Genomic DNA, 85,826 nt, shown 5'->3' on the forward strand with positions numbered 1-85,826 from the left:
GAGCCTCCAGGCGGCCGGGAGCAGCCCGGCCGCGATGGCGATCTTGAGGGCGTCGCCGAGCAGGAAGGGCAGCACGCCCACCGCGATGCCGGTGCCGAGGTCGGTCTGGGCGACGGCGACGAGGACCGGCAGGCCGAAGGCGTAGATGACCAGGTTGCCCACGATCATCGTGCCGACGGTGCGCGGGACGGTGCGGTCGCCGCCGCGTTCGGCGAGCCTGCCGACCACGGCCGCGGCGGCGACGAAGCCGATGACGTACCCGAAGGACGCGCCGAAGCCGGAGGTGCCGCCGGCGAACCACGGCAAGCCCGCGAGACCGGCCAGCATGTAGAGCGCCATGCTGAGCGCCGCGCGGTTCATGCCGAGGGCCGCGCCGACCAGTACGACCGCGAAGGTCTGACCGGTGACCGGGACGGGTGAGCCGGGCAGCGGGAAGCTGAGCTGCGCGGCCAGGCCCGTCAGGGCGGCGCCGCCGACCACGAGCGCGACGTCGCGGGCACGGGAGCCCGGGATGAGGTCGGACAGTACGGCGGGCCTGTTCACAGCGGAGGCGTTTGCCATGGTGGGTGTCTCCTTTGCAGGTTCTTGTCGCACATTCTTCTGAGATCTCCGGAAAAAGCCCTGCGAGATCGCCGCCAAGAACGGCAGGAGGTCTTTGTGCGGACGCCATAGCGCCGCCCGGCCGCCGGTCTGCTTTCCCGCGGGCGCTAGCGTGTGCCCATGCGTTCTCGGCGTTCATGTCTCGCGGTGCCCGGCAGCAACCCCCGATTCCTGGAGAAGGCCCAGGGACTCCCGGCGGACGAGGTCTTCCTCGATCTGGAGGACTCCGTCGCGCCCCTGGCCAAGGAGGGGGCGCGCAAGAACATCGTGGCGGCGTTGCGCGAGGGCGACTGGTCGGGCAGGACGAGGGTCGTCAGGGTCAACGACCTCGGCACCCAGTGGACCTACCGCGACGTCATCGAGATCGTGGAGGGCGCGGGGGAGTTCGTCGACTGCCTGATGCTGCCCAAGGTGGAGGACGCGGCCCAGGTGATGTGGCTCGACACGCTGCTCACCCAGATCGAGAAGGCGAACGGCCTCACCGTCGGCAGGATCGGCATCGAGGCTCAGATCGAGAGCGCCAAGGGCCTGGTGAACGTGGACGCCATCGGCGGCGCGTCCCGGCGCCTGGAGACGCTCGTCTTCGGCCCGGCCGACTTCATGGCCTCGATCAACATGCGGACCCTGGTGGTCGGTGAGCAGCCGCCCGGCTACACCGAGGGCGACGCCTACCACTACATCCTGATGCGCATCCTGATGGCCGCCCGGACGCACGGCCTGCAGGCCATCGACGGCCCCTACCTGGCGATCAAGGACCTGGACGGCTTCCGCCGGGTGGCGGGCCGGGCCGCGGCGCTGGGGCTCGACGGGAAGTGGGTGCTCCACCCGACCCAGATCGAGGCCGCGAACGAGGTGTTCTCGCCGTCGCAGGAGGACTACGACCACGCCGAGTTGATCCTCGACGCGTACGAGTACTACACGACGGTCGAGAGGCGCGGCGCGGTCATGCTCGGCGACGAGATGATCGACGAGGCGTCCAGAAAGATGGCGCTGGTGGTGGCGGCGAAGGGCAGGGCCGCCGGTCTCGCGCGAACCACGGCCTTCACCCCGCCCACGGCCTGACACCGGCGACCACCTGCCGGTGCGCCGCGGTGGCGGGCGCGGGTGAGCCGGGGGTTCCTCCATGGGGCTCAGCGGGCTGGTGTGTTTCAGGATTTTTATGGACAAATGATGATAATCCGGGTGCCGGATTGATAAATCTGACTAGAGAGGTCTCGTCATCGCGGCCGGGACGTGTTGCTCTTGACTGTGTACGGCCGAGGTCCGGCCGGTCGGCCGCGGGAGGTGATCGTTTCCGGAGAACGGGGTAGTAGTAGGGTCGCGTGCGATTTGCCGCATCCGTAGGGGTTGCGGCCTACCGTTACGGAGACGACTGGAACGGTCCGGGGTGGTGACCCCGGGCTGAAACGGGCTTCCTGCGAGGAGGTGCTGAGCGTGGCCTCGGGCCCCCACGACCCGCGCTCGCGAGAGTGGCCGGCGGATGACGGCGGCGTTCACGACGATGCCATGCGTGCAGGCAGGTCCCAGGAGCCACACGCGTCCCCACCGACGATCCAGCACTCCCCGCCAGGCCCCTCCGGCGACGATACGCGCGGGCTCTCCATGGCCTCCCCGTGGATGCTCCCGCCGTTCGCGGCGCCGACCCCGGACGACGGCGAGCCGCCCCGGGCCCGCCCGGAAGGACTCGGCGGCGAGCGGCGCCGTCCGTACGCCCAGCCCTACGCCCCCACCCCCCAGCCCGCCGGGCAGCCGTTTCCGCCGGATTCCCCCGCCGCCGACCAGCCCGCCACCGATCACCTCGCCGAGGAGCCCGTGGAGGAGCGGGGGACGGGTAAGGGCCGCCACGCCACACCGGAGCGAGGGCGCCCGCGCCTGGTGGACCGCCCCGACCTCCTGGTCGCCTCGGGGCCGCCGCCCGAGCGCAGGGGCAGGAGGAGGGCGGACCGGCCCGACCGCCTGGTCGCCTCGGGGCCGGCCCGCGAGCGCGGCGAGGACGGGCGGACAGCACCCCCGCCGCCCATGCCCGAGGACCGGATCAGGATGGGACCGAGCATTCCGGCGACGCCGGAACCTGTGCCCACCCCGGAACCCGGGCCGACCTCCGAATCGGATCCGGCGTCCGAGACCGAGGGGCCCGGCACGCCCGTCGAGGACGATTTCGAGCCGGTACGCCGGGTGGGGCGCCCGCCCGGCGGCAGGCCCGCCAGGCCCGACCTGCTCGTCGCGGAGGGCCCGCCCGGCAGGCGGGGTCCCAACGGCGGGCGGCACCACCGCTCGGCCGCCGCGCCCTCCGCGGTACGCCGGTCCAGCCCGACCAGGCGCAGGCGTGGCAGGGGCCTGGTGATCCCGTTCCTGATGGTCATGGTCCTCACCGTCGCGGTCGGCGGCGGCCTGGCCCTGTGGGGGTGGGTGAGCAGCCCGTTCGCCACAGGTCTCCGGCTGGTCGGCGACGAGGCGGGTTCGGGTGACGAGAACTTCGTGCCGCGGGCCGGTGTCGGCGGCAACGGCTCCAACCAGGTTCTCAACGCGGTGGCCTCGGTGGGCTCCGTCATGGTCGCGGTCGGCAGCGACACCACCAGTCCGGTACCCAGGCCGCTGTTCCTGGTCTCTCCCGACGACGGCACGACCTGGCAGCTGGGCAGGATGGTCGGCCCGGTGGGGTACGAGACGGGGCCGACCACGGTGGGCCGGGTGGCGGGCGGTGACGGCCGCTGGCTGGCGGCGGGCAACGACCCCCTCGGCTCGGGGCACGGCCTGTGGACCAGCTCCGACGGCTACAGCTGGACCGCCGTCGACCCCGCCGAACTGGACGCCTTCGCGCGCGGGGACAAGATCATGGACCTGGCCAGGACCGACTCGGGCTTCGTCGCGGTCGGCGCGGCCGTGCTGGACGACGGCACCACCGGGGCCGTCGCCTGGGTCTCGCCCGACGGGCGCGCCTGGAAACGGGTGGCGACCCGGGAGATCGGCATGCCGGACAAGGTGCGGGGCATCAAGGCGGTCGTCGCCAAGGGGAGCGCCGTGGTCGCACTGGCGGACCCGGCCCAGGGGCAGTCCACCTCGGTCATCCTGCGCTCGGCCGACGGAGGCGGGAGCTGGCAGCGGACCGGCACCGCGCTCAACGACGTCATACCCGAGCCGGGCGCGCTGGCCGTGGCAGGCGGGGGGTTCGTCCTCGTGCCGACCCAGCAGCGCAGCGACAGGGGCGAGGTCCGCGTCTACTGCTCGCCCGAGGGCGCCGACTGGAAGGCCTGCGGGACCATCACCGGCCTGGGGTCCGACGGTTCCGGCGTCAGGCGGCTGGCCTCCTCCTCGGCGGGGGTGGCCGCGGTCGTCGAATCCGGCTTCGAGCGCTACACGGTCCACACCAGCCCCGACGGCCGGGACTGGAGCAAGACCACAGACCTCGGCGAGGTACCCGGCTCGCTGCGGGCGCTCGCCCTGTCCGACACCGGCGCGCTCGTCGTCGGCGGCGACGAGCGCGCCGCCGACGTGGACAACAGGGTGGTTCTCATCACCGCGCCCAAGGGCGGAGAACCGAGGCCGGTCTCCCTGGGCGGGATCGAGGGCCTGGCCAGAGCCGCCCGCGAGACGGCCAGGGTGGCCGCGGGCGACGGCAGATTCGTCGCGGTGGGTGCCGTCTCGGGCGACGCCGGGATCTGGAGCAGCCCCGGCGGCCAGAGCTGGCAGGCGGGCGGCCCGGCGCAGCTCCTCGGCGGTCCGAGGCGGCAGGCGCTCGCCGACGTCGCGCACGGCAGGCGGGGCTGGCTGGCCGCGGGCAGCACGATGACCGACGCCTCCTCCACCGAACCGCTGCTGCTCACCTCCTCCGACGGCGAGAACTGGCGCAGGGTCGCGGTGCTGGGTTCCCTCGCCCCGGCCGGCGACCACGACTTCCTCGCCCCGCACGCGGTGGCGGCGGGCCCTTCCGGTTACGTCATGGCGGGTGAGGACCGCGGCCCCGCCGCCACCGTGCCCGTCCTGTGGTTCTCCGCCGACCTCAAGCGCTACTCCAGGGCGGCCAAGCTGCCCGCGGGCGGTACGGGCGTGCGGCTGCACGACGTCTCGGCGACCTCGTCCGGATACGTGGCCGTCGGCGGCGCCGGCACGGCCGAGCGCGAGACCGGCGTGGTCTGGGTTTCGGCCGACGGGGTCAACTGGAACGCGCGCAAGCCGGTCCTGCCCCCGGGGGCGACGTCGGCGGGGCTGCGGCACGTGGTCCTGTACGGCGGGGACATCGTCGCGGCCGGCACGGCCAGCACGGCGGACGGCCGGCGGGCCTTCGGCGCGGTGTCCGCGGACAACGGGACGAGCTGGGAGTTCTCCTGGCTCCCCGGAGAGACCGCGTCCGCCGTGCAGGACCTCGCCGCGACGCCGGAGGGCGTGGTGGCCGTGGGCTGGCACGGGGTTCCGGGCGAGGGCGACAGCGCGGCCTGGACCTCGGAGAACGGGCTGGACTGGCAGCTCCACACCCCCGGCCAGGGCAGGCTGGACGGTGACGGGGCCCAGTGGCTCGGCGCGGTGGCGGTCCTGGGCGGCCAGGTCGTGGCCCTGGGCCGCTCCACCACCTACAGCGCGGACCACCTCACCCTGTGGCGATCCAAGCTCACCTCGACACGGTGAGCCGGGCCTCGCGCCGCTCACTCCCGTGTGATGACCGACCACTCGACCAGCGCGTCCAGCAGGCCGGGGGTGAGCGGGAGCCGCGGTAGCTCCGCGCGGGTGACCCAGCGGACGTCCGCGGCGTCGTCCCCGGCGGAGAGCGTGCCGCCGGAGACCTCGGCCAGGTAGTCGCGGATCTTGTAGACGGCACCGCCGGGGCCGGGGCGGTCGACGGTTCCGGCCAGGCGCCCGGGGACGACGGTCAGGCCGGTCTCCTCCAGAACCTCTCTGATGACCGCCTCGGGGTCGGACTCGCCGGGCTCGACCCGGCCGCCGGGGACGGACCACAACCCCATCCCGGGTGGCCGGCCGCGGCGGACCAGCAGCATCCGCCCCGAGTCGTCGAGGATGATTGCCCCCACACAATTTACGCGCACGTGAACAACATTACGGCGTGATAACGACTGGGCCTCTTGACGGATGGGCCGTCGAAGAAGCAGCGTGGGTAGGCGTGAAAGCCGCCCCTACATGCCCACGCTGTTTCGGCCCGCTACGTCCGCCGAGTGCTTGGTCAAGCTCCTGGAGATGCGGTCCCCACGGTGATGTGCTGCCGTTCCAGCCACCCATACCTCCCTCCGCCGCCGCGGTGGAGGCCATCACCCGCATCTCCCGCGTCCCCGTCTGGGTCCCGTGGCCGCTGCCCACGGGATGGCTGGTCACCGGGTTCGCCCACGTGGGCGACGAGCGCAGCGGCGTACGGGCCACGGTGGTCGCGGTCTCCGGACCTTCGCTGACCTACGGGCCCGCCGATCTGCTGCTCATCGCGGAGGAGCCCGGGGTCGGGCTCGGCGCGGCGTTCGCCGGGCTGGAGAGCACCGATCCGGGCACCGGCTTCGACCAGGGCCCGCCGCACGCCAAGATCGAGGTCAAGGGCCATCCGGCCGCCCTGTGGTGCGTCACCGCCGCCTGTGACCGGGCCGTCTACGTGGGTGAGGCGCTGGGGAACTGGCTCTGGGCGGTCGTGTGGCCCGCCGAGGCCGGTTACCTGATGACCCTGGCCGAGCTGTCCCTGCGCGATCTGCGCGACCACGACCAGGCCCTCGACCTGCCCTTCGGGGCGTTCTCCCCGCGCCTGGAGGCCCCGGCCTCCTGACCGCCCGCTCGGTATTCGAACCCTTGACCGTTCCGTCCGGACCGGAGGGCGGATGGAGGCAGTAAAGTTCGGAAGCGTGACAGCGCGTATCGAGCGAGTGGTGACCGAGGGCGTCGTCGATGTCGACGGCGTCGAGCACAAGGTCGAGAACAACACGTGGATCCTGGGTGACGACGAGGATGTCATCGTCATCGACCCCGCGCGTGACGCGGAGGCGATCCTGGAGAAGGTCGGCGAGCGGGAGGTGCTGGCGATCATCTGCACCCACGGCCTGCCCGACCACGTGGGCGCGGCCATCGAGGTCGCGGCCAGAGACGAGGCGGTGATCGCCCTCCACCCCAAGGACAGGCCGCTGTGGCGACTGACCTGGCCGGACACCTGGCCGGACATCGACATGGAGGACGAGGGCCTGTTCGAGGTCGGCGGTGTCCAGCTGGAGGTCATGTCCACCCCGGGCATCTCCCACGGTGGCGTCTCGCTCTACTGCGAGGCTCTGGAGGCGGTCTTCACCGGCAAGACCCTGCAGGCCGACGGCCCCGGCAGGGTCGGCGGTGAGTATCCCGCCCTGGCCGACCAGCTGACCGCCATCGGGGGACGGCTGTTCACCCTGCCGCACGCCACCCGGGTGCTGCCCGCGCACGGCGAGGAGACCACGATCGGCGACCTGGAGCCTCAGTTCGACGCCTGGCTCTCCGGCTCGCTGACCCGAGGGGCGCAGGAGCAGGAGGAGGGGCCGCTGACCGATGGCACGCGCGCGGCGGGGATCCGGCTGAACCTCCGGGACGAATAGCCCCCGATGGACCAGCTTCCCCTGGACGGCATGCCGCGGCGGCTGTATGCCTGCACGCCGTCGCGGCTGAACAGCTGGCTGGACTGCCCCCGGCGCTACCGGTTCACCTACCTGGATCGGCCCGCGCCGCAGAAGGGTCCGCCGTGGGCGCACAACAGCGTGGGCGTCAGCGTGCACAACGCCCTGGCCGCCTGGTGGCGCGAGCCGTACGAGCGGCGTACGCCCGAGGTCGCCGCCGCCCTGCTCACCAGGGGATGGATCGGCGAGGGGTTCCGCGACGCGGAGCAGTCGGCCGCCTGGCGTGACCGGGCCAGGGAGATGGTCCGGGGATACGTGGCGGGTCTCGACCCCGCCGCGGAGCCGGTCGGCGTCGAGCGCACGGTCGCCACGCGCACCTCCGTCGTCGCCCTCTCCGGCCGGGTGGACCGGCTCGACCGGCGCGGTGAGGAACTGGTCGTGGTCGACTACAAGACCGGCAGGCGCCCGCTGACCACCGACGACGCCCGTTCCTCGCTCGCGCTGGCGGTCTACGCCATCGCCTCCTCGGCGATGATGCACCGCCCCTGCCACCGGGTCGAGCTCCATCACCTGCCGACCGCCTCCGTCGTGGAGTGGGAGCACACCGACGAGTCGCTGGCCCGGCACCTCGGCCGAGCCGAGGAGATCGCCGTCGAGGCCGCCGAGGCCGACGAGCGTTACCGGGCATGGTCGGCCGCCCGTCCCGGCGGGACCGGCTCGGCCGCGTCGCGGACCAGAGGCACCGGCCGGACCCCGCCACCGGTGCCGCCCGAGGTCGACGCCTCCTTCCCGCCCCGTACGGGCCCGCTGTGCTCGTGGTGCGACTTTCGCCGCCACTGCCCCGAGGGCCAGGCCGCGAGCGGCGACCGCGAGCCGTGGGACGCCCTCGCGGACTGACCGCGCGGCGCGCCGTCAGGCGGCGCGGGGCAGCAGGTCCGGCCAGCGGCGCGGGTCGGTCAGCCCCTTGAGCCCCTTGCCCAGGTCGTAACCCGCGGCGGCGAGCCGTTCGCGGGAGGCACCGAGCATCTCGCGGGTGCCGGGGGTGAACGCCCGGTCGTGGACGTGTTCGGGAAGCGAGTTCATGGTCAGCCGGAACGCCCTCAGCGCGGCGGTCACCGTGCTGGGCGGCACCTCGGGCAGCACGCCGTACATCTGCCTGGCCCAGTCGGGCAGCGAGTAGTAGCAGAGCGCGCCGAAGGGGAAGTAGGCGGGTTTGCCGGGGGTGAGGGCACGCAGCTCGGCGGGCAGTCGCGGCCAGAGCAGGAAGCGCACGGTGGAGGCGGCCTCGGGGGTGACCCGCAGCGTCGGGCGGACCGAGGTGAGGTAGTCGTCCAGCTCCGCCAGGGAGCCGGGCACGTCCTCGGCGTGCAGGCCGACGTAGGTGGCGCTGCGGCGCTGCTCGGCCAGGTAGCGGTCGGCCTGACGGTCGCTGAGCCCCAGGCCCGCCCGGCGTGCCACGGTCAGGTAGGAGGAGACCTCCGCGCAGTGCACCCAGAGCAGCAGCTCCGGGTCGTCCACCCGGTGGGTGCGGCCGGTGTCGGGGTCGTCGATGCGGAGCCGCCGATGGATTCCCCGGACGCGGCGGCCGATCTCGTCGGCCTCCGCGGGGCTGCCGAAGGTGACCCTGCCCACGAAGTCCGCCGTGCGGCGGAGCCTTCCGAACGGGTCCTGCTGGAAGTTGGAGTTCTGCCAGACGCCACGCATCGCGAGGGGATGCAGGGCCTGGAGCATGAGGCCGCGGACCCCGCCGACCCACATGGAGCGGTCGATGTGCACCAGCCAGGTCGCGGTGTGCGGAGGCTGGACGACGATGTCTTCGATGCTCGCCATAGTAAGTGAATCATTACATGGCATTCGACGCTCCGTCCAACAGGGGTCCCGGCAGCGGGAAATCCCAGGTCAGCTTCTCGGCCGACTCTCTGCGGCGTTCCAGAAACGGATGAGCGCGGCGGCCGTGGTCTCCGGGGCCTCCACCGCGGGGGAGTGGGCCGCGCCGGGGACCACCACGCAGTCGGCGTCCAGCCGGCGGGCCATCTCCGACTGCATACGCGGCGGCCAGCCGTCGTCGTGCTCGCCGTACAGGACCAGGGTGGCGACATCGACCTGGGTGAGCTCGTCGCACCGGTCAGGCGCGGAGAGCACCTCCTCGGTCATCGCGTACATGCCGGTGGGCGAGTTGGCGAACAGCCGCTTGCGCAGGAAGGCGATGATCTCGTCGGAGACCCCGGCGGACAGGGCCTCGGGCTCCATCCGGTTGTGCCACAGGTGCTCCAGCCCGAGGTCGGGCAGTTCCGAGAGCATGATGCGGCCCGCGCGCTCGCGGGGCCCGACGATCGCGGCGGGCCCGGAGCTCATGAGCGTGTAGGACCCGAACCGGGTACGGCCGTCGATGACCGCCTCCCGGGTGACCAGGCCGCCGAAGGAGTGGCCGACCAGGTGGACCGGGCCTCCGTGGCCGATCACCTGGGCCAGGACGTCGACGTCGTTGCCGAGCGCGGCGCAGCTGTAGGCGCTCCTGTCGTCAGGGCCGTTCGACTCGAACTGGCCTCGCATGTCGATCGCGATGACCTGGCGGCCGGACTGGGCGAGCGTCTGCAGCACCGCGATGAAGTCTTCCTTGCTCCCCGTCAGACCGGGGACCAGCAGGGCCGGCCAGCGCTCGGGAATGCCGCTGACGGGCAGGGCCTCCAGTGCGGCGAAGGTGCCCACCGCCGTCTCGATCTGGCGAGAGCGGACGCCAGGAGGCATGGTCAGAAAACGCGGCGTACTCACGTGGCCCCACGATACCTCTCTTGACGACATCGCTCCGTGCGTCCGGGAGCGCGAAAAGGGGCGCCACCCGGTAGGGTCGCGCCCCTTTTGATGTTGTTACCACTAGTTCGGACGGCGAGGTCCTCGTTGCTGGCCGCGGGTCTGCGGGCGGCGGCGGCTCTGCACGCGCTCGGAGGCCGCCGAGGGGGCGATCTCGTCGTCGTCCGACGCCAGGTCCGGAGACTTGAAGATCACCGCGAACGGGCTCGGCGGAATGATCTTCTCGGGCTGCGGCCGAGGCCTGGAGACCTCCGCCGCGGGCTCGTCGTCCCGATGTTCGGCCACGGCGTCGTCCTCTCCACCCGTCGCGAACTCCGCCACCGGCTCCCCGCTCCACGAGGGGACCTCGGCCACCTGCTCACGCCTGGCGCGGCGCTGCCTGCGGACCGGCTCGTCCGTCGTGGAGTCGGGGTGAGCCGGAGCCTCTGACTTCCCGACGAGGCTCACCTCGGGATTCAGCCCGGCCCGGCGAGCGCGGCCCCGGCGGGGCGCGGCCTCGGCGGTGTACTGGTCGTCACGGCTGTCCTTGCGGGGGGCCACGTCCGTCTCCACCTCAGCGATCTCGACGACAGGGGACTCGGCCGGCTGGACCTCCTCGGTGGTGACCGGCGCGGAGACCTCCTCGCTGGTACGGCCACCGCGGGTGCGACGGCGCTCGCGAGGCGTACGTGCCGGACGCTCACGACGCTCCTCACGATCGTCCTCGCGCCCCTTGCGGGGAGAGCGGGAGCGGATTCGCCCGGTCTCGCCGAGATCCTCGACCTCCTCGGCGGCCAGGCCCGCCCGGGACCGGTTGGCGCGCGGCAGCACGCCCTTGGTGCCCTCGGGAATGCCCAGATCGCTGAAGACGTGCGGGGAGGTCGAGTAGGTCTCGACCGGCTCGGGGAAGGGGAGCGAGAGCGCGTTGTTGATGACCTTCCAGCGAGTGAGGTCCTCCCACTCGACGAAGGTCACCGCGACGCCCGTCTTGCCGGCCCGGCCGGTACGGCCGATCCGGTGCACGTACGCCTTCTCGTCCTGCGGGCAGTCGTAGTTGACGACGTGGGTGACATCGTCGACGTCGATGCCGCGCGCCGCGACGTCCGTCGCGACCAGCACGTCGATCTTGCCGTTGCGGAAGGCGCGCAGCGCCTGCTCGCGCTGGCCCTGGCCGAGGTCGCCGTGGACGGCCGCGGCGGCGAAGCCGCGCTCCTTGAGCTGCTCGACGACCATGTCGCAGGCACGCTTGGTCTCGCAGAAGATCATGGTGAGTCCACGGCCCTCGCACTGCAGCAGGCGGCCGACGATCTCGATCTTGTCCATCCGGTGCGTGCGCCAGACGAACTGGGTCGTCTGCGGGGTCGCCTCGGCCTCGGCGTCGTTGTTCTCGGCCCGCACGTGGGTGGGGCGGGTGAGGTAACGCCTGGACAGGGCGACGATCTCACCCGGCAGGGTCGCGGAGAACAGCATCGTCTGCCGCTCCGCCGGGATGAGCTTGATGATGCGCTCGATGTCGGGCAGGAAGCCCAGGTCGAGCATCCGGTCGGCCTCGTCGAGGACGAGGGTCCCGATCTGGCTGAGGTCGAGGTGCTTCTGCTTGACCAGGTCGAGCAGGCGGCCCGGGGTGCCGACGATGACGTCGACGCCCTGCTTGAGCGCCTCGATCTGGGGTTCGTAGGCGCGCCCGCCGTACACGGTGAGGATCCGCGAGCCGAGCTTTCCGGCCGCCGTCACCAGGTCCTCGGTGACCTGAACGGCGAGCTCACGGGTCGGTACCACGACCAGCCCGCGGGGCTTCTTGCGGTTCTTCCTCGGCTTGCCGACACGCTGCAGCATCGCCACGCCGAAGGCGTAGGTCTTGCCGGTGCCGGTGCGCGCCTGGCCGATGATGTCCTGGCCGTTGAGGGCCAGGGGGAGTGCCATTTCCTGGATCGGGAACGGCGCGATGATGCCCTCGGTCTCAAGGGCATCGGCGATCTCTGGGGTGACTCCGAGGTCTCGGAACGTCGTCAGCTTGGCCTGCCTAAATCTCCGTTGAAGGCAGGACTGCCGGGACCACGGGCAGAAAACATGTTCCCCGTGCCGGGTCCTCGCGGAAGGTCCAGCCTTCTCATGTCATCAGCGACCGCTGCGGCGTCACGCCGACTTTTGGGGGCGTCCGGGAGTGGATATCCCGGATTAACACGGTGCGGTCGCACTTTCACAGAGCAGTGTACTCGATACCACAACGGAGAACCGATTTCTTCGTATTCCCGGTGAATCGCGAGGTCGATCAGATCGTAGGCTGCGTCCATGAGTGATTCCCCTCCCGGTGTCTCCGACCTGCTCGGCGTTCTCGCCTACGCCGAGCTGACGGCGTTCCTCAGGCTCGCCGAGGACGCCACGCGGCATGCCCCCTCACTGACCGATCGGGCGGCCCTCGGCGGCCTGGCGGCGGCCGAGTACGCGCACTTCGAGCTGCTCCGCGACCGGTTGGCCGACCTCGGGGTGGATCCCGAGGAGGCGATGGCGCCCTTCGTGGGGCCACTGGACGACTGGCATGCCCAGACCGCTCCCGGGGACTGGCTGGAGGCTCTGGTGAAGGCGTATGTGGGCACCGGGATCGCGCTCGACTTCTACCGTGAGGCGGCAGTCGGCGTGGACGACCGGACGCGGAACCTCGTCGAGGAGGTTCTCGCCGACGAGGGACGGTCGCAGTTCGCCGTCGAGAGGGTCGGCGCGGCGCTTCAGGAGGACCCCAAGCAGGCGGGGCGGCTGGCGCTGTGGGCCAGGCGGCTGGTCGGGGAGGCGCTGAGCCAGGGACAGCACGTGGCCGCGGCCAGACCGGAGCTCGCGGCACTGCTGGTGGAGGCGGCGGGGGAGGACATCGGCCGGATGTTCGCCCGGCTGACCGAGAAGCACGGCGACCGGATGGCCGCTCTGGGGCTGTGAACCGCAGGCTCCGGGCTCCGGCGTGGGGACCGGGCAGGCCCCCCCCTGTCCGGGGCCTGTCCTCCGCCCCTGGAGTAGCCGCTGGACCGGCCCGGGGCCTGTTCGCCGGGGGCGGAGCAGGGGAACCGGTCCCGCGGATCAAGACGCGTGGGGCGCCGAACAGCGTTGACGCGCTCTTCGGCATGAATGCCGAAGATTCAGCCTGTGCCGCCGATGCGGCACTTCTGTGGCTTCCTGTTTCACCGACCTGTGCCACCGAAGTGGTCTTACCGGGTCTCCACAGGCTTTCGAGCCTTCCGGCCCGCGTTCCCGCCCGCCCGGCGGTACCTGACGGCGATCACGGTACTACACGCTGTTCCGCCTTGGCGGCGAAACAGCTTCCCTGCCCGCTACGCGCGAGAGTCCGCTTCACCTCCGGCGTAAACGCCGGAGCACCACGGACGATTCCGGTAGCGTGCGAGACATGAGGGCCTCGCGCCGCTATGGCAGTTCCTTGACGAGATGTGGGCCGAACCGCTGGACCTCGCGTCCCGTGTTACGCAGAGGAGGCGCGGGGTGCCCGGCCGTCGGCCGGGGCCGGGAGCATCTCCGCCGGGTCAGACGTCCGCGCTGCTGCGGGTTCGGCGAGCGTGACGAGTGCCCGGGAACATGGGGGAACGAGCGTTTCTGAGCCTGGCGAGACGTGTGCCGGGCCGTCCGGCGCCCTCGCGCTCTCCGTGAGGGGTGGGTCGCCCGGCGCCGGTGCTCACGCCAGATCCGCGGACCGCGCCGTGCCGGCGAGGGACGACGATCTGGCGCGAGCCGCGGAATCCGTCAGAGCGTGCCGCCGAAGCCGACGGGACGCATCGCCTCCCCACCGATCTCGATGAAGCCGAGTGACGCGATCGGGACGATGACCTTCCGGCCACCGACGTCGGTAAGGGTGAAGACACCGGCGCTGGACGCGAGGGCGGCGCTGATCTCACTCTCGACCTGTTCGGCCGTGAGGTCGGTCTCCACTACGAGTTCACGGTGCACGGAACGTACGCCGATCTTGATTTCCATCCTGCTCCCTTTCGATGAGGGTTGCTCGTCCCATGGTCACCCCATCGAAGGTTCGACGCGCGGGTTGATCGCGCCAAGCGAACAGAAGTCCCGTGGCCACGGGACGTTCTCAGTGGTCGGCGACGGTGCGGGGGAAACCGGAGATGCCCCGCCACGACAGGCGCGCGATGAGCTGGGTGGCCGCGTCCTTGGGGATGGAGCCGTTGCTGCTGATCCAGTAACGCGCGCTGACCTCGGCCATCCCGACCAGCCCGACGCCCAGCAGGCGTGCCTCGTCGCTGGAGCAGCCGGTGTCCTCCTGGATGACCTGACTGATCATCTCGGCGCTCTCCCGGAGGTTGCGCTCCATGCGCTGGCGGACCGGGGCGGCGTTGCGCAGGTCCGACTCGAACACCAGCCGGAAGGCCTCACCCTGGCTGGAGACGAAGTCGAAGAACGCGCCGATCGCGGCCTGGACACGCTGTTTGTTGTCGGTGGTGGAGGCGAGGGCGTCGCGGCAGCGGGTGATCAGGTCGTCCACATGCAGGTCGAGCAGGGCCAGATAGAGTTCCTGCTTGCCTGGGAAGTGCTGGTAGAGGACCGGCTTGCTGACCCCGGCCCGTTCGGCGATCTCGTCCATCGCGGCCGCGTGGTAGCCGTTCTCCACGAAGACCTCCTGCGCCGCACTGAGCAGCTGGCGGCGGCGGGCTGTCCGGGGCAGCCGGGTGCCCCGGGGCTTGGCGTCCGGGGTAGCGGTCACGTGGTCTCCTCGGGTGAAACTCCTGGCGTCTGGGGCCATCCTACGCGCGGGTAACACGGGTCAGCGATAATCGTCCTCATCGAGCTCGATCGTGCGTCGCTGCTCGAAGGTGTCGGCGGGGTCGGCCTCCATGGGAACGGTATCGGGCCACTCCTCGTCCTCCTCACGCGCGGTCCGATTCTGCTCGGCGGCGTCCGCGGGGTCGACCTCCGCCTCCGCGGAGAGGTCGGGGGAGGAGTCGGAGCCGCCCTCACGTGCCGACCGGCGCTGCTCGGCGGCGTCGGCCTCGGGTGTCTCGATCGGGATCTCCTCGGACGGATCGTCGACCGTTCTCCCATGCTCTCTGTCGCCGTGCGGGTTCATGTCTGACATCCCCTGTCGTCATCCGGACCTTGGCACGTTTCCTGTCCTGACCCGGTTCCTGCAAACGTCGGACAACGCCCAGCGTACGACCTCGGATGCCGCGCGCCGAGAAAGACGCGGCATCGGATTGCCCATGGCGGTACCTGCCGCATTGACGATGCTTTACCCCTTATTTAGAACATGTGTACGATAAGTGGTCAAAGGGGCTGGACCAGGTGGGGCGCGTCGGTATCGAGATGGCCGGGAGGGGGACGGGGGCCGCGCGGCCGACATTCGGGGGAGAGCGGTGGAAGGTCGGGTACCACAGCGGGGCCCGCGGTTCGAAAACCGCGGGCCCCGCCTGCAATTCGTGAGAAATGAGAACTCGCACTGTGTTGGGAGACAGAAGCTTGGGGATTTCTCCTCAAGTTCCCGTATTCGCTGTTCGGCCACTGTTTCCCGGTGAGAAGCGGTGGTCGTGGCGAACGCGGGGCCCCTGTCGCTCCGTTACGGTTCCGAAGCCGCTCACAACCGCGGATCCGGCCGTGTGGTTTCGGCCGCCGGCCGGTGCCGCACCCCGATCGGGGCACGCGACCCTGGCCGGGTGACTAGGAGACCGGGGGGGCGCCAAGGTCGCCGTTGCCGTTGTTGCCGTTGTTGTCGTCACGGTCGCGCTCACGGCGGCGCTCTTCGCGAATGGGCTCGAAGCGCTCGCTGCGGTTGTCGTTGTCCAGGTGGTTACGGTTGTTGTTGTGGTTGTTGATGATCAGCCTGAAGCGCTTGTGGCTGAAACGGCGGTGGCAGCTGCTGCCACCGCAGCCGCAGCCGCGGCCCCAGCCGCCGCCGCAGGTTGGGAAGGCGGCGGCGGTGACCGTGGTGGTCATCGCGCTGGCGCTGGTGACGGTGGTCGCTGCGCCCATGCCGACGACTCCGCCGGTCAGCGCCGTGCTGATCGCGAGCCCTGCGAGGACACCCTTGAACTTGGGCATTGCGTTTCCCCCTTGAAAGGATCGGTTGCCCCGATTTTCGGCACTTACCGAAATCAGTCGGGAATTACCGGAGATAGCCAGTGATGGGCTATCCCTGGTTGTCATAGTTTCCTTGCATGTCTGCTGATAAACGGAGATCGAAGGCTTTTGCTATCTCCTTAGATATTTATCGTCGATGTTGAACTCTTATTGATTGATTTAAAGTGAAATGCGCTTAATGTCGCATTTGTGCTTTGGTGCTGGAGGGGGGCCGGGTGCGGTGGGAGTGCGGAGTGCGGTAGGAGCCTCGGCGGCCTCCCGGGTGGTCGGGGCCGAGGTTGTCTCCGGGGCGTCCCGCTGTCCGGATTCGGTGGATATGGGCGGACGCCGCGGGGCCGTTCTGATGCGCGGGCGCCGAGGCGAGGAAAGGCGGGCGGCGAGAACGGCGGGCGAGGTGATACGCCGGTGACCGGGCGCATGGGCGAGGGCCCCGCGGTTCGAAAACCGCGGGGCCCCGCTGTAATTCCTGAGAAATGAGAAATCGCACTGTGTCGGCGTCAGGGTCCTAAGGGTTTCTCCTCAACTTTCCGTTTCGCTGTCCGGCCACTGTTTCCCGGTGAGAAGCGGTGGTCGTGGCGAACGCGGGGCCCCTGTCGCTCCGTTACGGTTCCGGAGCCGCTCACAACCGCGGATCCGGCCGTGTGGTTTCGGCCGCCGGCCGTGCCGCGCCCCGATCGGGGCGTACGACTCGGGTCCGGTGCTAGTCCCTGCGTCCTTCGGTGAGAACGGGCACGAGGCGGTCGTTGCGGTTGTCGTTGTCCAGGTGGTTGTCGTTGTTGTTGTGGTTGTTGATGATCAGCCTGAAGCGGTGGCGGGTGTGACGGTGGGTCGAGCGGCAGCCGCCGCAGCAGCCGCAGCCGCGGCCCCAGCCGCCGCCGCAGGTCGGGTAGGCGGCGGCGGTGACCGTGGTGGTCATCGCGCTGGCGCTGGTGACGGTGGTCGCTGCGCCTACGCCGACGACTCCGCCGGTCAGCGCCGTGCTGATCGCGAGCCCTGTGAGGACACCCTTGAACTTGGGCATTGCGTTTCCCCCTTGAAAGGATTTGTTGCCCTAATTTTCTGAATTTCCCGAATAAATAGGAAAAGCCAGAGATGATCGATGATGAGTCATCCCTGGTTGTCATAGTTTCCTTGCATGTCTGCTGATAAACAGAGATCGAAGGCTTTTGCTATCCCCTTAGATATTTATCGTCGACGTCGAACCCTTATTGATGAATTTAAAGTGAAATGCACTTAATGTCGCATTTGTGGTGGAAGGGAGTCGGGGCCTGCCGAGGAGCGGGGCGGGATGCGCCGGGGGCCCTCGCCCGCTTCCTGGGTGGTCCGGCCGAGGTCGTCTCCGGGGCGTCCCGCTGTCGCGTGGGCGGGCGCCGTGAGGCCGCTTTCGTACGCCGGTGTCGAGGTGGGGAAGGGTGACGGTGAAGGGGGGCGGGGCGGCGGGGCGGGGAGGGGGGCGTGCCGGAGGCCGGGCGCATGGGCGAGGGCCCCGCGGTTCGAGAACCGCGGGGCCCCGCTGTGATTCCTGAGAAATGAGAACTCGCACTGCGTTGGAGTCAGGGGCCTGAGGATTTCTCTTCAGCCTCCCGTTTTCGCTTTCTGATCACGGTCTCTCGGTGAGAGAAAATGATCATGGCGAATACCGGGACCCTGTCGCTCCGTTACGGTTTCGAAGCCGCTTGAGATCGCGGATTCGACCGTGAGTGGCCTCATGTTCCGGTTGTGCCGCGCCCCCATCGGGGTGTGCGGCCCCGGTCCGTGATCGAGAGGCCTGCTACTCCCGCTCGTCGCGCTGGGTGAGAACGGGCACGAGGCGGTCGTTGCGGTTGTCGTTGTCCAGGTGGTTGTCGTTGTTGTTGTGGTTGTTGATGATCAGCCTGAAGCGGTGGTGGCTGCGGCGCCAGTGCGAGCGGTTGCAACCGCAGCCGCGACCGCAGCCGCCGCCCCAGGTCGGGAAGGCGACGGAGGTGACCGCGGTGGTCATCGCGCTGGCGCTGGTGACGGTGGTCGCTGCGCCCATGCCGACGACTCCGCCGGCCAGCGCCGTGCTGATCGCGAGCCCTGCGAGGACACTCTTGAACTTGGGCATTGCGTTTCCCCCTTGAAAGGATCGGTTGCCCCGATTTTCGGCACTTGCCGAAATCAGTCGGGAATTACCGGAGATGGTGAGTGATGGGCCATCCCTGGTTGTCATGATTTCCTCGCATGTCTGCTAATAAACGGAGATCGAATCCTTTTGCACTCTCCTTATCTATTTGTGGTCGACCTTGGATAGTTACCGGATGCTTTCAAGTTAAATGTCTTTAATGTCGCATTTGTTCTTCGGGGGAAGGGGTGCCGGAGAGGGTGTCTAACTAATAGTGATAAAGCATGCAATAAAAAGACATATGACTAAAATAGGCTTATGTGCCTTTTGTGGTAACTGGGGGCTGTCGTCTGCCGCGTCGAGCGGCGAACTATCGTGGAAGAGCGGCCGGACGACAGGAGGAGACGCGTGGTGCACAAACCGATCCCCAACTGGCAGGGCGAGATGGTCGACCTCGGCGACCAGCGGATCCATGTGCGCTCGACCCCGCCAGGCCCCGCGGAGACCGCCGTCTACGTACACGGCCTCGCGGGTTCCGCGACCAACTGGACAGACCTGATGGGCGAGCTCTTCGACGTGGTGACCGGTCACGCCGTCGACCTGCCGGGCGCCGGATACTCGCCCGAGCCGCCCGGCGGCGACTACTCCGTCGACGCCCACGTACGGACCGTCACCGCCCTGATAGAGCGGGTCTCGCGGACCCCCGTCCACCTGTTCGGCAACTCCCTGGGCGGGGCCGTCTCCGTGCGGCTCGCCGCCACCCGTCCCGACCTGGTCCGCTCGCTCACCCTGATCTCCCCGGCCCTGCCCGACCTGCTGCCCAGGTACGGCCCCGCGCGGGTGGCGCTGTCCGCCGTGCCCAGGCTCGGCGAGTGGGCGGCGAGCCGGTTGAGCCTGCTGCCCGCCGAGCGCAGGCTCGGTGCCACGCTTGCCATGTGCTACGCCGACGTGGGGAGGATTCACCCGGAGCGGCTCAAGGAGGCGATCGAGGAGGTGCGCCGCCGGGACGGCCTCCCGTACGCGGGGGCGGCACTGATCAACTCTGCGCGCGGCATCGTCGCCGAGTACTTCCGGCGCGGGGAGACGAACCTGTGGCGGCAGGCGGCCCAGGTGACCGCGCCCACGCTGGTCGTGCACGGTCGTCACGACCGGCTCGTCAACCCCCGGATGGCGGCCCGCGCGGGCCGGACGTTCCCGCAGGTGAAGCTGGTGCTGCTGCCCGACGCCGGGCACGTGGCCCAGATGGAGTTCCCCGACCGGGTGGCCCGCGAGGCCAGGATCCTGATAGGTGAGACGGTCCTCACTCCGGTTGGGGAATGACCAGGGCACCGGGTTAGGTTGTGAGTGGAGCGTGCTGCGCTAGCCGTATCGTCAAGACCCCCTGAAACGGGAGCAGAACTGTGTCGTTGCCACCGCTGGTAGAGCCGGCAGCCGAGTTGACCGTCGATGAGGTGCGCCGCTACTCGCGCCACCTGATCATCCCGGACGTGGGCATGGCCGGGCAGAAGCGCCTGAAGAACGCGAAGGTGCTCTGTGTGGGCGCGGGTGGCCTGGGTTCCCCGGGGCTGCTCTATCTCGCCGCCGCCGGAGTGGGCACGCTCGGCGTCATCGACTTCGACGTGGTCGACGAGTCCAACCTGCAGCGGCAGGTCATCCACGGCCAGTCCGACGTGGGCCGCCCCAAGGCCGAGAGCGCCGCGGACAGCGTCAGGGAGATCAACTCCCTGGTCAACGTGATCGTCCACAACGAGGTGCTCACCACGGACAACGTGATGGAGATCTTCGCCGGCTACGACCTGATCGTGGACGGCACGGACAACTTCGCCACCCGTTACATGGTCAACGACGCGGCGGTCCTCCTCGGCAAGCCGTACGTCTGGGGCTCCATCTACCGCTTCGACGGTCAGGCCAGCGTCTTCTGGGCCGAGCACGGCCCCTGCTACCGCTGCCTCTACCCCGAGCCCCCGCCGCCCGGCATGGTCCCTTCGTGCGCCGAGGGCGGCGTGCTCGGCGTGCTGTGCGCGTCGATCGGCTCCATCCAGGTCAACGAGGCCATCAAGCTCCTCACGGGCATCGGCGAGCCGCTGGTCGGCCGTCTGATGATCTACGACGCCCTGGAGATGAACTACCGCTCGGTCAAGGTCCGCAAGGACCCCGAGTGCGTGCTCTGCGGCAAGAACCCGACGGTCACCCAGCTCCTGGAGGACTACGAGGCGTTCTGTGGCGCGGTCTCGGAGGAGGCCCAGGAGGCCGCCTCCGGCTCCACGATCACCGCGGCCGATCTCAAGTCCATGCAGGACGCGGACGAGAACATCTACCTGATCGACGTCCGCGAGCCGAACGAGTACGAGATCGTGTCCATCCCCGGCGCGGTGCTCATCCCCAAGGGCGAGTTCCTCAACGGATCCGCGCTGGAGGGACTCCCGCAGGACAAGAGGATCGTCCTGCACTGCAAGTCCGGTGCCCGTTCCGCCGAGGTCCTGGCGGTCATCAAGAGCGCCGGCTTCTCCGACGCCGTCCACGTGGGCGGCGGCGTGCTCAGCTGGATCAAGACCATCGACCCGAGCCTGCCGACCTACTGACCGGCCCGGTGGGGTTCTTACCGCCCGCGCCCCGTGGAGCACGCGCTCCACGGGGCGCTCGCCGTTCCCCCGCCGTCCGGGAGGTGCTCGCCCCGCCGCCACATGTGCTTTCCGCTCCGACGGATATGGACGGAACGGCGGATGACACCCGCCTCGCCGCATTAAGGTCGAGAGCGTGAATGAAGTCCCACGTCAGCGACGGCATTCATGGCCGACGCTGGTCGTGGCATCGGCGCTGACGCTGTTCTGCGCGATCGTGGCCGGGGTGGCGACCAGCGCCGCCGGAGCGGAGCTCACCCGGGGGCCGACCCAGGCGGAGCTCGATCGGGCGGCACTCGACGAGGTGGCCCGGCGCTGGCAGGCGTGGCCCGCCGGGCGGGTCTTCCCCAAGACGGTCCGTTACGCCGCGGAACAGGGGGGCGAGGAGAAGGCCCGCAGGGTGGGCATCTCGCCGGAGACCCGCTGTGACGACGCGGTCGACGCCAAGCTGCGCAAGGCGCTCCGGGAGGCCGGCTGCCTGGGCATCCTGCGCGCCACCTACATCGACGCGCTCCAGGGGGTGGTCGTCACCATCGGAGTCGCGGCCTTCGCCGACGAGACGGGCGCCGCCGGGGCCAAGGCGGCGCTGCCCAGGAGCGACCGGCCATCGCCGGGCCTGAGGGCGCTGGCCTTCCCCGGCACCGTCACCGACCGGTTCGTCTCCGCGGGACGCCAGGCCGGCCTCGTCCGGCAGGCGGGCCCCTACATGGTGATGGCCACGGTCGGCCAGACCGACGGCCGGCCCGCCAGCGCGGTCGGCGAGCAGCGGCCCACCCTGTTCGCGTTCACCGGCGACATCGCCGACCGGATCCTCGCCGACCTGACCAGGCCCGCCCGCCCCGACTGCGCCTCCGCGGAGTGGCGATGCTGACCGTGCCGAGGCGTCTTTCCGCCGCCCGCGGGGCGCTCGCGACGACACTGCTGACACTGACGGTGTCGACGGGGGTGGCGGTGTTGACGGGAGTGGCGGGACCGGTCCCGGCCGTGCGGGCCGACGATGTCAGGGACAGCCAGCGGGAGGTGCTGCGGACCCTCGACCTGCCCGCCGCGTGGCGGGTGTCCGAGGGGGAGGACGTGGTCGTGGCCGTGCTCGACTCGGGGGTGGACAGCGACCACCGCGACCTGGCCGGGTCGGTGATCGAGGGTAAGGACTTCACCTCCGGGGCCAACCCGCCGGGTGTGCGGCCCCTCCGGCTGCACGGCACGTACATGGCGTCGCTGATCGCCGGGCACGGTCACGGGCCGGGCGGGGCGGACGGGGTGATCGGTGTCGCGCCCCGCGCGAAGGTGCTGTCGGTGCGGGTCATCCTGGAGGACGAGGAGCCAGGCTTCCGGGAGTTCAACACCGCCGAGCGTTACGAGAACGTGGTGGCCAGGGGCATCCGGTACGCGGTGGACCACGGCGCCGACGTGATCAACATGTCGATCTCCAAGGAACTGGCGACCAGGGAGGAGCGGGCGGCGATCCGCTACGCGATCTCCAAGGGGGTCGTGCTCGTCGCGGCGGCGGGCAACGACGGTGCCGAGGCGACCGACGCCGGCGGCAACGCCCCGTACTCCTACCCGGCGGCCTTCCCGGGAGTGGTCTCGGTCGCCGCGACGGACCGGGGGCTGCGCCGCGCCTCGTTCTCCAACCGGAACCCCTCGGTCCTGGTGGCCGCGCCGGGGGTGGACATCCTCGGGGCGGGTCCCGGCGACGAGTACTGGGTCGGTCGCGGCACCTCGCAGGCGACCGCCCTGGTATCGGGCGTCGCCGCCCTCATTAAGGCGAAATATCCAGAAATGTCGCCAGTGCTGGTTGTCCAGGCGATCACCGCGGGAGCCACCCGGCGGCCCACCGGCGGCTACGACACCGGCATGGGCTTCGGCGTCGTCAACGCCACCCGGGCACTCGCCGCAGCCGCCAGGATCTCCCGGCACACCCTCACCGCGGAGGGGGCCGGCGGGCACGACCCCGCCCGCCCGCTGGGCCTGGCGGTCGAGCCGGTGCGGGTCGTCCACCGTGACCGGGACAGGATCAACCTGTACGGCGGGGTGGCCGTGGCCGCCGGGCTCGGCGCGATCGCCTGCCTGGTCACGATCGCGGTGTTGGTCGGCCGTGCGCGCTCGTCGACGACCTACCAGGACCCCGGGCCCGACGCGGTCGCCGCGCCCTGGCCGTGAGCATCGGCCCGGAGCCGGATCGCGGCCGGAGCCGGGCCAAGGTCGCCGCCACGAAAATGCACGCCGCTGATGGGGCGGAGAGGGCAGGCGACGTAGCATCGGAGTATGTCGCAGCCAGGGCGGTCCCAGGAGCCGGAGCGGCGTCTGGGAGCCCCGGCCCCCCGCGCCCGCGGCGGCTGGCCACCGTCGGGTTCCCGGGTGAGCGCCACCGGGGGCGGCCGCACCAGGCGGGCGCCCGCGCAGGGCGCCACGGTCAGGCGGCACCGGGTGCGCTCCTGGCCCGCGGCGGGCCGTGACCGCGCGGCGATCCAGCGTGCCGAGCTGGCGGCCCTGGAGCAGGGCGTCCGGTTCCGTACGATCTTCCTGATCCTGGTGGGCACGATCCTCGCCATCGCCGCCACCAACGTGCTGACCGGCGCGGTCGGGCTGCTGCGCGAGACGAGCTCGCGCCCGCTGACCGCCGCCGAGCAGGCCCGCTACATCTCCGACGACATCGCCAAGCGTTGGTACACCTGGACCGCGGACCTGGTCTTCCCCGTCGAGCTGCAGTACATCGGCCTGGGCAGGGTCCAGCAGTACGCCCGCAGGGTCGGCCTCGCGCCCGAGGTGGCCTGCGCGGCCGGCACCGACGCGCAGGTGGGGTCGGTGCTCACCCGGCACGGCTGCCGCACGCTGCTGCGGGCCACCTACGTCGACCAGACGTCCACGTTCGTCTTCACCGTGGGCATCGCCGTGCTCGCCGACGAGGAGCGGCGGCTCGCCGCCTCCGCGCAGCTGGCCGTGGACGACAGGGTGGGGGTGCGGCCGGTGGCCTTCCCCGGCACGGCGACCGAGCTGTTCGGGGCGGCCCAGCGCCAGCACAATGCCTGGGTCGGCGTCGGCCCCTACATCGTCTTCTCCACCGCCGGTTACACCGACGGCCGCACCCGCCAGGCGATCGCCCCCGAGGAGATCCTGCACAGCGAGCTGTGGCCCGCGGCCCAGGCGGTCGCGGGGCGCATCGCCAGGGCACTCGGCGACGAGCCGAGCGCCGTGCCCCAGTGCACCCAGGGGAACGTGTGCTGAGGCGGCGGCTGTGGGCGACGGGAGTGCTGGTCGCGATCTCGGTGACGGTCCCGGCGGTGCCGGCCTTCGCGACCCTGCCCGCCGAGACGCCCGCCGGGTTGCTCGCCGGGATGCCCGCCGCCCCGGTGCCGGCCGCGCCGCCGGAGGGCGCCGACGTGCGCGAGGACCAGCGCTGGGTGCTGGAGATGCTGCGAGCGCAGGAGGCGTGGAAGGTCACCAGGGGCGCGGGCGTCACCGTGGCCCTGGTCGACAGCGGGGTGGACGACCAGGTGGCCGAGCTGCGCGGGCGGGTGATCTCCGGGCCCGACATGGGATCTGTCAAGTTCGACAGGAACTCCCCGGACGCCGGCCGGCACGGCACCGCCATGGCCTCGCTCATCGCCGGGGCGGGCAACGGCGAGGGAGGTCTTCTCGGGATCGCCCCCGAGGCCAGGATCCTCTCGCTGCCGCTGATCGTCGAGGAGCGGCCCGAGGACGGTTCCGTGCTGCCGGAGGAGGATCTGCGCTCGCGCAGCGACAGCCCGCTGGCCCGGGCGATCCGTTACGCCGCGGACAACGGGGCCCAGGTCATCAGCATGTCGCTGGGCGCCTACGGACCGCACCGGAGCGAGCGGGAGGCGGTCTCCTACGCGCTGTCCAGGGGCGTGGTGCTCGTCGCCGCGGTGGGCAACGACGGGGACTCCCAGTACGCCAAGGACAACTCCACCTCCTTCTGGAACTTCCCCGCCGGATATTCCGGGGTCATCGGTGTGGGCGCGGTGGACAGGCTGGGCAAGCCGGCGAGGTTCAGCAGCGACAATCTGTCGGTCCTGGTTTCGGCGCCCGGTGCCGGGGTGCCGGTGGTCGTCCCCGGCGGAAACTACGGATCCTCTGAGGGGACCAGTTCGGCGACCGCGCTGGTGGCAGGGGTCGCCGCACTAATAAAAGCGAAATACCCGAATATCGCGCCGCAGATGGTGGCGCAGGCCCTGGTCTCCACGGCTTCGGCGAGTCCCGCCGCCGGTTACGACGACCACATCGGGTTCGGCGTCGTCGACGCCGCCGCGGCGCTCGACAGGGCGGATCGGCTCGTGGCGGGTGCGACGGAGATATCGGTCCCGGATGACAAGCACTTCGGCGCGGGCGTCCCGCACGAGGAGTACAGCAGGCCGGGCCCCGATCCGCTGAGGCTCTGGCTTTACGGAACGAGCCTTGTCGGCGGCCTGGTGGCGTTCGCGGCGGCCGTGGTGATGCTCGGCCGGCACTCGGACAGGAATGGACCGGTAGTGGTCGACACCAAAACGGCCAAGCGCGGGAGATCGCGGAGATAAGCGCAGTTTGAAGTCAATTAGAACGCGTTTGGGACACTGTTCGGATGCGATAGCCCGAATGTCGGGATTTGCACTCCGGGAAACCCGGAAGGTTCGCTATTCTCCCGCGTTATGGGGTACGAGTTGCGCGTGGAGCGCCCTGCGCCTCTCGCCTTCGCGGAACTCGCGACTGTGCTGGGGCAGGCGGGGTTCGAGTTCAGAGGGTCGCAGGAGTCGGGGGAGGTCCTGGCCCGCCACAACGGCGCGGTTCATGCCATAGCGATATGGAACGGCCGCCTGTCCGGCGCCCCCGGATCGGACTGGCAGGTGGCCCAGCTGGCACGCGTGTCCGCTCTGCTGGGAGCACGGCTGGTCGGCGAGGACGGCGAGTCCTACGCGATCCGTGGCGGTCTGGTCGAGCAGTTAAACGGCTCGGTGGCCTACGAGTTCGGCAAGCTCGACGAAATCCTCTCGGCCGGACCGACGGTATGGAGCCAGTAGGCCATCCCACCCCGTACGCCGAGCGGGTGCTGGATCTGGTCGAGCGCATTCCGGCCGGCATGGTGATGTCCTACGGCGACATCGCCGAGTATCTCGGCGAGGGCGGCCCGCGCCAGGTCGGCAGGGTGATGTCCACCTGGGGTGGGGGCGTGCCCTGGTGGCGCGTCGTGCACGCCGACGGCACCCCGCCACCCGGCCACGAGCAGCGATGCCTGGTGAACTGGCGCGAGGAGCGGACCCCGCTGAGGGGCGCCCGGGCCGATATGCGGGAGGCCAGATGGGATGGAAAGCCTTAGATCACAAAAGCCTGTAAATCCCGGGAACCCTTAATTCACCGCGTAACCGGCCCTGCCGCGGCGCACTAACATGGCCTAGGACAGCGCTCTGTCCGAAAGGCGGTGCTTCCCCCATGGCCATCGGTGCCACCCCCGCACGAGCCGGCGGCGACCCCGTCGTCGACCGTCTTCGGGTTGTCCAGGATCTCTGCGACCGGGGAGAACCACTCGACTCGATCATGGCCGCGGTGCTGGCCGACGGGCTGAAACCGCATGAGCGCCGTCGTTTCGACGCCGACGCGCTGGCCGGGCCGCTGGGCTCCAGGCTGGACATCGCCGCCAAGCGCGGCGCCGCGCGGCGCCGCGAGTTCGTCACGGTCCTGAAGCCGTACGTGACCGGTGTGGACGCGAGGGCCAAGCGGGACCTGCCGGTCGCCCGCAGGATCGCCTTTCACCTGATCGAGCACCGCGAGATCGACGACCTCGCGGACGGCGACGCGCTGCAGAAGCTCGTGGCCGCCGCCGCGGAGCCGTCCAGGCGCGTCCGCAAGAAACTCCGCTGGTACGCGGACCTGCCGCTCCAGGACGAGCTGCCCGAGGCCCTGTTCCGGCTGCGGGCCGCGGATCTCATCCCGATGACCCAGATCGAGGACGTCTCCTGGTCCGGCGGGCGGCTGCACGTCAGCGGCCATGCCTATCTGGCCGGGCTGTCGGTGCGCAGCCGCCGCTTCAACAGGGCCACGGTGGTGCTGCGCGGCCCGCGCTGGCTGCCGCCGGTGCGGCTGCGCACCCGGAGGGTCTTCCATCCCGAGGCGACCTACGGCGCGGAAGAGGCCGGCTGCAACTACGACTGGTCCGGGTTCACCGCCGAGCTGAGCCCGTGGCCGCTGCGCTGGCGTTCCGCGGTGCGGGCCGTCGTGCGCGGCGGCAAGCGTCTGCTGCGCCGCCGCGCCACCGTGCAGGACACCACCACCTGGCGCGCCGAGATCGTGATCTGGAGCCGGGGTGCCCGCGCCGTCGGCCTGCTGCGCGGCCCCTCCACCGGCCGTACCGAGCGTCCCTCGGGGCTTGACCTCGGCGGGGGTTGGTGGATCCGCCCCGTCTGGACCTCCGACCGGGCACTCCAGGTGGTGCTACAGCCCACCAGGGCCGAGCTGACCGGCGTGAAGCTGGACGGCGAGCGGCTGGAGGTCCAGGTCTTCCTGCCGGGCAAGGAGGCGAGCAGGGGGCACGCCAGGCTGGACGGCCACCGGATCGCCGCGGACTTCACCCCCGTCGACGGCGGCACCGCGGTCGTCGTACCGCTCGCCGTGGCGTCCCTGCTGCAGGAACGCGACGGCGGCCGTCTCTGGATCGAGCCAAAGGGCGATCCCGCGGCCTCCGTCATGATCGGCAAGGCGGAGGAGAGCCGTACGGTCGTCGGGGATCGTGAGATCACCGTGCTGCGTGACCGGCGTGACCGGGTGAGCGTCTCCGCGCACCGGATCCGCCCGGTCATCACCGCCGCGACCTGGGACGAGCAGGGCGTGCTCGTCCTGGAGGGTTCCTACCCGGGCTCCGGCACGGCCGAGCTGACCCTCAAGCACCGCAGCGGACTGATCCACGCCATCCCCCTGGAGCGGGAGGGCTCCCGTTTCACGGTGCGGGTCGCGGCCGCCGCGATGCCCCGTTTCGGGGACACGGTCCCGCTGGGCAGCGGCACCTGGAGCATGGCGGTCCGCGACCCGGCCGGCCAGATCGTCCCGTTCCGCGTCGACCACGCCATCCTCGACGATCTGAACGAGGACACGAAGATCCGTGACGGCCGCGAGTACCGCCTGATCTCCACCCGCTTCGACATCCCGGTGCTCTCCGTCGCCGAGCACCGTCCCGACGACGAGAAGGGCGCCGGTGGCCTGTACGCGCTGCGCCGCGGTTTCTACCCCGCGGAGCGGACCCGCGAGCTGAACGACGCGATCGTCTACGTCGCCTACGACGGACGGCAGTACGAGGGCAACGTCCGCGCGATCTACGAGGAGCGCGTGCGGCGCGGCGACGCCGGAGAGCACATCTGGGTGGTCAAGGACGGCGCGTTCACCCCTCCGGGCCCCGCCGAGCTCGGTTTCGGCGAGGGCGAGGGGCCGACCGTGGTGCGCGCGGGCAGCCGTGAGCACTACGCGGTGCTGGCCCGCTCGCGGTACGTGGTGACCAACGGCTTCCTGCCGCCCTGGTTCCGGGCGCGAGAGGACCAGACGGTCGTGCAGACCTGGCACGGCACCCCGGTCAAGCGCCTGGGCAACGACCTGCCGCACATGTCCCGTGACCCCAGGCCGCCGGCCTGGCACCGGCAGGCGGTCGAGGTGCGCGGCTGGGACCTGCTGGTCTCCCAGAGCCCCTGGGCGACCCGGGTGCTGCGCAAGGCTTTCGGCTACCAGGGCGAGGTCCTGGAGAGCGGCTACCCGCGCAACGATGTGCTGGTGGCCCCCGACCGCGACGAGATGGCGGCGCGGATGCGCGCCAGGCTCGGCATCGCCGAGGGGGCGAGGGTGGTGCTCTACGCGCCGACCTACCGCGACTACGACCGCAAGAACGCCTCGATCCGCCTGGACCTGGCCGAGGCGCACCGGGTGCTCGGCCCCGGCCACGAGTTCCTGATCAGGGCGCACTCGATGCAGGCGGCGCCCAACGTGCCCGCCGGCCTCGGACGCGATGTCACGACATATCCCGATATTACGGATCTGCTGCTGATCGCCGATGTGCTGATCACGGACTACTCGTCGGTCATGTTCGACTTCGCGGCGACCGGCAGGCCGATGCTCTTCTTCACGCACGACCTGCAGCGCTACTCGTCCAAGCGGGGCATGTACCTCGACCTGGCCGCGGAGGCGCCCGGCCCACTGCTCTCCACCGGGGCCGAGGTCATCAAGGCACTGCGGTCGATCGACGAGGTGACCGCCGCCCACGCCGAGCGGTACGACCTCTTCCAGCGCACCTACGCGCCCCGCGACGACGGCAAGGCGACGGCCAGGCTCGTCGACCACGTCTTCTTCTCCTGAGCGGTTCCCGGGGGCGGCTTGCGGGCGGCCCCCGGGATCGGCCGCCCGGCCCCTGAACCCGTCCCGGGACTACTCCGGCGCAGGTCAGCGCCTCGCTCTGGTCATCGGCCGTCCCCGGCCCCGCCCGTGGCCCACCCGGCGGGGCCGACAATCCGCCATGCCGTACCCGCCGACTCGGCACGATCATCGTCCGGGATCTGGTGGAATGGCGAGTTGTGAGTGGTCAGGACTGGCGGCTGGTACGTCGTGAGGGTGCGGGGAGAGCTGTTGCCCCTGTGCTGGACGAGCACCAGCGGGCGGTGGTGGCCCACCAGAGCGGCCCGCTGCTCGTGCTCGCCGGGCCGGGCACCGGCAAGACCACCACGATCGTGGAGACCGTCGTGGACCGGATCGAGCGCCGGGGCGTCGACCCCGAGCGGGTGCTCGTCCTCACCTTCAGCCGCAAGGCGGCCGAGGAGTTGCGCGAGCGCATCACGGCCCGGATGCGCCGTACCACCCGCACTCCGCTCTCCCTCACCTTCCACAGCTACGCCTACGCGCTGCTCCGTCGCGAGGCGGTGATCGCCGGAGGGGTGCCGCCGCGCCTGCTGACCGGCCCCGAGCAGCTCCTGGAGATCCGCCGCCTGCTCCACGGCGAGCTGGAGGACGGTGCCGTGCACTGGCCGCAGGACATGCACGAGGCGCTCAAGACGCGCGGCTTCGCCTCCGAGCTCCGCGACTTCCTGGCCCGCGCCGCCGAACGCGGCCTCGACGGGCCGGAGCTGGTCGAGCTGGGCCGCCGCCACGGCCGCCCCGACTGGGTGGCCGCCGGCAGGTTCGCGGACCGCTACCAGGCCAGGTTCGACCTCGATCTCGAACCGGTGCTCGACTACGCGGAGCTGATCCGGGCGGCGGGGGCGCTGCTCTCCGACCCCGAGGTGCGCGACCGCGAGCGATCGGCGTACGACGCCGTCTTCGTCGACGAGTACCAGGACACCGACCCCGCCCAGGAGTTCCTGCTCCAGCAGCTGGCGGGGGAGGGACGCGACCTGGTCGCGGTCGGCGACCCCGACCAGTCGATCTACGGTTTCCGCGGCGCCGACGTCCGAGGGATCATGAATTTCACCGACCGGTTCCGCGACGCCGGCGGCGCGAAGGCTCCCGTCGTCGCGCTGCGCGTCTGCCGTCGCAGCGGCCGGAACCTGCTGCGGGCCACCCGCCGCGTCACCACCCGGCTGCCCGCCACCCCAGGCGGGGCCGCCCACCGCGACCTGCGCGCCCTGCCGGACGCCGACCCCGGTGACGTACGGGTGCTGGTGGCCGACGGGGCACCTCAGGAGGCGGCGATCGTGGCCGACACGCTCCGCAGGGCGCACCTGCTCGACGGGGTCCCCTGGTCGCGGATGGCGGTGCTGGTCCGCTCCGCGACCCGTCAGGTGCCGCTGCTGCGCCGCGCCCTGGTCACCGCCGGGGTGCCGGTCGTGGTCGGCGGCGGCGAGGTGCCGCTCTTCCAGGAGCCGGGCGTGCGGCCGCTGATCAGGCTCATCCAGGTGGCGCTGCACCCGGAGACCCTCGATGAGGGGGTGGCGGAGGAACTGCTGACCGGCGCGCTCGGCGGCACCGACATGATCGGTGTACGCCGCCTCCGCCGCGCCCTGCGGATCGCCGAGCACGAGGCGCTGGCCCACCCCGCCGAACAGGAGGAGGCCGAGCAGGCGGATCGCGACGCGGCTCTCGATGTGGATCTCGATGTGGATCTCGGCCTGGAGCGCGAGGCCCCCGGCCCCCGTTCCTCGGGAGAGCTGCTGGTCGCCGCGTTGAAGGACGCGCGGGAACTGGTGCGGGTGGAGCCGCACGTGGCGCTGCCCGCCGAGCGGGTCGCCGGCCTCATCTCCGCCGCCACCGAGGCCGTACGGCAGGGCGGTACCGCGGAGGACGTGCTGTGGACCGTCTGGCAGGCCACCGGGCTGGCCGGGAAATGGACGGACGTCAGCCTCAGGGGCGGGGTCAGGGGCACCATGGCCGACCGCGACCTCGACGCCGTCGTGGCGCTCTTCGACCACACGGCCAGGTTCGTCGACCGGCTCCCGCACGCCGGGGTGGACGTGTTCGTCGAGGACCTGGTCGCCCAGGAGATTCCCGGCGACTCCCTGGCCGCTCGGGCTCCCGACGGAGACAAGGTCCGCATCCTCACCGCGCACCGCTCCAAGGGCCTGGAGTGGGACGTGGTGGTCGTCGCCGGGGTCCAGGAGGGTGCCTGGCCGGATCTGCGGCTGCGCGGGTCCATCCTGAGCACCGACGACATGGTCGCCAGGGCCGAGGGTTCCGAGCACGAGAACCCGGCGGCCGTCTCCGCCGCGCTCGCCTCCCAGCTGCTGGCCGAGGAACGTCGCCTGTTCTACGTGGCGGCCACCAGGGCCAGAAGCAGGCTCATCGTCACCGCCGTGGGCGGCGACGACACCGAGGAGCGGCCTTCCCGCTTCCTCACCGAGTTGGTGCCCGGCTCGACCGAGGAGGCGGGCGTCGACGAGCGGTCCCGCTGGCTGAGCATGTCCGCACTGGTGGCCGACCTGCGGTCGGCGGTCACCGACTCCACCAGACCGGAACCGCTGCGCAGGGCGGCGGCCGAGCACCTGGCCAGGCTCGCCGCCGCGGGAGTGCCCGGCGCCCACCCCAACGACTGGTACGCCCTCACCCCCATCTCCGACGACCGCCCGCTGAGCTGGCCCGACGACGTCGTGCGCGTCTCGCCCTCGGCGGTGGAGAGCTTCAGCAAGTGCGGCCTGCGCTGGCTGCTGGAGACCTCGGTGGGCGCGGGCGGCACCGACGCGGCCCGAGGTCTGGGCACCGTCGTGCACGCGCTGGCGGTCCTCGCCGCGACCGGCATGCCCACCGAGGAGACCCTCGGCAAGCGCCTGGACGAGGTCTGGAACGAGCTCGACTTCGGCGGTGTCTGGTACAACCGCAAGCAGCGCGCGGTCGCCGAGGAGATGATCTCCAAATTCGTCGCCTGGCACGAGAACAACCCCCGGACGCTGGTCGGCCTGGAGGAGGCGTTCACGGCCATGGTCTCCGAGGGGGTGCAGATCAAGGGCCGGGTCGACCGGGTCGAGCGCGACGGTGAGGGCCGAGCCGTGATCATCGACATCAAGACCGGCAAGACCGGCGCCAAGGACACCGAGCTCGAACGCCACCCCCAGCTGGGCGTCTACCAGCTCGCCGCGCTGCTGGGCGCCTTCCAGCGGCACGGCCTGACCGAGCCGGGCGGCGCGGCCCTGGTCCAGGTGGGCGACGCGGCGGGTAAGAAGAAGGCCAAGGAGCAGACGCAGCCTCCCCTGTCCGACGACCCCGAGCCCGGCTGGGCCCGGGACATGGTCGACACCGTCGCCGTCGGCATGTCGGGGCCGTTCTTCCAGGCCAAGGTCAACGACGGCTGCCGCACCTGCGCCGTACGGTCGAGCTGCCCGGTCAGCAAGAACGGAGACCAGGTGTGCTGAACCGCCTGGGCGCAGGGCGCCTTGGGGACGTCCGTGCCGCTCCCCGGCGCCGGGGCCGTGCCACCTCCACCGGGGCCGCCGCGTGCTGAGCCCGGTTCAGCTTGCCGCCAAGCTGGGCATCCTGCCGCCGACCCCGGAGCAGGCGGCCGTGATCGAGGCCGGGCTCGAACCGATGGTCGTGATGGCCGGGGCCGGGTCGGGCAAGAGCGAGACCATGGCCGGGCGCGTCGTCTGGCTGGTCGCCAACGGGCTGCTCCGCCCCGAACAGGTGCTCGGCCTGACCTTCACCAGGAAGGCCGCCGCGGAGCTGGCCGCGCGGGTGCGCGAGAGGCTCAACGGGCTCGTCGAGGTCGGGCAGGTGCCGGCGGAGCTGATGGAGGGCGAGCCGACCATCTCGACGTACCACGCCTACGCGGCCCGCCTGGTCACCGAGCACGCCCTGCGCGAGGCGCTGGAGCCGACCATGCGCCTGATCTCCCCGGCCGTCTCCTGGCAACTCGCCAGCCGGGTGGTCAGCGCGTACGACGGGCCGATGGAGCAGGTCGAGTGGAGCCCGGCGACCGTCACCCGGGCGGTGCTCGAACTGGCCGGTGAGCTGGCCGAGCACCTGCGCACCCCGCAGGACGTGCGCGACGTCGGCACCAGACTCGCCCAGCGGTTCGCCGAGCTGCCCGGCACCCCGACCAAGGACCAGCGCAGACCGCTGGTCACCCAGCGGGCCAGGGAGCAGCTGCTGCCGCTGGTCGAGGCGTACGACCGCCTCAAGCGCGGGCGGGAGGTGGTCGACCACGGTGACCAGATGGCGCTGGCCGCCCGGATCGCCGACCGGCACGCCGACGTCGGCGAGATCGAGCGCGGGCGGTTCGCCGTGGTCCTGCTGGACGAGTACCAGGACACCAGCCACGCCCAGCTCGTCCTGCTCCGCGCCCTGTTCGGCGGCGGCCACCCGGTGACGGCGGTGGGCGACCCCTGCCAGTCCATCTACGGCTGGCGGGGCGCCTCGGCGGGCAACCTCACCCGATTCCCCCGTGACTTCAGGACCGCCTCGGGGGAGCCCGCGCCCGTCAACCGCCTGTCGGTCAGCTTCCGCAACGGCGACGCCGTGCTGGACGTCGCCGCCCGGCTCCAGCTGCCGCTCCGGATGGAGGCCAGGGAGGTACCGGTCCTGGTGCCCGGTAAGAACCGGGTCGAGCGTGGCCGGGTGATGTGCGCCTTCCACGAGACCGCGGACGACGAGGCACGCTGGGCCGCCCTGGAGATCGCCAGGGTGCTGGGCGTCGAGAGCGCGCCCGACGGCATGCCGTGGGGCGACGGCGAGCGTAAGAAGGCCAAGCAGAGCATGTGGGGCGGGCCGCAGTCGCTCCAGCCGCACGACGTGGCGATCCTGGCACGGAAGCGCTCGCAGTTTCCCGCGCTCCGCAAGGCCCTGGAGGAGCGCGGCATCCCGGTCGAGGTCGTCGGCCTGGGCGGCCTGCTCCTCGTACCCGAGATCGCCGACATCGTCTCCACCCTGCGCGTGATCTACGACCCGAGCGCGGGGGACGCCCTGGTGCGACTGCTCTCCGGTCCCCGCTGGCGGATCGGCCCCGCCGACCTCAAGGAACTGGGCGAGCGGGCCCGTGAGCTGAACCGGGAGACCCGCGAGGGCGCGTCGCCGGTGGCCGACCCGCTGGACCAGGTCGTGGCCGACATGGCAGAGGAGCGCGGCAGCCTGGTCGACGCGCTCGACGAGCTGCCCGACCGTCCCGCCTGGCAGGATCTGTTCTCCCCGCTGGCGAGGGTGCGGCTGGTCGCCATGGCCCAGGAGTTGCGCCTGCTGCGCGCCCACACCGGCCAGCCGCTGCCCGACCTGATCCTGGAGATCGAGCGCAGGCTCGGCCTGGACATCGAGGTGGCGGCCAGGGGGACGGCCGTCGGCCCGTTCGCCGCCCGCGCCGACCTCGACGCCTTCCTGGACGCCGCCGCCCGGTTCGCCGGAGACTCCGAGGATCCCACGCTGGGCGCGTTCCTGGCGTTCCTGAAGGCGGCGGACGAGGAGGAGAACGGCCTGGACGCCGGGCGAGTGGGCGAGAGCAACAGCGTGAAGCTGATGACGGTCCATGCCTCCAAGGGGCTGGAATGGCCGGTCGTAGTGGTGCCCGGCCTCTCCCAGGCGCTGTCGAAGGCCGGGACGCTCACCGTCGGCACCGTGTTCCCGGCCCGTTCCACGACCAGCCCGAGGTGGACGGAGAACCCTCGCAAGCTGCCCTATCAGCTCCGCGGGGACGCCTCCGACCTGCCTGGGCTGGCCGGGCTGGCCAAGGAGGAGCTGGCCGACTTCGACGAGCGCTGCCGCGACCGCGACCTGCTTGAGGAGCGCCGCCTGGCGTACGTCGCCGTCACCCGTGCCCACTACCTGCTGATCGCCTCCGGCTACCGCTGGGGCACCGCCTCCAAGCCGCTGGAGCCGTCGGACTTCCTGCTGGAGATCCGTGAGACCTGCGGCAGGGTGGCCTTCTGGGCCCCGGAGATGGAGGAGGGCGCCACCAACCCGCTCCTCGCCGAGCCGGCCGAGGCCCGGTGGCCGATCGAGCCGGACGATGCCCGCTACGCCGCCGTTCTGGACGGCGCCACCATGGTGGAGGCCGCCCTCGCGGCCCTCGCCGAGGGGCCCGCTCCCGGTCCTTCCGGGGATGTCCCCCTCCCTGACGCTTCCGAGGATGTCCCCTTTCCGGAAGCCCCTCAGGACGAGGAGGTGCCCTTCCCCGAAGATCCGTGGGACGAGGACGCGTTCTTCCCCGAAGACCTGCCGGATGAGGAGGTTCCCGGTCCGGACGACCGCGGGCCCGTTCCCGAGGGGGCGGAGAACGGCGATGTGCCCTTCCCCGGCGATCCGCAGGAGTTTCCCGGGGGGTTTCCCGGAGCGGACATCCGGCGGAGCGACCGGGCCGATTCCGGTGCCGAGACAGCCGAGACAGCCGAGACTGCCGAGCCAGGGGAGCGGCGGCCGGTGCCGGCGGCCGAGCTGCGGGGGTGGGACAGGGAGCGGGCGAAGGCCTGGGAGCGTGACATCGAGCTCCTGCTCAGGGAGCGGGAGACGAACCGGCGGCGCGGTGGCGGCAGGGTGGAGCTGCCCACCCACCTGACCGTCTCCTCCCTCGTCACGCTGGCCTCCGACCCCAAGGCGCTGGCCAGGCAGATCCGCCGCCCGGTGCCCAAGAAGCCCGCGCCGCTGGCCCGCCGGGGCACCTCCTTCCACCGCTGGCTGGAGGGGCGCTGGGGCCAGCAGCGGCTGATGGACGAGTTCGAGCTGCCCGGCGCGTCCGACGACTTCGAGGAGACCGACGCCCATCTCGACGAGCTGCGCGACCGCTTCGAGGAGAGCGAGTGGGCGGACAGGGAACCGCTCGACGTCGAGGTCCCCTTCGAAACGGTGATCGCCGACCGGGTGGTCCGCGGCCGGATGGACGCCGTCTTCCAGATCTCCGAAGGGCGCTACGAGGTCGTCGACTGGAAGACCGGCCGGCGCCCCAGGGGCAGGAAGGCCGAGGCCGCCGCCTCCGTCCAGCTCGCCGCCTACCGGCTGGCCTGGTCCCACCTGGCCGCCGTCCCCCTGGAGGAGGTGGGCGCGGCCTTCCACTACGTCCTGCGGGGCGAGACGGTCCGTCCGGTCGACCTCCTCGACGAGCGGGGCCTGGTCACCCTCGTCGAGTCGGTGCCCGAACTCCGCTGAGACCCGCGTACCGGGCGTGATCCCTCCCTGAGCGGCGGACGGGTGCGGTGGCGTTCGCGGCCCTGGCCCAGGGGATCACGCGGGGTGTGCGGGCCGGGCGGAGTTCCCATCCGGAAGGGAAGGGGGGTGACCGGCCGGAGTCGTCCTGGCCTTCGGCGCAGGCCGTGGACCGTGGTCTGTTGCTCATCAGGGCTCGGTGACACGTTCGCCGACGGCACCCCAATGCGGTTCCCCGGCCGGAGCCACGAGGTGGTAGATCTCCCCGGCCGCCAATTGATACATGACTCCCAACGGTAATGGTCGAAGTTAAGCCGTTATTTTAGCCGGGCTAGAATTGGGCCCGAATGCCGCCCGGCAGCGGCGGAAAAATTTGGGAGCAAACATGACTGGCCGTTTTTCCTCCAAGGTGATTATCGTCACCGGTGGTACCGCTGGAATGGGTCGTGCGGCGGCCGAACGGATCGCCTCGGAAGGCGGCACGGTCGTCCTGGCCGCCCGCGACAAGGCGCGGGGCGAAGAGGTGGCCGCCGGCATCGTCGCGGATGGCGGCACGGCGCTGTTCGTGCCGACGGACATGACCGTCGAGGAGGAGGTGGCCGCCCTCGTCGCCACGGCTGTGGACACGTTCGGGAGGTTGGACGGTGCGTTCAACAATGCCGGGGGTGGCGACACCATCTCATCGGTCCACACGATGGAGACGGAGTTCTGGAAGGCGACGATCGACCTGAACCTGACGAGCCTTTATTACAGCCTGAGGTACGAGGTTCCGGCGATTCTCGCCTCAGGTGGTGGTTCCATCGTCAACAACGCCTCGGCCGGCGGCGTGGTCGGCAATCCGCTCATGCACGCGTATGTCGCCGCGAAGCACGGTGTCATCGGGCTCACGAAGTCGGTCGCGCTCGAAATGGCCAAAGAGGGCATCCGGGTGAACGCGTTGGTGACCGGCCTCATCGACACGCCGCTGTATCGGGACGCCGTCGCCGCCGAACCCTCGTTCGAGGTCTACCTCAAGAGCCTGATCCCGACGGGGCAGGTCGGCGCGGCCCAGGACGTCGCCGCGTTCGCCGCGTTCCTGCTCAGCGACGAGGCGCCGTTCATCACCGGCGCGGCGCTGGCCATCGACGGCGGCATGACCGCCCAGTGACACGGGCTGTGTGGCCGCCCCATGACCCGGGGCATCGTGACGACGACCGCCGGGTTCGTCGGGAGCGATGACGCCGGGCAGGCCACGCGGCCAGGGTCACGTGTCGATGCCGTTCGCGGACGTCGCCACGCCGACCCGGGATTGTCCTCGCCCCGACGGAGGTTTACTCTCCGGCTTGTTGACCAGATCTCATAATCGGTCATGAAGTCAGAGTGAGAGTTCCAAGGATGACGGAACGACCAGGGCAGGCCGCCGGTCGCGTCGACCGGATCCTCGACGCCGCGGGCGAACCGCTCGTGCGCCTCGGCTACCGCAAGGTGACGATCGAGGACATCGCCCGGCTCGCCGGCATCGGCGAGGGCACGGTCCACCCGCACCGGCGCACGAAGCGGCAGCCGTCCGAGGCCGTGCCGCCGCGTGAGGCCATCTCCTACGTCGAGGAGCCTCTCGACCGAGAGCTCGGATCCGCCGGCCGTCCGACCGGACGTGCGCGCCAGGGCCGAGTCGCCCGTGTGCGCCGTCCGGAACGCCTTCGAACCGCCCGAGCCGCGCGGCGGTCGTCGCCGTCTTCGAGGACCTGGTCCCGCCCTACCGCACCTGGATCTACGCGTACGAGAAAACGCGCGAGCCCGGCTGATGCCGGACCCGTCCCGACCAGAAAGGCACGCCATGACCACCATCGCCGACACATGGGGCCTGCACGAGGGGCACTTCTGGCTACGCGGAAGGCGGCCGGACCAGCCGGTGAGCTTCGACGCCGGCACCGGGATGTGGAACGTCTACGGCTACCCCGAGGCACTGCGGATTCTCGGCGATCCGAAGACTTTCTCCTCCGATACCAGCCGTATGGTGCCCGAGATCGCCAGGCCGGCCGAGCGCAGCCTGACGCAGTTGGATCCGCCCATGCACAGCAAGCTTCGCAAGCTCGTCAGCCACGCCTTCACCCCGAAGGTCGTCGCCGACCTCGAACCGCGCATCGCCGCGCTGACCAACGAACTGCTCGACACGGCGGCGGACACGGGCCGGCTGGAGCTGGTGGCCGACCTCGCCTACCCGCTGCCGGTCATCGTCATCGCGGAACTGCTCGGGGTGCCCGGCTCCGACCGCTACCTGTTCAAGCAGTGGGTGGACAAAATGTTCGAGGGGTCCCAGCGGTTCTCGCTGGTCAACCGGAGCGAGGAGCAGGAGCGCAACCTGGAGTTCGTCATGGAGCAGGCCAAGCACCTGAGCGACTACCTCGGCGAGCACGCCGCGGAGCGTCGGCTTCGGCCGCGCGCCGACCTGCTCACCCAGCTCGTCGAGGCGGAGGTGGACGGTGAGCGGCTCAGCCAGGCCGAGGTGGTGAACTTCGCCAACATCCTGCTGATAGCCGGGCACATCACCACCACCATGCTGCTCGGCAACACCGTGCTCTGCCTGGACGCCCAGCCCGAGCAACTGGCCCGTGCCCGCGCGGACCGATCGACGCTACCCGCCGTGATCGAGGAGTCCCTGCGCTTCTTCAGCCCGTTCGCGGCCCTGAGCAGGGTCACCAACGTCGACGTCGAGTTCGGCGGGCAGCAGGTGCCCGCCGACCAGTTGCTCATGGTGTGGATCGCGGCGGCCAACCGCGACCCCCGGCAGTTCGCCGACCCCGACGTCTTCGACCCGAGCCGTGACCCCAACCCCCATCTCGGCCTCGGCCGGGGAATCCACTTCTGCCTCGGCGCGCCGCTGGCCCGCCTGGAGGGCAGGGTCGCGCTCGACATCCTGCTCGACCGCTTCCCCCACCTGCGCACCGACCCGGACGAGCCACCGCTCTTCCTGCCGAGCCCCAACATGACCGGCGTACGGAAGCTGCCGCTGCTCACCTCCGCCGGTTGAGCGGGCTGTTCCGCCAGGAGAAAAGGGCATGGAGGCTTTTGGCTCCATGCCCTTTTCCTTGGTGCTAGCTGTCCCTAGCAGTACCGGGCGCGGGCGTGGTCGTATCCCAGATCGAATCCGCGCTCATACTCCCCGAAACCGCCAGAGCCTTGACCGCCGCTTCTGCCCTGGGCCTCGCCGCTCTTGCAGGAGCTCTTGCCGGCCTTGTACCCGTCCTTGTAACCCTTCTTGCAGTCCTTGTCTTTCTGGCATGGCTTGTTCGGGGATGGGGTCGCGGTGTACGAGGGGCTGGCCACTGCCGCCTCCGGGTCGGTCGGGGTCGCACCCGCCATGCCCGCCGCGCCGCCGATCAGCGCGACACTCGTCGCGCCGATTGCGATCGCCTGAAGGATTCGGTTGGACATGGTGCTCATCTCCTTTGCCGATCAAGCGGTGCCGTCGTGCCGACCGAGGCCGGCACGGGACCGCGACATTCTCAGCGGGAGAGTGATACCCGACATTCACTGACAAAAGCACACAAAACGGACTCTTTATTTCAAACCCGTGATTACGGTAAAAGAATTATTCGGCAGAGATCTGGGATTCATTGTTGAACGGATGAACTCCCGGGGGCGCAGGCCTTTCAGGCCCCACGCGGCGAGCGGCAGGCACGGTTCGAGAGGGAGTGGCGGGGCGACCCGCCACTCCCTCTCGGCCCGATGGTGCTCCGGCGGCCGAGGACATCGCCGCGCTCGCCACCTCTCCCGAGGACGCCGAGACGCACAGGCGAATCCGCGACCATGCCGTCCGAACACAGGAATGATCTTTCGTGGCCGACGAGGTAACCGGGCGGGAGGCTCGTGCTCTCGCCCGACGCATCGCGAGGGTCAGGAGGGCTTTCGGCCCACTCCGACGTAGCCGATCGAGGTGTTCCGCGCGTTGAACAGGGGCGGATCGACAGGGCGCCAGTCCTTGGGGAACACCAGGCCGGGTTCGAGCAACTCGTAGCCGTCGAAGAAGCGGGCGATCTCCGCGTGCGTACGCAGGCTCAGCGCCTCGGTGGACCGGTTGTAGATCTCCAGAGCCTCCGGCGTGGTGTCGGGCTTGGCGTCGATCGCATGGCTGAGAACGAGGTGGCTGCCCGGCGCGCTCGCCTCGTGCAGCCGCTGGATGATCTGGTAGGCGCCCGCGCCGTCGGGGTTCTCGTCCGGGATGAAGTGCAGGATGGCCAGCAGCAGGAACGCCACGGGCCGGCTGAAGTCGACGTGCTCGCGCAGCTCGGCCAGCAGCGTCTCCGGGGCACGCGCGTCGGCCTGCACGATGGTGACGTTGTCGCCTTTCGCCAGGAGTGCCCGGCTGTGCACGCACACGACGGGGTCGTAGTCCACGTAGACCACGCGGGTGTCGGGTGCGACCGCGTGCGCGATCTCGTGTGTGTTGCCCCGGGTGGGCAGCCCGGAGCCCAGGTCCACGATCTGACGGATGCCCGACTCGACCAGGTGGCGTACGGCACGTGAGAGGAACGCCCGATTCTCCTTCGCGGAGTCGCGGGTCTCGGGGAAGAGCTTCAGAATCTGCTCGGCTGCGGCCCGGTCGGCGGCGTAGTTGTCCTTGCCGTCCAGGTAGTAGTCATACATCCGGGCGACGTTGGGCACGTTCGGGTCAATCCCGACCGGCGTAGCCTGATCTTCCACACTTTCTCCCGATTCTTCGGTATTCGTCTGGAATTGATCTTAGAGAGTCTGCCGCGCCTTAGCAGCAGGATGAGGTCATCGATGTGGGGCTTTGGTAACGGAGGCCGCCGGGGCCGGTGAACAGCCCGAACGGTCTGCCCTCCCGGTCGGGTCTAATCCTCTGGTGATGTGCCGGTCACTCTTGCGAGTGACGTCACGGCCCTGCCTCTGTTGTCATGATCTGCCCCGTGGCAACAGAGGCGGCTTTACGGGCAGGTTGGTGGCGGGTCGTCGGGAGGGGGGTGCTGTTCCTCGTGGCGACAGCCGCCTCCTGGTGGCTCATCGGCATCATCTTCGCCCTCGGCTCAGGATGGTCGTTTCTGGGCGTTGTGCTCGGCCTAGCCCTGGTCGGCTGTGCCCTGGTGGCGCTGATTGGAATCTCCGAGGACGTCCCCTGGGCGGTCTGGGGGACATTTCCGTTTCTCGCCGTACTGCTGTTGATCGGCATGTTCCTACCGGGCGACTACTACCTGAACACCTTCGGTGAACCGGTGACCACGACCGTGGCGGAGCGGACGTGGGTCGAGGGCCGGAAGTCACACAGGAGCCATTACCGGTACGTCCTGAGGGGGCCGGATGGTCGACTCTTTGAAGAGGTGATCAAGAAGAACCGGTACGAGCCGCAACTGGAGATCGGGGCGCCGGTCGAGATGCTGGTGGATCCCTTGGGCGTGTTCGAGGCCAGAGAGCCGGGGGGGCTGAAATCACTCGCCGTTCTCTGGATCTCGGTGGCCGGGGTCGTGCTGATGACGATCGTGCTCAGTGTGATGGGTGAGCTGAGGCGCCGGACCATGCCTCCCAAGGGTTCAGGCGCTTCGAAGGCCGATGACTCCGAAAGACCCCCGGCAAAGCGCGGTTCCGGGAACCCCGCGGGGCCCGACACTCCCAAACGAGCGAACGGCTCCAGAAGATCCAGCGAGCGAAGAGGTTAGCGCTCTCACTGCGGCAGCACGGTCCTCGTTTCACGGCGCCACGCCCACTGGCTGGGGAAACTCATACGCCACCTCCGTGGAGGCAACCCGCCGGTCAACGGCTGGTGGCGCGTAACGGCGATGAGTTCGCCAGAGGCGCCGAAGCTCGAAACCCGGCTCTGTCGTCGACGTGGCCGAGCTGGTCTGCGGCGTCGTGGTGGCGGTGCTGCTGCAGGTCTTCGTCTTCCGGCTGTTCTGGATCCCGTCGGAGTCCATGGAGAACACCCTGCGCGAGGGCGACGGCGTGGTCGTCGACAAGCTGCACGGTGCGACCGGGCGCGGCGACCTGGTGGTCTTCAAGGGCTGGAACGGCGAGGACACCATCAAGCGGGTCATCGCGATCGGCGGCGACACCGTCAAGTGCTGCGACACCAAGAAGAGGATCACCGTGAACGGGTCCCGCTCGACGAGAAAGGCTACCTGCATCCCGATGACTTCCCCTCGGGGGAGGAGTTCGAGAAGGTCGTTCCCGAGGGCCGCCTGTGGGTCATGGGCGACCACCGCTCGGCCTCTCAGGACTCCCACGGCCACGAGGAGCAGGAAGGCGAGGGGACGATCGCGGAGGCCGACGTGATCGGCCGCGCCGTGGCGATCTTCTGGCCACTCTCCCGGGCGACCGTCTTCTCGACGCCGGACACGTTCACCCAGGCGCTCACCGAAGACAAATAATTGCACCTCGTCATCCTTTGACGGCGGTCTGCCTGATCACAGCTCGGCAAGCAACGAACTTGCGGGGACTTGCGCAACAGCCTCCTCGCCGAGCGTGTTGATCACATCCATGGCACTTGGCGGGTTCCATGCCTGGCCGACTACCTCTGGTCGAACTCGCCGTTCTTCACACCGCCGATGAACGCGCGCCACTCATTGAAGGTGCAGTTCAGCATGGGTCCGTTGGGGTTCTTGCTGTCTCGTACGGCTCGGCCACCGCCGGGCAGGTTGGCCACCTCGACGCAGTCATCGTTGTTGGTTCCGCTGAGGCTGCTCTTGCGCCAGATGAGATTCGAGGGGCTCTTGTCCACTTTTTCACCTATCCCTTGAGTTGCTCCACGAGCTTCGCCATGTGTTGGACCGACTCGTCTGGCGACAGAGCCAGCCCTATCACATAGTCCAAAATAATGGTATATCGCTGATATTCCAATGGCTGTTCAAGCCAGAGGCTTTCCGTAGCGGTCACGGTGTAGATGAGGCTCGGGTCGCTGGGGAAATCCAGAATGACAAACGAACCCTCCAGGGCTGGATGCGCACCGGCGGAGTCGGGAACGATCCGGATGGTGATGTTTGGCCTGGCGGCCATCTCGATGAGGTGGCTGATCTGCTCACGCATCACCTCGGCACCGCCGATCGACTTGCGCAGTGCGGCCTCGTCGATGAGCGCCAGCAAGGTTGGCGGGTTCTCCCGGAAAAGGATCTCCTGACGCGTGAGTCTCGCCTGGACGTGGCGCTCGACGAGCGTTTCGTCGAGAACCCGAGCGGCTCGCCACAGTGCTCTTATGTATCCCTCCGTCTGGAGCAGCCCTGGGATCAGCAAGATCTGCCAGGTGCGGATGGAACTGGCACCCGATTCGAAATCGGGCAGGCTGCCACGGAAGACGTCCTGGTACTTCTCCCACCAACCGCGCTGCCGTGACTCCCTGGCGAGAGTGATCATCGCCTCGCGCCGGTCCTCGTCGGTGATGCCGTACAGGTCGAGCAGTAGGCGAATGTCGTGGACGCTCGGGAGTCGCCACTCGTTGCGCTCCATCCGGGACACCTTTGACGCGTCCCACTCCAGCCGCCTGCCCGCCTCGGTCACCGAGAATCCGGCTTCCTTTCGGAGCTGTCGGAGCGTTTGGGAGAGTTTCCGACGTTTGACCGTGGGGCTGTTGCTTGTCATTTTGGGCCTTCTCCGTGAACTGCCGGTGACGGTTCTGTGGAACAAATCAGATAATTCGTCTTGATTTTATCTACGCATTGTGATCCTCGTGTCACTGTGCCGGCATGCTAATGGGTTCGGGGCTGGGCGGCGAGCCCAATATGACAATGAGGGCTATTGTCCTAAATTCCTGCGCAAATATGTCCAGATTGCACTTTATTGAGTAATTGGCACTACCTGCTGTTGGCCGTGACCCCTCCGTCTGCTCCAGGTAATCGCCAAAACGTGTTCCCCTTTTTCCCCTGGCAGACCCGAAAAACGAGTCGAGGCCGCCACGGTGCGGCAAACACCGTGACGGCCTCTTGAACCGGACGCTGGAGGTCCAATCCCGTGCTCGATTTTACAAGGGCGATCCGGGTCATCCGGATGCGCTTCAGTGGTGACCGGCCGCCTGCCCCGTTGGGGTGTCGGTGGTGTGGGCATTCGCCGTACGCGCACGATGATCGATGCCTGCCGCACCGGCAGGCGCACGGCTACGAGCGGCCGACTCCCGCGCAGTTCCGGGCGAGGCTGGCGGAGTGGTGGCGGCTGGGGTTCGCGGGGCGCCTGTCCGGCTCGGCCTCGGTGCGTCCGCCGGGGGAGATGCGGGCGGCACCCGGTCAGGCCAGGCCGGCGGAGTCCGGATCGCTCTCGTCGTACGGGCGAGGCAGGCCGCCGGACGGCGGGTGGAGGGCGTACCCGGGCATGCTGCGGCAGGGGAAAGCGGCGTGAGCGGGCGGCATCGGCGGGGAGGGCCCGTCGATCAGCGGGGCCCACGGCAGTGGGACCGCGAGCAGCGGGAGGTCGCGGCCCGGCTGGATCGGGCCGAGGCGGGCTGGCTGGTCATGTACGGGGTGGGCGGGCGCCGGTTCTACGCCATCGCCGCCGGGCAGGTTCCCGGGCCCCTGGTCGTCGAGGCGCGTACGGCCGAGGAGTTGTGCGCGCTGATGCGCGAGAGCGAGGTCACCGAACCGGCGACGGTGCCGTCACCCGAGCAGCCGCCCGGCGTGCATATGGTGCCGGAACCCCAACGACAGCCGGAACCCCAACGACAGCCAGAACCCCCAAGGCGGCCGGAATCTCACCGACAAACGGAATCCCACCGGCACTGGCAAGGAGATCCGATGATCGCAGGCACCCCCGACGGACTCCGGACCGTCTGCTGGGACATTCCCCGTGATCCGGCGACCGTCGGCGAGGCCCGCCGGATGACCCGCGACACCCTCACCGTCTGGGGCCTGCCGCCGGAGTTCGCCGACGACGCGGTGCTGGTGGTCGGCGAGTTGGTGGCGAACGCCACGCTGTACGGCGAGAAACCGATCCGGCTCTCGCTCTGGGGGATGGCCCAGGGAGTCTGCGTACGGGTCACCGATCACGGCTCCGAACGGCCCCGCAAGCTCAGCCTGGGCGAGGACGCCTCGCACGGCCGGGGGCTCGCGATCGTGGAGGCGCTGGCCGACCGGTGGGGCGTCGTTCCGGTGCCGGGTGGGATCGGCAAGACGGTCTGGGCCGCCTGGGGGATCTCCCACTCGGAGTCCGACGCGTCCCGCGCCGTCGACTGCGCGGAACTGGTTCCGTTCTCCGGAGTCCGTGAGGAGGCATCCATGGAAAAAGGGTCCCGTGCCCGAGAAGGAGCGTTCCTCCGGTCCTCCTCCGTCATCGAGGCGGCGTTCATGGCATCCGCCCGGTTCCGTGCAGGCGACCTGCTCGCCTGATGTCCGGTATGGACTGCGATCCCGCGGCCGGGAAACCGGGACCGTCAGGGCGGCCTTCCCGATGCTCAGAGCAGGTGAGGAAGGCCGCACGGGGCCGCATCAGCCGGCCGGTGATGCACCGGCTGCGGGATCACACCGGACGGTCAGCCTGTGACCAGCTTGCCGAGTTCGGGGAGTACCGCGTCGGTGACGGTGATCCTCTTCTCGATCAGCCCGTTGGCGTGGAAGAGGTCGGCGACGTGCTGCTGCTCGGCGACGAACTCCTCGCTGATCGGGTGCAGGCCCCACGGGCGGGTGCGCAGCGCGTGCTCCCAGGCGTCCAGGTCGCCACCGTCGTCCTTGGCGAACAGCTCCGCCGCCGCGCGGGGGTTCTGCCGGGTCCACTCGTCGGACTCCTGGAGCGCGGAGACGATCCTGGCCAGCTCCTCGGGCTGTTCGAGGGCGAAGTCGCGGCGGGTGAACCACAGGGAGCGGTGGCTGAACAGGCCGTCGGTGGCGACCAGTTCCCGGACGGACGCCCGCTGCTCGACCCCGGTGAGGTAGGGGTAGGAGCCCACCCACGCGTCGACCTCGCCGGACAGGAACAGCTCGGCGGCGTCGCCGTAGGCGTCGACCGGGACGATGTCGCTCCAGCCGAGGCCGACCCGCTCCAGGGCGAGCAGCAGCAGCGTGGTCTGCCAAGAGCCGTGCCCGAGGGCGATCCTCTTGCCCTTCAGGTCCGTCAGGCTCCGGATCGGCGAGTCGTCGAGGACGACCAGGCGGCCGTTCTCGATCCGGGGTTCGGAGATCGCGACGTAGACGACGTCGTGCCCCTTGGCCTGGGCGGTCACCGGGGGTGTGGCGCCGGTGCCGATGAAGTCGTAGCCGCCGTCGAACAGGTGGTCGCTGTGCACCGACGGCAGCGCCCGGGTGGGGTCGACCCGCTCACCGGTCGGCAGGGAGCGCAGATTCACCCACTCCACGTCGGGAAGCCCCCGGTGGCGTAGCACCCAGAGCGAGTTGTTCTGGGGGAAATATCCGACTCGGGTGGTCATCAGGACCGTCCTTTCAGCAGGGGGAGCACGTGCGTGCCCACCCGATGGGCTTCTTCCAGGTGTGGGACTCCGGCGAGGATGAGGGCGTCCACGCCGAGCCCGATCAGTTCGTCGAGCCGTTCGGCGACCTGGTGGTAGTCGCCGACCAGGCCGAAGGCGGGGCCGTCGCGCAACTCGCCGAACCCGCCCCAGATGTTGGGCGAGACCTCCAGGTCGCGGAGGTCCCCGCCGGCCGAGGCGAGGAAGGACCGGCTGCGCCGCACACCGACCGAGTCGCCGGAACCGGTGTCGGAGCCGGAGCCGGACTCCCCGCCGGAGTCGCGGGGCACCCTGGCCGCCCAGCCCCGGCGGAGCTCGTCCCACGCCTCCTCCTCGGTCTCGCGGGCGAGCACGTCCACCCGGACCGCGAACTTCGGCGGGGTGTCGCTGTGCGCGCGGACCAGGTCGAACTTCTCCGCCAGCGCGGGGTACGGCTCCAGCCAGGACAGGTAGTGGTCGGCGTGCCGCCCGGCGGCGGCGATCGCGGCGGGGGAGGAGCCGGAGAAGAAGATCTCCGGGAACGGCTGCCCGGCCAGTTCCTCGGGCAGGCTCGCGTTCTCCACCTGGTAGAAGCGGCCGTGGTGGGTGTGGGAGCCGTGCCACACGCCCTTGAGCACGTCGAGGAACTCCGAGGTGCGCGCGTAGCGGTCGTCGTGGTCGATCCGGTCGCCCCACCAGAGCTGCGCGGGTCCGCCGCCGCCGGAGATGACGTTGTAGACCACCCGCCCGCCGGTGGCCCGCTGCAGGGTGGCGGTCATCCGGGCCGCCTGGACCGGGTGCAGGAACCCCGGCTGGAAGGCGATCATGAACCGGTAGGAGCGGGTCTCCCGGGCCAGGGTGGCCGCCGCGGCCCACGGGTCGTCGGTGTGCGGGAAGGACGGCAGCAGCCCGCCGACGAAGCCGGAGTCCTCGGCCGCCCTGGCCACCTCGGCCATGTAGTCGGCATGGCTGTAGCCGTCGGGGGCGCCGTCCCTGACTCCCGGCGCGAGGGCGCCCGGCAGGTCGGCGAAGCCGCCGCGGCTGCCGCCCCTGCGGCGCAGCGAGGGCTGGTCGCCCTCCATGTGGATGCGCCAGTAGATGTCAACCGACACGGGTGCTCTCCTTCAACAGCGGCAGCAGGTGCTCGCCCAGCCGGTAGGTCTCCTCAGGGCGTGGCCCGGCCTCAAGGAAGAACTCCGAGACGCCCCGGTCGGCGTACTCCCCGATCGCGGCGGCCACGGCGGCGTAGCCGCCGGTCAGCCCGGTGAAGCCGGTACGGCGAGCCGCCGCCAGCGCCTCGTCGTCGTCCTCGCGGGCCAGCACCGGCAGTCGCAGACCGTACGCCACGCCGGGCAGTCGCGCGGTCAGGGCCTCCAGGTCGTCCTGCGGTGAGAAGACGTGCACGTCGGCGTGGCGGGCGGAGAGCTCAAGCGCCTCCGGCGAGGTGCCGCCGAGGTAGACGGTCGGGAAGACCCGTCCGGAGAGCGGGGCCGCGAAGCCGCCCCCGGCCACCTGGTAGAAGCGGCCCCGGTACTCGAAGTCCCCCTGCCAGACGCCCTTGGCGACGGTGAGGAACTCCTCGGCTCGTGCGTACCGGTCGGCTCCGGTGCGGAAGTCCCCCTGGGCCCTGGCCACCGCCGGGTCGAGGTCCACCGCGAGCCGCCAGCCGAGCCGGTCGGCGGAGAAGCGTTGCAGCGAGGCCGAGAGCTTGGCCAGGTAGACCGGGGTGGCGATGCCCGGGTGGAACTCCGCGATCACCCGCAGGTGGCGTGAGTCGCGCAGCACCCCGGCGGCCAGCACCAGCGACTCCTGCCCCTCGGGATCGAAGGGCAGCAGCGCGCCGGACAGCCCCGCCAGCTCGGCGGCCCGGCCCGTCGGTCCCGCCGGATCCGAGCGGGCGGGCCGTACGTCGGTGACGAAGCCGGGCAGCACCGGCCGGGCGGTGCTCCGGGTGGGCAGCGTGACGTTGAACCTGGCCATCACGCCACCGCGCCGGGCGGAACGTCGCGCGTTCGCGTCACTGTGCTGAGTGGCACGCCGTGCGCCCATGGCACCGCGCCGAGTGGAACGCCGTGCGTCCGTGGCACCGTGCCCGGGGAAACGTCGTGTGCCCATGCCACTGTGCCGGGGCGCCGTGCTGTGTGGGAGCGTTCTCGCGGACTGGCCGGAATCGATGGGACAGCCATGTCAGATCTTTCCTAGAGGCTCGGTGGAGACGGGAAAGGGCCGCGCGGGGAGGGTGAACTCCTGCCCGGTCTCCTTCAGGAACTCGGGCGGCGGTGGGTAGCGCGGGGGAGTCGCGTCGGCGGGCAGCAGGCTGTGCCAGGGTTCCCGCGCGTCGAACTCGTCCCGGATCGCCGCCAGCGTCTCCGGTTGCTCGACCAGGGCGACCGCGCCGGCCGCCAGGTAGCGGGCGGCGGCCAGCAGTCCCTGGTGGGCGATGTTCGTGCCGGTCGACGCGGTGGCCGCCCAGGAGTGGAGCGGTACGCCGAGCGGCACCACGGGGGCGACCAGGCTGAGGTGCGGGGCCTGCCAGCCGACCTCGGAGGTGTCGCTGGACGGGCCGCCGAGGTCGGTCTCCGGCGGCGGGGTGAGCGGTGCGATCCCGGCCGCGAGCCCGATCCGCGGCCTGCCGATCGCGGCCTGGAGACGGAGGGCGAACTCGTGGTCTGAGTCGGTGAACCGGGCGGGACCCAGCTCGGACATGGTGTGATGCAGCAGCTCGGCCCCGGCCCGGTTGCCGAGCCCCTGCCGGATCGCGGTCACCAGGCGGTGCTCCAGCCGGGTCCGGCCGGCCGTGGCGGCCGCCCCGGCGCACTCGACGACCTTGTCGTACAGGGTCCTGGCGCGTTCGTGGGTCGCCTCGCGGACGTAGACCCAGACCGTCTGCACGTCGGGTGTCACGTTCGGGGCGCCGCCCCCGCTGAGGGTGTAGCTCACCCGGCCGGACGGCGAGACGTTCGCGGCGCGCAGGTGCTCGATCATGGTGGTCAGCAGCAGGGCGCCGTCCAGGCCGCTCCTGGTGCCCAGTGGGTCGGACCCGTGCCCGGCCGAGCCGAGGAAGGTGAAGGTCCCGGAGATCAGCGCGCTGGTGACGTCCCAACCGGTCGCCGTGACAGGGGCCGGATGCCAGTCCAGGAAGACGTCGAGCCCGTCGTAGGCGCCGTCGCGTACCGCGTACGCCTTGCCGACCAGTTGTTCCTCGCCGGTGGAGGCAAAGACCCGCACGGTCGCGCGGTCGCCGAGCGCGACGGCGGCGGCGATGGCCGCGCCCGCCGACGCCGCCGCCAGCGCGTTGTGCCCGCAGCCGTGCCCCGGACCGTACCCGGGGCCGTAGAGCGGGTCGCCCGCGTAGCCGATCGGGTCGTGGTACGGCACGCCCGCGCGCTGGGACAGGCCGGGCAGCGCGTCGTACTCCACGTTGAACCCGAGCACGGGGCCGCGCCCGCCGCGGGTGGCGACGAAGGCCGCGGGGAATCCGGCGGTGCCCCACTCGATCGCGAAGCCGTACGAGCGGAGCAGGTCCGCGGTGGCCGATGCCGAGCGCCACTCGCGGAGCGACGGTTCGGCGTACGACCAGATGGTGTCCGACAGGCCGGTCAGCACGGGCTCGTTCGCACCGATCCAGTTCAGCGCGGCTTTCTCCGTGCTCACCGCGCCACTCCCACGTGTCCGGGCTCCTTGGCGGAGACCCCGAGGTCGGCGAGCAGGCGGCGGCGGAGCGCCACGAAGTCGCCGTCCACCCGGTCGCGGGGGCGGTCCAGCTCGACGGTCAGGTCGGTGACGAACGCGCCGTCGCGGAGCACGATGATCCGGTCGGCGAGCAGGATGGCCTCCTCGACGTCGTGGGTGACCAGCACCACGGCGGGGCGATGCCTGGCGCACAGTTCGGCGATCAGGTCCTGCATGTGCAGCCTGGTCAGCGCGTCGAGCGCGGCGAACGGCTCGTCGAGCAGCAGCAGTTCGGGCTCGCGGACCAGGGCGCGGGCCAGCGCGACCCGCTGCGCCTCGCCGCCGGACAGTGTCGCGGGCCAGGCGTCGGCGTGGCCGCTCAGGCCCACCTCGGCGAGTGCCGCCAGGCCCTTGGCGCGGGCGCCGCGGCCCTGCCCGAGGATCACGTTGGCCAGCGCGCGCTTGGAGGGGATCAGCCGAGGCTCCTGGAAGACGACGGTCCGCACCGGCGGGACCAGCACGGTCCCGCTCGTGGCGGCGTCCAGCCCGGCGAGGATCCGCAGCAGCGTCGTCTTGCCGGTGCCGCTGGCACCGAGCAGCGCGAGGAACTCACCGCGCCGTACCCGCAGGTCGATCCCGTCCAGTACGGCGCGGTCACCGAAGACCCTGCGCAGGTCCGTGGTCTGTACGGCCAGGCTCATCGGGCCGCCACCGCCTTCCGCCATGGCATGGTGAACCGCTCGGCCAGCCGGAGGATGACGTCGGCGGTCAGCCCGATCAGCGCGTAGAGGATGACGCAGAGGGCGAGGATGTCGGTGCGCAGGTAGTCGGTGGCCCTGGCCATCAGGTACCCCAGACCGGCGGTGACGTTGATCTCCTCGGCGGCGATCAGCGCGACCACGCTGAGCGTGGTCGACAGCCGCAGCCCGGCGAAGATCGAGGGCAGCGCGCCCGGCAGCACCACCTCCCTGGCGAGAGCGAGGCGGCCGAGCCCGAACGAGCGGGCGGCCTCCACGACCTTGCGGTCGACGTTGCGCACCCCGCTGGAGACGTTGATGTACATCGGGAAGGTGCAGGCCACGCTGATCAGCAGGATCTTGGAGGTCTCCTCGATCCCGAACCAGACCATGAACAGCGAGGTCAGCGCCAGGAACGGGATGGCACGCAGCGCCTGCATGGAGGAGTCGAGAAGCTCCTCGCCGAGCCTGCTCAGCCCGGACAGCACCCCGATGACCAGCCCGGCGGAGGCGCCGAGCAGCAGGCCGAGGCCGGCGCGGGTGAGCGAGACGCCCAGTGCCTCCTGCATCTGCCCGTCGGCCCACAGTTCGCCGAAGGTGCCGGCCACCTCCTGCGGACCGGCCAGCACGTCCGGGGTGATCACCCCTGATGCGGTTCCCGCGTACCAGAGCCCGACGAGCAGGACCGGGCCGAGGACGCGCAGGGTCAGGCTCGCCGCCGGATGGCGGCCGGTGTTCCTGGGCGGGTCCGGCGGGACGAGCCCCGCCGTTTCCTGTCCGGTCAGGACCGTCATGAGGCCGCGTCCGGCAGTGCGGTGACGTCGACGACGTACTGGGAGACGTCCAGCGGGGCGGTGAGGACCTTCTGGTCGAGGAAGAACGTGGCGACCTCCTGGTACTTGGCGATCTCGGTGGCGGTCACCGGCTGGGCGGGCTTGCCCTGCTTCTGGATCTGGACCACCAGGTCCTGCTGGGCGCCGGTCACGGCCTGCGGCCCGGCGGAGGTGAAGACGTTGAGGTAGGCCGCCGGGTCGGCGTTCTCCTTGGCGGTGCCCTCCTCGATGAACGCGTACAGCGCCTTCAGCACCTCGGGGTGCTTGTCGATCAGGGTGTTGGCGGCGACGTAGATGACGTAGTTGTCCGACTCGATCTCCGCCCCGCTGGCCAGGATGCGGGCGTCCAGGCTGGTCACGGCCGGGATGAGGAAGGTGGAGAAGGTCGACCAGGCGTCCACCTTGCCGGAGCCGAAGACCGGCGCCGTCTGCGGCGGGGCCAGGTAGACCCGCTTGACCTTCTCGACCGGCACGTTGAACGTCTGCAGTGCCTTGAGGAGCAGGTACTCGCTGGTGCCGCCGTGGCCGACCGCCACGGTGTGTCCGGCGAGGTCGGCCACGGACCTGATCGGGGAGTCCTTCTTGACCACGATCCCCTCGCCCGCGAGGTCCGGCGGGACGGTGGCGAAGATCTTGAAGCTGGGCTTGACGGCCAGCGCCGTGACGCCCGAGGTGATCGAGCCGACGGCGATGTCGAGCGACCCGGCGTTGATGGCCTGCGCCGCCGGAGCGAAGACGGAGAAGTCGCCGGCCCACTGGACCTTCGCGTTCACCTTGGCCAGGGCGGCGTCGAGGCTGCCGTCCTTCTTCGCCACCGCCAGGAAGCCGCTGTTGCCCGGATCGGAGATCCGCACCACCACCGGCTCGGTCTTGGCGTCCGGCGCGGCGGCGGCCGAGGTGTCCGCCGAGGGAGTGGTGCCGCACGCGACCAGCAGGGCGAGGGGGAGCGCGGCGGCCAGGGCGAGTCTACGCATGGGATTCTCCGTGGGATCGGGCATTGGCGAGCGGGGTGTGGTCGGCCCAGGTGGTGACGTCCACCGCCGACTCCAGGAAGCCGTGGCCGCGCAGGAACCGCTCCTGCTCGGCGAGCAACTCCAGGCGCTCCGCGGACAGGTCGAAGTGGAGGGAGGCGCCGGAGTGGTAGGCGCCGGCCACTCCCGCCGAGCCCGCGCCGGTCTCGGCGCCCAGGATCCTGGTGACGTCGGCCGGGTGGTCCGCGGCCCAGTCGGCCGCCCGCAGCAGCACCGCGAGGAACCGGGTGACCAGGTCGGGGCGCTCGTCGAGCAGCCGCTGGTGGACGGTGATGGGGCGCGGCGTCCCGTTGTTGATTCGCGCGCGCCGGTCGGGAACGGCGTCGAGGTCGACCGCCACCTCGGCGCTGTGGCGCAGGGCCGCCTCGACGGCGAGCGCGCCCTTGACGTAGACCGCGTCGACCTCGCCGCGGGCCAGGGCGGCCAGCTCGGCCTCCCACTGCCCGCCGCCCGGGGTGGCCTCGACGTCCACCGGGTCCGCGTCGCCCAGGTCGAGTCCGGCCAGGGAGAGTGCACCCCGGAAGCCCTGCAGCGCCATGGCCCGCCAGAAGTCGATGGCGAGGCGGTGCCGGGGGACGGCCAGACGTAGCCCCTTGAGCTGCTCCGGGCTCTGCAGACCACTGCCGCCGCGGACCAGGATGACCTGGCGCTCCTCGATCCAGGTCAGGCCGATGAGCCGGGTGGCCTCGCCGCGCGAGCGGGCCCAGAGCGCGGGGACGTTCCCGCCCTCGCGGAACAGGCCGGTCAGCTCGTGGGTGAAGTGGTGGTCGGCGGAGACGTCGGCCGTCGCGTCCTGCAGGGACCGGACGCCGATCCCGTCGGGTGCGAACTCCTCGGTGAGCCAGCCCTGGTCGGCGGCGACACCGGTCGCGGTGGGCACCGGACACCGGGTGAACCAGATCGTGTCTGGTGCGGCTGTGGTCATGCGGAAGAGTTTGCTAGTAAATTGGTAGGAAATGCAAAGTATGTCCCGCGATGCGGGATGCCTTTTCCCCTTCAACTGCTTCTACCTGCTCATATCCCTCCCTATCGGAGAGAAGGAGATTCCCGTATGGCGGCATCGAGTCGCGCGGACGGTGTCCAGTCGGTCCTGCGGGCGGTCGGGATACTCAACTGCTTCCGCGAGGGCGAGCCCGCGCTGACCGTCTCGGAGCTCGCCCGGCGGACGGGCCTGTCCACCTCCACCGCGCACCGGCTGGCTCGCAGCCTGCTCGACACCGGATTCCTGGAGCAGGACGTCGAGACCGCCTGCTACCGGCTGGGCCCTTCGATCACCGAACTGGGCCAGCTCTCCTTCCATCGGCGCGGCCTGCACAAGGTCGCCCCCGAGCTGGGGCAACTCGCCCGGGTCACCTCGGCCACCGTGGATCTGGCGGTCCGCAACGGCCCGCACGCGGTCATCCTGGTCGGAGGGTCCCTCAACCCCGATCGGGGAATCGGCCTGCACCGCCCGCTCCACTCGACGGCGCTCGGCAAGGTCCTGCTCGCCTGGGCGCCGCCGGGGAACGGCGACCTCGCCGCGCTCGGCCCGCTCCAGGCCCAGACCCAGCGGACGATCATCGATCATGCCGCCCTCCGTGCCGAGCTGGACCAGGTGCGCCAGAGCGGCCACGCGCTCAACGACGGAGAGTCCTCGGAGGGCGTCCGCACCGTCGCGGTCCCCGTGCTGGACCGCGCCGACCACGCCCGCTACGCCCTCGCGGTACGGGCCACGCCCCGGCTCATCGGTGACACGCGGATCCCCTGGTTCGTCAAGCAGGCCCGTGCCTGCGCCCGCGTCCTGGAGGTGCTCCTGCTGCCTCCCGCCGAACGCCGCTGGCACTCGTGATCCGGCGATGACGGCGTCCCCGGCTCCGACCGGCAGCACTGACGGCCAGTCATGAACCGGAGCCGACGATTATCACATCGGCCATTGATTCGCTGTTGGTCGGGAACGTATGTTCCTCTCAACATCCGAGTACGCCTCATGTTTTAGGGACTCTCCTATGCATGCACGCCTCAGGCGGACGATCACGGCGGCCTCCGCGCTGCTGATGGCCCTCGCGCTGACATCCCCCCTCGTACCGGCATCCGCATCCGTACCGACGTCCGCGGTCACCGCCGCGGCGGCCTACCCTCCCGACGACTACTGCCTCGGCGAGTGCGCGGACATCCTGCCCCCGGGCCAGAACGGCAACGCGACCCTGGCCGGGATCCTCGCCCACCAGTCACTGGGGACGAAGCCCAAGCACAGTGACGACCAGCTCGGCAAGTACGCCAACCTCCTCTCCGGCTACACCGGCCTGACAGACGACCAGATCGCCGGCTTCTTCAACGACGCCTCGTTCGGTGTCCCGGAGGGGCAGGTGGAGAGCACCATCAGCCCTCGCTCGGACGTGACGATCGTCCGGGACAAGGCGACCGGCACCCCGCACATCACCGGGACCACCCGCGAGGGCACGATGTTCGGCGCCGGGTACGCGGGCGCGCAGAACCGCCTCTGGGTGATGGACCTGATGCGGCACGTCGGCCGGGGCGAGCTGACCTCGTTCGCCGGGGGCGCGCCGGGCAACCGGGAGCTGGAGCAGAGCGCCTGGCGCAACGCCCCGTACACCGAGGCGGACCTGCAGGCGCAGATCACCAGGCTGAGGAACGCGAGCCCCCGGGGCGCGCAGCTCTACACCGACGTCGAGCACTACATAGCCGGCGTCAACGCCTACATCGACACCTGCATGGCGAACCGGGACTGCCCCGGTGAGTACGTGCTGACCGGGCACATGGACGCGATCACCAACGCGGGCGGTCCGGTGAAGTTCACCATGACCGACCTGGTGGCGATCTCCGGTGTCATCGGCGGCCTGTTCGGCGGTGGCGGCGGCGCGGAGATGCAGTCCGCACTGGTCCGGGTCGCGTCCCGCGCCAAGTACGGCACGGCGGTCGGCGACCAGGTCTGGGCGGCGTTCCGCGCGCAGAACGACCCGGAGACGACGCTCACCCTGCACAACGGCCAGAGCTTCCCGTCCGGGGCCGCGCCCGCCGGGGCCACCGGGGTCGTCCTCCCCGACCCGTCCACCGCACCGGTGAACATCGTCGAGAACAAGAAGGGCTCGGCCACCACCCCGGCCTCGGCCCTGACCGCCAAGGGCATGCTGGACGGGCTGCTCGTCGACAACTCCCAGCCCGGCATGTCCAACGCCGTGGTGGTCTCGGCGGCCAAGTCGAAGACCGGGCACCCGGTCGCGGTGTTCGGCCCGCAGACCGGCTACTTCGCCCCCCAGCTGCTGATGCTCCAGGAGCTCTCCGGACCCGGCATCCGGGCGCGCGGCGCGGCCTTCGCCGGTCTCAACCTGTACGTGCTGCTCGGCCGGGGCACCGACTACGCCTGGAGCGCGACCTCCAGCGGCCAGGACATCACCGACACCTACGCCCTACAGCTCTGCGAGCCCGGCGGCGGCGCGGCCACCGTCGCGTCGAACCACTACCTCTACCGGGGCGTCTGCACCGCGATGGAGACGCTGCGCAAGACCAACTCCTGGAAGCCCACGGTCGCCGACTCCACCCCCGCCGGCTCGTACGACCTGGTGATACAGCGCACCAAGTACGGGCTGGTGAGCTGGCGCGGCACGGTCGGCGGGCAGCCCACCGCCTTCACCGCGCTGCGGTCGACGTACCACCACGAGGTCGACTCGGCGATCGGCTTCCAGATGTTCAACGACCCGGCCACCATGGGCGACGCGACGGCCTTCAAGAACTCGGCCGCCACCATCGGCTTCGCGTTCAACTGGTTCTACGTCAACTCCACCGACTCGGCGTACTTCATGTCGGGCAACACCCCGGTCAGGTCCTCGGTCTCCGACCCGAACCTGCCGATGGTCGCCGACGCGGCCCACGAGTGGGCGGGCTACGACCCGGCGACCAACACCGCGACCTACACCGCCGCCGCCACCCACCCGCAGGCGGTCAACCAGGACTACTTCGTCAGCTGGAACAACAAGCAGGCCAAGGACTACGGCGCCGCGGACGGCAACTTCAGCTTCGGGCCGGTGCACCGGGCCGACCTGCTGGACGCCCCGGTCAAGGCGGCCCTGGCCGGAGGCGGCAAGCTCGACCGGGCCGGCACCGCGAAGATCATGGCCGAGGCCGGCGTGACCGACCTGCGGGGCAGGAAGGTGCTGCCCGACCTGCTCCGGGTGATCAACAGCGCCGCCGTCACCGACCCGGCCCTCGCCTCGGCGGTCACCAAGCTCTCCGCCTGGAGCACCTCGGGCTCCAAGCGGCTGGAGACCTCGCAGGGCAGCAAGGCGTACGCCCATGCCGACGCGATCCGCGCGTTCGACGCGTGGTGGCCCAAGCTGGTCCGTGCGCAGTTCAAGCCGGGGCTGGGAGACGGTCTGTACCAGTCGCTGGTCGACACCCTGCAGATCAACGAGTCTCCCTCGGGTCTCCAGCAGGGCGACAGGTCCAGCCTGCCCACCTCCGCGAACGGGGCGCAGACGCACAAGGGCTCGGCCTTCCAGTACGGCTGGTGGGGCTATGTGAGCAAGGACGTCAGGAACGTGCTCGGTGACCAGGTCTCCGGCCCGCTGCCCGCCAAGTACTGCGGCGACGGCACGGTGGCGGGCTGCCGCACCGTCCTGCTGAACAGCCTGTCGGAGGCGCTCGCCGAGCCCGCGGCGACGACCTACCCGGGAGACGACGTGTGCGCGGCGGGCAACCAGTGGTGCGCCGACGCCGTCGAGCAGTCGCCGCTCGGCGGGATCACGCACTCGCTGATCTCCTGGCAGAACCGGCCGACCTACCAGCAGGTGTTGTCCTTCCCGGCCCGCAGGGGCGACGCGATCACCAACCTGGCGGAGGGGCGGACGGCCAGGTCGTCGAGCAACCAGTCCTCCTCCTACCCGGCGAGCAGGGGCGTTGACGGCAACCCGACGACCCGCTGGTCGAGCTCGTCCAGCGACAACCAGTACCTCCAGGTCGACCTCGGTTCCGCCACGACCGTGGGCAGGGTCATCCTGCGCTGGGAGGCGGCCTACGGGGCCGCGTACTCGATCCAGACCTCGACCGACGGCTCCACCTGGGCCACCGTCTACTCCACCACCACCGGAAACGGCGGTGTGGACAACGTGACGTTCACCCCGACCACCGCCCGCCACGTCCGCATGCAGGGCGTCACGCGCGGGACGACGTACGGCTACTCCCTCTACGAGCTGGAGGTCTACCCCCGATAGGCACGCCCGGAGGATCCGGCTCCCCGCTGTCACGCCGGGAGCCGGCTCCTCCGGGGCGGCACTCGCTCAGAGCGCGGCCAGCGGGTTGGCGACCGGCACGTACCCCGCGGCGCGGTCCGCCGACCGCGCCCACCTGACCGACAGGTTGGCCTTGGCCGGCAGCGGCGCCCCCGCCAGCAGGTCCGACAGTGGATCCGACAATGGCCGGGGCCACCCCCGCGACTCCGCGTACCCCGCCAGGACCTGCCCGGCCACCGCCCACAGCTCCCGCGCGGGCCCGGCCCCGGAAAGGGAGGCGGCGATCTCGGCGAGATGGTTGACCATCAGGCAGTAGACCACCCGGCTCCAGCCGGCCTCCGCGTCGTAGGTGAGGGCCTCGGCGACCCGGGCCGGCAGGCCGGACAGGTCGTGCCGTCCGGCGACGAGCTTCGTGCCCTCCATGTCGCGGAAGACCGCCTCCACCGGGAGTCCCTCCGCGTCCACCCCGATCAGCACGTTCTGCAGGTGAGGTTCGAGCACCACGCCGTGGCCGAGGTAGGCGTCGAGCACCGGCAGCGCCACCCGCTCCACGTACGCCCGCCACCAGCGCACCGGGTCGGCGGCCGTCACCTGCCGCCCGGCGGCCAGCGCGCCGCTCAGCAGGGGGGTCACCCCGGGCCTGCAGACCGACCACGGGCTGACCCGGACGATGACGCCGAGTCCCTCGAGCAGCCGGGTGCCCAGCTCGGCGGAGCGGTAGCCGGGCTCGGGCAGCCAGCGGGTGCCGGGGAAGGTCGCGGACAGCTCCGCGAACACCGGCCCGAGGCGGCGGCTCAGCTCGACCGCGCCCGCCAGCTCGTACCAGGAGTTCTTCCGCAGGCAGTTGGTGATCCGCACGTCCAGGCTGAACTTCAGGCATCGGTCGATCAACGGCTCGTAGACGGTACGGACCGACGAGGTGGGAACCGCCATCCGGGCGCCGTTTCCCAGATCGAGCAGCCGGCCGTCGGCCAGTGGTGCGGCCAGGTCGGCCGAGAGCAGCTCCAGCTGCCACGGGTGCGCGGGCAGCAGCGAGTAACCGGGCGGCGCCGCGCCGAGCGCGTCGAGCGAGCCGACCTCGCCCGCCTCCGCCAGCACGTCGTCCCTGACCCCGAGCAGTCGCAGCGGGAAGCTCGCGTGCGCCTCGGGCGCGTAGCGCAGCCAGCCCGCGCCGCCGCGTGCCTTCGGACTGGGGTGGAACGGGTGCCCGAAGACCAGCGCCTGCTCCGAGGCCAGCCACGGGTCGGCGGGGGGAGGCGCGTCCCGCCGAGCCGCGAGCAGCGTCACCATGGCGTCCCTGCTCGCGGCCACCTGGGCGGCGAACTCGTCGTTGCCCTCACCGAGCTCGGCCTCCACCAGCCGGACGAGCCGGTCCGCCGAGAGCGGCTGCCAGGAGTCGTTCTCCAGCCACTCGGCCCGCCCCTCGAAGCGCAGCGCGAGCCCGCCGTGCGCGCGGGCCCGCAGCAGGGTGTCCGCGACACGCAGCAGCACGTACGGCTGGTCGTGCCTGACCTGCCCGCGAGGTCCCGAGATCTCCCGCACGCAGCAGCGCAGCAGCGCCGCCAGTGAAGCCTCCTCGGCGACGGCTGCGGGGGAGTCGAGGGCGAGGCTGGTCATGGCGTCCTTCCGGTGGTCGCGGCCGGTGTGGCCTGGGGCTGCTGGCGGAGGTAGTTCGGCCCGCTCGTGCCGTAGAACTTGTTCACATCCCGTGCGCCGGTGCGCGCCTTGTCCACCAGGGTTCCGGCGGTGACCATCGACTTGCCGACGAGCCTGGCGGCATCCAGGGTCCTGGCCCGCAGCAGCCGGGCCATCGGGTCCTCCCCGTACTCGTCGAGCGCTCCGGCGAGCGCGTCGCGGACCAGCTCGAAGGCCCGCGGCGACGGCAGCGCGCCGAACGCCACGGCGGCGGCCGCCAGGTGCAGGGTGATGGTCACGAACATGTCGGCGAGCGCGTGCGGGTCGTCGGTCAGCATCCGCGCGTCCGTGAAGTCCGGGACCGGGAGACCGGCGCCTCCCAGCAGGCCGGGTGAGGTCAGCAATCCGTCGTTGTCCTTGACGAGCAGCCGCATGACACCTTCGCCCGTGGTCTCGGTGTCGAACACCAGTGAGAGGTTCTGCTGGTGGGCCTCGAGCGCGGTGCCGTACCTGACGAAGAGCCGCACGTGGAAGCGGAACAGCACCCGCAGGTACCGGGCGAGCAGAGCGGCGACGTCCCCGCCGAACCGTCGTCCGGCGAGACCCTCCACGACCAGACCGCCTCCGGGCAGCGGCGCCGCCAGCGCCGCGACGGGGACCACCTCCCCGGCGGGCTGGCGGCGCAGCAGCCAGCCCAGATACTCGTGCCCGGCGTGCCCGTACGTCTGCTCGTCGGCCAGCAGCACCTCGGGATCGGGCATGGCCCGCAGCAGCAGCTCGGCCCGCGCCCCGTCGGCCAGCGTGTCGGGCTTGATCGACCTGCGGTTGCGCAGCCCGAGGGTACTGGTGGTCAGCGGCAGCTTCAGGTGCGTGCCCGGAGCGATCTCGACGGTGCGCATCGACAGCGTGGGCCTGACCCTCAGATACGGCCGAGGGGCCACGGTCGCCCACGGGATCTCCTCGACGCGGGGGACCGTCAGCGGGTGCACGGGGAACAGCGCGTGCGTCTCGGCCAGACCCCCCGCCAGCCCGACGGCACGGAACCCGGGTGCCCCCGGCAGCTCGGCCCCGGTGAGCCGCTCCCGGGGAACCGCGGCCCAGCGCAGCTCGAAGGCGGGCGCGAACTCCGGCGCGTACGCGGTCAGCTCCTCGTCGGACAGGCCGATCCGGCACCGGGCCGTCGGATAGACGGGGTGATCGACGAACGCGGCCAGCGTCTCGTACCACACGCTGTCGCGTCCGCCACCGGTTCCCGCCGTGCCCGTGGTGGCGGGGTGCGCGGTGGCGGCCAGTCTGGTGAGCACCTCTTCGCGGTGGAGGTCGTGGAGGTCGAGGGCGCGCAGCGCCTCGTGGCACTCCCTGGTGAACGACTCGACCCCGGCCGCGTCGGCGGGGTCGGAGACCTCCCGCAGCGTGTGCAGGACCTCCCACAGCCAGAGCGCCTCCTGCGGGGCCGCGACGAAGTCCTGGAACAGCGAGCCGGGGACCAGCCGCACCCGCCTGCCCCCGGGCAGGACCAGCGCGACGCCGTCCTTGCCGTGGGTCACCCGCCTGGCCAGGCCACCGTAGTCCTCGCGCAGCAGCGCGTTCAGCACCCGGACGGCGAGGTACGACTCCCGCCCGCGCACCGAACCTCCGCCGATCCCGGAGCCGTCCACGGTTCCCCGGCTCACGCGATCACCCACGGGTTCTCCGCCCTGAAGGCCGCGACGGCGGCGTCCACGCCCGCCCGGTCGGGCCCGGTCGCGCGGACGATGCCCAGATAGTCGCGGTTGGTGTTGCTCCGGTCGATCCGATCGCCCACGGCGCGCAGCGGCCGGTGCCAGATCCGGACCGGGTCGCCGGAGGCGGGGACGACGGTCCCGGGAGCCTCCACCACGGTACCCGAGCGATCGGCGACCAGGCTCAGCGCGGTCCCGTGCTCCCGCACCGGGGCGAGGTCCGCCGGCCCCATTCCGAGATGTGTGCCGAGGACGAGCTCGAACAGGGGCGCCTGGAGCAGGCCGGCCAGCAGGAAGTCGCAGTGGTCGCCGATCACCCGGTAGTTGACCTCGACGATCCGCGGTCCGGCCGGGGTCATCACGTACTCGGTGTGGCAGGCCCCGAACCCCACCCGGAGTGCCTCCAGGGCCCGCAGCACGTGGTCGCGGCCGGGAGGCGGCTCCCAGTCGAGCCGTTCCTCCACGAAGTGCGGCAGCGGTCCGAGAGTGGTGCGGAAACCGCCGAGCACCCTGATCCGCTCGCCGTCGCCGAGCGTCTCCATCGTGTGCAGGGGGCCGTCGAGATACTCCTCCACGACCAGCGTCTCGGCCGGCCGCCTGTCCCTGATGGACAGGACGGCCGCCGCGAGCTCGTCCGCGTCGTGGACCAGCACGACGTCCTCGCTGGCCACGCCCTCGCGCGGTTTCACGACCGCGGGGAAGGGCACGTCCGCGACCGGCGGATCGGCCGGTGCCAGCCGCGCGGCACGGACGGTCTCGACCCCGGCCGCGGCCAGCCGCCGCCGGGTGAGCGCCTTGTTCTTGGTGTCGACACAGGCCCGCCAGTCCTTGCCGGGGAGTCCGAAGTAGGCGGCGGCGAGCGCGGTCTCCGCCTGGATGTGGTCGGAGTTCGAGAAGATCGCGTCCGGGACGCGGTGGTGCGCGACGGTGTCGATCACCGCCCGCGCGTCGCGCACGTCGCAACGGAGCACCTCCGCTCCGTGGTCGCGGTACTGTTCCGGCCGGTCGGTGAGGATCGTGACCTCGCACCCGAGTGCGCGTGCCGCCGGGAGGAAGCCGTCGGTGACCGAGTCTGTCGGTTTCAGCGCGGTGAGGTACAGCCGCAATGCAGGGACCCCCGATATCAGGTAAGGCTAACCTAACTCGGTGCATCCTAGCGGGACGGAGATCATCGCGCCGGGATGATCGGTCTATTGACCGTATATGTCCGTGTCGTCAAAAGATGGGGTCTTTTCTGGATGGCCTCCGGCCAGGGGTGACGCCGTCGGCCCGATGCGGCTCCGTGTTCCGGCGGCGTAATATGTGCCTCGTTTGGGGAGGCGGAACGGCGTGGAGATCGCTGCACAAGAAGGACTTCTGGGGCCGCTGCTGCTTGCGCGCAGCGCCATCGACAGGTCGGCGGTGCTCCGCGGTGACGCCGAGTGGCTGGAGCGGGCCTGGGCGGACGCCGCGACCAGGGTCGTGGTCGTCGACGACGGGCAGGCGCTGATCCGGCGCAACGGCGAAGACGCGGAGCTGGTCCTGCTGTCCACCGCCGACGCTCCCGAGGGAGAGCGTTACCTGCTCGGTCTCGACGCGGAGGGCATCGCCTACTTCGCCGTGGCGGCGTCGCCGGCCACCCGTCCCGGTTCCTTCAACCGGATCGTCTCCCCGCTCGACCCCTCGGAACTGGGTGAGGGGCAGACCGTCACCGCCGGGTTGCGCCAGGTGGGATCGTTGCTGGGGGATCTGGACGCCGGACTGCTGGTGTACGCGGTCGCCCTGGAGGCGTGGCACTCCACCCACGAGTACTGTCCCCGGTGCGGGAGCCGCACCGAGGTACGGGCCGGCGGGCATGTGCGCGTCTGTCCCAAGGACGACAGTCAGCACTTTCCCCGGGTCGACCCCGCGGTGATCATGCTGATCCACGATGACGACGACAGGTGCCTGCTGGCCAGAGGACCGCAGTGGCCCGAGGGGCGGCTGTCGGTGCTGGCCGGTTTCGTCGAGCCGGGCGAGTCGCTGGAGCAGGCCGTGGCGCGCGAGGTGTCCGAGGAGGTCGGCGTGCGGGTCGCCGACGCGCGCTACATGGGCAGCCAGCCCTGGCCGTTCCCGCGCAGCCTGATGCTCGGCTTCTTCGCGCGGGCCACGTCGACGGAGTTCGTCCTCGACTCCGAGGAGATCGCCGAGGCCCACTGGTTCAGCCGTGCCGAACTGCTGGCCGCGATGGAGAGCGGTGAGGTGCGCCTGCCGTCGGAGGTGTCGATCGCCCGCAGGCTCATCGAGACCTGGTACGGCGCGCCGCTGACCGGCGACTGGTGAAGGCGCCCGCCGCCGTGGTGTCCGCCGTACGCCACGGGCGCTGACGGATCCGGCGGCCGGGACCGCACGGGCTCGGCAGACGACGGTGCCGACCGCCTCGACGAGCCAGGGCCGGCTGACCGGGCGGGGCAGACGCGGGCGCACTCCATGTGCCGGTACGTACGCGATGGAGCCCGTACCGGTATGCGGGGCCCTGGCATGTGGGAGCCCCGGTTCTCGGTGGAACCGGGGCTCGGGTGGTGCGGGGGGACGGTTACACGCCCGCCCCCGCCAGGATGCGCTTGACCTCGATCACCGAGGGGTTGGTCCTGACGATCCGGCCGGTGGGGGAGTCGACCACGACGGTGGGCACGACCTGGTTGCCGTTGTTGACGCTCATGACGAACGTGGCCGCGTCCGGATCGCTCTCGATGTCGACCTCGTTGTAGGAGATGCCCTCGCGGCTGAGCTGGCTCTTCAACCGCTTGCAGGGGCCGCACCAGGTGGTGGTGTACACAGTCAGCGCCATGTCGTGAAAAATCCCCTCATGTGATGTCCGGCGCCATTGGCAACAAAGCGAGAGTCCTTCATCTTCCCGATGTGAGAAGCTTCTCCGTGACCCACTGCTGGACCCGCTCCGCCACGCCGGGCAACCGGTAAAGAGGCGCGCTGTGCTCGATGCCCTGCTCGGTCAGCACCGTCACCGGCACGCCGACCTGCTGCAGGTGCTCCTTGAGTTGCTTGCTGTGCTCCGCCGACACGAACTCGTCCGACGAGTGCACGATCAGCATGGGCGCGTCGCCACGGCTCGCGTGCCACGGCACCTCCATGCTGGCCCACACCCTGGCGCACTTGCCGGTGGGCTCGCAGCCCCCGGCGAGCTTGATGGCTGAATCACGCAGTTTGCGCTTGTTCGGGTCGAGGCTGTCGATGCCCTCGGTGTACGCGGTGAGCGGGGAGATCACCGGAGAGATGCCGACCACGCCGCGCAGGCCGGGCAGTCGGCTCTTGTAGGTACCGACGGCGGTGGCCAGATGGCCTCCGGCGGAGAAGCCGACGACCACGTAGTTGTTCGGGTCGAAGGACCAGCGCGCCGCGTGCCGCCGCGCGGTGGCGATGGCACCGAAGGTGTCGGTGCGCTGGGCCGGCCAGGAGGCGTCGCCGGAGAGACGGTAGTTGATGTTGAAGACCACGTAGCCCTGCTCGGCGTAGCTACGGCTCACCTCGGTCATGTACTTCTTGTCACCCGAGGACCACCAGCCGCCGTGGACCAGGAAGACGCCCGGCCGCTTCAGCTCGTCGGGCTGGTACCAGACGTCCATGCGCTGGCGCACGTGCCGGCCGTAGGCCACGGTTTCGACAAGGGTGCCCTGGGCCAGCGGTGCGGCCTCCGTGCTCGGAGACGGAGACGGAGACGGAGACGGGGTCGGAGGCGGCGTCGGGGTGGCCTTACCCGTCTCCCCGCCGCCGATCCGGGTCGGTGCTGAGATCGCGTATGCAGGCGCGGTCGTGTCCACCACCGCGGGTCCAACCATCGCCGCCGCCAGAGCGAGCGCACCCACGGTTACCCAACTTCGCACGGGCCTCTTCCTTCCCCGGAACCAGTCGCACCCCATTGTGGGGCAAAAGGCGCACTTTATGCATCTCGGTGATCGATACAGGTTGAAGGCGGCATGTTGCCAGAATGAGCAAGGTTTGGCCAGAGCCTGGGAGGATGTTGCGGCCCGGTCCGTTCGACTGCTTGTAAGGAGGCTCTGTGAGGCCCGACGACATTCTGGCGGCGCTGGATCCAGAGCAGCGTGAGGTGGCCGAAGCCGTCCGGGGACCGGTCTGCGTCCTTGCCGGCGCGGGGACGGGCAAGACCCGTGCCATCACCCATCGCATCGCGCACGCCGTCCGCAACGGGGTGGTCGACGCCCAGGGAGTGCTGGCGGTGACGTTCACCACACGCGCGGCCGGTGAGCTCAGGCAGCGGTTGCGCCAGCTCGGCGCGCCGGGCGTGCAGGCGCGCACCTTCCACGCCGCCGCGCTGCGCCAGCTCACCTACTTCTGGCCGCGGGTCATCGGTGGCGACCCGCCCAGGGTGATCGAGTCGAAGCTGCCGCTGCTGGTCGACGCCTGCCGCTCCCTGCGTAAGAACCACGAGCGCTCGGAACTGCGCGACATCGCCTCTGAGATCGAGTGGGCCAAGGTCACCCAGATCGGCCCCGAAGACTACGCGGAGGCCGCGAAGAAGGCCGGCCGGACCTCGCCCGTACCGGCCGAGGAGGTCTCCCGGCTCTACGAGATGTACGAGACCCTCCGTCGCGACCGGCACCTGGTCGACTTCGAGACCATCCTGGAGCTCACCGCGGCCGTGATGACCGAGCACCGCGAGGTGGCAGGCGAGATCCGCAGGCAGTACCGCTACTTCGTGGTCGACGAGTACCAGGACGTCAACCCGTTGCAGAAGCTGCTGCTCGACACCTGGCTCGGCGGACGCGACGACCTGTGCGTGGTCGGCGACCCCAACCAGACGATCTACTCCTTCACCGGGGCCACACCCCGCTACCTGACGGGTTTCTCGGTCGAGTACCCCAACGCCACCGTGATCAAGCTGGTCCGTGACTACCGCTCCACCCCCCAGGTCGTCTCCCTGGCCAACCGGGTGCTCGACAGGGCGAGGACCCCGCACAAGCTCGCCCTGATCGCCCAGCGTCCGGACGGCCCCGAACCGGTTTTCGCCGAGTACGACGACGAGACCGCCGAGGCGGAGGGAGTGGCGCGGGCGGTGCGGAAACTCGTCACCGGCGGTGTGCCGACCCGCGAGATCGCCGTGCTGTTCCGGGTCAACGCCCAGTCCGAGGCGTACGAGCAGGCATTCAGCAAGGCCGGCCTGCCGTACGTGCTGCGCGGCGCCGACCGGTTCTTCGAGCGTCCCGAGGTCCGCCAGGCGGTCGTGCTGCTGCGCGGCGCCGCACGCTCCGCCGAGCCCGGCGACACGCTCGCCTTGACCGTGCACCACATCCTGTCCGGCATCGGGCTGACCCCCGAGCCACCCGGCGGAGGCAAGGCCCGCGAGAAGTGGGAGTCGCTGAAGGCCTTGGCCGACCTCGCCGAGGACCTCGCCGCCGCGGGCGCGGACCTGCCCGCCTTCGTCGCGGAGCTGGAGCGCCGGGCCAGTGAGCAGCACGCGCCGCCGGTCGAGGGGGTCACCCTCGCCTCGCTGCACGCGGCCAAGGGCCTGGAGTGGGACGCGGTCTTCCTTGTCGGCGTCACCGAGGGCATGCTGCCGATCATCTACGCGGAGACCCCTGAGCAGATCGAGGAGGAACGTCGCCTCCTGTACGTGGGCGTCACCCGCGCCCGCGCCCACCTGGGGGTGTCGTGGGCGCTGGCGCGCTCGCCGGGAGGTCGACGCTCCCGCAAACCCTCCCGATTCCTGGACGGGCTGACCGGTCGCGCCACGCAGCGGAGCCGCACACCCGCGGCGGCTGATCGCCGCGTGGTCGCCGCACCGATCAGCTGCCGGGTCTGTGGGAAGACCCTGATGGCCGCCGCCGAGCAGAAGCTCGGCAGGTGTGCCGCCTGTCCCGCGGACTACGACGAGGCACTGCTCGAAGCGCTGAAGGCATGGCGTACCGGAGTCTCGAAGAAGGAGAAGCTCCCGCAGTGGGCGGTCTTCACCGACGTCACCCTCCAGGCCATCGCCGAGCGGGCGCCGGTCTCCGAACAGGACCTGTTGGCGATCGCGGGAATCGGGCGCGTCAAACTTGAGCGTTACGGTGAAGCGGTGCTCGAACTGTGCCGTTCCACCGCACACCATACGGAGGGCGCGTGAACGAGGCGTTAAAGGAGCTCCTGGACCTGCTCGACCTGGAGCAGATCGAGCTCGACATCTTCAGGGGACGCAGTCCCGAGGAGCGTATCCAGCGTGTCTTCGGCGGTCAGGTGGCCGCGCAAGCCCTGGTCGCCGCGGGGCGAACGGTGCCCGAGGGCCGCGACGTCCACTCGTTGCACGCCTATTTCATCCGCCCGGGAGACCCGGCCATCCCGATCGTCTACAACGTGGAGCGGGTCCGTGACGGCCGCTCCTTCACCACCCGGCGGGTGGTGGCCATCCAGCACGGCAAGGCGATATTCACCATGTCGGCCTCCTTCCACGTGCAGGAGACCGGCGTCGAGCACCAGGCGGCCACGATGCCCCAGGTGATCGGTCCTGAGGAACTGCCGTCCTACCGGGACCGGATGCTCCAGATCGTGGGGACGAACTCACTGATGCGTGAGTGGGCGTCCAGGCCCCGGCCGGTGGACGCCCGCTATGTGACTCCGCTCACCTGGGAGGCCCATCGCGACCCGGAGCTTCGGGGTTCAAACACCAACGTGTGGTTCCGTTATGAGGCGGAGCTGCCCGACGACCCGCTGCTGCACGTGGTGCTCGCCGCCTACGCCTCCGACTTCACCCTGGTCGACACCGTGCTGCTGGCCCACGGCCTGGCCTGGGGCGCCTCCAATGTCTCCGGCGCCTCGCTGGACCACGCGATGTGGTTCCACCGCCCCATCCGGGTGGACGAGTGGGTGCTCTATGCTCAGGAGTCCCCGTGGTCGGGAGCGGCTCGCGGGCTCGCCAAGGGCGAGATGTTCACCCGGTCCGGGGAACTGGCCGTGTCGGTAGTGCAGGAAGCGATGATCCGCGTGAGATAGTCGCAAAGCCGCAGGTAGAAAATATGTTGCCCGCTCCGGTGGCCCGGGTTTAGGGTCATGGTCAAGCAAGTCGGACGTTCCTGTCCGACGATCCACGAATGGAGGTGAGTCCGCTGTGAAGAACATCCTGATGTCGTCCCAGATGGGGCTCGCTTCCGTGCGCCGTAACACCGAACTGCCCTGCGGCAGCCAGGTCTCCCTCGCCCGTGGCGCGGCAGCCCCGGTTCTGCAGGACAAGCCTGCCCGCTTCTGGGTCGAGGCCAACCGCCAGGCCGCTTCGATCGCCTTCGCGGCGACAGAGGCCCCGGCTGTCCCGACCCTTGTGGGCGGCGGCTACGCAGCAACGACCAAGCACATCGGAAACGGTGGACTGCGCGGTCCGCAACCCTGGAGGCATCCTCCGGTCATAATCTGACCGAGGAAAGAGCCTTCAGGCCGCGGATCCGCACCAGGATCCGCGGCCTTCTTGTTTGTCCGCGTCATTCCTGACCCCCACCCAAGAGGTAGCCGAAGATCAACACCTAACTGAGAGGTGAAACAGATGGGGGCCCAGACGGTCATGGACCTGATCGACGAAGCCACAATCCCCTGTCGTACCGACCCTGACCTGTGGTTCGCCGAGTCTCCGGAGGACGTGGAGTTCGCCAAGGCGCTCTGCGGAGGCTGCCCGATCCGCCAGGCCTGCCTGGCCCGCGCGCTGGAGCGTGAGGAGCCATGGGGAGTCTGGGGCGGCGAGCTCGTTCTGCGGGGGGCGATCGTCCCCCGGAAGCGCCCGCGCGGACGTCCGCGCAAGAACCCGGTCGCGGCCTGAACAATCCGGTCATCGCCCAGACCACCGAGAACTCGATCAACCAGAAATCACACGTTCCCGAAAGGACCACTCCGATGAGCTACTTCAACACCACGGGGCTCGACCTGCCGTCTATGCAAGAAGAACTGGTACGTGACCGAATACGGACCCTCCACCGTGAGGCGGAGGAGCATCGCAGGGCCGCCGGGCTTCAACGTCTCCAACGAGCCCAACGTGGTGCGGAACGCGCGTCGGCGCGTTTGCGCACCGCGCTCCTGCGCCTCGTCTGATCCATGAGGATCGGCGGCGACGCATAGCGGAGGCACAGCGGAACACGGCAGATGAATGAGGGGTGACCCGCTCCGGCGGGTCGCCTCTCACGCGTCTCGGCTATCCACCCTTCACGGTGCTCTCGCCGGGTCGCCGGCTACGCGTTTCGCCGAGGTCGCCCTTCAGGGGTCTCGCCAGGTCGTTACCCATGCGATTCGGCGGGTCGCCTCTCACGGGTCTCGGCGAACCGCCCCTTACGCGTCTCGCCGGGCCGTCTCCGGTCAGGCGCTGGCGAGGGTGGGCTCTCCGGTGTCCTCGTCGGCGAATCCGGGGACCCAGCGGATGACCTCCTGGCGGAAACGGGCGGTGGCGCCGAGCTGGCAGAGCACGCCGATTCCCGCCGTGTGCACCCGATGGATGAGGACGTACGACACGGGCAGGTTGAGCTGGCGCACCACGTTGTTCGGACGCAGGTCGGTGGCCATGGCGGCCTGCTGTTGGAGCCACTCCCTGCTGAAGGAGAACTCCTCCACGGAGGTCGGCTCGACGTAGGGGGCAAGGAACGCCCGCAGGGCCTCGGTGTCGACCTCGATGTGCGGGCGGATGAACCCCTCGTCGCGCAGGCCCCGGACCACGGTCTCCATGTCGCCGTTGTTGAAGATGCGGGTCAGCTTCCCGAAGAGCGGCGGGTATCCGTCGGGCAGCCGGTTGACCGCGCCGAAGTCGAGCACGCACATCCTGCCGTCGTCGAGGATCCGGAAGTTGCCCGGATGGGGGTCGGCGTGGAGCATGCCCAGCCGGGCCGGTGAGGAGAACAGGAACCGGACGAGCTGGAGCCCGGCCCGATCGCGCTCCTCCTGGGTGCCGTCGGTGATGACCCGCGACAGCGGGGTGGCGTCGACCCATTCGGAGACGAGCACCTGCTCGTTGGCGGCGATGACGTCCGGGATCAGGAAGTCGGGGTCGTCCTTGAACTCCTGGGCGAAGGCGTGCTGCGCCTCGGCCTCGCGCAGGTAGTCGAGCTCCTCGATCACCCGCTCGCGCAGCTCGTTCAGGACCGCCTTGATGTCGAGACCCGGCAGTAGCACCCCGAAGAGCTTGCCGAGCCTGGCCAGCTGGGTGAAGTCGGAGAGCAGGGCCTTTCCCGCCCCTGGATACTGGATCTTGACCGCGACCGTTCGGCCGTCGTGCCAGACCGCCTTGTGCACCTGCCCGATCGAGGCGGCCGCGGTGGGCTTGTCGTCGAATGACTGGAAGTTCTCCCGCCAGTCGTCCCCCAACTGCTCGACGAGAACCTTGTGCACGGTCGCGGTGGGGAGCGGCGGAGCCGCGTCCTGGAGCTTGGTCAGGGTCGCGCGGTAGGGGCCGGCGATCTCGGCGGGCAGCGCCGCCTCGAAGATGGACAGCGCCTGGCCGAGCTTCATCGCCCCGCCCTTGAGCTCTCCGAGAACCTTGAAGATCTGCTCGGCGGTGCGTTCCTGGATCTCCTGGGCGACGATCTCGGCCGACTTGCCGCCGATCCGTTTTCCGAGACCGAGAGCGGTACGACCGGCGAACCCGATGGGAAGGGCCGCCAGCTTTGCAGAGCGCGCAACGGCGCGACGCGGAAGGTCACTCACCTCGGTTAGCGGCGTGTCCCCCGTTACAGCGAGACGCCGCTCCCTCCCTTCGCTGTGCTTGTCCGTCAGCGGCAGGTAGCCGACGCGACCATTGTTAGCGAACCCAACTCGTTTCGGAAGCAACGACATTGAGGATGAACACTCCAGGATCGCCTTTTCCACGTCCAATCTGGCAATACTTCCATTGTGCTGTTCGTCACAACGGGTTCACGGCCGTCTATCCAAGCAAGCGCATGACCGGTGGCCGATGCCGCTACCAGCGCGGACAGCGCCGTCCCGCACGCGATCTCCCCTGCGGGGAAGCCGCCCAGGCACGCACTGACAATGGGCCAGCCGGGGTCGCGATCGCGTCGCGTCAAATCTAGACAGTGCAGGCATGTGCTCCGTCCAGGTAGCACCAGCGGACCGACCGAACCGAAGGCCTCGAAGGCGGTTGCCAGCAAATGTGGGATTCCCCACTCGACGAGTTCCCTGACCAGGAGGCCGTCCAGGGGCACCACCGGAGCGAGCACCGCCAGGTCGGGGGGCCCGGCCCCGTCGGCGGGTCGGGCGGCGCCGTCGCCGGTCGACGCCGTGAGGCCGGGTGCCAGCCTCCTGGCCACCGCGACCGCACCGTCCTGTCTGCTCATCCCGACCTCCGTCCAGCCGAGCCCGCCGGGGACGACATCCCGCCGCCGGGTCGTACCGGGATCGACGACGCAGATGTGGCCGACCCCTGAGGCGGCGAGCAGGGCGACGACCTGCGCGCCCACCCGGCCCGCGCCGTAGACCCGCACCCGGGCCCGCTGCCTGCGCTCCAGCACGGCAAGCCCTCCGTCGACCGTGCCGGGGGAAAGGGAGAGCGCGTCCAGATCGGGCTGGAGCCGGTCGCGCTCGGCCAGCGTCAGCGCGCGCAGCGGGCCCGGACCCGCCGCCGCGTCGTCCACCACACCCCGGCTGACCAGCAGATCGAGCAGGGTCCGGCCGCGCTCCTCGTCGAGACCCGCCTCGGTGGCGCCGGCCAGCACGCCCGCGAGATCCCTTACGCCGTCGAGACTCTCCACCCAGCGGCGGACCTCCGGTTCCAGATCGCTCAGCACAACCGCGTGCCGGGGATGCAGGCCGAACTGCAGGGTGCGCCGATCACGGGCGACGCGGCGCAGCGCGGGCTTCAGGCGTGGTCGCATCAAGGGACCTTTCCTCGAAGGAGGCAGCCTGCGGGAGAGCCGGTGAACAGGCTGGCCGGGTGTGCCAGCGTGCCACGCCCCCGCGGGCTCCCGGACGCCTTTCCCGCCGCCTGTGGATAACTCCTGCCCTGTGGACAACTCCTGGTGGGCCGCCCTCGGCCTAGGGCGGAAAACGTCGTGGGCTACGCTCCCGACATGAAGGAGATCTTGATTGATCGGCGTGAGAACGGTGTCGCGGTGCTCACCCTGAACCTCCCCGACCTGCGCAACGCGATGACCGACGCGATGACCGCCCGATGGCGGCAGGCCGTCGCCGGCCTCGCGGCGGACCGCGAACTGCGGTGCGTGGTCGTCACCGGGGAGGGGAAGGCGTTCTGCGCCGGAGGAGACCTGTCCTGGCTCGCGGAGCGACGTACCGAGGACGTCCCCGCCCTACGCGACCGGATGCTCGGCTTCTACCGGACCTGGTTGACGATCGCCGATCTGGAGGTGCCGACCATCGCCGCGGTCAACGGCGCCGCCGTCGGGGCGGGGTTGTGCCTCGCCCTCGCCTGTGACCTGGTCTACGCCGCCGAGGAGGCCAAGCTGCTCGCCCCCTTCACCTCGCTCGGCCTGCACCCCGGCATGGCGGCCACCTACTTGCTGCCCAGGGTCGCCGGGGTGGGCGTGGCCAGGGAGATGTTGCTCACAGGGCGGACGATGACGGGGCTGGAGGCGGCCTCCGCGGGGCTGGTGAACAGGGCGTTTCCCCGTGAGTCGCTGATGGCCGAGGTGCTGGGCATCGCGTCGCGGATCGCCGCCAACGCGCCGATCGCCACCCGGCTCACCAAGGTCGCCCTCGCGGGCGGCGGGCACGCCGATCTCGACGCCGCGCTGCGTTGGGAATCCCTTGCCCAGCCGGTCACCATGGCCTCCGACGACATGCTCGAAGGGTTGGCGGCTCAGCGAGAACAGCGGGTCCCGCGATTCGGCAACGCGTGAGACGGCTGATATCCAGGTTAATTAGATAAGTTGTGACCGCACTTGATCGCTCCCGCCGAACAATCGGTGAACGGGGATTGACCAGCGGGAACGTGTTCTACCCTCTGGTGTGAATTCGCCATTCTCGGCTACCGTTCATATGTGCCCCCCGAGACAGTCGAGGTCCGCCGAAGTTCTCGCCGCCGGCGGACGGTTTCTGCGTACCGCGACGGCGAGAAAACGATCGTGCTCCTCCCCGCCGGTCTGAGTAGCACCGACGAGGAACAGTGGGTGCGCCGTATGCTCGATCGACTCGCGGCCAAGGAGCAGCGCAGACGTCCCTCGGATGACGACCTCCTCGATCGAGCCGTCGAGCTGTCGGCCCGCTACCTGGGCGGGGAGGCGAAACCGTCGAGCGTGCGCTGGGTGGAGAACCAGAAGCACCGTTGGGGCTCGTGCACTCCGGATCACGGAACCATCAGGATCTCCACGCGCCTGAGGGGCATGCCCTCGTGGGTGGTGGACTATGTGATCATGCACGAGCTCGTCCACCTGCTGGTGCCGAGTCACGGCTCGCGTTTCTGGGCGCTCGTGGAACGATATCCCAAGGCCGAGCGGGCACGGGGCTTCCTGGAGGGATTCTCCACGGCGGCCCACGGCTCCGCGGAGGAATGTTGACAGAGGATCGAGTGGTGGCCGTTCTCGTCACGCCCTCCGCGGCGGACGCGGCCCCGCCGGGAATCGACGCAGCCGACTTCCTGACCGCCGTCGCCGAGGACACCTACGAACTCGTCGCCGGACTCGACTTCGTCTCACCGGTCGTGGTGACGAGCGTCCCGGGCATGGAGGAGATCGTCTGGCCGGGCACCCCTGTCGTCGAGATCCCCGATCTCTCGGGGAGCGCCCTGGTCGAGGCGGCCTTCGCCGCCCTGCCCCACGGCGAGCAGGCGGTCCTGCTGAGCGCCGACGCGCCCGACCTGCCTCCGCTGCTCATCGGCAAACTCTTCCGCGAACTCGGCCGGGCACGGATCGCCGTCTGCCCTGCCGCGGGCGGTGGCACCGTGGCGCTGGCCGCCCACCTGCCCTACCCGGGCTGGGCCTCGGTGGGCTTCGACGACCTTGACCCGGTCAAGGCGCTCCGTGCCTCGGCGCCCGGCAGCCGTATGGTCGCCAGGGGGCCCGGCTGGCATCGCCTGCGCGCTCCCGGAGACCTCCACCTCCTCGACCCGGGCCTCGAAGGCTGGGACAACACCCGGGCACTGCTCTCGGCCTGAGCGGCCCGGATGCCCGAGCCGTCAGAGCGCGGGCAGGCGTAGGTCGGCGAAGACGGCCCGGTGATCGGTGCCGGGAACGCTGTGCACGCTGACCGTGTTCACGCCCACCCGCCGGTCCACCACGACATGGTCGATCGTGATCAGCGGCGGGACGCGCTTGTTGACCGGCCAGGTGGGGGTCAGCCCCTCTCCGGCGCTGTCGGCCGCGTCCTGATAGCCGCGGTCGAGAAAACGGCGCATGACCGCGTGGTCGAGGCTGGCGTTGAAGTCGCCCGCGAGGATGCGGATCGTGTCGGGCGAGGCGGAGGGCAGGGCGTCCAGCGCCGCCGTCCAGTCGTACACCTGCCTGCCCAGCGGCGGGAAGGGGTGCACGTCGATGATCTCGACGGGCTTGGCGCCGGGGACGGTCATCAGCGCGGCGGGCATGTTGTGCCCGATCGCCTCGAACAGGTTCTCCCTGGGGGTCAGCGGATACCGGGAGTACAGGCCGCTGCCGCCGGCACTCCACTCCGGCTCCAGCACCTGGTACGGCATGATCCCGCCAAGACCGGCCGCCTCCAGCTTCTCGACCATTCCCGGGGTCAGCTCCTGGGTGCTCAGCACGTCCGGGTCCAGCCGCCGGACCAGATCCATCACGGCGTCGGGCTCGGCGTGCCCGAACAGCGTGTTGAGCGTCAGCACCCGCAGGGGCGTTCCCGCCACCACATCCCCGGAGCGAAAGGCCCTGGGGAGCACGCTGAGGCCGAGCGCCGCGGTGGTGACCAGCGCGACGGCCGTCGCGGCCCGGTTGCGGGTCAGCACCGACAGCAGCACCGGTACGAGCGAGGCGGCCGCCACGTACGGGGTACCGGTCATGAGCTGGGTGGTCAGCGAGTCACGTTCGAGTCCGGCGACCCGGGCCACCGCCCAGGCGGCGAATGGTGTGACCGCGGCCCAGGCGAGGGAGGTGGGGATCCTCCAGCGCCGCCGCGGCGGCGTCACGACCGCGCCTCCGGCGCTCCTGTCAGCCACGATGTCTACGCTCACAGCGCCCCGATCCGCTCTGTACAGCCTGATTGGGAACGAAGATATCCAGGCAGAGGTGAGACAAGCATAAAACGGTCCAACGCCCGCGGAAGACGGCCGGAAATCAATCGATTCATCGGAACCTACGCGTTCCGGGAAGCCGCCGAGACCGAGGATCTCCCAGTGGTCACCACGCCTCCCAGATCCGGAGCCGCGGTGGCACCGAGCCACGACAGTCCGAGCCGGTACCGGCTCGGACTCCCGGTCAGCCGGAGCGCAGGGCCTCGCGGGCGCGGCGGGCCAGGCGGCGGGTCGCCTCGTCGGAGAGTTCGGGGATCTCGTCCACGGGGAACCAGCGCAGGTCGAGCGACTCGGCGCTGATCACGGCCTCGACGTCCGCGGGGGCGACCGCGCCGTACTCCACGTCCAGATGGCTGCTGTGCGGCGGATGGCACCAGACCCGGTGCCGGTCGAGTGCCAGCGGGCCGGGCAACAGCCGCAGGCCCGGGATACCGGACTCCTCGGTGGCCTCACGCATCGCCACCGCCTCAAGGGAGGTGTCGCCGCGCTCGCAGTGGCCGCCCATGGGCAGCCACATCCCGGCCTTGGGGTGCAGCGTCAGCAGAACCCGCTCGCCGTCGTGGGAGAGCACCGCGGTCGTGGCCGTCAGGTGACCGGTGACGCACTCGCGCCACATCGCGTCGTCATGGGCGTGTACGTGATCCAGGAACTCCTTGCGGAGGATCTCCTCCTCCGCCGTGGGCGCGGTCCATTCCGTGAGCACGTCCCGCGCGTCGGCGCGCAGGCTCACGCGCCGCTCCCACCGGTGTCGCCCTTGTCGTCACCCTTGTCATCGTCCTCGCCGGGAGCGGCGGGAGGCTCGCGCAGAGTTCCCTCCAGGGACGACAGGTCGAGCTCGGGCTCGCCCCGTACGAACCCCTCGGGGTTGTCCAGGTCGTCGGCGGTGGGCATGAGGTCGGGGTGGCTCCAGACCGCGTCGCGGCCGTCGACGCCCCGGTCGGATTCCAGCGCCTGCCACAGGGTGGCGGCCTCGCGCAGGCGGCGGGGCCGGAGTTCGAGGCCGACGAGCGTGGCGAAGGTCTGCTCCGCGGGGCCGCCGGTCGCCCTGCGGCGCCGTACGGTCTCCGCCAGTGCCGTCGCCGAGGGGAGCTTGCCGTCCGCGGCGCCGTCCACGACGGTGCCCACCCAGCCCTCGACGAGAGCGAGCATGGTCTCCAGCCGGGACAGGGCGGCCTTCTGCCGCTCGGTCTCCTCGGGCTTGAGCAGGTTGCCGCCGCTCAGCGCCTGCTGGAGCTGCTCGGGATTGTTGAGATCAAGCCCGCGGAGCTGCTCCTCCAGGGCGGAGGCGTCCACCGTGATACCCCTGGCGTACTCCTCCACGGCTCCGAGCAGGTGCGCGCGCAGCCACGGCACGTGCTGGAACAGCCGGTGGTGGGCCGCCTCGCGCAGGGCGAGATAGAGGCGGATCTCCTCGGCGGGGGTCTCCAGACCCTGGCTGAACGCCGAGATGCCGCCGGGCAGCAGGGCGGCGCTGTCCGACAGCGGCAGGCCGATGTCGGTGGCGCCGATCACCTCCAGGGCGAGCGAGCCGATGGCCTGGCCGATCTGCTGGCCGACCATCATGCCGCCCATCTGCTTCATCATCCCCATCAGCGGCCCGGCCATGGCCTGAGCCTCCGGGGGCAGACCGGAGGCGCTGAGCGTGCCGCTCATGGTCTCGACCATGCGGGCGGCGATCGGGTCACAGAGCTTCTGCCAGACGGGGACGGTCTTCTCGATCCATTCCGAACGGCTCCACGCCTGGGGGTTGCTCACCCCGCTCGGCAGGGAGGTGGCCTCATTGAGCCAAAGGTCGGCCAGGTTCAGGGCGTCGACGATCTGGCGTCGCTCACCCTCCATGACACTGGGATCGCCCTCGGCGACCACGACGTGCCGTGCGATGTTCTTCGCCATGTCCCAGTTGACGGGACCTGAGGTCGGCGGAGCGGAGAGCATGTCGGCGAACTGGCGCATTGCCGCTGCGATCTGCTCCGGGTCGCCGAACATGGCGAACGGATTGTCGTTGGGGTCGTTTTCCCGACCTGGCAAGTCAGTCACCGCTCTACCTCGTGCAGGATGGAGGAGTCCACATCCGCCACGTTATCCGTCGCATGGCGGGTCAGTGCAAAGTGAGGACCTGGTGCCTACCTCGAAACGCTCCCGGCCCCCTGTCGTCGCCGTCACCGGCGCCGCCTCGGGCCTAGGCCGTGCTTTCCTCGCGAAGGTCGCCTCGTCTGCGGATTTCCGCAGGGTCGTGGCCATCGACGAGCAGCGCGGAGATGTGCCCGATGTCACATGGCGGGTGCTCGATGTTCGAGATCCGCTCTTGGCGAACCGCATATCCGATATTGACGTGCTCGTGCACCTGGCCGGTGACTACGCGCTCGACGCCGACCCCGCGGAGCGACGCGCCTACAACCTGCGCGCGGCCCAGACGGTGCTCACCGCCAGTGCCGCGGCGAGGGTGCGGCGGGTCGTGCTGGTCACCAGCGCCATGGTCTACGGGGCCGTCCCCGAGAATCCCGTCCCGCTGCCTGAGAACTCCGAGGTCGCGGCCGAGCCGGATACGGGCATGGTCGGCGACCATCTGGAGATCGAGGCACTGGCCCGGCGCTCCCTGCGCAGCCACCCGGGTCTCGACGTGACCGTGGTCAGACCCGCGGCCGTGGTCGGCCCCGGTGTCGACAGCGTGGTGACCCGGCACTTCGAGGCGCCCCGGCTGCTGACCGTCAAGGGATGCAACCCGCGCTGGCAGTTCTGTCACGTGGACGACCTGGTCTCGGTCCTGGAGATGGCGGCGCTCGGCACGGTCTCCGGGGTGGTGGCCGTCGGGGGAGAGGGCTGGCTGGAGCAGGAGCAGGTGGAGGAGCTCTCCGGGCTGCGCCGGCTGGAACTGCCCGCGGGGCTGACCTTCGGAACCGCCCAGCGCCTGCACCGTCTCGGCGTCACCCCGGCCCCGGCCACCGACCTGCACTACGTCGTCTACCCCTGGGTGGTCGACTGCACGACGCTGCGCGAGGTCGGCTGGAAGCCGATGTGGACCAACGAGGCCGCGTTCGAGCAGCTCCTGGAGCTGCGTGGCGGCAGGCACGCCGTCGTGGGCCGCCGCCTGTCCGGCAAGGAGGCCACGCTCACCGCGGCCGGCGCCACCGTCGCCGTCCTTGGCACCGCGGCGATCGTCCGCGCCGCCCGCAAGAAGCGCCGCCCCTGAGCCCCTCACTGCGACGCGCCAGGCACTGAACCACTGGGACGTGCCCAAGCCCTCTCCCCCCAGGGACTACCCGTGAGGCCGCGCCGGCGACTGAACCAAGAATCCCTTGGGGACGTGCCCCACGCCCCCCATGAGGGACCTCCCCGTGAGGCCGCGTCGGCGACTGGACTGAGGAGAGGGAGGTCGTGAGGAACGAGCGGCCTGCCTCGACGAGGGAAGGAGCCGGGTAAGAGCGGCCTCACCGCGACGCGCAGCGTCGCCTTAGACTCCTTGGCGTGGATGTCATCCGGTTGCTCGATATTCGCGACAGCACGCTCTCCGTCGACGAGGTGCTCGCCGCCGTCGGCGATCACGCAGCGGGCGGTACGACGGTCTTCGTCGGCACGGTACGAGAAGAGGATCACGGCAGGCCGGTCACGAGCCTGTCCTACTCGGCACACCCGAGTGCCCCGGGCGAGCTGCGCAGGGTGGCCGAGAAGGTCGCCGCGGACTTCCCGGTGACCGCCCTGGCAGCCGTCCACCGGGTCGGCGACCTGAGGCTCGGCGATGTCGCGGTCGTCGTGGCGGTCGCCGCGCCGCACCGCGGTGAGGCGTTCGAGGCGTCCAGAAGGCTGATCGACGATCTCAAGAGCCAGGTCCCCATCTGGAAGAACCAGTTTTTCACCGACGGGTCCTCCGAGTGGGTGGGAGCCTGCGATTGATCTCGACTGACGGGTATGTGCCCGTCGGCGCGGCGGCGTCCGGGTGCGGTTTCATGACCTGTCGTACGGCATAGGCTTTGTCCATGTCCCGACGAGCCCTGACTTTGATGGTGGCGGGCTTCCTCACGCTCATGCTCGCGCTGATCGGCGCCGTGCTGCCGGTGCCGTACGTCGTGCTGAGCCCCGGGCCGACCGAGAACACCATCGGCGACGTCGACGGTAAGCCGGTGATCAGCATCGAGGGACACCAGACGTATCCGACCGACGGCAAGCTCAGCCTCGTCACCGTCGCCTACCAGGGCGGTCCCGGCACCAGGATCGATCTGTTCAGCGCGCTCAGGGGATGGATCGATCCCACCATCGCGGTCGTGCCCGAGGAGACGATCTTCCCTCCGGCGACCACCGCCAAGGAGGTCGAGGAGCAGAACACCCAGGAGATGACGAACTCCCAGGACGACGCGACCGCGGCGGCGCTGACCGAGCTGAGGATTCCCTACAACTCGATCGTGACCGTGGGTTCCACGGAGAAGGGCATGCCGGCCGACGGGAAGTTCAAGGCCGGTGACGAGATCGTCTCGGTGGACGGCACGCCCGTGGCCGACCGGGAGACCGTCTCCTCCTCCGTCCGCAAGCACAAGCCGGGGGAAGAGGTCAGTTTCGTCGTCAACCGTGGCACCCAGAGCCTGACCATCGCCGTCCCTACCGTCGCAGGCAAGGACGGAGCACCCATCGTGGGCATCACCATGCGGGTGGGTTACAAGTTCCCCTTCGAAGTCAAGATCAATGTTGGCGACGTCGGCGGGCCGAGCGCGGGGATGATGTTCTCCCTGGGCATCGTCGACAAGCTCACCCCTGGGCCGTTGACCGGCGGCAAGTCCATCGCGGGGACCGGGACGATCACCGCGGAGGGTGACGTGGGCCCGATCGGCGGCATCCAGCAGAAGATGGTCGGTGCCAGGAGGGCCGGCGCGACGATCTTTCTGACCCCGGCCGACAACTGCGCCGAGGCGGTCAGGGCGATCCCGGACGGGCTCAGGCTGGTCAAGGTCGAGACGCTGCGCGAGGCCGTTCAGGCGATCGACTCGATCCGTACCGGCTCGGGTTCCGTGCAGAGCTGCCCGACCGGCTGACGCCGGAATCGGCCCGGAGGCCGGCCGTGCGCCAGGACGTCATGGTGCGCGCGGTTCCCGCCGGGGGAGTGGCTCCGCGAGCTCGATGGCGATATGAGTGTGATGCCCGATTTGCAAAGAAAGTTGAATTTTCGGGTCAGGAGTTCGTCATGGGGCACTCATCAGGACCCTTGTGCGTTGCTACCGGTGGACCCGATACCAGCGGACGTTGTGGCCGGACCGTGCCCGAAAGGCTAAGCGCGCCCCAACTCTCGCCGGTGTAGGTTTCCAGACACGGACCGTGCTCTTACGACAAGGGGTTGGCCTTGAGCTTCCGGACCCCCGGAGCCGGTAGGGCAATGCGCTTGCCCCGCCGGCCACGACTGCTACTTCCCGTCGCGATCACTCTGGTCGTGATAGTCGCGTTATTCTTCCTCTTTGCCGGTATTTTCACCGACTACCTCTGGTACGAAGCGGTCGACTACACGGCCGTCTTCTCCGGCGTGATCATCACACAGATCCTCCTGTTCATCGTCGGTGCGCTGCTGATGGTCGGCATCGTCGGCGGCAACATGCTGATGGCGTACCGGATGCGGCCGATGTTCGGCCCCGGGATGTTCGGCGGCGCCAGCGGTGCCGACCGGTATCGGATGGCCCTCGACCCGCACCGCAAGCTGATCTTCCTGATCGGTGTGGCGGTGCTCGGCCTGTTCGCGGGATCATCCTTCTCCGGCCAGTGGAAGACCTGGCTGGAGTTCATCAACGCGACGCCGTTCGGTGAGACCGACCCGCAGTTCGGCTACGACATCTCCTTCTTCATGTTCACCTATCCCTTCATCCGGATGGTGTTGAACTTCCTGTTCGTCGCGGTGGTGCTGTCCGCCCTGCTCTCGGCGATCGTGCACTACCTGTACGGCGGGTTCCGGCTCCAGTCACCCGGCGTGCACGCCTCGCGTGGCGCTCGGGCGCACCTGTCGGTGCTGCTCGGCATCTTCGTGCTGCTGAAGGCGGTCGCCTACTGGTACGACCGGTACGGGCTGGTGTTCTCCGACCGGGGCTTCAGACACGGTGCCTCGTACACCGACGTCAACGCGGTGCTTCCCGCCAAGAACATCCTGGCGATCATCGCGCTGATCTGCGCGGTGCTGTTCTTCGCCGGGGTCGTGCGATCCGGCGGCATGTTGCCCGGCGTCGGCTTCGGCCTCCTGGTGCTCTCGGCCATCCTGATCGGCGGGGTCTACCCGGCCCTGGTCGAGCAGTTCCAGGTCAAGCCGAACCAGCAGGGCAAGGAGCAGGAGTACATCAAGCGCAACATCGACGCGACACGAAAAGCCTACGGCGTGGACGGAGCCGAGGTGATCGACTACACGGCTCAGGGTGATCCGAGCAAGGTCAGCGTCACCGCCGACAGTTCCATCTCCGGCGTGCGCCTGCTCGACCCGAGCCTGGTCGCCAAGACCTACCAGCAGAAGCAGCGGATCCGCGGTTACTACGACTTCCACGAGCCGCTCGACGTCGACCGTTACCCCGACGCGGACGGCACGGTCCGCGACACCATCGTGGCCGTACGAGAGCTCACCGGGCCACCGGCGGAGCAGAACAACTGGATCAACCGGCACCTCGTCTACACCCACGGCAACGGTTTCGTGGCCGCGCCCGGCAACGAGGTCGACTCCGAGGGCCTGCCCAACTTCGACGCCAAGGACATGCCGGTCACCGGCTCCCTGGTGGAGCGGACGAAGCTCAAGGAGTCGCGGATCTACTTCGGTGAGGCACCTGCCTCGACCCAGTACGTCGTCGTCGGCGGCGGCGGGGAGAAGCAGCAGGAGCTCGACTACCCCGAGAGCGGCGGCACCGGCCAGAAGAACACCACCTACGACGGCAAGGGCGGGGTCCCCGTCGGTTCGTTCATCAACAGGATGCTCTACGCCGCCAAGTACGGTGAGATCAACCTGCTGCTGTCGGGCGACATCAACCCGAATTCCAAGATCCTCTACGAGCGCAACCCGCAGGAGCGCATCGCCAAGGTGGCGCCGTTCCTGAGTCTGGACGACAACCCCTACCCCGCCATCGTCGACGGCAGGGTGGTCTGGATCACCGACGCCTACACCACTTCCAACGCCTACCCGTACTCCCAGAGCAAGAGCCTGGAGGCGATGACGCGGGACACCATCACCGACCCGCGCCTGGTGGTGCCGCAGCCGCGCGACCAGATCAACTACATGCGCAACTCGGTGAAGGCCGTGGTCGACGCCTACGACGGCACCGTCAGCCTGTACGCGTGGGACGAGAAGGACCCCATCCTGCAGACCTGGCGCAAGGCCTTCCCCGGCATCATCAAGCCGCAGACGGAGATGTCGTCCGAGCTCAAGCAGCACCTGCGCTACCCGGAGGCGCTGTTCAAGGTCCAGCGTGACGTGCTCTCCCAGTACCACATCGCCGACCCGAACGCCTTCTACAGCGGCCAGGACTTCTGGAACGTCCCGAACGACCCGTCCGGTGGCGGCGACACCAAGCAGCCGCCGTACTACCTGTCGGTCAAGATGCCGAAGACCTCGGCGCCCACGTTCTCGCTGACGACCACGTTCGTGCCACGCCAGGGGCCCAACCTGGCGGCGTTCATGGCCGTGGACGCCAATCCCGGACCGGACTACGGAAAGCTGCGCATCCTTCGCATGCCGTCCAACACCACGATTCCCGGGCCCGGACAGGTACAGAACAACTTCCAGAACAAGTTCTCCGGCGAGCTCAACCTGCTCGGACTCGGCCAGGCGAAGGTCCGCTACGGCAACCTGCTGACCCTGCCGTTCGCCGACGGCCTGGTCTACATCGAACCGGTCTACGTGGAGATCGCGGCCGCCTCCGGCCAGGAGCCGTACCCGATCCTCCGCCGGGTCCTGGTGGCCTACGGCAACAAGGTCGGTTCGGCCGACACGCTCAAGGGCGCGTTGGAGCAGGTCTTCGGCGACGGCACCCAGAGCGCGCCACAGGGCGAGAACACGTCCGGTGAGGCGAAGCCGGAGGAGGCCAAGCCGGCCACCGAACTGGCCAAGTCGATCGACGAGGTGCAGAAGGCGTACGACAAGGCACAGGAGGCGCTTCAGGCGGACCCGCCGAACTGGACCGAGTACGGCGCCGCCCAGCAGGAGCTTCAGAAGGCGCTGGGCAAGCTGAAGGACACCGCCGAGACGGCGGGCGTCACCCCCAGCCCGTCACCCTCGGCGACACCGTCCGGCACGCCGGCTCCGTCGGCGACACCGTCGCCCCCGCCAAGTTCCTAGGGGGCGATAGAGGGGCCCAGCGCTATTCGATTCGCGTCCACCTCCAAAGCCGGGTATGGTTCATACATACACCGACGCGGGGTGGAGCAGCTCGGTAGCTCGCTGGGCTCATAACCCAGAGGTCGCAGGTTCAAATCCTGTCCCCGCTACCAACGAAGATCCCGGTCGCCGGAAACGGCGACCGGGATCTTCTGCTTTTCCCCCGGTTCTTCCGAATCTGGGCCGTGCGGCTCTCGCGCGGGGTCCACAGCCGGGTGAAGCGTTCACCGCCCAAACTCTGATGCCCGTCCGTGCGCGAGGTGGCGGATGAGAGCGATGTCTCCGGCCACGGCCGTTCCGACCTGCGTGATCACGCCGCGGCCGGGTCATCCGCGAGTGGGTGGCGCGGGATATGTCAACCCGCGTCCCCGTGTTGATTTGCACCCGGAGGGGAGTTCCGGCTAATGTTCAAGCACACACCGACGCGGGGTGGAGCAGTTCGGTAGCTCGCTGGGCTCATAACCCAGAGGTCGCAGGTTCAAATCCTGTCCCCGCTACCAAGGAAGGCCCTGATCTCTTGGAGATCAGGGCCTTTTGCGTTGTCCGTGACCGGTCCGCCCGGTGCCTCCGTGGTCACTGAAGAGCGAGGAGGGGGCCGGGGCCGACCTGAGGTGCCGTCACGGGGCTGTAGCCCGTCCGGCCCGCACCCGGCGATGCCGCGGAACGAAACCGGGCTTGGCGCGACGCACCAGCAGGCTCGCCTTGTAAAGAGCCCAGCAGGTCAGGAAGGCCCCGAAGGAGACCTGCCCGATCCACGTCCACGCCGAGGTCTCGACGGTCGCGAACATCACCACACCGGTCCAGACGAAGCCGAAGACGCCCACGAGGGTCGCCGCAGCCCAATTCAGCCCTCGCTGCAACATGCCTGGAGTCTTGCAGATCTTGGTTCAAGACCAGGTCAATGACGCGGAACGCCTCATCGGGGGATGCTACGGCTTGTGCCGGCACACCTGCGCGCGCGAGCCCCTCCGGCGTTCATCGGGGTGGTTCCGAGAGGATTCTCCTCAAGGTAGGTCAGCAGCATGGCCGCTGTGTGGGCGTCTGCCAGGATCCGGTTCACCTCGTCCTCGGATGTCGGGAGCTGGCCGCGCTTGGCCAGCTCGTCGGTGAGGAAGGTCAGCGGTTCCGGGTAGCCGGCCGCCTCCGCGGCGACCGTTGCCCGAGCCGCAGTGAGGAGACGCAGGTAGTAGGCGCGGAGGGTCGCCTCTCGCATGCGTGCGTCTTCAAGGTCGTTCAGCAGAGACCTGGCGACCCTCAACAAGTCACCTGGGTGGTTGGCCTCCGCGTCGATGTGCGCGCGGATGTCGTCGAACTCCGAGCGGGTCATGGTGCTCACCTCCACGGCGGAGTCAGGATCCTGACCCTCGCGCCTACTTCGTATCCAGAGTCGATTGCGAATGGCTTGACGTCTGGTTGCGCACTTCGACTTTCTATGACTGTTTGGGACGCGCGAGCCCCGGGGATGGTTGGCAAGTTGTCTCTGTGACGTGAGAGTCCTGGTAGTGTTCTTCTCGCAGGGCAACGAGCCCCCGGATCCAGAATCTCCCGGGTGGGCGGAGTGCCCGGCAAAACCCTCTCGCTTTCCCGACAGGTCTGGCGTGTCCGCACGAGTTGGACATCGACCGGATGTTGGAGTAAGTTAGAGGGGTTGCCCTGGAGACAGGGTGGTCGCAATCCTAGCGGATTCGGCGGGTTCAAGTCGATGGTCGGAAAACCGGCAAGTTGACACAAACCCGGCAAATCTGATAAGATGGTGACACGGAATGGAACGCCCCGAAGTCCGGGACACCGCGAAAGCGGGCCCGCGGACGACGGTGTACGCGTCCGTTTCTTGAGAACTCAACAGTGTGTTAAAAGCCAGTGCATGAAGCACAACCCTGTCCAACCTGCCTCCTTTGCGGGGTGGGGGACGGATTCCT

General features: G+C 70.1%; 71 protein-coding genes, 2 tRNA genes and 2 pseudogenes (1 of these 75 running past the window's edge). 40 read left to right on the top strand and 35 right to left on the bottom strand.

Translation table 11 applies throughout. The annotated features are described in order from the left end of the window. Positions 1-561 carry the 5' portion of a biotin transporter BioY gene (locus AB0K21_RS17885; RefSeq protein WP_343977476.1) on the bottom strand. Its footprint begins 12 nt before the window's first position, so 561 of the gene's 573 nt are visible here — the first part of the coding sequence; it begins with the start codon at positions 559-561; its stop codon lies off the left edge, out of view. Positions 562-720: 159 nt separating this feature from the next. Between AB0K21_RS17885 and AB0K21_RS17890 the strand changes: the two genes are divergently transcribed. Next, positions 721-1,662, top strand: coding sequence for a CoA ester lyase (locus AB0K21_RS17890; protein ID WP_343977473.1), 942 nt, complete (start codon positions 721-723; stop codon positions 1,660-1,662). Between the two features lie 444 nt (positions 1,663-2,106). After that, the gene (locus AB0K21_RS17895) at positions 2,107-5,223 is read left to right on the top strand and encodes a hypothetical protein (protein ID WP_364151105.1); all 3,117 of its coding nucleotides are present in this window, start codon (positions 2,107-2,109) and stop codon (positions 5,221-5,223) included. Positions 5,224-5,240: 17 nt separating this feature from the next. Here the strand turns inward: AB0K21_RS17895 and AB0K21_RS17900 are convergent, their stop codons facing one another. Further along, a complete protein-coding gene (locus AB0K21_RS17900) occupies positions 5,241-5,624 on the bottom strand; it encodes an NUDIX domain-containing protein (RefSeq protein ID WP_364151108.1) in 384 nt (127 codons plus the stop codon). A gap of 89 nt (positions 5,625-5,713) precedes the next feature. Here AB0K21_RS17900 and AB0K21_RS17905 point away from each other — a divergent pair, with 89 nt between their 5' ends. The 3 genes from AB0K21_RS17905 to AB0K21_RS17915 all read left to right on the top strand — a co-directional run bounded on the left by AB0K21_RS17905 (position 5,714) and on the right by AB0K21_RS17915 (position 8,060). Beyond that, positions 5,714-6,355 (top strand): DUF6758 family protein, encoded by a 642-nt coding sequence (locus AB0K21_RS17905; RefSeq protein WP_364151111.1) that lies wholly within the window; start codon positions 5,714-5,716, stop codon positions 6,353-6,355. A gap of 76 nt (positions 6,356-6,431) precedes the next feature. Then, positions 6,432-7,145 carry an MBL fold metallo-hydrolase gene (locus tag AB0K21_RS17910; RefSeq protein WP_343977461.1) on the top strand — a complete coding sequence of 238 codons (714 nt, stop codon included), beginning with the start codon at positions 6,432-6,434 and terminating at the stop codon, positions 7,143-7,145. Between the two features lie 6 nt (positions 7,146-7,151). Then, positions 7,152-8,060, top strand: coding sequence for a PD-(D/E)XK nuclease family protein (locus AB0K21_RS17915; RefSeq protein ID WP_364151114.1), 909 nt, complete (start codon positions 7,152-7,154; stop codon positions 8,058-8,060). A 15-nt stretch (positions 8,061-8,075) separates the two neighbouring features. On the opposite strand, the gene AB0K21_RS17920 is transcribed toward AB0K21_RS17915, so the two are convergent. The 3 genes from AB0K21_RS17920 to AB0K21_RS17930 all read right to left on the bottom strand — a co-directional run bounded on the left by AB0K21_RS17920 (position 8,076) and on the right by AB0K21_RS17930 (position 11,876). Continuing rightward, on the bottom strand, positions 8,076-8,993 hold the full coding sequence (locus tag AB0K21_RS17920; RefSeq protein WP_343977457.1) for an oxygenase MpaB family protein: 918 nt from the start codon (positions 8,991-8,993) through the stop codon (positions 8,076-8,078). A 69-nt stretch (positions 8,994-9,062) separates the two neighbouring features. Further along, complete coding sequence (locus tag AB0K21_RS17925) at positions 9,063-9,935, bottom strand: alpha/beta hydrolase (protein WP_343977455.1); 873 nt, start codon at positions 9,933-9,935, stop codon at positions 9,063-9,065. Between the two features lie 102 nt (positions 9,936-10,037). After that, positions 10,038-11,876 carry a DEAD/DEAH box helicase gene (locus tag AB0K21_RS17930; RefSeq protein WP_364151119.1) on the bottom strand — a complete coding sequence of 613 codons (1,839 nt, stop codon included), beginning with the start codon at positions 11,874-11,876 and terminating at the stop codon, positions 10,038-10,040. 369 nt (positions 11,877-12,245) lie between these two features. On the opposite strand from AB0K21_RS17930, the gene AB0K21_RS17935 reads away from it, so the two are divergent. After that, entirely contained in the window at positions 12,246-12,884 is a 639-nt protein-coding gene (locus AB0K21_RS17935; protein WP_343977449.1) for a ferritin-like fold-containing protein, read from the top strand. A gap of 813 nt (positions 12,885-13,697) precedes the next feature. On the opposite strand, the gene AB0K21_RS17940 is transcribed toward AB0K21_RS17935, so the two are convergent. The 6 genes from AB0K21_RS17940 to AB0K21_RS17965 all read right to left on the bottom strand — a co-directional run bounded on the left by AB0K21_RS17940 (position 13,698) and on the right by AB0K21_RS17965 (position 18,123). Beyond that, positions 13,698-13,928, bottom strand: a complete 231-nt coding sequence (locus AB0K21_RS17940; RefSeq protein WP_343977446.1) for a DUF3107 domain-containing protein — start codon at positions 13,926-13,928, stop codon at positions 13,698-13,700. Between the two features lie 109 nt (positions 13,929-14,037). After that, positions 14,038-14,667, bottom strand: a complete 630-nt coding sequence (locus AB0K21_RS17945; RefSeq protein ID WP_326644512.1) for a TetR/AcrR family transcriptional regulator — start codon at positions 14,665-14,667, stop codon at positions 14,038-14,040. A 60-nt stretch (positions 14,668-14,727) separates the two neighbouring features. Next, positions 14,728-15,030 (bottom strand): hypothetical protein, encoded by a 303-nt coding sequence (locus tag AB0K21_RS17950; RefSeq protein ID WP_343977439.1) that lies wholly within the window; start codon positions 15,028-15,030, stop codon positions 14,728-14,730. Positions 15,031-15,617: 587 nt separating this feature from the next. Then, the gene (locus AB0K21_RS17955; protein WP_364151124.1) at positions 15,618-15,998 is read right to left on the bottom strand and encodes a hypothetical protein; all 381 of its coding nucleotides are present in this window, start codon (positions 15,996-15,998) and stop codon (positions 15,618-15,620) included. A 739-nt stretch (positions 15,999-16,737) separates the two neighbouring features. Continuing rightward, the gene (locus AB0K21_RS17960) at positions 16,738-17,058 is read right to left on the bottom strand and encodes a hypothetical protein (protein WP_364151127.1); all 321 of its coding nucleotides are present in this window, start codon (positions 17,056-17,058) and stop codon (positions 16,738-16,740) included. A gap of 750 nt (positions 17,059-17,808) precedes the next feature. After that, on the bottom strand, positions 17,809-18,123 hold the full coding sequence (locus tag AB0K21_RS17965) for a hypothetical protein (RefSeq protein WP_343977430.1): 315 nt from the start codon (positions 18,121-18,123) through the stop codon (positions 17,809-17,811). A gap of 408 nt (positions 18,124-18,531) precedes the next feature. On the opposite strand from AB0K21_RS17965, the gene AB0K21_RS17970 reads away from it, so the two are divergent. The 14 genes and pseudogenes from AB0K21_RS17970 to AB0K21_RS18035 all read left to right on the top strand — a co-directional run bounded on the left by AB0K21_RS17970 (position 18,532) and on the right by AB0K21_RS18035 (position 39,264). Next, on the top strand, positions 18,532-19,440 hold the full coding sequence (locus AB0K21_RS17970; protein WP_343977427.1) for an alpha/beta hydrolase: 909 nt from the start codon (positions 18,532-18,534) through the stop codon (positions 19,438-19,440). A gap of 80 nt (positions 19,441-19,520) precedes the next feature. Further along, positions 19,521-20,702 (top strand): adenylyltransferase/sulfurtransferase MoeZ, encoded by a 1,182-nt coding sequence (gene moeZ / locus AB0K21_RS17975; RefSeq protein WP_364151132.1) that lies wholly within the window; start codon positions 19,521-19,523, stop codon positions 20,700-20,702. 175 nt (positions 20,703-20,877) lie between these two features. Continuing rightward, positions 20,878-21,612, top strand: coding sequence for a hypothetical protein (locus tag AB0K21_RS17980; protein ID WP_364151135.1), 735 nt, complete (start codon positions 20,878-20,880; stop codon positions 21,610-21,612). Beyond that, a complete protein-coding gene (locus tag AB0K21_RS17985) occupies positions 21,606-22,904 on the top strand; it encodes a S8 family serine peptidase (RefSeq protein WP_364151138.1) in 1,299 nt (432 codons plus the stop codon). The genes AB0K21_RS17980 and AB0K21_RS17985 overlap by 7 nt, the downstream gene beginning before the upstream one ends. 105 nt (positions 22,905-23,009) lie before the next feature. After that, a complete protein-coding gene (locus tag AB0K21_RS17990; RefSeq protein ID WP_364151141.1) occupies positions 23,010-23,969 on the top strand; it encodes a hypothetical protein in 960 nt (319 codons plus the stop codon). Continuing rightward, on the top strand, positions 23,963-25,279 hold the full coding sequence (locus AB0K21_RS17995; RefSeq protein ID WP_364151144.1) for a S8 family serine peptidase: 1,317 nt from the start codon (positions 23,963-23,965) through the stop codon (positions 25,277-25,279). Before AB0K21_RS17990 ends, AB0K21_RS17995 begins: the two co-directional genes overlap by 7 nt. A gap of 129 nt (positions 25,280-25,408) precedes the next feature. Then, positions 25,409-25,759, top strand: a complete 351-nt coding sequence (locus AB0K21_RS18000) for a hypothetical protein (protein WP_343977409.1) — start codon at positions 25,409-25,411, stop codon at positions 25,757-25,759. Then, complete coding sequence (locus AB0K21_RS18005) at positions 25,747-26,055, top strand: MGMT family protein (protein WP_343977407.1); 309 nt, start codon at positions 25,747-25,749, stop codon at positions 26,053-26,055. The genes AB0K21_RS18000 and AB0K21_RS18005 overlap by 13 nt, the downstream gene beginning before the upstream one ends. 113 nt (positions 26,056-26,168) lie before the next feature. Further along, complete coding sequence (locus tag AB0K21_RS18010; protein WP_364151149.1) at positions 26,169-29,069, top strand: CDP-glycerol glycerophosphotransferase family protein; 2,901 nt, start codon at positions 26,169-26,171, stop codon at positions 29,067-29,069. Positions 29,070-29,344: 275 nt separating this feature from the next. Next, positions 29,345-32,545: an ATP-dependent DNA helicase gene (locus AB0K21_RS18015; RefSeq protein WP_364151242.1), complete on the top strand. Its 3,201-nt coding sequence runs from the start codon at positions 29,345-29,347 to the stop codon at positions 32,543-32,545. Between the two features lie 82 nt (positions 32,546-32,627). Then, entirely contained in the window at positions 32,628-36,257 is a 3,630-nt protein-coding gene (locus AB0K21_RS18020) for a UvrD-helicase domain-containing protein (RefSeq protein ID WP_343977399.1), read from the top strand. A 370-nt stretch (positions 36,258-36,627) separates the two neighbouring features. Next, positions 36,628-37,401, top strand: coding sequence for an SDR family oxidoreductase (locus AB0K21_RS18025; protein WP_343977395.1), 774 nt, complete (start codon positions 36,628-36,630; stop codon positions 37,399-37,401). Positions 37,402-37,628: 227 nt separating this feature from the next. Continuing rightward, positions 37,629-37,781 (top strand): annotated as a pseudogene (locus tag AB0K21_RS18030) (TetR family transcriptional regulator); the annotation flags it as partial. 289 nt (positions 37,782-38,070) lie between these two features. After that, complete coding sequence (locus tag AB0K21_RS18035; protein ID WP_364151154.1) at positions 38,071-39,264, top strand: cytochrome P450; 1,194 nt, start codon at positions 38,071-38,073, stop codon at positions 39,262-39,264. A 74-nt stretch (positions 39,265-39,338) separates the two neighbouring features. Here AB0K21_RS18035 and AB0K21_RS18040 read toward each other — a convergent pair whose 3' ends face one another. Continuing rightward, positions 39,339-39,677: a hypothetical protein gene (locus AB0K21_RS18040; protein WP_364151157.1), complete on the bottom strand. Its 339-nt coding sequence runs from the start codon at positions 39,675-39,677 to the stop codon at positions 39,339-39,341. Positions 39,678-40,130: 453 nt separating this feature from the next. Continuing rightward, positions 40,131-40,937 (bottom strand): SAM-dependent methyltransferase, encoded by an 807-nt coding sequence (locus AB0K21_RS18045; RefSeq protein ID WP_364151160.1) that lies wholly within the window; start codon positions 40,935-40,937, stop codon positions 40,131-40,133. Positions 40,938-41,164: 227 nt separating this feature from the next. Here AB0K21_RS18045 and AB0K21_RS18050 point away from each other — a divergent pair, with 227 nt between their 5' ends. Further along, positions 41,165-41,908, top strand: coding sequence for a hypothetical protein (locus AB0K21_RS18050; RefSeq protein WP_364151163.1), 744 nt, complete (start codon positions 41,165-41,167; stop codon positions 41,906-41,908). 202 nt (positions 41,909-42,110) lie between these two features. Then, positions 42,111-42,616, top strand: a pseudogene (gene lepB, locus AB0K21_RS18055) (signal peptidase I). 140 nt (positions 42,617-42,756) lie between these two features. Here lepB and AB0K21_RS18060 read toward each other — a convergent pair. Further along, positions 42,757-42,966, bottom strand: a complete 210-nt coding sequence (locus tag AB0K21_RS18060) for a DUF397 domain-containing protein (protein ID WP_364151166.1) — start codon at positions 42,964-42,966, stop codon at positions 42,757-42,759. Positions 42,967-42,974: 8 nt separating this feature from the next. Beyond that, a complete protein-coding gene (locus AB0K21_RS18065; RefSeq protein ID WP_364151169.1) occupies positions 42,975-43,820 on the bottom strand; it encodes a helix-turn-helix transcriptional regulator in 846 nt (281 codons plus the stop codon). Positions 43,821-44,189: 369 nt separating this feature from the next. Here AB0K21_RS18065 and AB0K21_RS18070 point away from each other — a divergent pair, with 369 nt between their 5' ends. Beyond that, positions 44,190-44,570, top strand: coding sequence for a hypothetical protein (locus tag AB0K21_RS18070; RefSeq protein WP_364151172.1), 381 nt, complete (start codon positions 44,190-44,192; stop codon positions 44,568-44,570). After that, positions 44,567-45,553, top strand: coding sequence for an ATP-binding protein (locus AB0K21_RS18075; RefSeq protein ID WP_364151175.1), 987 nt, complete (start codon positions 44,567-44,569; stop codon positions 45,551-45,553). The genes AB0K21_RS18070 and AB0K21_RS18075 overlap by 4 nt, the downstream gene beginning before the upstream one ends. A 143-nt stretch (positions 45,554-45,696) precedes the next feature. Here the strand turns inward: AB0K21_RS18075 and AB0K21_RS18080 are convergent, their stop codons facing one another. The 8 genes from AB0K21_RS18080 to AB0K21_RS18115 all read right to left on the bottom strand — a co-directional run bounded on the left by AB0K21_RS18080 (position 45,697) and on the right by AB0K21_RS18115 (position 53,803). After that, a complete protein-coding gene (locus AB0K21_RS18080) occupies positions 45,697-46,587 on the bottom strand; it encodes an ABC transporter substrate-binding protein (protein ID WP_343977365.1) in 891 nt (296 codons plus the stop codon). After that, a complete protein-coding gene (locus AB0K21_RS18085) occupies positions 46,587-47,717 on the bottom strand; it encodes an LLM class flavin-dependent oxidoreductase (RefSeq protein WP_343977362.1) in 1,131 nt (376 codons plus the stop codon). Before AB0K21_RS18085 ends, AB0K21_RS18080 begins: the two co-directional genes overlap by 1 nt. Further along, positions 47,707-48,585: an LLM class flavin-dependent oxidoreductase gene (locus tag AB0K21_RS18090; RefSeq protein ID WP_364151180.1), complete on the bottom strand. Its 879-nt coding sequence runs from the start codon at positions 48,583-48,585 to the stop codon at positions 47,707-47,709. The genes AB0K21_RS18085 and AB0K21_RS18090 overlap by 11 nt, the downstream gene beginning before the upstream one ends. Before the next feature lie 207 nt (positions 48,586-48,792). Further along, positions 48,793-50,259, bottom strand: coding sequence for a hypothetical protein (locus tag AB0K21_RS18095; protein WP_364151183.1), 1,467 nt, complete (start codon positions 50,257-50,259; stop codon positions 48,793-48,795). Beyond that, positions 50,256-50,978 carry an ABC transporter ATP-binding protein gene (locus AB0K21_RS18100; protein WP_364151186.1) on the bottom strand — a complete coding sequence of 241 codons (723 nt, stop codon included), beginning with the start codon at positions 50,976-50,978 and terminating at the stop codon, positions 50,256-50,258. Before AB0K21_RS18100 ends, AB0K21_RS18095 begins: the two co-directional genes overlap by 4 nt. Next, a complete protein-coding gene (locus AB0K21_RS18105; RefSeq protein ID WP_343977351.1) occupies positions 50,975-51,808 on the bottom strand; it encodes an ABC transporter permease in 834 nt (277 codons plus the stop codon). Before AB0K21_RS18105 ends, AB0K21_RS18100 begins: the two co-directional genes overlap by 4 nt. Next, positions 51,805-52,821 carry an ABC transporter substrate-binding protein gene (locus tag AB0K21_RS18110; protein WP_364151190.1) on the bottom strand — a complete coding sequence of 339 codons (1,017 nt, stop codon included), beginning with the start codon at positions 52,819-52,821 and terminating at the stop codon, positions 51,805-51,807. Before AB0K21_RS18110 ends, AB0K21_RS18105 begins: the two co-directional genes overlap by 4 nt. Then, a complete protein-coding gene (locus tag AB0K21_RS18115; RefSeq protein ID WP_343977345.1) occupies positions 52,814-53,803 on the bottom strand; it encodes an ABC transporter substrate-binding protein in 990 nt (329 codons plus the stop codon). The genes AB0K21_RS18110 and AB0K21_RS18115 overlap by 8 nt, the downstream gene beginning before the upstream one ends. 126 nt (positions 53,804-53,929) lie before the next feature. On the opposite strand from AB0K21_RS18115, the gene AB0K21_RS18120 reads away from it, so the two are divergent. Next, positions 53,930-54,706, top strand: coding sequence for an IclR family transcriptional regulator (locus AB0K21_RS18120; RefSeq protein WP_343977343.1), 777 nt, complete (start codon positions 53,930-53,932; stop codon positions 54,704-54,706). A 157-nt stretch (positions 54,707-54,863) separates the two neighbouring features. Then, on the top strand, positions 54,864-58,085 hold the full coding sequence (locus AB0K21_RS18125) for a penicillin acylase family protein (protein ID WP_343977340.1): 3,222 nt from the start codon (positions 54,864-54,866) through the stop codon (positions 58,083-58,085). 66 nt (positions 58,086-58,151) lie between these two features. Here AB0K21_RS18125 and AB0K21_RS18130 read toward each other — a convergent pair whose 3' ends face one another. Genes AB0K21_RS18130 through AB0K21_RS18140 form a run of 3 tightly spaced genes read right to left on the bottom strand, consistent with a single transcriptional unit; the run spans position 58,152 to position 62,565 of the window. After that, positions 58,152-59,720, bottom strand: coding sequence for an IucA/IucC family protein (locus tag AB0K21_RS18130; protein ID WP_343977337.1), 1,569 nt, complete (start codon positions 59,718-59,720; stop codon positions 58,152-58,154). Next, positions 59,717-61,423, bottom strand: a complete 1,707-nt coding sequence (locus tag AB0K21_RS18135) for an IucA/IucC family protein (RefSeq protein ID WP_364151197.1) — start codon at positions 61,421-61,423, stop codon at positions 59,717-59,719. The genes AB0K21_RS18130 and AB0K21_RS18135 overlap by 4 nt, the downstream gene beginning before the upstream one ends. Next, entirely contained in the window at positions 61,408-62,565 is a 1,158-nt protein-coding gene (locus tag AB0K21_RS18140) for a siderophore biosynthesis protein (protein WP_343977331.1), read from the bottom strand. Before AB0K21_RS18140 ends, AB0K21_RS18135 begins: the two co-directional genes overlap by 16 nt. 223 nt (positions 62,566-62,788) lie before the next feature. On the opposite strand from AB0K21_RS18140, the gene nudC reads away from it, so the two are divergent. Beyond that, a complete protein-coding gene (gene nudC, locus AB0K21_RS18145) occupies positions 62,789-63,760 on the top strand; it encodes an NAD(+) diphosphatase (protein WP_364151201.1) in 972 nt (323 codons plus the stop codon). Between the two features lie 253 nt (positions 63,761-64,013). On the opposite strand, the gene AB0K21_RS18150 is transcribed toward nudC, so the two are convergent. Both AB0K21_RS18150 and AB0K21_RS18155 read right to left on the bottom strand, forming a co-directional pair. Beyond that, positions 64,014-64,268 carry a mycoredoxin gene (locus tag AB0K21_RS18150; RefSeq protein ID WP_343977326.1) on the bottom strand — a complete coding sequence of 85 codons (255 nt, stop codon included), beginning with the start codon at positions 64,266-64,268 and terminating at the stop codon, positions 64,014-64,016. Between the two features lie 58 nt (positions 64,269-64,326). Further along, positions 64,327-65,319: an alpha/beta hydrolase gene (locus tag AB0K21_RS18155; protein WP_364151205.1), complete on the bottom strand. Its 993-nt coding sequence runs from the start codon at positions 65,317-65,319 to the stop codon at positions 64,327-64,329. A gap of 176 nt (positions 65,320-65,495) precedes the next feature. Between AB0K21_RS18155 and AB0K21_RS18160 the strand changes: the two genes are divergently transcribed. The 4 genes from AB0K21_RS18160 (at position 65,496) to AB0K21_RS18175 (ending at position 69,233) form a co-directional block, all read left to right on the top strand. Further along, positions 65,496-67,559: an ATP-dependent DNA helicase UvrD2 gene (locus AB0K21_RS18160; protein WP_343977320.1), complete on the top strand. Its 2,064-nt coding sequence runs from the start codon at positions 65,496-65,498 to the stop codon at positions 67,557-67,559. Further along, positions 67,556-68,422: an acyl-CoA thioesterase II gene (gene tesB / locus AB0K21_RS18165; RefSeq protein WP_343977317.1), complete on the top strand. Its 867-nt coding sequence runs from the start codon at positions 67,556-67,558 to the stop codon at positions 68,420-68,422. Before AB0K21_RS18160 ends, tesB begins: the two co-directional genes overlap by 4 nt. Positions 68,423-68,537: 115 nt before the next feature. Then, the gene (locus AB0K21_RS18170; protein WP_343977313.1) at positions 68,538-68,837 is read left to right on the top strand and encodes a hypothetical protein; all 300 of its coding nucleotides are present in this window, start codon (positions 68,538-68,540) and stop codon (positions 68,835-68,837) included. Positions 68,838-68,963: 126 nt separating this feature from the next. Then, entirely contained in the window at positions 68,964-69,233 is a 270-nt protein-coding gene (locus AB0K21_RS18175; protein WP_030910441.1) for a WhiB family transcriptional regulator, read from the top strand. A 530-nt stretch (positions 69,234-69,763) separates the two neighbouring features. Here the strand turns inward: AB0K21_RS18175 and AB0K21_RS18180 are convergent. Together AB0K21_RS18180 and AB0K21_RS18185 are read right to left on the bottom strand one after the other, a co-directional pair. Next, a complete protein-coding gene (locus AB0K21_RS18180) occupies positions 69,764-71,101 on the bottom strand; it encodes an AarF/UbiB family protein (protein WP_343977308.1) in 1,338 nt (445 codons plus the stop codon). A 65-nt stretch (positions 71,102-71,166) separates the two neighbouring features. Further along, positions 71,167-72,267, bottom strand: coding sequence for a ThiF family adenylyltransferase (locus tag AB0K21_RS18185; RefSeq protein ID WP_343977305.1), 1,101 nt, complete (start codon positions 72,265-72,267; stop codon positions 71,167-71,169). A gap of 195 nt (positions 72,268-72,462) precedes the next feature. Between AB0K21_RS18185 and AB0K21_RS18190 the strand changes: the two genes are divergently transcribed. From AB0K21_RS18190 to AB0K21_RS18200, 3 genes are all read left to right on the top strand, one after another. After that, positions 72,463-73,248 carry an enoyl-CoA hydratase-related protein gene (locus AB0K21_RS18190; protein ID WP_364151213.1) on the top strand — a complete coding sequence of 262 codons (786 nt, stop codon included), beginning with the start codon at positions 72,463-72,465 and terminating at the stop codon, positions 73,246-73,248. A 141-nt stretch (positions 73,249-73,389) separates the two neighbouring features. After that, the gene (locus AB0K21_RS18195) at positions 73,390-73,905 is read left to right on the top strand and encodes a M48 family metallopeptidase (RefSeq protein ID WP_030910429.1); all 516 of its coding nucleotides are present in this window, start codon (positions 73,390-73,392) and stop codon (positions 73,903-73,905) included. A gap of 14 nt (positions 73,906-73,919) precedes the next feature. Continuing rightward, the gene (locus AB0K21_RS18200; protein ID WP_343977297.1) at positions 73,920-74,501 is read left to right on the top strand and encodes a hypothetical protein; all 582 of its coding nucleotides are present in this window, start codon (positions 73,920-73,922) and stop codon (positions 74,499-74,501) included. A gap of 21 nt (positions 74,502-74,522) precedes the next feature. Here AB0K21_RS18200 and AB0K21_RS18205 read toward each other — a convergent pair whose 3' ends face one another. The 3 genes from AB0K21_RS18205 to AB0K21_RS18215 form a co-directional block, all read right to left on the bottom strand. After that, positions 74,523-75,512: an endonuclease/exonuclease/phosphatase family protein gene (locus tag AB0K21_RS18205; protein ID WP_343977294.1), complete on the bottom strand. Its 990-nt coding sequence runs from the start codon at positions 75,510-75,512 to the stop codon at positions 74,523-74,525. A gap of 259 nt (positions 75,513-75,771) precedes the next feature. Beyond that, entirely contained in the window at positions 75,772-76,317 is a 546-nt protein-coding gene (locus AB0K21_RS18210) for an NUDIX domain-containing protein (protein ID WP_343977291.1), read from the bottom strand. Beyond that, the gene (locus tag AB0K21_RS18215; protein ID WP_364151219.1) at positions 76,314-77,624 is read right to left on the bottom strand and encodes a zinc-dependent metalloprotease; all 1,311 of its coding nucleotides are present in this window, start codon (positions 77,622-77,624) and stop codon (positions 76,314-76,316) included. The genes AB0K21_RS18210 and AB0K21_RS18215 overlap by 4 nt, the downstream gene beginning before the upstream one ends. 79 nt (positions 77,625-77,703) lie before the next feature. Between AB0K21_RS18215 and AB0K21_RS18220 the strand changes: the two genes are divergently transcribed. The 6 genes from AB0K21_RS18220 (at position 77,704) to AB0K21_RS18245 (ending at position 84,407) form a co-directional block, all read left to right on the top strand. Continuing rightward, positions 77,704-78,777 carry an NAD-dependent epimerase/dehydratase family protein gene (locus AB0K21_RS18220; protein ID WP_343977502.1) on the top strand — a complete coding sequence of 358 codons (1,074 nt, stop codon included), beginning with the start codon at positions 77,704-77,706 and terminating at the stop codon, positions 78,775-78,777. Between the two features lie 275 nt (positions 78,778-79,052). Continuing rightward, a complete protein-coding gene (locus AB0K21_RS18225; RefSeq protein ID WP_343977285.1) occupies positions 79,053-79,478 on the top strand; it encodes a molybdenum cofactor biosynthesis protein MoaE in 426 nt (141 codons plus the stop codon). Between the two features lie 83 nt (positions 79,479-79,561). Beyond that, the gene (locus tag AB0K21_RS18230; RefSeq protein WP_343977282.1) at positions 79,562-80,608 is read left to right on the top strand and encodes a PDZ domain-containing protein; all 1,047 of its coding nucleotides are present in this window, start codon (positions 79,562-79,564) and stop codon (positions 80,606-80,608) included. 338 nt (positions 80,609-80,946) lie between these two features. Then, positions 80,947-83,868: a UPF0182 family protein gene (locus AB0K21_RS18235; protein ID WP_343977279.1), complete on the top strand. Its 2,922-nt coding sequence runs from the start codon at positions 80,947-80,949 to the stop codon at positions 83,866-83,868. 75 nt (positions 83,869-83,943) lie between these two features. Further along, positions 83,944-84,020, top strand: a tRNA-Met gene (locus tag AB0K21_RS18240). 310 nt (positions 84,021-84,330) lie between these two features. Continuing rightward, positions 84,331-84,407 (top strand) — tRNA-Met (locus AB0K21_RS18245). A gap of 117 nt (positions 84,408-84,524) precedes the next feature. Here AB0K21_RS18245 and AB0K21_RS18250 read toward each other — a convergent pair. Beyond that, complete coding sequence (locus AB0K21_RS18250; protein ID WP_343977276.1) at positions 84,525-84,770, bottom strand: hypothetical protein; 246 nt, start codon at positions 84,768-84,770, stop codon at positions 84,525-84,527. A 53-nt stretch (positions 84,771-84,823) separates the two neighbouring features. Further along, on the bottom strand, positions 84,824-85,234 hold the full coding sequence (locus AB0K21_RS18255; RefSeq protein WP_343977273.1) for a hypothetical protein: 411 nt from the start codon (positions 85,232-85,234) through the stop codon (positions 84,824-84,826). Between the last annotated feature and the right edge of the window lie 592 nt (positions 85,235-85,826).

The organism is Streptosporangium sp. NPDC049248, from assembly GCF_040678965.1.
GTDB classification, from domain to species: Bacteria; Actinomycetota; Actinomycetes; order Streptosporangiales; family Streptosporangiaceae; genus Streptosporangium; species Streptosporangium fukuiense.

Coding starts and splice junctions, on each gene's coding strand:
- AB0K21_RS17890 (WP_343977473.1), top strand. CDS start 721: ATGCGTTCTCGGCGTTCATGTCTCGCGGTGCCCGGCAGCAACCCCCGA.
- AB0K21_RS17895 (WP_364151105.1), top strand. CDS start 2,107: ATGCGTGCAGGCAGGTCCCAGGAGCCACACGCGTCCCCACCGACGATC.
- AB0K21_RS17915 (WP_364151114.1), top strand. CDS start 7,152: ATGGACCAGCTTCCCCTGGACGGCATGCCGCGGCGGCTGTATGCCTGC.
- AB0K21_RS17920 (WP_343977457.1), bottom strand. CDS start 8,993: ATGGCGAGCATCGAAGACATCGTCGTCCAGCCTCCGCACACCGCGACC.
- AB0K21_RS17930 (WP_364151119.1), bottom strand. CDS start 11,876: ATGGCACTCCCCCTGGCCCTCAACGGCCAGGACATCATCGGCCAGGCG.
- AB0K21_RS17935 (WP_343977449.1), top strand. CDS start 12,246: ATGAGTGATTCCCCTCCCGGTGTCTCCGACCTGCTCGGCGTTCTCGCC.
- AB0K21_RS17940 (WP_343977446.1), bottom strand. CDS start 13,928: ATGGAAATCAAGATCGGCGTACGTTCCGTGCACCGTGAACTCGTAGTG.
- AB0K21_RS17950 (WP_343977439.1), bottom strand. CDS start 15,030: ATGAACCCGCACGGCGACAGAGAGCATGGGAGAACGGTCGACGATCCG.
- AB0K21_RS17955 (WP_364151124.1), bottom strand. CDS start 15,998: ATGCCCAAGTTCAAGGGTGTCCTCGCAGGGCTCGCGATCAGCACGGCG.
- AB0K21_RS17960 (WP_364151127.1), bottom strand. CDS start 17,058: ATGCCCAAGTTCAAGGGTGTCCTCACAGGGCTCGCGATCAGCACGGCG.
- AB0K21_RS17965 (WP_343977430.1), bottom strand. CDS start 18,123: ATGCCCAAGTTCAAGAGTGTCCTCGCAGGGCTCGCGATCAGCACGGCG.
- AB0K21_RS17985 (WP_364151138.1), top strand. CDS start 21,606: ATGCTGACCGTGCCGAGGCGTCTTTCCGCCGCCCGCGGGGCGCTCGCG.
- AB0K21_RS17990 (WP_364151141.1), top strand. CDS start 23,010: ATGTCGCAGCCAGGGCGGTCCCAGGAGCCGGAGCGGCGTCTGGGAGCC.
- AB0K21_RS18005 (WP_343977407.1), top strand. CDS start 25,747: ATGGAGCCAGTAGGCCATCCCACCCCGTACGCCGAGCGGGTGCTGGAT.
- AB0K21_RS18010 (WP_364151149.1), top strand. CDS start 26,169: ATGGCCATCGGTGCCACCCCCGCACGAGCCGGCGGCGACCCCGTCGTC.
- AB0K21_RS18035 (WP_364151154.1), top strand. CDS start 38,071: ATGACCACCATCGCCGACACATGGGGCCTGCACGAGGGGCACTTCTGG.
- AB0K21_RS18040 (WP_364151157.1), bottom strand. CDS start 39,677: ATGAGCACCATGTCCAACCGAATCCTTCAGGCGATCGCAATCGGCGCG.
- AB0K21_RS18065 (WP_364151169.1), bottom strand. CDS start 43,820: ATGACAAGCAACAGCCCCACGGTCAAACGTCGGAAACTCTCCCAAACG.
- AB0K21_RS18080 (WP_343977365.1), bottom strand. CDS start 46,587: ATGACCACCCGAGTCGGATATTTCCCCCAGAACAACTCGCTCTGGGTG.
- AB0K21_RS18090 (WP_364151180.1), bottom strand. CDS start 48,585: ATGGCCAGGTTCAACGTCACGCTGCCCACCCGGAGCACCGCCCGGCCG.
- AB0K21_RS18100 (WP_364151186.1), bottom strand. CDS start 50,978: ATGAGCCTGGCCGTACAGACCACGGACCTGCGCAGGGTCTTCGGTGAC.
- AB0K21_RS18105 (WP_343977351.1), bottom strand. CDS start 51,808: ATGACGGTCCTGACCGGACAGGAAACGGCGGGGCTCGTCCCGCCGGAC.
- AB0K21_RS18110 (WP_364151190.1), bottom strand. CDS start 52,821: ATGCGTAGACTCGCCCTGGCCGCCGCGCTCCCCCTCGCCCTGCTGGTC.
- AB0K21_RS18115 (WP_343977345.1), bottom strand. CDS start 53,803: ATGACCACAGCCGCACCAGACACGATCTGGTTCACCCGGTGTCCGGTG.
- AB0K21_RS18120 (WP_343977343.1), top strand. CDS start 53,930: ATGGCGGCATCGAGTCGCGCGGACGGTGTCCAGTCGGTCCTGCGGGCG.
- AB0K21_RS18125 (WP_343977340.1), top strand. CDS start 54,864: ATGCATGCACGCCTCAGGCGGACGATCACGGCGGCCTCCGCGCTGCTG.
- AB0K21_RS18130 (WP_343977337.1), bottom strand. CDS start 59,720: ATGACCAGCCTCGCCCTCGACTCCCCCGCAGCCGTCGCCGAGGAGGCT.
- AB0K21_RS18150 (WP_343977326.1), bottom strand. CDS start 64,268: ATGGCGCTGACTGTGTACACCACCACCTGGTGCGGCCCCTGCAAGCGG.
- AB0K21_RS18175 (WP_030910441.1), top strand. CDS start 68,964: ATGGGGGCCCAGACGGTCATGGACCTGATCGACGAAGCCACAATCCCC.
- AB0K21_RS18185 (WP_343977305.1), bottom strand. CDS start 72,267: ATGCGACCACGCCTGAAGCCCGCGCTGCGCCGCGTCGCCCGTGATCGG.
- AB0K21_RS18190 (WP_364151213.1), top strand. CDS start 72,463: ATGAAGGAGATCTTGATTGATCGGCGTGAGAACGGTGTCGCGGTGCTC.
- AB0K21_RS18230 (WP_343977282.1), top strand. CDS start 79,562: ATGTCCCGACGAGCCCTGACTTTGATGGTGGCGGGCTTCCTCACGCTC.
- AB0K21_RS18235 (WP_343977279.1), top strand. CDS start 80,947: ATGCGCTTGCCCCGCCGGCCACGACTGCTACTTCCCGTCGCGATCACT.
- AB0K21_RS18250 (WP_343977276.1), bottom strand. CDS start 84,770: ATGTTGCAGCGAGGGCTGAATTGGGCTGCGGCGACCCTCGTGGGCGTC.
- AB0K21_RS18255 (WP_343977273.1), bottom strand. CDS start 85,234: ATGACCCGCTCGGAGTTCGACGACATCCGCGCGCACATCGACGCGGAG.